Genomic DNA, 89,780 nt, shown 5'->3' on the forward strand with positions numbered 1-89,780 from the left:
CTCCCCCGAGGAGGTCGCTGCCTACCGCGAGCTCGCGAAGGTCGAGAGCCCGAACATGGATGTCTACAAGGACTTCGCGGGCGTCATCGAGACCCCCGAGAAGATCCTCACGGATCCGAACGCGAACGACCTCTACGAGCGGTTCATCTCCGCGTGGACCGAGGACAACATCGCCTGCATGTAAGCGATGCCACGCCCGGCATGAGAGCCCCGCACGGTTTTTCCGTGCGGGGCTCTCGGCGTCTGGGCCCCTGCACCGCTAACGTTGACGACAGGCACTTTTCAGGAGGGAGAACGAATGTTCAAGGGATTTAAAGAGTTTCTGCTGCGCGGGAACGTCGTCGATCTGGCCGTCGCGGTCGTCATCGGTGCGGCGTTCAACGCGGTCGTGCAGAAGGTCGTCGACGCGCTGATCAACCCGATCATCGGGATGGTCTTCAAGGCGGACTCGCTCGACGACGCGCTCGTCGTCGCGCTTCCCGGTGGCGGCGCGATCGCCTTCGGCGCGCTCATCGGCGCGATCATCAACTTCCTCATCGTCGCGGCGGTCGTCTACTTCGTGTTCGTCATGCCGATGAACAAGCTGCGCGACATGTCGAAGAAGAGCGAGGACGAGACCGCGGCCGCGGCCGAGACCGAGCAGGAGCTGCTCGTCGAGATCCGCGATCTGCTCCGCGCGCAGGCGACCGCGCCGCAGGCGGGCACCCCCGGCCCGGCAGCGGGTGCGGCGGGCGCGCACCGCGAGTAGTCGCGCGCGACACGAGGCGCAGCCACCCACAGCACAGAACCACACGGAGAAATCCCTTCTCTCGGATCACTTCCCAGTGATCCGGTCCGAGATTCGCGATTTCTCCGTGTGGTTCTGTGTGTTGCGGCCCCGTGTGGCCGAGCCGTGTGGCCTAGACCGTGCGCGCGTTGAGCCGCGCGAGGAAGAGCGCCTCCGTGAGGAGCGACTTCCGGAACGACTCGATGTGCAGTGACTCGTTCGGACTGTGCGCGCGGCCGTCGGGATCCTCCACGCCCGTGACGAGGATCTGCGCGCCCGGGAACTCTTCCACGAGCTCGGCGATGAACGGGATCGAGCCGCCCACGCCGATGTCGACGGGCTCCCGGTCCCACGCGTCCGCCATCGCGCCGCGCACCTCGCTGACCGCCCAGCCGCTCGTGTCGACGAGGAAGGCCTGGCCGAAGTCGGGATCCTCGAAGTCGAGCCGGGCGCCGAACGGGGCGTTCGCGCGGAGATGCTCCTGGATCGCCGCGTAGGCGGCCGCGGGGTCCTGGCCCGGCGCGATGCGGGCGCTTACCCGGACGCGGACGCCGGGGATCAGGGTGTTCGAGGCGTTCGCCACATCGGGGGCGTCGATTCCCGTGATCGTGATCGCGGGCTGCGCCCACAGCCGGGAGAGGATGTCGCCGCGGCCGATCGGCGTGACGCCGTCGAGCAGGCCCGCCTCCTCGCGCAGGCGGTCCTCCCCGTACTCGGGCAGGGTGAGATCCGCCGTGACGAGCCCGGGCACCGCGACGGCGCCATCGGCGTCCCACAGCGCGTTCAGCACGCGCACCGCGGCGAGCATCCCGTCCGGAACCGCGCCGCCGAACATGCCGGAGTGCGAGGCGTGATCGAGCGTGTCGATCCGCAGGTTGAAGGCGACCGCGCCGCGGAGCGCGACCGTGAGCGCGGGGGTCTCGATGTCCCAGTTGCTCGAGTCGGCGACGATGATCGCGTCGGCCGCGAGGAGGTCCTTGTTTTCGCGGAGGAAGTTGCCGAACGACTGCGAGGCCCACTCCTCCTCGCCCTCAATGAAGAGCGCGATCCCGAGCTCGAGTTCGCGCCCCTCGGCCTCCGCCGCGGCGGCGAACGCGCGGATCGCGCCGAGATGGGCCATGACGCCGGCCTTGTCGTCGGCCGCGCCGCGCCCGTACAGGCGGCCGTTCCGCTCGGTGGGCTCGAACGGCGGGGTCTCCCAGTCCTCGTCCTTGCCCGGAGGCTGCACGTCGTGGTGGGCGTAGAGCAGCACGGTCGGCTTGCCGCCCCGCGGCTCGCGGCGCGCGACGACGGCGGGCTGGCCGAGCTCGGTGCCACCCTCGACGGGGGCGCGGCGGATGTCGACGACGTCGAACACCCCGGTCTCCCGCAGCAGAGCGGCGATCGCCTCGGCGCTGTGCGCGACGTGGGCGGCGTCGAACGCGGGCCACGAGACGGACGGGATCCGCACGAGCGCGGCGAGATCCTCCATTGTCTGCGGGAACTGCGTCTCCGCAGCCGAGCGAATGCCGGCTTCCAGCGCGGCCTGATCCTGAGTCATCTGAGTGCTCCTTCTCCTGGGCGGCCGGGCCGACGGCTCGGTGAGCGTGCCCGGCGCCCCTGTCACGGTCTCCGGTTTCAGACTATCGCCGGGCGGTCGATCGCCGCAGCGCTCGCAGCGATCGCGTCCGATGCCGCGACGACGTCCGCGACGAAGGCGGCGTCGGCGCGGCGCCCGGGATCGAGCCACGCGTCGTGCGTCTCGCGGGCGAGGATGAGCGGCATGCGCGGGTGCGTCTCGGCAGCCGGGCCGATCGCCGCTCGCGTCACGAGCGCGTAGCTCAGGAGCGGCGGAGCCGCGGGCTGCGGCACGGGGGTCACGATGGCTGCGATCCCGAACAGCTGGTCCTCCGGGAGCGCGAAGGTGCGCCCGCGCTCGATGTACCAGTGCGCGGGGAGGATCGCGCGGCGCTGCAGCGGACCCCGCCACTTCGTGGCGAGCGCGTCCGAGCGGGCGTTGAACGCGGAGAACCGCGCGGGCGCGCCGTCGACGTGCAGCCACCACCAGCCGAGGTCGACGCGACGGTCGCCGAAGCCCTCGTGGATCAGGGGGTTGAGGTTCCGTGCGATGCGGCCGGTGATGCGCGCGGTGAAGCGCTGCTCGCGGGCCCACGCGGCGATGCGGGCGCGGCTCTCCGGCTCGTGCATGGGCGGCAGATCGAAGGTGAGCTGGAGGTCGTGCGGACCCCCGCCGAGACCGTAACTCGCGCACATGGCGATTACTCTAGCGCCGACCCCGGACTACGATACGGGCATGACGCTCACGATGACGATGACGCTCGAACCGCACGGGCCAGCGACCGCGCTCGTGCTGAGCGATGCGGAGGTGGCCGAGCTCGGAGGTGGCGGCCGCGCCGCGGTGCGGGTGACGATCGGCGAGCGGTCGGCGCGGCTGCGCCTCGCGCGCATGGGCGGGGAGAACCTGATCGGCCTGTCGAAGGCGGCGCGGGCCGAGCTCGGGGTCGAGCTCGGCGAGACGGTCACGGCGACGATCGCCCTCGACACCGAGGAGCGCACGGTCGATGTGCCCGCGGATCTCGCGGCGGCTCTCGACGGCGCCGCGGGAGCGCGTGACGCCTTCGCTGCGCTCTCCTTCACGCGGCGGAAGGAACTCGCCAGCGGCGTGGCCTCGGCGAAGCGGCCGGAGACCCGCGAGAAGCGGATCGCGGCTGTCCTCGCGGCGCTCGCGGACGGGGCGGGCGCCTAGGCTCCCGCAGTCGCGAGCTCGCGCGCCGCGCGGCCGGCCCGCGCCGACCAGCGCCCGTCGGCCTTCGTGACGCGGATCGGGTACTCGAAGGCGCGGGAGATCACCTCGGTGGTCACCACCTCGTCGACGGCGCCGGCCGCGACGATCTCCCCGTGCGCGATCACGACGGCGTGGGTGGTCGTCTCGGGCAGCTCCTCCAGGTGGTGCGTCACGAGCACGGTAGTGAGCCCGGGCTCCGCGTGCGCGAGTCCGTCGACCGTCTCGAGGAACTCCTCGCGGGCCGCGACGTCGAGGCCCGTGGTGGGCTCGTCGAGGAGGAGCAGCCGCGGCTCGGAGACGAGCGCTCGCGCGATGAGCGCGCGTCCCCGCTCCCCCTGCGAGAGCGTGGGCCAGCGCGATTCCCTGCGGTGCCCGAGCCCGACCCGGTCGATCGCGGCGTCGGCACGGCGCAGATCGTCCGCGCTCGGCGCCCACCGCATCGGCAGCTCGATCGTGGCGGTGAGCCCCGTGATCACCACCTCGCGCAGAGTGAGCGGGGAGCCGAGCGGGTGCCGCGGGTTGACGTGCCCGATCTCGTGACGAAGCGCCTGGAGGTCGACCCTGCCGAGGGTGTGCCCGAGCACGCGAGCGGTGCCGGAGCTCGGGTGCGTCTGCGCGCCGCAGAAGCCGAGGATCGTGCTCTTCCCCGCACCGTTCGGCCCGAGCAGCGCCCACCGCTCCCCCGCACGCACGGTGAGGCTGATCCCGCGCAGGATATCGGTGCCGCGGCGGCGGAACACCACGTCGTCGAGTTCAAGAACCGCTTCGGTCATGCGAGGCCCTCCTTCAGGGAGCTCAGGTGGTCGCGGCTCAGCGCGGCCGCGCGCTCGGCGTCGCGCTCCGCGATCGCCTCGGACAGTTCGGCGTGCACCGCATGGTCGGCGTCGCTCCCGAACGCGGTGCGGATCCGGAGCATGTCGATCATCGCCTGGCGCACGCGCGGGGTGAAGCCGTCGAAGAGCTCGAGCAGGATCGGGTTGTGCGCAGCCGCGACGATGGCTCGGTGGAACGCCGTGTCCGCGTCGACGTGCTCGGGGATGGCGGAGCGCCGCTCGGCCCGGTGCTCGAGCGCGCGCCGCATCGCACGGAGGTCCGCCGGGGTGCGGCGCTGCGCGGCGAGCGCCGCGGACTCGGCCTCGATCGCGGCGCGGGCCTCGATCACCGCGACGATGCCCGCGCGCGCCAGCACGGCGTCCCAGTCCTCTCGGGCGTCGAGTGCGGTGACGAACACCCCGGCCCCCTGGCGCGAGGCGAGCACGCCGCGTCCCGCGAGCTGGCGAATCGCCTCGCGCACGGTGGAACGGCCGACGCCGAGCTGGGGCGCCAGGGTCGTCTCCCCCGGGAGCTTCGCGCCGAGCTCCCACTCGCCGGCGCGGATGCGTGCGAGGAGCAGTTCGGCGGCCTGGTCGGCGAGGGGCGCGCGGCGCAGCTCGCGAGGCTGGGGTGCGGTGGCTGACATGCGCCCACCGTATCACTCCTCAACTTGTCTGAGGAGTTGTGCTACGGTGATCGACATGCGGATGCGCACTCTCCTCCTTCGTCGCCACGACGGGGCCTGATCGACCGGCTCCCCGTCGTGGAGTCGAGCCGTGCCGGTCGATCACCCGACCGCTCTCGAAGGAGCCCAGCATGACCGCAGCATCCCCCTTCCCCACGATCCGCACGCCACAGGGTCCGCGCCCGGCCGATGCGCCCCACTGGAACCGCCAGCGCGGCTCGCAGATGCCCTCGCACCGGTACCGCGACGCGGCCGACCGCGTCGCCCTGCCGCTCACAGAGCGCAGCTGGCCCAGCCGACAGCTGGAGCGCGCTCCGCTGTGGGTTCCCGTCGATCTCCGAGACGGCAACCAGGCACTCGCGGAGCCCATGGATCCCGCCAGGAAGCGACGATTCTTCGAGCTCATGGTGGCGATGGGCTACACCGAGATCGAGGTGGGCTACCCCTCCGCCTCGCAAACGGACTTCGACTTCGTGCGGCTCCTCGCGGAATCGGACCTCGCGCCCGAGCACGTCACGATCGTGGTCTTCACCCCCGCGCGAAGCGAACTCATCGCGCGAACGGTCGAGTCGATCCGCGGGATCCGGAACCCGGTGGTCATCCACATGTACACGGCGACGGCGCCCATCTGGCGGGAGACCGTGCTGCGCACGGGGAGGGACGCGCTGCGCGAGCTCATCCTCGCGGGCGGCCGGGACGTGCTCGCGGGCGCAGGCGACGCCCCGAACGTGCGCTTCGAGTTCTCCCCCGAGGTCTTCAACCTCACCGAGCCCGACTTCGCGCTCGAGGTCTGCGACGCGATGACCGCGCTCTGGGAGGCGAGCCCGGATCGGCCCGTGATCCTCAACCTGCCCGCAACCGTCGAGATCGCGTCGCCCAACGTCTACGCCGATCAGATCGAGTACATGCACCGGAACCTCGCGCGCCGGGAGAGCGTCATCCTCTCGGTCCACCCGCACAACGATCGCGGCACCGGGATCGCCTGCGCGGAACTGGCGGTGCTCGCCGGGGCGGAGCGCGTCGAGGGGTGCATCTTCGGCAACGGCGAGCGCACCGGCAATGTCGATATCGCGACGCTCGCGCTCAATCTGCACGCGCAGGGCATCGACCCCATGATCGACTTCTCGGACATCGACGAGATCCGGCGCACGGTCGAGCACGCCAACCGGCTGGAGCTGCACCCCCGGCACCCCTACGTCGGCGACCTGGTGCACACCGCGTTCAGCGGCACGCACCAGGATGCGATCAAGAAGGGATTCGCCGAGCACCGCGCCCGCGCCGCCGCGACGGGTGTGCCCGAGCACGAGCTCGAGTGGCGGGTGCCGTACCTGCCGATCGACCCGGCCGACCTCGGCCGCAGCTACGACGCCGTGATCCGCGTGAACTCGCAGTCGGGCAAGGGCGGGATCGCCTACCTGCTCGAGGCGGAGTACGGGATCGAGCTGCCCCGCCGGTTCCAGATCGAGCTCGCGCGCCGCGTGCAGCGGCACACCGATGCGAGCGGGGCCGAGATCACCGCGGACGAGCTCTGGCAGCTCTTCTCCCAGGAGTTCCTCACGAGCGGCGGCGCGCGCTTCGCGCTCGTGGCCCACGAGAGCGCGGGAGGAGCGGCCGGGTCGCAGCAGCGGATCGTGCTCCGCGTGGACGGGCAGGAGCACGCGCACGAGTGCGGGGCGGCGGATGGCGCCGGGCCCGTGGAGGCGCTCGGCGCGGCGCTCGCCTGCCACGGCGCGGGGATCGAGGTGCTCGGCCTGCACCAGACGAGCGTCGGCGCGGGGGCCGCGAGCGCAGCGCTCACCCTGCTCGAGTACCGGAGCGGAGACGCGGGCTCGGCATGGGCGGCCGGGACCTCCTCCTCGGTGCTCGAGGCGAGCCTCGCCGCGATGGTCAACGCAGCGAACGCCGTGGCGGGCGCGGCGAACCCTGAGCCGGGCGCAGCGAACCCTGAGCCGGGCGCAGCCGGGCGCGCCCGCTAGCCCTTCGCGCGCGTGAGCGTGCCGAGCTCGGCCCCGTCGAGATCGAGGACCGTGAGGGTGTCGCCCTGCACCGTCGCGCTGCCGGCGAGCGACAGCCAGGTGTCGACACCCTCGCAGTACTTCCGCGTGGTCGCGAAGCGGCCGAAGTCGAAGGTGTCGCCGTCGACCGTCCCGGAGCCGACCATGGTGTTGCAGCCGTCCGAGCCGGTGAAAGCCCAGTCCTCCGTGATCTCGAGCTCGGGGGCGTTGTCCCCCTCCCCCGCCCACGAGCCGGTGAACGACGGCGCGGCGGCGCAGCCGCTCAGCGCGAGCAGCGCGGTGGCGGACAGGGCGGCGGCGGTCAGCAGGGCTCGGCGCATGGGCGGACTCTTCTCTCGGTGCGGCTCGATGGAGCGATTCGTGGCGTCTCTCAGCAGTGTAGTGAGTGCCCCCGACAGCGGCGAGCCCCCGCCTCTTCCGCTTGTCGGTGGTCGTGCGTACCCTGGGGACATGGCCCTCCAGTGGAAACTCGTGATCGACTGTTCCGCGCCGCACGCGCTCGCAGATTTCTGGGCGGCGGCGCTCGAGTACACGGTCGAGGATCCCAGCACGCTCGTGCGCGAGTTGCTGGCCTCGGGGCAGCTCCCCGCGAGCGCCGCCGTGACCCATCTCGGCAGCGAGCGCTTCGCAGCGCTCGCCGCGATCCGGCATCCCGACGATCCGTACGATCCGTTCACGGGCGTTGGTCGGGGGCGGCGCATCCTCTTCCAGGGCGTTCCGGAACCGAAGCAGGGCAAGAACCGGCTCCACGTCGACGTGCAGGCCGCCACGGGCAGCCTCGACGAGCTCGTCGCGCGTCTCGAGGCGTTCGGTGCGAGCCGCGTGGAGTTCGTCGACGAGGGGCCTGCCGGCCGCTGGTGGGTCATGCGCGACCCGGAGGGCAACGAGTTCTGCGCCGCCGCCTGAGGGGCGCGGCCGCCCGCGCCCCTCAGGCGGCGCGGCGGCTCGAGCCGCGCCCGGCGCTCAGCCTGCGCGCGCGGTTCGGGCCGCCTCCCCCTCCGGCTGCATGCCGCGCCAGAGCAGGTCGAGCGCCGCGCGGGCGCGATCCTGCGTGGCGGGCTCCGCGAGCGAGTCGCCCCGCACCACTAGCTGGTAGTACGCCACACCGGCGAACGCGTCGAACGCGGCCTCGGGATCGAGGTCGGCGCGGAACTCCCCCCGCGCCACGGCGGCCGCGAGCGCGCGCTCCACGGGGGCGCGCCGCAGCCGCACGTGCGAGTCCCAGTAGGTGCGCTGCAACTCGCGGTCGGCCATAACGAGTCGGATCCGCCGCCGGAACCGCGCCTCGATCGCGGCGAGCGAGGCGTCGGCGCCGCCCGCGGCGAGCGCCGGGTCGCCCACCATCGCCCCGAAGACGGCCTCGCGGAGATCCGCACCGTCCGGGATCTCGGTCGGCACCACCCGGCCGCGGTCGAGCGCCGCCGCGATGAGGTCGGTGAGCGCAGGCCAGCGCCGGTAGAGCCCGGCCCGGCTGACCCCGCTCACGGAGACGACGCGCGACACCGTCACTTCCTGCTCGGAGTCGATGAGTTCGAGCACCGCCGAGATGAGGCGGACGTCGAGCTCCTCGTCGCGCGGCCGCCCCGGCCCCCGCTGCCCGGTCACGCGCCGAGCGCGCGCTGCCGCAGGCGCGCGATCGTGTCGTCGCCGAGTCCGGCGGCGCGCAGCGGTGCGAGGGGGTCCGCCGAGTCGCGGCGCAGCCCGTCGAGCATGATCCGCATCGACACCTCCATGCCCGTCTCGAGGAGCCCGCCCATTGCGCCGTCGCCCGCGTCGAGCGGGTCGACCGCGATGTCGAGCGCTGCGAACATCTCGGCCATGACGGGGCGGGTGCGGGCGATGATCGCGCGCATGTTCGCCCCGGTGCGCGCGTAGTCGGCGATGATGGCCTCGTCGCTCGCGCCCAGGACGAGCAGGAGCATGGCCGCGAGCACTCCCGTGCGATCGCGCCCCGCCGAGCAGTGGAACGCCGTGGTGCCGGGCGCCGTGGCGATCACATGCAGGGCCGTGACCAGCTGGGGCGCCGCCGCGGCCACCATGCCCGAGTACATCTCCCCCATGTGCGCGTGGTCGAGCGCGGGAGCGTCCTTCGGCATCGTGGAGCCGACGTTGGGGATGAGCGGGAGGTGGTGGTACGCGACGGGGTAGCCGCCGAGCGGGCCGCGGCCCGTGATCCCCACCTCGAGCGGCGAGCGGAGGTCGATGACCGAGGTGAGCCCGTCGCGGACGAGCCGCGCGGCGTCCTCCTCGGTGATCGTGGCGAGGTCGTCCGCGCGCACCGCGAGGCCCGCGCGGAGTCGGCCGCCCGCGATCGCCGTGCCGCCCAGATCGCGGAGGTTCACGGGGGCGCTCAGCCCGAACTGCGCGGTGGGGCGGGCCGGGGCCTTGAGCTGGGTGGACGTCATGAGATTCTCCTTCGGATGAGGGCGCTGCCCTGGTCGATCGCCGTGACGAGCACGACGATGCAGATGATGATGGCGCTGAGGTGGCCGTAGTCGTACATGCGCATGGCGGTGGTGAGCTCGAGCCCGATCCCGCCCGCGCCGACGAGGCCGAGGATCGTGGCCCCGCGCACGTTGCCCTCGAAGAGGAGCAGCGTGTACGAGACGAGGAGGGGTGCGGCCTGCGGCAGCACGCCGTACTGGATGACCTGGCGCTTCGAGGCGCCGACGGCCTGCATCGCGGTGATCGGCCCCGCATCGACGGACTCCATCGCCTCGGCGAAGACCTTTCCGATCGAACCGATCGAGCCGAGGGTCATCGCGAGGATGCCCGCGAACGGACCGAGCCCCACGGCGGAGACGAACATGAGGGCGAAGACGAGATCCGGTACCGAGCGGATGATGTTCATCACCCAGCGCGCGGGGTAGTACAGCCAGCGCGGGGCGATGTTCGCCGAGGCCGCGAACGCCACGAGCAGGGAGAGCACCGCACCGAGCACGGTGCCGACGACCGCCATCTGGAACGTCTCGATGAGCAGTTCGACGATCGTGCCGAACTTGGAGAAGTCGGGCGGGAACAGTCGGGAGAGGAAGTCGCCCATGTTGATCGCGCCGTCGCCGAGCTTCGCGAAGTTGAACTGGGCGCCCCCGAACGACCAGAGCAGGAGGAGCAGCGCGATCGGGATCCCGAGCAGGAATCGGGCGCGGGGCACGCTGAACGCGCGCTCCAGCCGTGCGCGGTCGGCGGGGTCGAGCGCGGGCGCGTGCGAAGCGGCGCGTCCGTCCCGGGCGCCGGTGCGCTCGGGGGCCGGCGCGGTCATGCGTGCGCCTCGCCATCGGGAGCCGCCGTCTCGTAGAGTCCGGCGAGCGCTGCCGCGTCGAGCGCGCTCGTGCGGCCGGAGATGATCATCTCGCCGTTCCGGAGCCCCACGATGCGGTCGCTGTACTCGAGCGCGAGCGGGAGCACGTGCAGGCTCACGAGCACGGGGATCCCGTCCTCGCGCGCGATGTCGCGCAGCAGTTCGAGGACGGAGCCCGCGAGCTTCGGGTCGAGCGAGGCGACGGGTTCGTCGGCGAGGATGAGGCGGGGCTGCTGCATGAGCGCCCGCGCGATCGCCACGCGCTGCTGCTGGCCACCGCTCAGTGAGCGGGCGGGGTCCTGTGCCTTGTGCGCGATTCCCACGCGGTCGAGGAGCGCGAGCGCACGGCGCCGATGGGCGCTCGAGAAGCCGCCGATGAGGTTCAGCGGGCCGGCGCTGCGCAGCGCCCCCGTGAGCACGTTCGTGAGCACACTGAGGCGCGGGATCAGGTTGAACTGCTGGAACACCTGGCCGGTCTCCGAGCGAAGCTCCCGGAGTTCGCCGCGGCGGAGGTTCGTGACATCGTGCCCGGCGACGCGCACCGAGCCACTCGCGACGGGAGCGAAGCCCGTGAGGCTCCTCATGAGCGTCGACTTCCCCGAGCCCGAGGCGCCGAGGAGCGCGACGGTCTCGCCGGGGAACAGGTCGAGGTCGACGCCGTCGAGGACGGGGCGCTCATCGTAGGCGACTCGGAGGCCGCGCACCGTGACGAGGGGCATCGCGCCGCGGGGGTCCGCGGGGGCGCTCGGGGTCATGGGTGCCTCCGTGCGCGCGGCGGGGACGAGGGCCGCGCTCACGACAGGTCCTTGAGCTCGACGCCCGCGACGGCTGCAATGTCCGCGAACGAGGCGAACGCCGCGGGCTTCGGCGCGATCTCCACCTCGAGCCCCGCGAAGGTGCCGTAGCCACCGAGCGCCTCCGCGTTCTCCGCAGCGAAGACGCGGGGCAGCGCCTCCTCGAGCTGGGCGCGCGTCGCGTCATCGAGCGACTGGCGCGCGAGGACCGTCCCCATGACCTCCATGGCCGGGCTCTCCCCGATGCCCCGCCACTCCCCCTCGGCGAACGGGAACATCGGCGCCCCCATCTCCGTGAGCATGATCGAGGTGCACGCGGCGTCGACCTGACCCTGCTCGAGTGCGGCGAAGCTGCCCTCGTGCCCGCCGGCGAAGATCGCCTCGTAGTCGGTCCCCTGCTCGAGGCCCGCCTCGTGGAGCATGTAGACGGGCATGAAGTACCCCGAGCTCGACGCCTGGTCGGCGAACGCGACGGTCTTGCCCCGCAGGTCCGTGAGCTGTTGCACGGGCGAACCGTCGAGCACGACGCAGGTGGAGACGGGGTCGTCGCTGCCCTTCCACGCGAGAAGCGCGTCGACCTCGCCGGTGTTCACGGCGAGCGCGGACGGGAAGCCGCTCATGATGCCGATGTCGACGTGGTCGGCACGGATTGCCTCGACGACGCTCAGGTAGTCGGGCACGTCGGTCACCTCGACGGTGCGCCCGGTCTCCGCTTCGAGCAGCTCGGCGAGCGCCTCGATCGGGTTGCCCTGCGTCGGGTCCTCGGAGATCGGGATCGTGGCGATCGTGATCGGGGCGTCGGCGGCGGCGCTCGCGGCAGGCTCCGTGGTTGCGGTTTGGCAGCCGGTGAGGGCGAGGGCGGCGATGCCGAGCGCGGCGGCGGCGGGAACGGAGAAGCGGCGCATGGTGACCTTTCGGAGCGTGGCTGCTCTCGAGGTTTCGAGAACACCAGTAGTCAATCTCCGGAAGGTGTCCGCGAATTACGAGACCGGCGGACCGCGAATGGAACGCTCCGTGAACAGTCGGTAAAGCGAACGCCCGCCCCGGGATCGGGGCGGGCGTTCCGTGCACCGCGGCTGCGCGGACGGCCGACTAGGCGTCGAGCGAGAAGGTGCTGTCCGGGTCGGCCACGATGCGCTGCGTGGCGGCGGCGTGGACGCGGACCGCGGCGACTCCGCTTCGGGTCGCAGCGTCGAGCACGGGATCCGCGGCCTCGCCGAGGGCGACGAATGCGCGGGCGAGGCTGCGCTGCACCTCGAAACTGCCGCGGCCGAGCTCCTGGGCGAACGCCGCGGCGAGCTCGTCCGCCGCCTCGACGGGGGCGAGGGCGACGGCCGTGCGCCAGGCGGTGCGAGCCACCTCGTCGTCGGGGTCGTGGAGGTGCGCCGGGGTGACGGCCGTCCAGGTGGCGCGGTCGCCGATCTTCGACAGGGTGTGGAGCGCTTGGCTGCGCGCCTGCGGCGCCGAGGATTCGAGCTCGGCGAGGACGAGCGGCAGCGCGGACTCCGCGGGATGCCGCACGATGGCCCAGGTGAGCATCTCGCGCACCTGGAAGTCGTCCTCGACGGCGCAGCGGGCCACGAGCAGGGGCAGTTCGTCCGCGCTGGGCGCCGTGCCCGCCGCGAGCGCGGCGTTCAGTCGCACCTGCGCGCGCTCGTGGGCGAGCGCCTCGCGCCGGCCGGGCTCCTCCCCGTGCGCGCCTGGGCTCGTCACGGCACGGGTTCCAGAAACCTCAGTCATGTCTGCAGCGTATCAGCGAGGAATGCGCGCGTCGCCGCGACCACCTCGTCGCTGCGGGTGTGGTGGAGGTAGTGGTCTGCGTCGATCTCCAGAGTGAGGGCGTGATCGACGGTCGCCGCCTGCGCCTCGTGCATCTCGGTCCAGGTGGGGAACGCCGGATTCTCCCGCTGGTACATGAGCAGTACGGGGAGCTCGCGCGGGAAAGTCTGCCCCGCCGCTGCCGCGAAGTTCCTGCCGAGCATGTGGACCTCGTCAAGATAGCTCGGCGCCATCGTGTTCCGGGCGGTGAGCACGCTGATCCGCTCACGGTCGGTGTCCGTGTACGCGGGATTGTCCGCGAGCGGGTCCCCTCCGAGCGAGGTCATCACCCGGAGCAGGCCGAGCCCGCGGATCACGGGAGCCGCCTCGATGATGGCCGGCACCTGGTCCATGCCAGGCTGCTCGGGCACTGAGGTGTCGATCCCCACGAATGCGGTGACCTCGTCGGGATACTGCGCCACGTACTCGAGCGCGTACAGGCCCGTGATCGAGTGCCCCATGAGCACGTATTCGTCGACCCCGAACGAGGAGATCGCGGTGTGGATCTCGCGCACGATGTTCTCGGTGGTGCGCGGCGAGTCGGCCTGATCGCTCAGGCCGTAGCCGAACGGTTCGACGACGAGGATTCTGGCCTCATCGGCGAGCCCGCGGATCACCGGGGCGAAGTCCGCGACGGGCGAGGCGGTGCCGGCTCCGGGCGTCAGCACGATCGTGCGGTCCCCGCTGCCGAACTCGGCGACGTTCATCCGCTTCCCCTCGACCTCGACGAGCGTTCCGTAGGGCTCGAGCGCCGCCACCTCCTGTTCCGTGCGCACGAGGTTCACGACCGCGGTCGTGGTGAGCGTCGCCGCGAGCACCGCGGCGACGGTTCCGAGGCTGATGAGGGTGATCTTGAGGGGCTTCTTCACGATCTGCGGTGCGCCAATCTTCCGGGTTCAACTTGTCTGACAAGTTTGGCAAAGCCGCCCGGCAGTCCCCTGTGAATCCACACGGACCCGGTCGAGGTGGGGGCAGGATTCGAACCTGCGTGCGCGATCTTGCGGATCGCGACCTGGCCACTCGGTCACCCCACCATGCGGGGCCGCTCGGCCCCTCATCGGCGCGCTCGGCCCGGCGCGCTCAGCCCGGCACGCTCAGCCCGGCGCGCTCCGGCCCGCCGCCCATGCAAGGTCGGCGGCCAGCTGCTCCTGCTCGGGATCATCGAGCGCGTGCGCCGTCACCCGGACGAAGTCCGCGAAGCCGCCGGCCAGCGCGAACTCGGCCCCCGGACGCGCCAACCACCCGCGCTCGCCCAGCCGCCCGAGCACCTGGGCGGCGGGCGCTCCCGTCGCCACCCAGACGTTGAGCCCGTCCCCCGCCACGGCCGCGCAGCCGTGCCGCCGGAGACGCTCGGCGAAGGAAGCGGCGCGCTCGGCGTAGTGCGCGGAGGCCGCCGCGCGCTGCGCGTCCGCCCCGGGAGCCGCGAGCAGCCCGTGGCTCATGCGCTGCAGCAGGTGGCTCACCCACGTGATCCCCCCGCTGATCCGCAGGCCGAGCTGCGCCGCGGTGCCCGCATCGCTCGCCACCAGCGCGAGCCGGAGATCCGGCCCGAGCACCTTCGAAACCGAGCGCACGAGCGCCCAGCGCGGGTGGTCCGCTCCGATAATCGTCGCGTACGACGCGCGCGCGAGGAGCGCGAAGTGGTCGTCCTCGATCACCAGCACGTGCGGGAAGTCGGCGAGCACGGCGCGCAGTTCCGCCGCACGCTCCGGGGTGAGACTCACCCCGGTCGGGTTGTGCGCGCGCGGCGTGCACACCACCGCACGCGCCCCTGCCTCGAGCGCCGCCCGGAGCTCATCGGGGCGCATCCCCGCGCCATCGAGTCCGACTCCGATCGGGCGGTACCCGCCCTGCCGCACGGTGCTGATGCTCGTGAGGAAGCACGGATCCTCGAGGGCCACGGCGTCCCCTGGGGCGAGCGCCACGGCGAGCAGCCGCTCGACCGCATCGACAGCCCCGGCGGTAACCGTGAGCGCGAATGGGCGCGACTGGTCCTCGGCGATCCACTCAGTGGCCCACGCGGCCAGGCCAAGATCGATCGTTGCCTCGCCGTAGAGCCTCGGCGGGGCCAGCTCGAGCCGGAGCGCAAGCGGATCGGGCAGCAGCGCGGGATCGGGGTTGCCATCCCCCACGTCGCGCAGCGCGCGCGTCCGTCCGGGCTCGCGGGCAGCGAGCTCCGCCACCGCGCCGACGGGGGCGAAGCCCTCCTCCGGGAGCGCGGCAGCCGGGGCCGCGAGCACGGTACCGCCGCCGCGCCGGGTCTCGGCGAGGCCCGCGCGCACGAGCAGCCGATAGCCGGCGAGCGCCGTGTTCCGGTTCACCCCGAGCGACTCGGCGAGCGCGCGGACGGGAGGCAGGCTCGCACCGGGGGCGAGGATCCCACGGTCGAGCAGGCCGCGGACGCTCGCGGCGATCTCCTCCGCCGTGCGCCCCGCGATCTCCTCCGCGCTCGTCTGCTGCATGTGTGCTCCTCCAGGCGGGGATCGGCGTCCACCTCGCGCCGATTCCCCGCCGTTTCTGTCTGACACGAGCCATGCTACGGTTTGACCTATGACAAGTCAAACGGATGACCAGCTCCCCATCCACGACTTCCCCATCGCGTCCGGCGTGGCGGATTTCGTGCGGAACATCGCCGCCGTGCGCACCCGAATCGCGGCGGCGGCCGAGCGCGCCGGGCGCGACGCGCGGGAGGTGCGGCTGCTCCCCGTGAGCAAGACCGTCCCGGAGGAGCGGATCCGGCTCGCCGTCCAGGCGGGCTGCCGCGAGCTCGGCGAGAACAAGGTGCAGGAGGCGGCACGGAAGTCGGCAGCGCTCGCCGATCTCGGTGTCCGCTGGTCGGTGATCGGGCACCTCCAGACGAACAAGGCCCGCGAGGTGGCGGCCTTCGCGAGCGAGTTCCAGGCGCTCGACTCGCACCGGGCCGCCGCCGCGCTCGACCGGCGCCTCCAGGCAGCGGGCCGTTCGCTCGACGTCTTCGTGCAGGTGAACACCTCAGCCGAACCGCAGAAGTACGGGCTGCAGCCCGACGAGGTGGGAGCGTTCCTCCGCGAGCTCCCCCAGTACAGCTCGCTGCGGGTCCGCGGCCTCATGACCCTCGCGATCTTCACTTCCGACGAGGTCCGAGTGCGCGAGTGCTTCGTGCGCCTGCGCACCCTGCGGGATCGGCTGCGCGCCGAAAACCCCGAGCTCATCGGCGACGGCGGGCTCTCGATGGGGATGTCGGGCGACTACGAGCTCGCGATCGAGGAGGGCGCCACCTGCGTTCGGGTGGGTCAGGCGATCTTCGGAGCGCGTCACGTCCCGGACAGCCACTACTGGCCGGGACTCACGGACTTCGCGGACGGCACGGCCGCCGATTAGCTCACTCGCGCTCAACGCGCAAGCCCCTGTTCCGTCCGCGATCGCGGGGCATAGCGTCGGAATCACCGAGCGGCACCCGCTTGGCCGAAAGGAGCTGACATCATGAGTTTTCTCGCTTTTCTGATCCTCGGCTTGATCGCCGGAGCCATCGCGAAAGCGATCATCCCCGGTGAGCACGGCGGAGGTTGGTTCGCAACACTCATCCTCGGCGTAGTGGGCGCCATGCTCGGCGGCTGGCTGGGTGGGATGATCTTCGGCGCCGACATGGGCGCGTTCTGGTCGCTGCAGTCCTGGCTGCTCGCGATCGGCGGCTCGGTCGTGGTGCTGCTCATCTACGGGCTCTTCGCCGGCAGGAAGCAGGGCGCGCGCTAGGCCGGGCGCCCAGCGCGCACACCGCGGACTCCCGCGAGGCCGCCCCGGTCCGCCTCCGGATCGGGGCGGCCTGGCGCACGCGCGCTAGAGCAGCTCGGGGACCTGACGTGCGAACGCCTCCGCCTCGTCCTCGCTCACGATCACGAGGCCGCGCGGCGTGTGGGAGCGCGCGGTGAGCACCCGCAGCCACACCGGGTTCAGCTCGGGCGGGCGACTCCCCGAGAAGCGGAAGCCGAGCGCCAGGTGCGGGGAGAGCCAGAGCGAGACCCGCCCGCTCCCCTGCTCGGGCGTCTTGCTCCAGCTCAGGTAGAAGCACTCCTGCCCGCGCAGCTTCTGGCCGATCACGACCTTCAGGTGCGCGAGCAGGCGATCCTCGAACTCGTACTCATGCGTTCCGTGCATCAGGTAGCCCATGCCCTGATCATCGCACGGCAGGGCCGACCGCGCACGGGTTTTCGTGCGCCGCGCTCAGGAGAGCAGGCGCCGCAGCCAGGCCGACAGGCCCTCCACGGCGAACACGATCACGAGCACGCAGAGCAGGAGGAAGAGCAGCTCATGCTGGTTGATCCGCGCCGCGCTCGAGAGCATGTACCCGATCCCGCCTCCGCCCACGATGCCGAGCACCGTGGCCGAGCGGATGTTCGTGTCGAGCAAGTAGAGCGTGTGCCCGATGAACGCGGGCACCGCCTGCGGGAACGTGGCGCCCGCGAAGACCTGAGCACGGCTCGCGCCGACCGCCGTGAGCGCGCGCTCCGGACCGGGGTTCACCTCCTCCAGCGAGTCGGCCACGAGCTTCCCGAGGAGACCGACGCCGCCGATGCCGAGCGCCAGGACGGCGGCGCCCGGGCCGAGCCCCGTGAGGATGATGAAGAACAGCGCGAGGAGGAGCTCGGGCAAGCCGCGGATCACCACGAGCGCGAAGCGCGAAGCGCCGCGGACCGCCCCGTTCGGCGCCACGTTGCGGGCGGCGAAGGTACCGATGAGCAGCGAGAACACGACCGCGAAGAGCGTGGCCGCGAGCGCGATCTGCACGGTCTCGAGGAGTGCGAGCGCCACGTCGCCCCACTTCTCCTGCGCGAGGGCCGGGGGCCACAGCCGCCCCACCGCGATCCCGAGGTTCTGCCAGAAGTTCGCGAAGCTGCTGCCCTGGGTCGCGGCGATCGCGACAGAGGCGACGAGGACCGCAGCGGTGCCCCAGACGAGCGCCGACTGCCGCACGCGATCCGGCGTCCAGGGCACGCGCCCGGCGCGCCCCAGACGCAGCTGCGCCTCGACTCGGCTGGTGCGCCCGGAGGCGGCCTGCGGCTCGCGGGTGATGCGTCGCACGAAGCGCTCGGCGAGGCTCCGGCCGGTGGGCTGGGCCCCGAGCAGCGAGCGGCGGATGAGCGCCGAGACGATCTCGAAGGCGACGCAGAGCACGAAGATGATGATCGCGAAGGGCATCGCCGCGCGGTAGTTGAGCGTCTGCATTGCGATGCTGAGCTCCTGCCCGAGCCCCGCAACGCCCACGAAGCCGAGAATCACGGAGACGCGGAGGTTGATGTCGGCGCGGTGCAGCACGATCGCGATGTACGCGGGCAGGATCTGCGGCCACACGCCGCCCCAGAACTGCTGGACCTTCCCGGCCCCCGCGGCCCGCAGCGCGCGGACGGGGCCCTCGTCGATCTGCTCGATGGCGTCCGCGGTCAGCTTGCTGATCATGCCGATCGAGTGGATGCCGAGCGCGAGCACGCCGGCGAGCGCGCCCTGGCCGATGATGAGCGCGAAGATCATCGCCATGATCGCGTCGGGCGCAGCGCGGGTCGTCACCCCGAGGAAGCGCCCGAGCACGCTCCCCGCGCGGTTCGGTGCGGTGTTGCGGGCGGCGAGGACGGCGACGGGGATCGAGATCGCGGCGGCGAGCGCCGTGCCGCAGAACACGATCGCGAGCGTGAGCGCGCACAGCCAGAGCGTCTCCCCCACCGTGGGCCACACGAACGGGACGGTGCGGGCGAGGAAGGAGCCAGCGTATTCGGTGCCGCGCAGCATCTGCTCGACGGAGAGGCCGACGCCGCGGAACGACCAGAGCGCCGCGGCGAGGAGCGCGAGGAGGAGGGTTGTCGCGATGAGTCCCGAGCGGCTCGGCGCGGGGAGCGTGGCGCGCCGGCCGGGTGCGCGGTCGAGGGTCGCTGCGGCGGTCACGCGGATGCCCCGGTGAGGGCAGGCGCGGGAGCGTGCGTCGGGGCGGAAGCACCGGCGGGTTCCGGCGCGAACGCGGCCGTCTGCGCGGTCGCCAGCGCGGTTGCCGCCGGGTCCATGGCCTCGGGCGCGACCTGCCGGTACACCCGCATCACGGTGTCGCGGTCGAGCGCGGCGGCGGGCGTATCGAGCACGACGGCGCCGTGCCGCAGGCCGACGATGCGATCGGCCCATGAGAGGGCGAGCTCGACCTGGTGGAGCGTGCAGAGCACGGTGAGGCCGCGGCGGGCCGCGATTTCACGGATGAGTCGCATGACCTGCTGGGAGGACTCGGGATCGAGCGATGCGACGGGTTCGTCGGCGAGCAGGATCTCGGGATCCTGCATGAGCGCGCGGGCGATCGCGACCCGCTGCTGCTGGCCGCCCGAGAGCGTGTCCGCCCGTTGGAAGGCGTGGGCGTCGAGGCCGACCTCCGCGAGGAGGTCGAGCGCGCGGACCCGGAGCGCACGCGGGTAGCTCAGCAGGCCGAGGCGCGGGCCGCGGAGGGTCGCGAGCGCACCGGTGAGCACGTTCTCGAGCACGGTGACGGGGCCGACGAGCTCGAACTGCTGGAAGATGAAGCCGACTCGGCCGCGCAGTTCGCGCAGGGCTCGGCCGCGGAGGGCCGATACGTCGGAGCCGAGAACGCGCACCTCGCCGGACGAGGGCGCTTCGAGCCCGTTCAGGTGGCGCAGCAGGGTGGACTTGCCGGAGCCGGAGAGGCCGAGCAGCACGACGACCTCCCCCGTGTCGACGGTGAGCGAGACAGAGTCGAGCGCGGTCGTGCTGCCGAACTGCTTGCTCACGTCCGTGAGGTGGATCGCCGGGGTGTGTGCCATGAGCGGTGCTCCTTCGGGCGGGTGCGGGCTGGGACGCGGGGTGGGTGGGAGTGGGTGGTGGGGTGAGGTGCGCGCGGAGCGGGGTCAGGGCACCGAGCGGCTTCCGGCGCCGTGCGGGGCCGGGGCGCGGGCCCCGGTGCGCACGGCGCCGGAACCCGCGGCCGGAGGCGGCGCGTCCGCTACGGCTGGCACTGCGCGGCGCCGGTCTCCTCGCAGACCTTCCGCACGCTGTCGTAGTAGTCGTCCTCGACGGGGACGAGCTCGGTGAAGAACGCCGCGAACGCGTCGGTGATCTCGATCCCCTCGGCCTCGATCTCCTCGCGCGTAATGCTCTGGAGCGCGTCACGCAGCGACGCCTGCACATCCGCGGGCAGGTTCGTCGACATGACGAGCGGTGCGCCGGGGACCGTCACCCGGTTGATCACCGTGAGATCGCCCTCGGCAAAGAGCCCGTCGGCGATGCCGGTGGTCTCGACGACGGCGTCCTCCGCGAAGCCGGCGTCGCACTCGACGCCCTGCGCGGTCTTCTGCGCGGAGGCGTCGTGCCCGCCCGCGAACACGGGGGTGACGTCCTGCTCCGGATCGATCCCGACCGCGAGCAGCTCGGCGCTCGGGTAGAGGTACCCGGAGGTGGATCCCGGGTCGACGAAGCAGACCTTCTTGCCCTTCAGGTCCTCGAGCTTCGTGATGTCGGATCCCTTCGGCACGACCGTGAGCGACTCGTAGCCCGGCTCCTCACCCTCGCTCGTGACGGTGACGCCGATGGGCGTGAGCTTCGCCCCGCCGTTCGTCGCGGCCACGTAGGTGAAGCCGGAGAAGTTGCCGATGTCGATGCGACCGGCGATCGATGCCTCAACCAGCGCGGCGTAGTCGGTCGACTGCACCAGCTCGACCTGCTTCCCGGTCTTCGCCGCGATGTAGTCGACGAGCGGCTGGAAGTTGCTCTCGACCGACTGCTGATCGGGCACCATGCCCATGACCAGGGTGTTCTCGTCCTTCGCGAAGCCCTCGGCGGAGCTCGTGGTCTCGGCGCCGTCGGCGGCCGGCTCGGATGCGGGCGCGCAGGCGGCGAGCGTGCCGACGAGGGAGAGCCCGGCGACGAGAGCGAGTCCGCGGCGGAGTGATGCGTTCACGGGGTGTGACCTTTCGGTTGTGAGTGAGTACTGCGTGATGGGGTCGATCGTGCGGTGAAGTCAGTGGCCGGCGAGGGCGCGCACCCAGGCGGCGTCGGTGCCGCGCAGGTCGTGGAGCACGGCGTCGGCGTGGTCTGCCCAGGAGGCGCCGGTATCGCGCACGAGCACGGCGGTGCAGCCGGCGGCGAGCGCGGCGCGAAGCCCCACCTCCGAGTCCTCGAACACGACGCAGGTGTCGGGCTCCCGTCCGAGCAGCGCGGCCGCGAGCAGGTAGGGCTCGGGGTGGGGTTTCGTCGCGGCCACGTCGTCCGCGGTGACGAAGTGCGCGAAGGCGGAGAGGTCGACCTGCCGGGCGGCGGCTTCGAGCCAGCGGCGGGAGGAGCTGGTGACGAGCGCGAGCGGGATCCCCGCGGCGCGCAGCTCGCCGAGCAACTCCTCGGCCCCCGGGCACCAGCGGATCGTGCCGTCGAGCGCCTCGAGCGACGCGGCTTCGAGCCGCTCGGCGATCGCGCCCGCCCCGGGGAGCGCGGGGAGCACGGCGGCGGCCGCGAGCGCCGCGAGGATCGTCGTGCTCGCCTGCTCGACGGTCGCACCCTCCAGCTCGGCCACGAGCGCCTCGCTCGGGCGCATGCCGAGCTCGGTGATCACCGTGCGGACGGTAGCGAGCCAGGTGCGTTCGGTATCGAGGAGCGTGCCGTCCAGGTCGCAGAGCACCGCGACGGGGGCGTGCGCCGCGGCGGCCGAACGGGCCGGGGCGGCGGGGGCGGGAGTGCTGTTCACCCGTTCATTACGGCGCGGGCGGATGAGCAGCGGCGAACCGATCGGTGAACGGGGGCTGAACGTTCCGCGGCGTCCCCGCTCGTGGCGCGGACAACTGCGCACGGCTGTTCAGAAGCTCGCCGCCGCGCGCCTGGACAGGGGCTAACCTGGCCGGGTGACCAGCCCTCCCCGCCCCGCGTCCTCGCACCGCGAGGTCCTGCGCGATCTCCTCGCACGCATCGTCGACGGCGAGTTCGGCGCGGGCACCGCGCTCCCCTCCGAGACCCGGCTCGCGGAGCACTACGGGGTGGCCCGCGGCACCGTGCGCAACGCGCTCGCCGGCCTCGCGGATCGCGGAATGGTCTCCCCCGTCCAGGGCGCGGGCTGGATCGTGCAGTCCACGCTCCACACGCAGAGCTTCGTCGAGCTGCGCTCGTTCGCCCAGTGGGCGCGGAGCAAGGGGATGACCCCGGGCGGGCTCGTCCACGCCGCCGAGCACGGCACGGCGAGCGGGACCGAGGCGCGAAAGCTGCGGGTGGCGCCGCGCAGCCCGGTGCTCCGGGTCACGCGCACCCGCACGCTCGACGGCCGGGTGGTGATGCTCGAGCGCACGGCCTACCCGGAGTGGCTGGCCGAGCGCATCGCCGCGATTCCCCCGGACGAGTCATCGGTCGTCGACGTGATGCAGACCGAGTTCGGGGTGACGACGGCCCACGCGGACCACGCGATCGACGCGGTGCCGGCGTCGAGCGCCGACTCCGCGCTCCTCGGGGTGCGGCGCTCGAGCCCGCTGCTCCGGGTGCGGCGCACGAGCTTCACGAGCGGGGGCCGGCCCATCGAGTACGGCGAGGACCGCTACCTCCCCGACACCGTCACTTTCCAGGTGCAGGCGTCGAGCGTGAGCAACACGCTCACGCGCAGCGAGTTCTCCCCGGGCTAGGCGGCCCCCGCGCGCCCGCGCCTAACGCACGCGCACGGCGCCCGGCTGCACCGTCACCCCGATGCGCACCACCTCGCCGAGTTCGTCGCCGTCGACCTCGAACACCCGGGGCTCGTCGAGCTCCACCCGCAGCTCCGCGAAGCGCTCGTGCGCCGCGCTTGCGCTGCTCTCGGCGCTCTCGCCGCCGGTGAGCACCCGCTTCAGCCCGTTGTCCCACACCATGTTCCGCAGGGTGTCGGCCCAGCCCGCAACACCGTCCGCGCGGAGCAGGAGGAGATCGAGCTCGCCGTCGCTCGGATCAGCGTCGGGGAGCAGCGTGATCCCGCCCTGGAGCGTGCCGCAGTTGCCCACGATGAGGGTGTGCGCGTGCTCGGGCTGCGCATCGGCGCCATCGCGCGCGAGCGTGAGGTCGATCACCTCGCTCGCGGAGACCGCGCGCCCCAGCGACTCCACGTAGGCGAGCCAACCGGCGCGCGCCTTGAGGTCGTCGTCGGTCTCGGTGATCATGTGGGCGTCGATGCCGAAGCCGGCCATCACGGCGAAGGCGTGCCGTTCCCGTGCGCTGTCGGAGCGCTCGATCTCGGCCCAACCGATGTCGATCGCCGCGGCCTCGTCCGCGAGTGCGCGGGTCATCGCACCACCGACGTCGTTGAGGGGCACGCCGAGGTTGCGCGCGAGCAGGTTCCCGGTGCCGAGCGGGATGATCCCGAGCTCCGCCGCCGCGCCGCGTTCCGCGAGCTCCTCGGCGACGGCGCGCACGGTCCCGTCGCCGCCCGCGGCGAGCACGACGGTCGCGCCGGCTTCGAGGGCGGCGCGTGTCGCGGCGCGGCCGGGATCATCGGGGCTGGTCTCGTGCCAGCTCAGCTCACCGCTGAAGCCCTCGGGCACGGCGGCCTCGAGATCCTCCCGCTGGGTCTTCGACGGATTCCACACGATCCCCGCGCGCACTGCGCTCATAGGCCCATCCCTTCGGTTGTGGCGGGCCCACCGCGCGAGACGTCGCTGCGATGGCTCCCGGCTCACCGTTCAGCCTAGGGCGACCGCGGTGCCCCGTGGCTGGGCGAACCGTGTCAATCCCCGGGATCGGCTGTGCGGGGCACGGCTCAGTCGGCCGTTCCTGCGGGCTCCGCCTGCGTCGACTCTGCCACCCCTGCCGCCTCAGCTGCCTCGGCCGCCTCAGCCGCCTCGGCCGCAGCGACCTCCGCGGGCTTCGGGCAGCGCAGGTGCGTGGGCTTTCCCGGACCGCCTCGGTCGATGCGGTGCAGCGACATCGACTGGGTGCACACCGGGCACTTCGGGTCCGCCGGCTGCACATAGGCGGGCTCGCCCCGCTCGCCGATCTGCGCGGGCCCCTCGAACTGGTAGAAGAGACGCTGCACCGCGGCGTAGAGGCCAGGAACCCCGTCGTAGGGGGTCTTGTGCCAGAGGTGGTACTTTTCCCGTTTTTGTTTGCGCACAAACGAAATACTAGCACGGATCGTTTGTGCACGAATGAGCTACCCTGTGAGCATGACCTCTGAGGCGACTCCCGAAGACCTGCTGCAACTCGACCGGCAGGTCTGCTTCGCGCTCGCGGTGGCGAGCCGCAGCGTGATCGGCGTGTACCGCCCCATCCTCGAGCCGCTCGGACTCACCCACCCGCAGTACCTCGTGATGCTCGCCCTCTGGGAGCAGTCCCCCCTGCGTTTCCGCGACCTCGCTGACTCGCTGCGGCTCGATCCCGCGACGCTCTCGCCGCTCGTGAAGCGCTTGGAGAGCCTCGACCTCATCGCCCGCCAGCCCGTGGCCGACGACGAGCGCACCTTCGCCCTCGTCCCCACCGCGGCGGGGCAGGCGCTCCGGGAGCGCGCGCTCGACGTTCCCCCGGCCGTGATCGCTCGGCTCGGCCTGCCGCTCGACCGCCTCGAAGCGCTGCGCGACGAGCTCACGGCCATCATCGCCGCGGTCGACTCGGGAAGCTAGGCGGACTCGCGCGTCTCCGGCCTCCCGGTGAAGCGGTCCATCGACGAGTACACGCCGAACACCCGCCCGGCCACGACGTCCCAGGCGCGCGTGGGCAGCACGCCGCGCAGCGCCATCGCGAGCTTCACCGTCCACGGCTTACTCACGATCGGCTTCGCCGCGAGCATGCCCGACCACGCCGCCCGGACCGCGCGCTCCGGCGTCATGATCGGCGTGAGAAGTGGGCCCCGCGCCCCGGCGAACATGCCCGTGGAGATGTAGCTCGGGCAGAACGTGGTCACCGCGACGTGCGTATGGCCGGCCCGTTCCAGCTCCAGCCGGAGCGACTCGCTCCAGCCGATCATGGCCCACTTCGACGCCGCGTAGACGCTCATCCGGGGGTTCGGCAGCGTGCCCGCCGCTGAGGCGACGTTCAGCACCCGCTTCGGGCGCGAGCGATCCGCGATCATCCCGGGGAGCACCGCCCGCGCGAGCCACATGGGAGCGAGCGCGTTCACCTGCATGGTCAGCTCGATGTCGGCCTCCGGGTCGTGCTCCCAGAACAGTGCACCCCGCACGATCCCCGCATTGTTCACGAGGACATCGGGATCGCCGAGCTCGGACCGCACCCGCAGGATCCCGCGCTCGACCGCGGCGCGATCCGCGATATCGACCGGGTACGCCCGCACCACGGGCGCGGGCCCCGGGCGCGCGCCCGCTCCCCCGCCGTGCGCGAGCTCCTCCGCGAGCACCTCGGCCCGGGCGCCGTCGACGTCCCAGAGCGCGATCGCCGCGGCGCCCTCGCGGGCCGCCCGTCGCGCGTAAAGTTCGCCCATCCCGCGGGCGGCGCCCGTGATGAGGACGATGGAGCCGGGGATCACGGCCCCGGGCCCGCCGGACACGGTTGCTCGCTGCTCTGCCATGCGCCCAGCGTAGCCCGGAGCCCCCGGCATCGCCCGGAGCGCCCAGTATCGCCCGCAGCGCCCAGTATCGCCCGCAGCGCCCGGCAGCTCCCCCGTACCCGATGCGGGCGCGCATAGACTCGGGACACCGCACACGTCGCGCAGCCGGATCGCCGGCTCGGGGCCGCACCGCAGCTCGTTCGAGCGCAGTGTCGATTTCAGCTCGGCTCATCCGTCACCTGAGTGATGGCGCACACGCGCCAGCGAGAGGAGAAGAATCATGAAGTACCTGCTGATGCTCACCGGAGACGGCGATGTTCCCGCGTGGGACCAACTGAGCGAATCGGAGCAGGCCGCGCTCTTCGAACGGTTCGAGCAGTTCCAGGCGGAGTGCTCGGCGCGCGGGATCGAGGTGCTGGCCGAGGCTGCGCTGGAGAGCGGCGCCGCGGCGACCACCATCCGGCGCGCCGGGGGCGCTCGGCTCGTGCACGAGGGGCCGTACGCCGCGGCATACGAGGGCCTGGGCGGATTCTTCCTCGTGGAGACCCCCAGCTTGGACGCGCTCCTGCGGGCCTCGGACGCGCTCCCTCCGTACGACATGGAGTTCCGTCCGGTCGACCCGCTCGCGTGACCGAGGCGGATTCCGGCCAGGCAGTGGCGGCCCTGGTGCGCGAGCACTGGGCGCCGCTGCTGCGCTCCCTCACGGCGTTCTCCGGGCGGGTGGATCTCGCCGAGGACGCACTGTCCACCGCATGCGAGCGGGCGCTCGCGGCGTGGGAGGACGCGCCGCCCCAGAGCCCGGTCGCCTGGGTGCGGCGCACGGCCCAGCGCATCCTCATCGACGCCCTGCGCCGCGAGCAGGCGCTTGCGCGCAGGCACCACCTCCTCGCAGCACCGCACGCCGTCGAGGCCGAGGAGTGCGCACAGGATCCCGTGGACGATCGCATCGACATGCTGTGGCTGGCCTGTCACCCGGCGCTCCGCGCGGAATCCCGCCCGCTGCTCGCACTGCGCTTCGTGCTCGGCGTCCCGACCGAGCGGCTCGCGCGCATGTTCCTCGTGCCGACCCCGACCCTGGCGGCGCGGATCACCCGGGCGAAGCAGCGCGCTGCACGCGCCGGCTTCGCCCTGCCGTCCGCTCAGCACACACCCGAGCGCTCCGCCGACGTCGCTCGCGCACTCTCCGTGGCCTACACCGCGGCGTACTTCGCGAACGATGCGTCCGCCACGGACCTCGTCACCCTGATCCGGCAGACCGCGGCGAGCCACCCGCACCCGGCGCTGACCGCGCTCCAGGTACTCGTCTCATTCGTCCACGCGCGCCGGGACGCACGGATCTCGGCCGATGGGCGGCTGCTGACCCTGGCCGAGCAGGATCGCTCCCTGTGGCACGCCGACGAGCTGGCGGAGGCGCTGCGCCAGTACACCGCCCTCGCGCCGGGCGGGGGCTACGCGGAAGAGCTGCGCGGCTACGCCACCATCGAGGCGGCCCACGCGATCGCGCCCGACCTCGAGCGCACCGACTGGGGACTCATCGACGCCGTCTTCGAGCGGCTCGCACAGCTCGGGGATTCCCCGCTCGACCGGCTGTCGCGGGTCGCGGGCCGCGCGGCATCCGGACGCCCGCTCGCTCGGCCGGACGTCGACCGGCTTCACCGCGAGCTCCCGGACCACCATCGCGTCCTCGTCATCGGCGCGCACCTCCTCCGCCAGGAGGGCGACCGCGCCGGATCCGATGCCCTCCTTCGGCAAGCCATCGAGCTCTGCCCCCACGAGCACGAGCGGGGCGCGATCCGGCAGCTTCTGGGCTCGCCCGCGGACGGCGAGCCTGCCGAGGATCGCTCGCGTCCGCGCCGCACGTGAGCGACGGAGCATCCGCGACGCCACGGAGCCGCCGAGCGCACGACAAAGCCCCGCTCTTCCGAAGAAGAAGCGGGGCTTTCTTGGCTGGGATACCAGGACTCGAACCTAGAATGACGGTACCAGAAACCGTTGTGTTGCCAATTACACCATATCCCAATGGTGGAAACTGCGCTCCGCGGGAGCGCCGCACCGAGAGTTAACTTTACCCGCTTCTCCCCCGGAACACCAAACCGGCCCGCGTGATCGGGATCCCGGGCGCGCCACGCGGCCCGGGATCCCGCTCAGTTGCGCTCGCTCCCCTGCGCGGCGTATTCGTCGACCGCCCGGCGCGGCACGAGCACGACGGGGACGGGGGCGCAGCGGACGATCTTCGCCGCGTGCGAGCCCAGCGAGATCCGCGCGAGCGGGCCCACGCTGCTCGATCCGACGAGGAGCACCTCGGAGCCCTCCCAGGCGATCGCGCGCAGCGCGGCCCGCCAGTCCGCTCCCGCGCCGACGGCGAGTTCCACCGCAGGCGCGGCGGGGTGCCGCCGCTCGATCTCGCCCTCGAGGCGCCCCGCGCGGTCGCGGATGAGGGCCTCCCACTCGGCGAGCACGGCATCCTCCGCGGCGAAGCCGATGGCCGCGCCGAGGAGGCCCCGCGGGCGCGGGTGGAACGATGCGATGCGCAGCCCCGCCCCCGCCTCGGCAGCAACCGCGGCGGCGCCGAGCACCAGTTCGCCCGAGGTCTCGGAGCCGTTGTACGCCGCGGTGATCCGCCCGAGCCGCGCCCCCGGGGCGGCCGCGAAGCCGTGCGGCGCGATCCCCACGGGGAGCTCGGCGCTCTGCAACAGACCGATGCCGACCGAGCCGAGGGCGATGCCGCCGCCCTCGCCCGCATCCGCGTTCGATTCCGCGCCGGGGCCCGTGGCGGGGTCCGCTCCCGGCCCCGCCTGCGGCTCCTCGCCCGCGGCGCCGATCACCAGGCGCACCGCGCGCTCCTCTGCGCAGACGTCGAGGAGACCGCGACGCGCGCTCGACGCGGCACGGAGCACGACGCGCACGTCGAGGTCGCCGAGCACCGCGGCGCAGTCCGCGCGGAGCCGCCCGACCGCATCCTCCGCCGCTCCCGCGAGGAAGCGCTGGTACTCCCCGTCCACGCCGCCGCCGCCCGGGGTCCAGCCCGCCGGGGTGATCGCGGCGAGCACGAGTGCCCGGTCCATCGATCGCGCGAGGAGCGCCCCGAGGTGCACTGCCGCGGCGGACGGATGCCCCGGCGCGACACCGACGACGACGGTCATCGCCCGCCCCGCTCCTGATCGAGCGCGGCCCGCTCGAGATCGTCGGTGCCGAGATCCTCATCGCGATCGCCCTCGGCCGAATCGGCGTACCGGTACCGGCCGGGCCCGGTAAGCACGATCATGCCCGTGTCGATGCGGTGCCCGAGCACCGAGTTCTTGCGGCCGGTGAAGAAGTACCAGACGAGCACGAGGACCGTCCAGGCGGCGAACACGATGATAGTGATCGGCCGGAGATCCTTGATGATCCAGAGGCAGCCGATGATCGAGAGGATCGGGATCACCGGGTAGAGCGGCACGCGGAACTTGCGCTCCAGATCGGGCTCGCGGCGACGGAGGACCATCACGGCGATCGACACGACGAGGAAGGCCGCGAGCGTTCCGATAGAGGTCATCTCGGCAAGGAAGTTGATGGGCAGGACGCCCGCGAGGATCGCGACGATGATGGAGACGATGATGGTGTTCGCGATGGGGGTCATCGTGCGGGGGTTGACCTTCTGGAAGATCTTCGGCGCCATGCCGTCCCGGCTCATCGCGAAGAGGATGCGCGTCTGCCCGTACAGCACGACGAGCGTCACGCTGAAGATCGAGATCACTGCGCCCGCCGCGACGACGGTTCCCGGCCACGTCGCGCCGACGATGTTCTCGAGGATCGCGGAGAGGCCGGCGCTCTGACCCGCGAAGTCGCCGGCCGCCTGCGCGCCGAGCGCGGTCACCGCGACGAGCACGTACACGGCGGTGACGACGATCAGCGCGGTGATGAGCGCGATGGGGAGGTTGCGGCGCGGGTTCTTCGCCTCGTCGCCGGCGGTCGCCACGGCGTCGAGCCCGACGAAGGAGAAGAAGATGATGCCGGCACCCGTCATGATCCCGGTGAATCCGAACGGGGCGAAGTTCGCGAAGTGGTCGGCGTTCCAGCCCGTGATTCCCACGGCGACGAAGAACAGCAGGACCGCGATCTTCGTGAGCACCATCAGGGTGTTCGCGATCACCGACTCGGACGTGCCGCGGATGAGGAGGAGGCAGCACAGCCCGATGAGGATCACGGCGGGCAGGTTGATGATGCCGCCCTCCTCGGGAGCGTAGAGGAGCGCGTGCGGCAGCTCCCAGCCGAGCAGGTTCACGAAGAGCTGGTTCACGTACTGCGACCACCCCACCGCGACCGCGGCGGTGGAGACCCCGTACTCGAGCAGCAGGCACGCCGCGACCCCCATCGCGGGCAGCTCGCCGAGGGTGCTGTACGCATAGGAGTACGAGGATCCCGAGACGGGGACGCTGCTCGCGAGCTCGGCGTAGCAGAGCACCGAGAGTCCGGCGACGAGCCCCGCGATCACGAAGGACCAGAGCACCGCGGGGCCGGCGATCGGCACCGCCTCGGACAGGATGAAGAAGATGCCGGTGCCGATCGTGCCGCCCACCCCGATGAGGGTGAGCTGGAACAGGCCGATGCTGCGCTTCAGCTGGCTGCCGTCCTCACCCCCGTCTCGGGGAACGGGCTTCACTCGGAAGAGCTGCTGTCGCAGGGTGCTCGCCATGTCGGTATTTCTCCAGACTTCGTTGTCTCACGCGGGGGGCCGCGATCGGTCGGTCCCGGCGCCAGGGTGCTGTGCGCCGGTGATCCAGCTGTGGGATCGAGCGGGGGCGGCGTGAGCGCGCCGCACCCCGCAGCGCCCCGGCGCGGTGCTGCTCGATGCGGGGTTCGAGCCGCTCCGTTCCGGGGCGCAGGCAGAGGGTCAGGGGGTGCGGATCACGCGGAACCGGGACACTTCGGCGTCCACCGCCCCTCGGACGTAGCCCGTGGGCGAGGCGGCGACCGCGTGCAGGAACTCGACCGCGGCGGCCGTGATCTCCTCCCCGGGCATCACGTTCGGGATCCCGGGCGGGTACGCGGCGAGCGTGTCTGCCGAGATGCGGCCCACCGCCTCGGCCGCGGGCACGAGCTCGGTGTCGCCGAAGAAGCCGTCACGGGGCGACATCCGCCGCTCGCCCGGCGCGGGGAGCGCCGGGAAGGCCGTGGCGCCGGACTGCTCGGCTCGGGCGACGGCGGCCTCGGGCGACTCGACGACGGCGACCATCGCGGCGTACACCGCGTCGACGTCGGGCGTCTTGCCCGCGCCGATTACGGCGACGATGGAGGTGGCCGTCGACATCTCGAAGTAGAGGGCGTGGTCCGCGATCAGGCGGTCGCGCACCCAGTGCCCCGAGAGCCCGGCGGCCGAAACGTCGATCGGCACACGGAGCAGGTCGGTGTCCACGATGTCGGGGGAGTCGCCGAAGTGATCGCTCACCACTTCGAAACGCGGATCGGCGCGGAGCAGGTCACGGAAACGCTCGGCCGTCGCGACGGAGCGGCCGATCGCGTCCTCGCCACCGACGAGGGCGGCGCGCGCGATGTCGAGCGAGGCGCGCATGATGGCGCTCGTCGATGTGGAGGCCGTCATCGAGAGCGCGCGCTCCACGAGCGGCTCCAGCCGCTCGGCGAACGGGCCGTGGCCGAGGTGCAGCATCGCGGACTGCGTGAGCGAGCCCGCGAGCTTGTGCGTGCTCGAGATCACGAGGTCGGCGCCGAGGCGGGCGGGCGACTCGGGCAGCCCCGGGTGGAAGCCGAAGTGCGGGCCCCACGCGCCGTCGACGATGAGCGGAGCGCCGTGCGCATGCGCGACGTCCGCGAGCCCGCGCACGTCGGAGACGGAGCCGAAGTAGCTCGGCGAGATCACGTACACCGCGGCGGCAGGGCGCCCCTCAGCGGCGGCCTCCGAGAGCGCCCGGTCGAGCGCGGCGGGCGACACGCCGTGCGCCATACCGTTCGCGTCATCGACCGCGGGGAAGACATACGACGGCGTGATGCCGGCCAGCAGGACGCCGTCGCTGAAGCTCGAGTGCGCGCTGCGCTGGGCGAGCAGGTGCTCCCCCAGCCCGCGGGCGGCGAGCGCCGCCGTCCGGTTGGCCTGGGAGGCGCCGTTCGTGAGGAACCAGGTGCGCTTCGCGCCCCAGGCGTCCGCCGCGAGCGCGAGCGCCTCGTCGAGCGGGGAATCGCTCTCAAGGTCGAGGCCCTCGAGCAGCATGGGCACGTCGAGCCGCAGCGCGCGCTCCCCGAGGAAGTCCGCGAGGCGCCCGCTGATCCCGCGGTCGCTGCCGCCGTGCCCGGGCACCATGAGCTGCGTCGGATCCCGCTCGATGTAGCGCTCGAGCGCGTCGGCGAAGGGGGTGCGCTCGTGCCGGCGGAGGCGGTCCGCGCGAGCGCGGCTCGCGGGGTCGAGATCAGGGGTCTCGCTCGTCTCGACGCGCGCGTCGGACGTGGGGTCTGCGTGGAACATGAGTTCCATCCTGTCCGGCCCGGCGCCGCAGCTGAATCCTCAGATTCCTCGGAGCTCACATATTCCGTATGTGGCAGAATTGACCTCTTCGCATCCGCACACTATATGGAGTAGGTGACACGGTGATCGACCTTCGCCAGCTGCAAGCGCTGCGCGCGGTGCACGCGACCGGCTCAGTGACGCAAGCCGCACGGAGCCTCGCCTGGAGCCAGCCCACCGTCGACTACCACCTGCGCAACCTCGACGGCCTCGTCGGCGCACCCCTCCTCGAGCGCAGCTCGCGCGGGAGCACGCTCACGCCGGTGGGGCACCTCGTGCTCGATCGGGCCCGTGAGATCCTCACCCTGAGCGACCGCGCCCTGCACGATGCCCGCGAGTTCACCCAGATGGGGCAGACCCGGCTCCGCTTCGGCACGTTCCCGACCGCGGCGGCTCGGCTCCTCCCCTCGGTCGCGGCGCAGCTCAGCACGCTCAGCATCGAGCTCGACGCCGTCCTCGAAGAGGTCTCGCCGCTCGTGCGCGACGTGAACCGGCGCGAGCTCGACGCGGCGCTTCTCTACTCGGTCCCCGGGCACGATCTCCCGTTCCGCGCGGATATCGCGACGGTGGAGGTGCTGCGCGACCCGCTGATGCTCGCGCTGCCGGTGGGGCACCCGCTCGCGGAGCACGCGTCCATCAGCATGGACACGCTGCTCACCCTGCACCGCGAGCGCTGGCTGCTCGGAGCGACTGAGGACGACCCGATGGACGCCGTCGTCGTCGACGCGTTCGCCGATGCGGGCTACTCCCTGGAGGTCGCCATCCGCTCCGACGACTTCCAGGTCATGCTCGGCATGATCGCGGCCCGCATGGTGATCGGGCTCGTGGCGCAGCTCGCCGCGGGCCACAGCCACCCGGGCGTCGTGCTCAAGCCGATCGAGGATCCGGCCTTCGCCCGCTCGGTGCTGCTCGCGGCGCCGACCGATCCGAGCACCGGTCAGCCCTCGGCCGCGGTGCGCCAGCTCGCGCTCGCGATCAAGCGGGCGGTCGCCGAGGCGGAATAGCCGCGCCGCCGCGCGACGCCGAGACGTGCTACGCCGAGGCCGCACCCGCCCCGGGGTCGGCCTCGGGATCGCGCTCGGCCTCGACGGGCTCCGCGCCGCGGCCGTCGAGCGCGTCGATGTAGCGGAGCACGATGCCCTCGCGCAGCGCCCACGGCGAGATCGTCAGCGTCGACACCTCGAACACCTTCATCGCGGTGCGCAGCACGACGGCGCCCGCCATGATCTGGTATCCGCGCTCCGGGGTGATGCCGGGGAGGTACTCGCGCACGTTCGAGGGCATGTCGCGGAGCGTGGGCTCCCACTCGCGGAGGCCCGTGTAGTGGAGCGGCGCGAGATCCCCCGTCTCGGGGTCCGGCGGGCCGCCGATGAGGCGCGCGAGCGAGCGGATCGTCTTCGAGGTGCCGACGACGCGCTTGGGGCGTGGCCGGTCGAGGAAGAGCTCCTCGCGCACGCGGGTGAACTCGGCGCGCGCGTGCGCGCGGAGCGCGGAGACCGCCTCGCGGGTGGGCGGGTCCTCCGGGAGGTAGTTGATCGTGCTGCGCCCGGCGCCGAGCGGGAGCGACACCTGCACGTCGGGGTACTCGTCAACGCCCTGGGCGATCTCGAAGGAGCCGCCGCCGATGTCGAAGAGGAGGATCTCCCCCGCCGACCAGCCGAGCCAGCGCCGCACGGCCAGCATGGTGATCCGCGCCTCGTCCTCACCGGAGAGCACGTCGAGCACGACGCCCGTCTCCCGGGTGACGCGCGCGAGCACGTCCTCGCCGTTCGGCGCCTCGCGGATCGCGCTCGTCGCCGTGCAGATCAGGTCGTCGACGCCGATCTCGTGGGCCGTGCGCACCGACTCGGCGATCGCCGCGATGATGAGCTGCACGCCCTCCTCGACGATCGCACCGTCCGCGTCGAGGTATCGCATGAGCCGCAGCACCGAGCGCTGCGAGTGGTACGGGTTGGGGCTGGCGCCGGGGTGCGCATCGACCACCAGCAGGTGGACGGTGTTGGATCCGACGTCGATCACTCCGAGGCGCATGTACTCAGTCTAGAGCGCCCGGCCTGCGGCGCCCGAACCGGCCGGGCGCCCCGGGCCGCGCACTCAGTACGCGGAATCGGAGCCCGCAGGCCCCGCCGCCTCGCCCGAGGGCTCCGCCCAGGAGCCGATGATCGCGGCGGTCCCGGAGACGCCGAAGCGCGTCGCCCCGGCCGCCGCGAGTTCGCGCACCGCCGCGGCGGTGCGGATCCCGCCCGAGGCCTTGACCCCGAGGCGTCCGCCCACGGTCTCGGCCATGAGCCGCACCGCGTGCACGGAGGCGCCCCCGGCGGGGTCGAAACCCGTCGAGGTCTTCACGAAGTCGGCGCCCGCGGCCTCGGCAGCCCGGCACGCGGCAACGATCTCGTCGTCGCGAAGAGCAGCCGTCTCGAGGATCACCTTCAGCACCCGGCCGGGCACCGCCTCGCGCACGGCGCGGATCTCCGCTTCGACGCCGGCCCAGTCCCCCGCCCGCGCGAGGCCCCGGTTCATCACCATGTCGACCTCGGCGGCTCCGTCGCGCGCGGCCTCGATGGCCTCGGCGGCCTTCACCGCCGCGGTGTGCGCGCCGCTCGGGAAACCGACGACGGTCACCACTTCGACGGCACTGCTGCGGAGCGGCCCCTGCGCGGCATCCACGAGCGTCGGGCTGATGCACACGCGCCCGACGCCGAGCGCGAGCGCGTCGAGCAGGAAGGCCTCGAGCTCGGCGGGCGTGGTGCCCGGCGCGAGGAGCGTGTGATCGGCGTTCGCGAGGAAGTCGGCGCTCGTGAGTTCGGCTGCGGGGGTCATGCGGTCTCCGTCCCGGGGTTGCGGGGCCGTCGGCAGGCCCCGGCGCGGCCCTGGTCGCCGCGCCGTGTTCTGGCGTTCGCCGCGCGAGGGGCGCGGCGGGTCATCCGTGCTGCACGATACACGACGCCCGCCGCGCGCTCGCGCTCAGCCGGCGAAGGGGCCGACCCGCTGCACGCGCACTGCGGGCTCGCCGTCGGCCTCGGACTCGGCCAGGTCGATGACGCCCTCGATCGCCCAGTCGCGGTCTCCCGCGGGATCGAGCAGCACCTGGCGGAAGCGCCAGAGGCCGTCCGCGACGGCCTCGGCGCCGCGGTCGATCTCGAGCAGCGCCGTGGATCGTGCGTCGGCGTCGGTGCGGATCTCGTCGTACTCGGTGTAGTAGCCCGCGAGGGCGTCGCGCCAGCGCTGCTCGCCGAAGCCATGGCCGCCATCGAGCTCGGCGAGCTCGGCGTAGCGCTCGAAGGCTGCGGCCTGGACGCGGCGGAAGAGCGCGTTGCGGAGCATCACGCCGAAAGCGCGCTCGTTCGCGAGCACCGAGCGGGCGGGCGGGGCGAGGTCGACGGCTCCGTCGTGAGCCGCGCGGTGAGCCTCGGGGTCGGGGTTCGCGAGCTCTTCCCACTCGTCGACGAGGCTCGAGTCCACCTGTCGCACGAGCTCGCCGAGCCAGTCGATCAGCTCCTCCAGTTCGGGGCTCTTCGCCTGCTCGGGAACCGTGCGCTCGATCGCCCGGTACGCGTCGCTCAGGTAGCGGAGCACGCCGCCCTCCGCGCGTCCGAGCTGGTAGAACGAGACGAGGTCGCGGAAGCCGAATGCCCGCTCGACCATGTCGCGCACGATCGACTTCGGGCGGAGCTGGTAATCGCGCGCCCACGGCACGTCGCGGACGTAGGCCTCGTAGGCCTCGTCCAGCAGCTCCTTGAGGGGCTGCGGGTGGGTGATCTCCTCGAGCAGCTCCATGCGCTCCTCGTATTCGATCCCCTCGGCCTTCATCGCGGCGACCGCCTCGCCGCGAGCGCGGTGCTCCTGGGCGCGGACGATCGCTCGCGGGTCTTCGAGCGTCGACTCGATGATCGAGATCACGTCGAGCGGGTAGCTCTCCGATTCGGGATCGAGCAGCTCGATCGCGGCGAGGGCGAACGGCGAGAGCGGCTGGTTGAGCGCGAAGTTGGCCTGCAGTTCGACGGTGAGGCGCAGGAGGCGCTGCCCGGAGGCGTCCTCGTGGACTTCGACGATGCCGCCGTTGCGCAGCGTGCGGAAGATCTCGAGCGCGGTGCGCGCGTGCGCGAACTGGCGCGCTCGCGGCTCGTGGCTGTCGAAGATCAGCATCTGCATCGTGTTGAGAGCCTCGCCCTCCCACTCCTCCCCACGGCCGATCACGCCGAGCACCATGGAGTGCGTGACGCGCATGCGGCTCACGAGCGGCTCGGGCTCGGAGGCCACGAGCTTGTCGAGCGTCTGCTCGCTCCAGGCGACGAAGCCCTGGGGCGGGGACTTCTTCTTGGCGGGTTTCGCCTTCTTGCCGCCCTTGCCGTCCGCCGCTTTCGCGGCCGCTTTGGCGGCGGCCTTCGCGTTCTCGATCTCGTGCTCGGGGGCGAGCGCGATCACGTCGCCCTCGGTGTCGTAGCCGGCGCGGCCGGCGCGGCCGGCGATCTGGTGGAACTCGCGCGCGGAGAGGCGGCGCATCTTCTCGCCGTCGAACTTCGTGAGCGCCGTGATGACCACGGTGCGGATCGGCACGTTGATGCCGACGCCGAGCGTATCCGTGCCGCAGATGACCCGCAGGAGGCCGCGCTGCGCGAGCTGCTCCACGAGCCGGCGGTAGCGCGGCAGCATGCCCGCGTGGTGCACCCCGATCCCGGATCGGACGAGCCGGGACAGCGTCCCGCCGAAGCCGGTGGAGAAGCGGAAGTCGCCGATGGCGGCAGCGATCTCGTCGCGACCGGCCCGGTCGACGATCTTGATCGAGGCGAGGGCCTGTGCCTGCTCCACCGCGTGCGACTGGTTGAAGTGCACGAGATACGCGGGCACCTCGCGGTCGGCGATCAGCTGCTCGACCACCTCGTGCGCGGGGGCGACCTCGTAGCTGAAGCTGAGTGGCACGGGGCGCTCGACACCCGTGACGAGCGCGGTATCCCGGCCGGTCGCGTCGCTGAGGTCCGCGGCGAGCTCCGTGACGTCGCCGAGCGTGGCCGACATCAGCAGGAACTGCGCGTCGTGCATGAGCAGCAGCGGCACCTGCCAGGCCCAGCCGCGATCGGGATCGGCGTAGTAGTGGAACTCATCCATGATCACCTGAGTGATCCCGCCGGTGTCGGGGTTGTCGACGTTCTTGTCCCGGATCGCGAGGTTCGCGAGGATCTCCGCCGTGCAGCACAGGATCGGGGCGTCCGGGTTGATCGAACTGTCGCCCGTGACCATCCCGACTCGCTCGGCACCGAAGATGCCCACGAGATCGAAGAACTTCTCGCTCACGAGTGCCTTGATCGGCGCCGTGTAGACCGTGCGCCGCCCCTCCGCGAGGGCAATGAAGTGCGCCCCGATCGCCACGAGCGATTTCCCCGTGCCGGTCGGCGTCGCGAGGATCACGTTGCTCCCGAGGGCGATCCCGAGGATCGCCTCCTCCTGCGCCGGGTACAGGCGCAGGCCGCGCTCGGTCTCCGCCCACTCCTCAAACGCGGCGAACGCCTCGTCCGCCCCTCCGGTGCCGCCCGCTCGGGCGGCGTCGAGTGCCTGGTCGAGGCTCATGCGTCCGTGTGCTCCTTCGTGCTCGTGTCCTCGGCATCGTCCGCGCTCTCGCTCGTCGCCCGCTCGGGGGCGCTCAGCTCGGCGAACTTCGCCTGCATCGTGGGGTTGCCCCGCGTCAGCTTCTTGATCGAGACGTCCTGCGCCTTGTCGTTCGCGAGGCGGAGGTTGTTCTCGGAGCGCAGCAACTGATCCTTCACCGCCTGCATCTCCTTGATCGACTTGTCGATCCGCGAGATGGCCTCCTGGAACTGGCGCGACGCGAGATCGTAGTTGCGCCCGAAGCCGCTCTTGAAGGCGTCGAGCTGCTCCTCGAACTCGGTGATATCAATGTTCTGCGATCGCACCTGCTCCAGCTCGCTCTTGTACTGGAGCGCGTTCAGCGCGGCGTTGCGCAGCAGCGTGATCAGCGGGATGAAGAACTGCGGACGGATCACGTACATCTTCGGGAAGCGGTGGGAGACGTCGACGATCCCACTGTTGTAGAGCTCGCTCTCGGGTTCGAGCAGCGAGACCAGCACGGCGTACTCGCAGCCCTTCTCGCGCCGGTCCTTGTCGAGCTCCTTCAGGAAGTCCTCGTTCTTCTTCTTGGTCGCGGTGCCGTCGGCTTCGTTCTTCATCTCGAACATGATGGATACGATCTCGATGCCGCCCGCATCCCGGTCGCGGAAGATGTAGTCGCCCTTGCTGCCGCTGCTCGCGTCGTTGTCCTTCTCGAAGTAGGCGAACGGGAAGGCCGTGGCGCGGATCTGATTGAACGTGTTCTCGCAGTGCAGCTCGAGCGTCTCGCCGATCATCTTCGTCGAGAGCCGCGCCTTCATGTCGCGCATGCGCTCGATCTCGTCGTTGCGATCCTTCAGCTGGATCTCGTAGCGCTCCGTGAGCGCGCGCTCCGCCAGCTGCTTCTCGAGTTCCGCGTGCTGCAGGCCGTTCCGCGCCTCATCGCGCTCCTTCTCGACGCGGCCCACCGCCTCGGCGATCGCGAGCTTGCGCGCCGTCTCCTCCGCTGCCAGTGCCGCGCGCAGCTCGGAGACCTGCTGCTCCCCCGCGCTGCGCGCCTCACGCAGGGCCGACTCGTGGCGCTCCCGCGCGAGCTCCTCGGCGGCCTCGCGCACGCGCGCCGTCTCCGCGATCTCGGCCGCGAGCGCGTCTCGCTCCTTCTCGACCTGAGCGAGCGCCTCCGCGACGGCGAGCTTCTGCGCGGTGGCGCCCTCGTCGAGCCGGGCGGAGAGCCGCTGGATCTCCGCGTCCTTCGCGGCCTCTGCCTCGCGCAGCTCGCCCGCGGCGGTGACGCGCGCCAGTTCGAGCGCCGCCGTCTTCTCCTGCTCCGCGAGGTGCAGCCGCTCGTGCAGCTGAGACTCGAACTCCCGATCCCGAACCTGTTTGACGATGTCTGCGTACCCCGCCTCGTCGACGGTGAACGCCTTCCCGCAGTGCGGGCACTTGATCTCGCGCATCGGCGCCTCCTTCGGGTTCGTGGGCGAGGACGATTCCCTCTAACCCTGGCACAGGCCCCGGACATTCGCCCGCGGCGGGCCGCCGTTACACTGTGCGGCATGGCCGATCCTCAGCTGTTCCTCCCGTTCCGACTGCGCGATCTCGAGGTGCGCAACCGCCTCTGGGTCTCCCCCATGTGCCAGTACTCCGTCTCCGCGGGCGACGGCGTGCCGACGGACTGGCACCTGCTGCACTACGGCGCGCTCGCGCGGGGCGGTGCCGGGCTCGTCATGATGGAGGCGACCGCAGTGCGCGCGGAGGGCCGGATCTCGCCGCGGGATCTCGGGCTCTGGGACGACGCCCAGATCCCCGCGTTCGCCCGGATCGCGGAGCTCGCGCACGCTCACGGCGCGCGGATCGGCGTGCAGCTCGGGCACGCGGGGCGGAAGGCCTCGACCCACCCGTGGCTGCCGGGCGCCCCGAGCGGCACGGTCGCTGCGGCGGAGGGCGGCTGGCCAACGGTCGGCGCATCCGCCGTCGCGTTCGGCGAGCTCGCCACACCGCGCGCGCTCGAAGCCGCCGAGCTCCCGGGCATCGTCGCGGCCTTCGTCGCTGCGGCCGGCCGCGCGGTCCGAGCCGGGCTCGACGTCGTCGAGGTGCACGCCGCCCACGGCTACCTGCTGCACTCGTTCCTCTCCCCCTTCTCGAATCGGCGCACCGATGACTTCGGGGGCGAGCTCGCCGGGCGCGCTCGGCTGCTCCGCGAGGTCGTGCGCGGGATCCGCGGCGCCCACCCCGAACTGCCGATCGTCGTGCGCGTCTCGGCGACCGAGTGGACCGCCGGGGGCTTCTCGCTCGAGGAGTGCGCGGAGCTCGCCGCGTGGCTCGCGGACGACGGCGCCGATCTGATCGACGCCTCGTCCGGCGCGAATCTGCCGCACGCCCCGATCCCCGTCGGCCCCGCGTACCAGGTGCCGCTCGCAGCGGAGCTGCGGCGCGGGCCGCTCCCCGTCGGCACCGTCGGGATGATCACCGCGGCGGCCCAGGCCGAGTCGATCCTCGCGACCGGCCAGGCCGATGTCGTCTCGGTCGGGCGCCCGCTGCTCGCCGACCCGCAGCTCCCGCTCCGCTGGGCGCACGAACTCCGGGCGCCGTCCGCGGCGGAGCTCGTCCCCGGCCCCTACCACCGGGCGCGGTTCGGCGCGGCGGGCTGAACCGCGAGCCGACTGTCGGAGGCCAGGTTTACACTGTGCCCATGACCGAGATCCTCACCGCCGAATCCTTGCTGGGACTGCGCCTGGGCGCGCTCGGGCTCGCCGGTTCCGCGGCCGCCACGGAGCGGGAGGCGCAGGATCGCGCCGAGCAGGATCGTGCGGGATCGGAGCAGGATCCGTCGGGTGCGGATCGCATCGCGGCGACCGCGCGTCGCATGCTCGCCGTGCAGGGCCAGGATTGGCGCTCCGCGCGCTGGGCGCTCGGCATGCGCACTCCGGGCACCACGGTCGCGCACGTGCACGAGGCGTTCGACCGCGGCCTCGTCGTGCGCTCCTGGCCGATGCGCGGCACGATCCACGTCGTCGCGGCGGAAGACATCGGGTGGCTCCAGGAGGCGACGAATCACCGGGTGCTCGCCGGGGCGCCGAAGCGCCGCGCGTTCCTCGGCATGAGCGACGCTGCGCTCGATCGGCTCGTCGAGACCTCGCTCGCGGCGCTCGCGGGCGGGGCCGCCCTCGACCGGGACGAGCTCTCGGCAGCGTGGACCGAGGCGGGGATCGAGTGGCAGAGCAGCTGGCGCTATCACGTCATCTGGTGGATCTGCCAGAACGGCCTCGCCGTCTTCGGGCCGACGAGCGCAGGCGGGGAACCGCTCCTCGTCCGCGCCGACGAGTGGATCCGGGCGCCGCGCGCCCGCACTGGGGACGACGCCCTCGCCGAGCTCGCGACGCGCTACACGGCGGCCCGCGGCCCCGTGAGCGCGAAAGACCTCGCGTGGTGGAGCGGCCTCACGCTCCGCGAGACCCGGCAGGCCCTCGCACTCGCCGCGGAGGCTGGCGGTATCGTCGCCGCACGGCTGGGCGATGCCTCGGGGCCGGAGCTCTGGCTCGCTCCCGAGCAGCTCGCGGCCGCCCCGAGCCTCGATGCCGAGTCGTGGCTCCTCCTCCCCGCATTCGACGAGCACCTGCTCGGCTACACGGAGCGCGCGGCCCAGCTCGCGCCCGAGCACTTCGAGCGGGTGGTACCTGGGCGCAACGGCATGTTCCTCGGTACGGTCGCAGCCGCCGGCCGCACCCGGGGCACCTGGCGGCGCAGCACTCGGGCGCGCGGCGGTGTCGAGGTCTCGCCGTTCCCCGGGGAGACGATCGACGCGGCCAGCCTCGCTCCACGCGTGGCGGAGTGGTGCGCGTTCCACGGCGTCCCCGAGCTGCCGCTCGAGTTCCCGACACCGGCGGGCGAGCCCGCACCGGGCGGCCGTGGCGTGAGAGTGTAGACCCATGGAAGTTGCCCTCGTCGCCGTCCTCGCCGTCGTCATTCTCGTCGGCACTTCGATCTTGGGCGGCAGAATCGGGGTCGCCGCGCCCCTCCTCCTCGTCGTCGTGGGGATCGGCATCGGCTACCTTCCGTTCGTCCCTCTGGTGGAGATCGATCCCGAGCTCATCCTGCTCGGTGTCCTGCCGCCGCTGCTGTACGCCGCGGCGGTGAACGTGCCGCTCGTCGACTTCCGCAGGAACCTGCGCCCCGTCGTGGGGCTCTCCGTGCTCCTCGTCCTCATCACCGCCGTCATCATCGGCGTCGTGCTCCACTTCGCGGTCCCGCAGATCCCGCTCCCCGTGGCCATCGCGCTCGGCGCAGTGATCAGCCCGACCGATGCGGTCGCGGCGACCTCGATCGGCAAGCGCCTCGGCATGCCCGATCGCGTGGTCTCGATCCTCGAGGGCGAGAGCCTCGTGAACGACGCGACCTCGCTCGTCCTCCTGAAGACGGCCATCGCGGCCGTGGCCGGCAGCTTCGTGTTCTGGGAGGCGACGGCGTCGTTCGCCTTCTCCGTCACGACGGCGATCGCCGTGGGCGGCCTCATGGGCGTCATCACCGTGTGGCTGCGCTCGAAACTGCGCAACCCGGTCTACGACACCCTCATCTCCTTCACCGTGCCCTTCGTCGCGTTCATCCCCGCCGAGGCGATGCACGCCTCGGGCGTGCTCGCCGTCGTCATCACGGGCCTGTACACGGGGCACCACGCCTCACGGCGGTTCAGCGCGACCGCGCGCATGAACGAGCGGCTCAACTGGCGCACGCTCCAGTTCGCGCTGGAGAACGGCGTGTTCCTCCTCATGGGGCTGCAGCTCCATGCACTCGTCGAGCACGTCGGCGAGAGCCCCATCCGGCTCGAGCACGTCGCGCTCATCGCACTCGTGCTCGTCGGCGTGCTCATCGCCTGCCGGGCCCTCTTCATGTTCCCGCTGCTGTTCTCCATGCGCGGCACCGCGCGGCGGTACGAGCAGCGCAGCAACGGATTCTCGCGCATGGCGCGGCGCGTCCGGGCGAGCGACGATCCCGATTCGCGGCGGGTGCAGCGCGTCGAGCTGCTCGCCGAGCGCTCGCGCGCGGACCTCGAGCACGAGCGCACGCAGCCGCTCGGCTGGCGCGACGGCGCCGCCCTCTCCTGGAGCGGCATGCGCGGCGTGGTCACCCTCGCCGCGGCGCAGTCCATCCCGGTCGGCATCCCCTACCGCGCGCAGGTGATCCTCATCGCGTTCGCGGTCGCCGTGATCACGCTGCTGCTGCACGGGCTCTCCCTGCCCCTCGTCATCCGCAAACTCTGGCCCGAGGGCGCCGGAGCCGGGGCCAGCGCGGGCGAGCTCGCATCGCTCAAGGGCGACCTGGTCGAGGCGGCCAATGCGGCGATCGACGATGCGCTCGCCAGCAGCGAGCCCGAGCAGGGCCCCGTCCCCGAGGAGGTGGTCGCCCGTGCGCGCGCGAGCGCCAAGATCAGCCTCACGCCGATCACCGTGGGGCACGGCGCCACGGGCGGGATCGCGCTGCCGAACCAGGAATCCCCCGCCCGCGCATTCGTGCGGCTCAGCCGCGTGGGGCTCGAAGCGCAGCGGGCGGCGCTCCTCGAGGAGCGCGCGATCGGCCGCTACAGCTCGCACGCGCTGCACGCCGCCGAGCTCGCGCTCGACGCCTACGAGACCCGCCTCACTCCGCCCGGAGCGCACGGCTAGCGCGCGGCCCGCGCACGACGCGCGCCGCTAGCGCAGTTCGACGCCCGCGGCGGCGAGCTCCCGGAGCGCGGCCGCCGAGCTCTCCGGCGCAACGCCCGCGATGAGGTCCGTGTACACGCGGACGTCGAGGCCCGCGGCGCGAGCGTCGAGCGCCGAGGCGCGCACGCAGTAGTCGGTCGCGATCCCCACGATGTCGAGCGCATCGATACCCCGTTCCCGGAGCACCTCCGCGAGGCCGCGACCGTCGAGCGTGCGGCCCTCGAATGCCGAGTACGCGGGCTCACCCATGCCCTTCCGCACGTGGAGGTCGATGTGGGCGAGATCGAGCTCCGGGTGGTAGTCGGCGCCCGGCGTGCCCTGCACGCAGTGCGGGGGCCAGGTGTCCACGAAGTCGGGGGCCTCCCCCGGGGCTGCGAAGTGCCCGCCGTTGTCGCCGTCGGCATCGTGCCAGTCCCGAGAGCCCACGATCAGCGTGTAGCGCTCGGCCGAGCGATCGAGCAGCGCGTCGATCCCCGCGACGACGGCGTTGCCGCCCGCGACTCCGAGGGCTCCGCCCTCCGTGAAGTCGTTCTGCACATCGACGATCAGCAGCGCACGGGCCACGGTCTCACCAGCCTCACGGGTCGACAAACTCGGGAGCTCCAGCCTACGGCGGCGGGTGGTGCAGCGCACCACTCCGCACGGGATGCGCGGCTCAGGCGGCGCGCACCGGGTTCTGGTGGTGGCTGAACACGATGCTCGTGCGCGTCGAGGAGACCGCGGGATCGGCGGAGAGGTGCTCGGTGACGAAGTCGCGCACGTGATCGGAATCGCGCGCGGCGAGGTGGATGATGAAGTCCTCGACGCCGCCGAGGAAGAACAGCTGCATCACCTCGGGCAGGCCGCGCAGTTCGTCGCTCAGCTCGGTGATGCGCTGGCGCGCACCCGAGCGCACGGTCACGCTGATGAGCACCTCGAGGCCGAGTCCCATCGCACGGGGGTCGACGCTCGCGGTGAAGCCGGTGATGATGCGGCGCGAGACGAGGCTCCGCACGCGCGCGATGCAGGTCGAAGCCGCCACGCCGACGCGCTCCGCGAGCTCCGCATTCGTGATGCGTCCATTGGACTGCAACTCGTCGACGATCTTGCGGTCAATCTCGTCCAATTCCATCTCTGGACGCAGATTCTTCGACCCCTCTGACATTGCCCACCGCTCTCAATCGCAGAAATCTCACCGTCACAACGAATTCCGAAGAGAATTCACCTTTTTCCTACTGATTACGAATATACTGCACAATTAGTAGGTTCCACCGCATCGTACGACGTGCACCCATGTCCGAGCTGAGGGGGAACTCGACTTCACCCACCACATCCGCTGATTTCTTTGGAGCATGTCATGCGCGTCGGTATTCCCACCGAGATCAAGAACAACGAAAACCGAGTCGCCATCACGCAGGCTGGCGTCTTCGAGCTGACCCGTCGCGGCCACGAGGTGCTCGTGCAGGCTGGCGCCGGCATTGGCTCGGCCATCACCGATGCGGAGTACGCCGCAGCCGGTGCCAAGATCGTCGAGGGCGCGGACCAGGTCTGGGCCGAGTCCGACATGATCCTCAAGGTCAAGGAGCCCATCGCGGCTGAGTACGACAAGATGCGCAAGGGTCAGGTGCTCTTCACCTACCTGCACCTCGCAGCTGACCGTACCCTCACCGATGCAGTGCTCAACTCGGGCACCACGGCCATCGCGTACGAGACGGTGCAGCTCGCGAACCGCGCGCTCCCCCTCCTCGCACCGATGTCCGAGGTTGCCGGTCGCCTGTCCGTGCAGGTCGGCGCGTACTCGCTCATGAAGGCTGCGGGCGGCCGCGGCGTCCTCCTGGGCGGCGTCACCGCGACCCGTCGCGGCAAGGTCGTCGTCATCGGCGGCGGCGCCGCCGGCGAGCAGGCTGCGCGCATCGCGTTCGGCATGGGCGCAGAGGTGACCGTGATCGACATCGCGATCCCCCGCCTGAAGCAGCTCGAGGACGAGTTCAACGGTCGCATCCAGACCCGCACCTCGAACGCTCACAACATCACCGAGGCGCTGAAGGACGCCGATCTCGTCATCGGCTCGGTCCTCATCCCCGGCGAGAAGGCCCCCAAGCTCGTCACCGACGAGATGGTCGCGCAGATGAAGCCGGGCTCGGTGCTCGTCGACATCGCGATCGACCAGGGCGGCTGCTTCGAGAACTCGCGTCCCACCACGCACGACGATCCCACCTTCGCGGTGCACAACTCGATCTACTACTGCGTGGCGAACATGCCGGGCGCGGTCCCCGAGACCTCGACCGCTGCGCTCACGAACGCCACCCTCCCCTACGTCGTCGCACTCGCCGACAAGGGCTGGGTCAAGGCACTGGGCGACGACGCTGCGCTGGCCAAGGGCCTCAACGCGCACGACGGCGTGGTCACCTTCAAGGGTGTCGCTGACGCGTTCGACGGCCTGGCGTTCTCGTCGGTCGAGGACGTGCTCGCAGCCAACGCGTAAGCACAGGGCGTACTCTGGATCCCATGGATCTGAAGTTCACTTTCGGAGGGGCGTCACCGGATCAGCATGATCACGGTGGCGCCCCTTCGGGCGTCTCCCCCCTCCCGCTGTCCGCGAAGCCCGTGTCGCTCGGCCCGACGAGCACCGTGCTCGATGTCGTGCTGCGCCGCGCCGACGGTGAGCTCATCGCCGAGGCGCTCTCGGGCGACGGCGTCACCTACGGCCGGTCCCCCGTCACGGACGCGCCCGCCGAGGAGGACGCCGCATTCGCCCGCGCACTGCGCTCGGCCCTCTCCCGCGTGATCGCGGAGCTCGACAGCCCGCTCTCCGAGTCCGTGACGGCCCTCGTGCTGGATCTCGGCGACGACAACGCGGCGGCGCTCGCCGCGCTCGGCCTCGACGCCGCAGCGCCCGTCGTCGACGCAGCCCTGCAGCGTCGCGCGGGAATCGCGATGGGCACCCCCGTCCGCCTCGGCGCGTAGCCGCGCGAGCTCCCGGGCCGGCGTCGCGCACCGCGAGCCGCGCCCGGGGCTCTAGCATGGGCTCGTGTCCCTCAGCCTGCGCAAGCTCCTCCTGAATCCGTCCCTCCACCTCCGACTCGTCGTGGGCGGCGCCGAGGGCACCCCGGATGACGAGGCGCTCGACCGGGACTTCGAGTGGCTCCACGCCACCGACATGATCGACCCCACGCCGTTCCTCGGGCCGGCTGAGGTGATCCTCACGCTCGGCTGGCAGTTCCCCGTGACCGAGGCCGCCGATCCCGCCGTCGACGAGGTGCGCGTCGCGCCGGCGCGGCTCGCCAGGATCTACGACGACTACGCCGCGCTCGTCGCCGCGCACGGCGTGATCGGCATCGGCTTCGCGAGCGATGTGCTCCACCGCGGGGTGCCGCAGCCGCTCGCCCAGGCATGCCGACGGCACGGGCTCATCCTCTTCGAGATCCCCTATGAGATCTCGTTCATGGACCTCCTGCAGGAGGCGGCCCGCGTGCTCAAGCGCGACCAGACCGAGCGCTACGGCCGGTCGCTGCGCGCTCAGAAGGCCATCGCGAACGCGGCAACGCGGCGGGACGGGCTGAACGCCACGCTGCGCGAGACGGCGCGGCAGCTCGGCTGCGGCGTCGCGCTCTACGATCCGCTCGGCCATCCGGTCACAGTGATCGATCCGCCCGAGGGCCGCCGCGTCCCCGAGCAGCAGCTCACGGCGACGGTGCAGGAGACCCTCGCGAGCGGCCAGCGATTCCGCTCCGTGCAGGCCACGCCGGATGTCGAGGCGGTGCTCCAGCTGCTCGGGGAACCCGGCGAACCGAGCGGCATGCTCGTGCTCACCCTCAGCCAGGCCTTCGACGACGTCTCGCGCAACGTGCTCTCGAGCGTGCTCGCGCTGGTGAGCGTCTCCCTCGAGCAGAACCAGGCTCTCGAGGCGCTGCACGGCACCCTCCGCGAAGCGCTCCTGCAACTGCTCCTCTCCGGCAACGTCGCCGTGACCTCGCACATCGTCGAGAGCGTGTGGCGGCCCCTTCCCCGGCTCCCCCTCGTGACGCTCGTCGGGCTGCCCCGCCAGTACGACGCCGCGCGCGTGCTCCCGGCCCTCGAAACGCTGCAGGCGCAGGAGGACCTCCGCATCTTCTTCGCGCGCTATCGGAGCGACATCGCGGTGCTCGTGAGCGAGCCCGACGCGGAGCGCGTGATCGCGCACCTGCGCTCCTTCTCCCTGACGCTCGGCCGCTCCCGCTGCGAGCGCTGGGAGGGCCTGGGCCTGGCCCTCGAGGAGGCACAGAAGGCCGCCGAGTTCGGGCTGCGCCGCGACGCCGACGAAGTGACCGCGTTTCCGGACATCTGGCGGGCGGGCGTCTCGGACCTGATCGATTCCTCGGACGCAGCGCACGTCGCGCGTCGCCTGCTCAGCCCGCTCACGGAGCACGACGCGGCCCAGGGCACCGAGCTGCTGCGCACCCTGAGCGTCTGGCTCAGCCATCACGGACGCCCACTCCCCGCCTCGCGCGAGCTCGCCGTCCACCGGCACACGCTGGCCCATCGACTGCAGCAGATCTCGCAGCTCACGGGCGCCGATCTCGAGGACTTCCAGCTGCGCGCCGAGTTCGCGCTCGCCCTGCGCTACCACCAGTCCTAGCAAAACGGCCAAGTCCGCCCGGTTTTCTCGACTGATTGTCGCAAGCGGTTCCGCACTCGGCATCGACAGAACGTCGACCGCACGCCTGAATTTCGGCGTTTCGTCGGGTGCACGTGGCGGCTGCGCGCTCCATGCTGGTGAGTGGTCCATCTGCGACCGCACGCAAAGGAGCGATGTATGACGAAACTCAAGAGGAGCCTCGGCTTCGGCGCCGCCTACGCGGCCTCGACCGGACTCGTGGTCTCCGGCACCGCGATGGTGTCGCTCGGAAACGGCTTCGGCACGGGCGGCCTCGCCTTCGCCATCCCCGCGTTCATCGGGCTCATCATCATCACGATGGTCGCGATCTCGTACGGCGAGCTCGCCGCGATGCTGCCCGGCGGCGGCATGGTCGGCGAGTACACGCTGCCCGCGCTCGGGCGCCTCCCCGCGATCCTCGCCGTCCTCGGCGGCTATCTCGTGCTCGTCTCCGCCGACGGCGGCACGCAGCTCATGGTCGCGGGAGACTCGTTCGAGGGGCTCACGGGCTTCCCCGCGCCGGCGTTCTCGTTCCTGCTGCTCGGGATCCTGCTGACGCTCAACATCTCCGGCGTCGACATCTTCGCCCGGGTGCAGATCCCCGTCGTCTTCGGCATGATGGGCATCCTCGCCGTCATGGGTCTCGCCGGCGTGTTCGGCTTCACCGCGCAGACTCCGGTCGACAACCCGCTCCTCAACACCGACTGGGGCACGCTCGCATCCATGGGCGCCGTGGCGATCTGGCTCTACATCGGCATGGAGTTCGTCGCCCCGCTCGCCGAGGAGGTGCGGAAGCCCTGGAAGACGATCCCGACGGCGATGATCGTCGGCGTCACCACGATCTTCCTCGTGGACGTGCTCTTCGGCTGGGGCGCCACGCGCTTCGCCGATCTCTCGGAGATGGCGAGCTCCTCGATCCCCCACGTCGTCGGCGCCACCGCGATCTTCGGCGCGACGGGCGGGCTCATCATGACGGTCGTCACGATCCTCGCTTCCTTCTCCACGGGCAACTCGTACCTGGCCGCCATTCCCCGCATGCTCTACGGCCTCGCGAACGAGGGGCTGCTGCCGAAGTGGCTCGCGAAGGTCAGCCGCCGCACGCGGGTGCCCTGGGCCGGGATGATCGTCACCGCCGCATGCATGGCCTCGGTGCTGCTGTACTCCAGCTTCGCGCAGGGCGGCATCGAGCTCATCCTGAACCTCATCAGCATCGCCTGCACCACGTGGCTCTTCAGCTACATCATCGCCCAGGTGGACGTGATCGTGCTGCGTCGCCGCTACCCCAATGCGCGCCGCCCGTTCAAGACGCCGTTCTACCCCGTGCCTCAGGTGCTCGGGATCGCCTCCTGCGTCTACCTGATCGTGTTCATCGTGCCCGAGATGTCGCAGCGCATCGTCATCTGGTCGAGCGCGGCCGTGATCCTCGGCGCGATCGCGCTCTTCGCCGTGATCTGGCTGAAGCGCAACCGCCTGCCGCTCTTCACGCCCACCGACCTCACGCACACGCAGAACAACATCGTGGTCCGCTCCGAGAGCCTCGAGGACGACGAGGTCGCGCGATGAGCGCCTCGGCTCCGCGCTTCGGCGGCCCGATCCCGGGCACCGGCCCCGCCGGAACCCGGGGACGCGGATCCCGCCCCCGCAGGCACCCGCTCGCCGGGCACGGCCCGATCGTGGATCGCGCTCGCGCGGCGCTGGCACGCACCGCGGCCGAGTTCGGCGAGGTCGTCCGCCGGGAGCAGACCTCCGTGACCGCGCGCACGAGCGACGGGATCGAGGTGACGCTCAGCTACGACGGCGGCAACTTCATCTTCTCCCGCGTGTACAACCTCACCGTGGAGATCGCGCTGCCGGAGGCCTCCGATGTGCCCACCGGGCTCACCCTCTCGCACCGCGAGCGCAGCGGCCCCCGCTTCGTACGGAGCGGATCCCGCAGCTCGGCGGATCCGCGCCTCGACGCGCTGCACGCGGCCGTCGGTGCGCAGTTGCGCGCCGTCGACCTCGTCTCAGCCCGGGTCTCCGGGCCTCGCGCGACGCGGACGCTGACGCTCACCCCGCTGGGCGGCTCCTACGTGTGGGTGCTGATCCCGCCCGTGTTCAAGGCGACCGCGTTCCCCGCAGGCGAGCCCGAACGCCTCCTCGAGATCGCGCGCACCCTGCGCGACTGGTCCCCTGTCTCCGCCTGATTCCGTGCCCGTGAAAGGACTCTCCCCCATGATTACTCTGAACGCCGCCGTCTTCGTCGGCCCGCAGCAGCCCCTCGAGCTCCGGGAGCTCACCATCTCGAGCGAGCCCGGCGCGCAGGAGGTGCTCGTGCGACTCGCTGCCTCCGGTGTCTGCCACAGCGATCTGCACGCGCTCGACGGCGACTGGGAGACGCCCGCTCCCCTCGTGCTCGGCCACGAGGGTGCCGGCGTGGTCGTCGCTGTCGGCTCCGAGGTGAGCGAGCTGGAGGCGGGCGACCACGTGATCCTCTCGTGGACTCCGTCGTGCCAGAAGTGCGAGTTCTGCGTTTCCGGACGCCCCGTGCTCTGCCAGCTCGCGAACGAGACCGCCTACCAGCACGTCTTCTTCGACGGGAAGCCGCGTCTGCGCGATGGCGACGAGGACGTGCGCAGCTTCCTCGCGGTCGGCTCGTTCGGCGAGTACGCGATGGTGCCCGCGTCCGCAGCGATCCGGATCCGCAAGGATGCCCCGCTCGCGCAGGCGGCGCTCGTGGGGTGCGCCGTGACAACCGGGATCGGGGCCGTGACGAACACGGCGGGCGTCGAGCCCGGGAGCACGGTGCTCGTCGTCGGGTGCGGCGGCGTGGGCCTGAACGTGGTGCAGGGCGCGCGCCTCGCCGGGGCGAAGCAGATCATCGTCGCCGACGTGAGCGCGGAGAAGCTCGAGCTCGGCCGCACCTTCGGTGCGACGCACGTGATCAACAGCCGGGAGGTCGATCTCGTGACCGCGGTGCACGAGCTCACCGACGGCCGGGGCGTGGACTACGCCTTCGAGGCGATCGGCCTGCCGTTCACGATCGAGGCCTGCTACGAGGCGGTTCGGCGCGGCGGCACCGCCGTCGTGGTCGGCCAGGTGGCCGACGGCGTGAAGATCTCGATCGACCCGTTCGTGATGAGCGATCAGGAGAAGCGCCTCATCGGCTCGAACTACGGTTCGAGCCGGCAGTCGATCGACTTCCCGAAGATCATCGACCTGTACATGGAGGGGCTCGTCGATCTCGACTCGATGGTCACGGATCGAATCCCGCTCAGCGGTGTGAACGAGGCGTTCGCTGAGATGCGCAAGGGGCGGGGCATCCGCACCGTGATCGAGTACGGCCTGGACGACTAGGCGGGCGCGCAACGAGCCCCGGATCCCCGCTCGGGATCCGGGGCTCGCTGCGTGTCCGGGGCGTGCGCGTGTACTCGGGCTGGGCTGGCTGTCTGGCGGGCTGGGCTGGCGGGCTGGGCCGGCCCAGCGGGGGCTGGGTCGGTACTCAGGCCTGGAAGCGCAGGATACGGTCGAGGGCTTCGGCGACCGCGCTCTCCCCCGCGGCGTAGGAAAGCCGCACGGCGCGGTGCCCGGCGAGCGGGTCGAAGTCGGTGCCGGGCACGACGGCGACGTCTCCGCGTTCGAGGAGCGCACGGGCGTAGGCCGAGGAGTCGGCGAAGCGTTCGAGCTGGGGGCCGAGCTCGGAGTAGTAGTAGAAGGCCCCGTCCGAGGGCGCGGCGGCGCCCCAGTTGAGCGCGGGGGCCGCGTCGAGGATGAGCGCGCGGGCGCGTGCGAAGCCCGCGACGATGGCGTCGCGCTCGGCGTAGCTCTCGGCGGAGAAGGCGGTGAGCGCGAGCTCCTGCGCCGGGGCGGGTGGCGACAGGGCGAAGTTCGACGCGAGCGCCTCGACCGGAGCGACGAGCGCCTGGGGCAGGATCGCCCAGCCGAGCCGCCAGCCGGTCATCCCCCAGTACTTCGAGAACGAGTTGATCACGACAGCCTCGGGGTCGAGCTCGCGCAGAGTAACCCCGCGCGGGTCCGCGGCGCCGGGCTCGGGGAAGGTGATCCCGTGGTAGATCTCATCGCTGATGATGCGCACCCCGTTCGCGACGCACCAGCCGACGAGCGCGGTGAGCGGCTCGCGTCCGAGCATGGTGCCGGTCGGGTTCGCTGGCGAGGCCAGGACGAGGCCGGCGAGCGGACCGTGCTCGGCCACCGCCGCGGCGAGCAGCTCGGGGGTCGGCTGGTAGCGGGTCTCGGGGCCCGTGGGGATCTCGATCACGTGCACGCCGAGCGCGGTGAGGATGTTGCGGTAGGCGGGGTAGCCGGGGCTCGCGAGCGCGACGCGATCGCCCGGGTCGAACGCCGCGAGGAAGACGAGCTGGAAGGCACCCGAGGAGCCCGTGGTGACCGCGACTGTGGCGGGATCGACCTCGACGTCGTACCAGGAGCGGTAGTGCCCCGCGATGGCTTCCCGCAGCGGCGTCGTGCCGAGCGGGCCGGTGTAGCCCGCGGGCTTCAAGGTGCCGGGGGCGGGGCGGGCGCTCGGCTCGCCCGCGCAGAGCGAGACGATGTCGTGGCCGGCGGCGCGGCGGCGTGCCACCTCGTCGGTGATCTGCATGACCTCGAATGCGGGGATGTGCGAGCGCGCCGAGGCGCCGAGCTGCGGGCCGGTCGGCGCAGCGTCGAGCCGGTGCGCGGGCGGGGTCTTGAACGGGCCTCCGGAAGTGATCATGCTCCCACGCTATCCTGCGGCGCGGCCGCGGTGGCGGTGGCGGCCGTCGCAGGGGCGGCCGTCGCGGGGGCAGCGGCGGGTGCGCCGGCGGGCACCGCCGCGTCGAGGTGCCGGAGGAAGATGATCAGCCAGGCGAAGATGATGCCCGCGGCCACCAGTTCGAACGCGGCCAGGTTGTAGTACTGGATCGGCCAGAACAGCAGCGCGGAGACCGCGATGCCGATCAGCACCACGTCGGAGAAGAGCAGGAACGCGCGCGAGAAGCCGTCGAGCACCCAGCGCAGGCCGATGAGCAGCGCACCGAAGATCACGGCCATGCCGGTGGCGAAGGTGTTGTGGACGATGAGGCTCACGTTGACGGGGACGAGCCCGACCCCGGCGAGGCCGATGCCGATGCCGAGAAAGGCCCACTGCACGAGACGCACGTTGCGGGTGCGACTCGGCGGGGCCGCGCTCGCCCAGACGGCGAGCGAGCGGGCGATGAGCGAGCCGAGCGAGGCCATGAGCATGCCGCCGACGATCAGCGTCGAGTTGAAGACGATGCCGCTCAGCCCGTCGCCCACCCCGAGCTCGCTGAAGTGCAGTTGCCACCACTCGGCGTCGCTCGTGGTGAGCATGGCGACGAGCACGCCGCCCGTCATGAAGACGGCGAAGAGGGTCGAGAGCCGGGTCGTCGTGAGGTCGCCACCGGAGAGCGTTCCCGCGTACGCGCTCACGGCGCTGAGCAGGAGCGTGATCATGATGCTCGTGAAGGCGTCGACTTCAAGTCCCATGAAGCCGCGGATGAGCACGGAGGTCGTGATCCCCACGAGGAGGATGGCAATGCCCGCGTGGACGAGCCCGATCGCGAGCGCGTTCACCACGGCCTGCGCGCGCACGGCGCCGCGGGGCCAGCCCGGGGCTGGCGGAATGGGCGAGCGCAGGTGCTCGACGACCGCGGCGATCGCGGCAGCGGCAGCCGAGAGCACGATGCCCACGCTGCCCGGGGAGACGGCGCCCCACAGCGGGACTGGTCCGTGGAACGCGATGAGGCCCGTGACGAGGGCGACGGCGGCGGCAATCACCGCGGCGGCGAAGGCGCGCGACTCGCGCCGCAGCCGCGGGGAGTCGCGGACGCCCTCCTCGCCGGGGTAGAGCAGGCGGAACACGGCGTCGAGCGCGCGACGCACCCGCGGAGGCACCGGCGCCGCGGGTGCCCCCGGCTGTTCTGAGGTCTCGCTCGTCTGGCTCATGGGCTCAGTGTAGGTGCGCGCCCGCGGGGAGCGGCCGCGCCGCGCGCTCCGTGAGTCGCAGATATCCGGAGAGCGCGGCGAGTCCTTCCGCGCTCGTGGGGAGGCCCTCCCCCAGCCGTTCGGAGGAGACGAGGTGCGCAGCCCACTGGGCCCGGCTGATCGCCACGTTCAGGCGGTTGCGCATGAGGAGGAACTCGAGCCCGCGCGGCACGTCTTCCGGGCTCGACGCGGCGAGCGTGACGATGGCGAGCGCGGCCTCCATCCCTTGGAAGCGGTCGACGGTGCCGACCCGCACGTGCGGGAGCCCCGCAGCGGCGAGGGCCGCGGAGACGCACTCGACCTGCGCGTTGTACGCGGCGACCACAATCACGTCCCGCGCGTCGAGCGGGCGAGCGCCCTCGCCATCGTGCAGCGTCCCCGCGAGCGCCGCGCGCACGAGCGCCACGACGGCACCGGCTTCCTCCTCCGAGAAGGTCGCGTTGCCCGCGTGCGCCACGGGGTGCCAGACGAGCCCCTCCGGGCCGCAGCCGGACACGCGGCGCTCCTCGGCGCTCGGGTGCGCGTGCAGCCTGCCGCCGTAGGAGAGCTCGGAGACCACGTCGGCGAGCGCGGGGCGCATGCGCCGCGTCTCCGCGAGGAAGTAGCCCCGGTCCTCCGGGATGGTGTCGTGCTCACCGATCACCCAGGCGAGCGCCGAGGTGTCGACCGGTTCGGGATGCGTGCCCTGCGAGACCTGCGGCAGCTGCTGCGGGTCGCCGAGCAGCAGGAGCCGCTCGGCCGCGACCGAGGCCGCGATCGTCGGCGCGAGCGAGAACTGCCCTGCCTCGTCGATGACGAGGAGGTCGAGGCCGCGCCGGTCGAAGCGGGCCGCGTTGCTGAAGTCCCACGCCGTGCCGCCGATGACGCAGCCGCGCCCCAGCTCGGCGTTGTCGCGGAGGAAACCGCCGTGGCCGTTCCGCCCGATTACTGTGTAGGGCGGCTCCACGGCCCCCTCCTCGAGCGCGCCGCCCTGCGGAACCTTGCCGACGGCGCCGGGGTGCATGCCCGCAGCGACGACGCCCTCGAGCACGTTCTCGACGACGCGGTGCGACTGCGCGACGACACCGATCCGCCAGCCGTCCTGCTCCGCGAGCGCGCGGATCACCCGGGCGGCGAGGTAGGTCTTGCCGGTACCGGGTGGCCCCTGCACGGCGAGCGCCGCGCGATCGAGCTGCCGCAGGCTCGCGACGACCGCACCGATCGTGCGCGCGTCCTCATCGCCGCCTCCCGCGCGAAGTGCCTCCGGCGACTCCGGGCGGATGAGCGGCCGGTCGCCGCGCAGCCGCGGCGGGTCGCGGCGCAGGAGCCGCACGACCGGATCGGGGAGGTCCTCCCCGGCATCGAGCGCATCGAAGTAGTCCTGCCCCCACTCCTCGATGGCCACGCGCTGCTGCCCCTCGTTCGGCGGCGGGCCAGGCGTCACCGCCACGGGCAGCGCCGCGAACGGCGCAGCATCGCGGGGCAGGGTCTCGGCGACGAGCATCGCCTCGCCGTCCCTCCCCACGATCCGCGCGAGGCGCGCGGTGCGCTCCCCCGGGCCGGTCCTCGGGTCCGCGAAGGGCGCGGGAGCCGCGTAGACGAGGAACACCTCTCCGCTCGCGCGGGACGAGCTCCCGGGAGCCAACTCGCCGTCGAGCCTGAGGATGCGCCGGTCGACGCGGGCGCGCGGCGGCCGGTGCCACGGCTCCTCCACCCGGCTGCGCTCGGGGTCGACGACGAGCACGTCGCGGGTCTCCGCCCAGTCCTCGATCGGATCGACGAGGCGGGCGAAGTGCTCCCACCAGAAGGACTTCCGCTCGCGCGCGTGGTAGTCGATCGCGCTCCCCGCGAGCGCTGCGGCCACGCGGTCGCGCGGATCGGCCGCCGTGGCCGCCTGCTCGGCGAGCGCGCTCGCGAGACTGCTCACGGAGAACTCCTGCGCGGTCTCGGGCTCGGGGCGGGGCGCGGGAGCAATGCCGCGCTCGCGCGCGATCCCGAGCAGCCAGTCGCGGAGCCGCAGCGTCGATACGCAGTCGTACCGGTTGTAATCCTCGATCGCATCAAGCCGGCGCTGGCCCGCGGCCCGCACTGCGGGATCGGCGCTCGCGAGCTGCGCGGAGGCATCCGCGTACTCGGTGACGGACTGGGCGGCGCTCGTCACGCCGGCCTCGTCGCGGAGTTCCTGCCCCATGTACAGCGGTTCGAGCTTCTTGATCGAGTAGGAGCGCGACCCCACGAGCAGCGCGCGCCGCACGATCGGGAAGAGGTCGACGAGCACCCCGTCGCGGAGTAGCGCGTCGACCGCCGCCTCGCCGACGCCGTGGCGGGCGGCGATACTCAGCAGGTGGGTCCGTTCGTACGCGGCGTAGTGGTAGATCCGCATCCCCGGGTGCGCCGCCCGGCGCTCCGCGACGAGCGCGAGAAAACGCTCGAGTGCCGCGCGCTCCGCGTCGAGGTCGTGGGCCCAGAGGCCGGTGAAGCGCTCGTCCGCGTCGACGAAGCCGAACAGGTAGTCGATGCCCCAGCGCGCCGCGTCCCCCGTCCCGGGCTCCCGGTAGAGCGGATCCCCCTCGAAGTCGAAGAAGAGGTCGCCCGGGTTCGGCTCCGGGATCGCCGCGAGGGCTGCCGGCTCGACGACCCGCACGGGCGGCGGCCCCCCGGGGGTGGCGCCGAGCTGGGCCTCCGCCTGGGCCGCGATCCGCACGAGCGCCGCTGGACGGATCCCAGCTACCTGGCGCGCGCCGGCGACGATCTCCGGCAGCGCCTCGGCGACGCGTTCGATGGTGTCGAGTCCGTCAGCGCGGAGCGCGTCGCGCTGCGCACCGCGGATTCCGGCGATGAGCAGCGGGTCCCGCGTCCGCTCGATCTCCGGGGCGCACACCTCGCACCGCCCGCAGGCGGCGATGCCCGGGCTGCCCCACGCGAGTGGCGCGGCGCTCGCCCGCTCGCCGTCCCCGCCGCGCACCGCAGCACGGTCGAGGATGAGCCGGTGCAGCCGGGCCCGTCGCGCACGGAACACGGGTGCCACGTCAGCGATCCGGTGCACGGAACGGGCGCCATCGCCCAGGATCAGCGTGGCGTGCGGTGCGACGGGGACGCCGATGCGCTCCAGCTGCTCGGCATACGCGGCGAGCTGCATGAGCGCGGTGACCCGAGCCCGCCGCGCGAGCTTCGTGTCCTCGACGGCGTACTCGCCCTCCGGCGTCAGCCGCAGGAAGTCCGCGAAGCCCACGAAGCCGATCTCGGGATCCATCGCGTCGGCGGCGCGCTGCGCCGGATCGAAGAACGTCGCCTGGAACACCACCTCTGCCCCGCCCCGCAGCGCCGCGAGCGTCTGCCCGGCCACGCGCTCGAGCGCCGGCTCCGACATCCCGTCCGGGCGCGGAATCTCCACCACGCCACCCGAGGCCCCGAGCTCCCCGATGCCGAGCTCCTCGCGGTACGCCGCGAGCGTGCGCTCCTCGTGCGCATCGCCGAGCCTGGCCGCGCGGGCGAGCATCGCATCGTCATCAGGAGGCACGACCACGTCGCGCCCGAGCTTCGCGTCCACACGGCGCAGAAACGCGAACTCGCACGCGCTCGCGGCCGTCAGATCGCTCGCGCTCGTGACGAATCGCTCGCCGCCTTCTGCGCGCTGCTGCAGGAACATACGGCTCCTCTCCTCGGGACGGGCCGCCCCGCATCGACGGGGACCGGCTTCGCTCACGACGGTATCGCGGACCCCGGACAATCCGGTGGATCTCCCGGTCCACGGCAGTTTCGCGGCGGAAGGCGCTAGAGTGGGTGCTACAGGGCGTGTTGAACCCGCCCCGCGTCGCTGATTTTCAGCCGCTCGCCGCAGCAGGGCGAGCCGCAGGAGCTTTCGCGGCGAACGACTGCGCGATCCCGCGCACTCGCCGAATCCGCAGCCCGCGTCCGCCCTCCGGCACGACTTCCGTCCGCCGCGCGCTGCACCACTGCAGAAAGGTCCCCGTGACCGAGACCACCACCCCCACGTTCCAGTCGCTCGGCGTGCCGGCCCCCATCGCCGACGCTCTCGCGAAGAACGGCAAGTCCGCGCCGTTCCCGATCCAGCGCGACACCCTCCCCGACACGCTCGCCGGCCGCGACGTGCTCGGCCGCGGCCGCACCGGATCCGGCAAGACGATCGCGTTCGGCATCCCGCTCGTCGCGAACCTCGCCGAGAACGTCGTCGCGAAGCGCCGCCCCAGCCGCCCCCGCGCCATCGTGCTCGCCCCCACCCGCGAGCTGGTCACCCAGATCGCGGAGACCGTGAAGATGCTCGCCGATCCGGTCGGCGTCAAGGTCACCACCATCTTCGGCGGCATCCCCCAGCGCCGCCAGGAGGTCGCCCTCGAGGGCGGCGTCGACATCGTGGTCGCCGCCCCGGGCCGCCTCGACGACCTCATGAAGCAGGGGCTCGTCTCGCTCGACGGCGTCGAGATCACCGTGCTCGACGAGGCCGACCACATGGCGGACATGGGCTTCCTCCCGGTCGTCACGCGGATCCTCAACAAGACCCCGAAGATCGGCCAGCGCCTGCTCTTCAGCGCGACGCTCGACAACGGCGTGGACGCGCTCGTGAAGAAGTACCTGCACGACCCGATCCTCCACTCGGTCGACTCCGCAGAGTCCCCCGTGCCGCAGCTCACCCACCACGTCTTCGAGGTGTCGGGCAAGGACGACAAGGACGCGCTCATCGAGGCACTCGCCTCCGGCACCGCGCGCCGCATCTTCTTCACCCGCATGAAGCACCAGGCGAAGCGCCTCGCGAAGCAGCTCACCGCGCGCGGGATCCCGGCGGTCGAGCTGCAGGGCAACCTCTCGCAGAACGCTCGGGATCGCAACCTCGCCGAGTTCGTGAGCGGCGACGCGAAGGTCCTCGTCGCAACCGACGTCGCCGCGCGCGGCGTGCACGTCGACGGCGTCGAGCTGGTCGTGCACATCGACCCGCCCGTCGAGCACAAGGCGTACCTGCACCGCTCCGGCCGCACCGCGCGCGCCGGCAACGAGGGCGACGTCGTCACGCTCGTGCTCCCCGAGCAGCGCGGCGAGATGCGCCAGATCATGCGCGCCGCGAAGATCCGCGTCACGCCGCGCCCCGTCAACCCGAACGCCGCGAGCATCGATCCCGAGGTGCTCGCGCTCATCGGCGAGGTCGCGCCGCGCGTCGATCCCCGCGAGACGGAGCGCCGTCGCGCCGAGGCGCAGGCCGCGCAGCAGCGCGCCGCGGGCCACAACCCGCAGGGCCAGGGCCAGTCGACGGGCGCCAACGCGAAGCGCAAGCGCTCGCGGGGCGGCCGCGGACGCGGCGACGGCACGGGTGCGGGCGCGGCGGGCGCCGGCGCAAACGGCGGCCGGAACTCGCAGGGCGGCGGGCGCGGCCAGGGCGGTCGCGGCCAGGGCGGCGACTCCGGGCGCGGCCAGGGCGGCGACTCCGGGCGCGGTCAGCAGGGCGGCGCCGGGCGCGGCCAGGGCCAGCAGGGCTCGGGTCGCGGACAGGGCGGCGACTCGGGTCGCGGTCAGCAGGGCGGCCAGCGCCGCCAGGGCCGTCGCGCGCAGGGCGGGGGCACCGTCTACTCGACGAGCTCGCCCGGCGCGTAGTCGCTGAGTCCAGGGCCGGGCCGCGCATCTCACGGTGCGCGGCCCGGCCCTGTGCATTCCTGCGCTGCGTTCCTCGATTGCGGTCCTGGATCGTGGTCCTGCACCGCGATCCAGCCCCGCGATCCAGCCCCGCCACCCAGCTCCGCCCGCAGACTCCTCGGAGAAATCCGAGATCTCGGAGCCTCCCCTCCGCAGAATCTCCGAGATTCTGGATTTCTCCGTGAAATGGGGGCGACCGCCTCGACGGGGATCGCTGTGGTCGGCACGGAAACCCGACCGCGACTTCCGCGTCGCGCGACAGCACGCGGAGGCCGCGCGGCCATATACTTTTCTGATGGGCATTTACGGGCAGCTGGGCAAGAATCCCGGCGTATTTCGGGTGTTGGTTTCGCAGCTGCTGGCCCGCTTCCCGTTTGGGATGCTCTCGATCATCCTGCTGCTCCACATCCAGGTCACGTACGGCGATTACACGTCGGCCGGCCTCGTGCTCGCCACGCAGAGCATCGGCCAGGCCGTCTCGGGCCCGCTGAGCAGCCGCCTCATGGGCCGGCTCGGCATGCGGCCCGTGCTGTCCGTCACGTCGGTGGTGTGCTCGGTGCTGCTCGTCACGATCGCGCTCGTGCACCTGCCGCTCTTCGTCGTCGCCGGGCTGGCGCTCCTCGTCGGCCTCACGACGCCGCCCGTGACGCCCGCGGTGCGCACGATCTACCCGAAGCTCGTGCCGAGCTCGCAGCTCTCGGGCCTCTTCTCGCTCGACGCCGCCGCGCAGGAGCTCATCTGGGTGCTCGGCCCCGTCGTCGCCGTGTTCGTCACCTCGCAGTTCGGCACCACGACGGGCCTGTGCGTCGCGGCGGGGTTCATGGTGCTCGGCGGCGCCTGGTTCATCCTCAGCCCGGCCATCGGCCAGGTGAAGATCCCGCCGTCGAAGCGCGGCTTCGGTGCGGTGCTCCGCTACCCCACCGTCGTGATCTCGACGATCGTCGGCTTCTTCTTCGTCGCATCGTTCGCGGCGATCGAGGCGGGCATCGTCGCGGCGTTCTCGACCGGCGCTGGTGCCGGGCACGGGAGCATGGAGTCGGGCATCGTGCTCGCGCTCTTCGCGGGCGGTTCGCTCGTGGGCGGCCTCCTCATGGGCCACCGCGAGCTGCGCCCCACCTCGCTGCTCCTGCGCATCCTCGTGGTCCTCGCGGGCACGCTCGCCTGCCTCGTCAGCCTGAACATCTGGTGGCTCGGCACGGTGCTCTTCCTGGGCGGGCTCGGCACGGCGCCGGCGTTCGCGGCGATCTCGAGCATCGTCAGCTCGACGGTGAAGTTCTCCGAGACCGCCGAGGCATACGGCTGGGTGGGCACGGGCCAGCTCGTGGGCGTGGCGACCGGATCCGCCCTCGCGGGCATCGCGATCGACGTCGCGGGCGCGCACGGCGCGATCGTCGTCTCGGCGACGCTCCTCGCGATCTGCGCGATCGTCGCGGCGTCGACGCTGCGCTGGCTCCCCGATCTCCGCGGCCGCTCGATCGAGTCGCCGCCCGAGACCGGCACCATCACCATCCCGCTCAACTAGCGCCGCTCCGAGCCGCCCGGTTCACAGCCGACTGCCGGGCACGCGCCGCCGCGCCGCGGCTAGGGTGAGGAACATGATGCGCCGCCGTTCCCTCGCCCTGCTCGCCGCCTCCGCGCTGCTCCTCGCTCCGCTGAGCGCGTGCGCCGCGCTGCCGGGCTCCTCGGCTCCGGGCGGAGCGCCAGGCAGCGCCACGCTCGACGCGACCCCGCTGCCCGGTGACCTCGGGGGAAGCGGGGATCTCGGGGGAAGCGGGGATCTCGGGGGAAGCGGCGAGCGGCTGGCCGGCGAGGCGATGAACGCCGATGCGGGGGCCGAGCGCTCCCTCACGCGCAGCGCCGAGCTCGCGCTCACCGCGGACGACGTCCGCGGCACGGCCGACCGGGCGGTGAAGATCGCGGAGGGCGCGGGCGGCCGGGTCGACTCGCGCACCGAGGACGCCGGAACGGGGGCGGGATCGGGCAGCAGCAGCCTCTCCCTCCGGGTGCCCGCGGAGCGCCTCGACGCGACCCTCACGGAGCTCGCCGCGCTCGGTACGGTCGAGCGGCAGAGCGTCAGCGCCGTCGACGTCACCGCGGAGCACGTCGACCTCACGGCGCGAGTCGAGGCGCTCGAGTCCTCGATCGCGCGGCTCACGCAGCTGATGGCCGACGCGAGCACGACGAGCGAGCTCCTCGAAGCCGAGTCCGCGCTCTCCTCCCGGCAGCAGGAGCTCGACGGGCTCCGGGCGCAGCTCACGTGGCTCGAGGGACAGGTCGATGAGGCGACGATCTGGGTGAGCGTCTCCGCGCCGACGGTGCTCCCGGGCGGCGGTCCCTCGAGCTTCTGGGACGGCGTGCTCGCCGGCCTGCAGTCGATCGGCGCGGCGGCCTCGGGTGGTCTCGTGCTGCTCGGGATCCTGCTCCCGTGGTTCGTGATCGGCGCGGTGATCGCGGGGGCCGTGCTGCTGATCGTGCGCGCTGCGCGACGCCGCCGGGCCGACGCGGCGCGGCGACAGTCGGAGGAGGGCCCCGCTCCGGAGGCTACGCCAGAGACGCGCTGATCTCGGCGAGCGGGATCTCGGTCTCGAGGATCCGCTCGGCCGCGCGGTGCCCCGAACGGAGCGCCGCCGTGACCGTCGCGGGATCCTCCTCCCAGGTGGTCTCCCCCGCGATGTGCAGCACGCCGCCGATCGGCTCGGCGAGCCGCTCGTGGTCAGCCGGCTCCGCGCCCACCCGGAGGAAGGCGTAGGAGCCGCGCGACCAGGGGTCGTCCTGCCAGTGCGTGACGTGCGCGTGCACCGGCTCGGGCGTCTCGGCGCCGGTCACCTCGCGGAGCGCGGCGAGCACGGAGGCGACGACCCGCTCGTCGTCCCACTCGCGGATGGCCCGCGCGCAGGGCCCCGCGGCGAAGGTGAGCAGGGTGGGTTCGCCGCTCATCGCGGTGACGTCGTACCAGGAGTGCCACCACTCGCCGGCCGGGCCCTGCCGGCGGATCGCGTACACGTCCGCGTCCCAGAACCGCTCGGGGAACCGCAGGAAGACCTTCTCGAAGGCGTTCATCTCGAGCCCGGCGAGCGCCGCGGCCTGCGGTGCGGGGAGCGGCGGCTCGATCTCGATCGCACCCGCCTGCAGCACGCCGACGGGAACGGTGAGCACCGCGCGCTCCGCGGTGAAGCGCTCCGTCCCGGCGGAGACCCGGACCCCGTCGGCGGCCCACTCGATGCGGGTGACGGGGGTCTCGAGGCGCACGTCGAGGCCCGCGGCGAGCCCGTCAGCGAGCCGGTCGTAGCCGTCAGGGAAGACGACCTCGTCGCCGTCGACCGCGTCGTCGTCGAGACCGTGCGCGTCGAGGTCCGCGATCCAGGCGCCGTACTGCTCCTCCGTGCGGTGCTGGAGGTACTCGCGCACGCGGGCGGCACGGTCCGGCTGCCAGTCGAGCCGGGCGAGCGTCGCATCCACGGCGTCCGCATACGAGGCACCCGCGGCGATGCCCGCCACGGTGTCCGCGAGCTCCTCATCGAACGCGGCGACATCGTCGATGAACGCCTCGGCGTCCGCGCCGCTCAGGCGCGCGCCGTCGGGATCGAAGTACGCGACGGGCCGCCCGCCGGCCTGGAAACTGCCCATTGTGAACTCGAGATCCCGCATCCCGAGCGCGCGGGTGGCCGCGTGGACCGGGCTGTCGTCGATGCCGTGGATCCAGGATGCGCCGAGGTCGGTGACGCGCCCGCCGAGCCGCTCGGTGTGGAGCCGCCCGCCGATGCGCTCGCGGGCTTCGAGCACCACGACGCGCCGGCCCGCACGGGCGAGGAGGCGCGCGGCGGTGAGCCCGGCGACGCCGGCGCCCACGACGATGACGTCGCAGTGCTGCGGGGTGGTGGCTGACATGGGATCCTCCTGCGGGCGGGTCGGGCGAGGTGGGCGGGTCGTGCGGGGTGAGCGGGGAGAACTGGGCGAGCGGCTTACTCGTCCGGGACGAGCACCTCGGTGTCGCGGTTCAGGCTCTCGCCGCGGAAGAACGGGCGCGAATTGGGGCGCAGCCACCAGAGGGCCATGAGTACGAAGCCGATGAGGATCGCGCCGACGCCGATCACGAACGCGCCGCCCACGCCGAGCAGCACGGTCTCCCCGTAGTCCTTCGCCCACATGTCGATGGCCGACTGCACGAAGGCGTAGCCGAGCATGAGGCCGCCGAGCGCGGGGAGGATCCCGCGCATCCACAGGTTGCGGGCGCTCTCGCGCAGGGTGTCGCGGAAGTACCAGACGCACGCGAACGAGGTGATCGCGTAGTAGAGGGCGACTGCGAGGCCCATCGAGGTGAGCGAGTCGGCGAGCATGTCCTCGGAGAGGAGCGACATGCCGACGTAGTAGACGATCGCGGCGAGGCCCATCACGGTCGTGGAGAACCACGGGGTCTTGAACTTGGGGTGCAGCTCGGCGAACTTCGCCGGGAGCGCGCGGTAGACGGCCATGGAGAGCGTCCCGCGAGCGGTCGGCAGGATCGTCGTCTGCGTCGACGAGGCCGCCGAGAGGAGCACGCCCAGGATCAGGAACCAGCCCCAGGGCCCGAAGAGGGCGCCGCCGAGCACGGTGAAGACGTCGTCGAGATTCGCCTCGTTCGTGAGCCCGAAGCCCGTGTCGCCGAAGCCCGCGAACATCATGACGGCGACCGAGACGCCGACGTACAGCACGATCAGCACGACGATGCTGGAGAGCGCCGCGCGGCCGGGGGTCTTGCGCGGGTTCTTCGTCTCCTCGTTGAGCGCGAGGCAGGTGTCCCAGCCCCAGTAGATGAAGAGCGCGAGCAGCACGGCCTGCATGAAGCCGGACCACGAGGTGAGCTCTGCGGGGTTGAACCAGTTCCAGTCGAACGCGACGGAGCCGGCGTTCGAGCCGTCGCCCGCGTGGAGCAGCGCGAGGGCGCCGAAGAGCACCATGGCGAGGATCTGGATCCCGACGAGCACCATCTGCAAGCGCTCGCCCATCTGCACGCCGATCGTGCTGATGAACGTCATGATCGCCATGAAGACCACGGAGGTGCCGATCACGATCCCGCGGTTGGCCGCGAACTCCTCGTTCCCGAGGAGCAACCAGAAGTACTGCCCGGTGATTTCGCCGACGTTGGCGAGCACCATGATCGAGGCCACGGCGACCGCCCACCCGCCGATCCAGCCCGTGACGGGCCCGAAGGCCTTCGTGCCCCAGACGAACGTCGTGCCGCAGTCGGGCATCGCCCGGTTGAGCTCCTGGTAGGCGAAGGCCGCGAAGATCATCGGGACGCACGCGACGATGAAGACGAGCGGCGCCTGCGCGCCGACCGCGACGATCACGTAGCCGAGCGTCGCGGCGAGCGAGTAGAGCGGGGCGGTCGAGGCGAGGCCGATCATCGTCGAGCCGACCACGCCGAGCGCGCCCTCGTTCAGCCCTTTTCCGACGTGGATGTGACCGGTCTCGGTCGCGTTGTCCAAGGTGTGCTTCGTCATTGCAGTACTTCTCTCGATTCTGGCTGCGTCGCCAGGCGCTCCATTACGTCACGCGCACAACTCAATGTCGCTGTCATGCACACTGACATTCTTGCACCATCGGGCGGGACTCGCGCGCCACCCCGGTGTTCAGCGGCTGCACAGGCGCCGTTCGGCCAGCGAACCGCCGTCCCGCGATTCTCGGGCGAGCGCCCGCAAATGCGACGGATTTCGCGGCGAAACGCCCCATACGCTGTCGAAATCCGCAGCATACGCACGCTGGATCCACGTGAAGTCGATGCGCGCCGCGCTAGTGCGCGGCACCCCGGTGTGGGAGACTGGGGGTTGTCACTATCCCCGACGAGTCACTAAGGAGTGAGTCATTTATGGGCACGTTCGCCGTAATTAACCCGGCTACGGGCGAGACCATCGCCGAGTACCCCGATGCGACCACGGAGGAGATCGAGGCCTCGCTGGCCGCGGCCCAGCAGGCGTACACGGAGTGGGCACGCACCACGACCGTCGCCGAGCGCGCCGCGCTCGCGAAGCGCGCCGCGGAGCTCTTCGATGAGCGCAAGGACGAGCTCGGCGCCATCATCAACCGCGAGATGGGCAAGCCCCTCGAGCAGTCGGTCGGCGAGGCGGAGTTCTCCGGCGCCATCACCGCCGCATTCGCGGACAACGCCGAGAAGTGGCTCGCGGACGAGGAGCTCGAGGTCGAGGACGGCCTGAAGACGTTCTTCCGCTTCCAGGGCACCGGCGTGATCCTCGGCATCATGCCGTGGAACTACCCCTACTACCAGGTCGCGCGCTTCGCCGTGCCGAACCTGATCCTCGGCAACACGATCGTGCTGAAGCACGCTGCGCAGTGCCCCGAGTCGGCGCTCGCGCTTGAGCAGCTGTTCCTCGACGCCGGCTTCCCGAAGGGCGCCTACGTCAACGTCTTCGCGACGCACGAGCAGATCTCGGACATCATCGCCGACGACCGCATCCAGGGCGTTTCGCTCACGGGTTCGGAGCGCGCAGGCGCGATCGTCGCCGAGCAGGCGGGCCGCGCACTCAAGAAGTGCGTGCTCGAGCTCGGCGGCTCGGACGTCTTCCTCGTGCTCGACACGGATGACCTCGACCACGCGGTCGAGCACGCCGTGGGCGGCCGCATGGAGAACACCGGCCAGGCCTGCAACGGCTCGAAGCGCATCGTCGTCATGGACAAGTACTTCGACGAGTTCACCGAGAAGTTCAAGGCCGCGATCGCCGGTCAGTCCTACGAGGCTGGCGACTTCGGTCCCATGTCCTCCGAGGCTGCGACGAAGACGCTGACCGCACAGGTGCAGGGCGCGCTCGACCAGGGCGCCGAGGTGCTCGTGGGCGACAACGCTCCCGAGGGCAACCTCTACACCCCGTCGGTGATCACCAACATCACCCCCGCAATGGACGTGTACAGCCAGGAGCTCTTCGGCCCGGTCGCGCAGCTCTACAAGGTGTCGAGCGACGCCGAGGCGATCGCCCTCGCGAACTCCTCGCCCTACGGCCTCGGCTCGGTCGTCATCTGCGACGACCTGGACCGTGCGGAGCAGGTGGGCAACCAGCTCGACGTGGGCATGGTGTTCATCGGCGGCGCCGGCCTCGAGGGCGCCGACGTGCCCTTCGGCGGCGTGAAGAAGTCGGGCTACGGGCGTGAGCTCGGCAAGGTCGGCATGCTCGAGTTCGCGAACAAGAAGCTCTTCCGCTTCGCCGCGAAGTAAGCCCTGCGGGGTGCGGAGCTGACGGCGCGTCGGCCCGCACCCCGAAGGCCTCACGCAGAGGGGCCCGGATCCGATCTCGGATCCGGGCCCCTCTGCTGTGTCCTGCCGCGCTAGCGCGGCAGGAACACGGGCTCGAAGAACGCCCCGACGGCGGCCGGGTCGCTGAGCGGGAGCACGGCCGACACGTAGTGGTCGGGGCGGACGATGACGACCGCCCCGTCACGACTGATCCCGCGCAGCTCGAAGATGTCCTCCCCCGGCTTCGCCGCGTAGATCTTCTCGTAGTCGACGAGCTGGAACGGCCCGCTCAGCGGCAGGAACAGCTTCGACACCCGGGAGATATCGACGCCGTGGTGCTCCTGCTGGAACACGGCCTTCACGTCGAACAGCGCGTCGAGGTCCGCGCCGAGCGGCGTGAAGCGCTGCAGCGGAGACGCCGTGTTCGCGAGCATCCATTCGGCCCAGCGCTCGAGCTGCGTGCCGTCCGCGTCGGCGAACGCGTAGACGCGGAACCGACCGTCGGCCCGGTGGTGGTGGCCGAGGTGGACGTCGACCGCGTCGGCGACGCGCGTCGTCCGCACGGACTTGAAGCGCTTGCCGATCGGGAAGCCGCTCGCAAGCGCCTGGTGCTCGGCGTCGCCCGTGAGCATCGACTCCGTGTACTCCGTCATGAAGCCCGCCGGGAACTCGGCCGTCTGCACGTAGAACTCCTCGAGCTGCGAAGGCGAGTCGAACTCCTCCGGCTTCTTCGCCATGAGCGTCGACCACTCCTTGTCGAAGTCGATCAGGTTCTTCGCGGTGACGCGGCGCTCATCGGAGTAGGTCTGCAGCAGCGACTCGGGGCTCAGCCCCTCGAGCACGTAGCCAAGCTTCCAGCCGAGGTTCCACCCGTCCTGCATCGAGACGTTCATGCCCTGCCCGGCCTTCGCGCTGTGCGTGTGGCACGCGTCGCCCATCAGGAACACGCGCTGTTTCCCGTCGGGAGCGGTCTCGGCGTCGTCGAACCGGTCCGTGAGGCGGTGGGCAACCTCGTAGACGCTGTGCCAAGGCACGTTGCGCACGTCGAGGGTGTACGGGCTGAGGATCGCGTTCGCCTGCGCGATCACGTCCTCGAGCGGGGTGTTGCGCACCTGGCCGCCGTCGTGCTCGTCGGTCTCGCCGAGGTCGACGTAGATGCGGGCGAGGTGGTTGCCCTCGCGCGGAATGTGGAGGATCGAGCCGGCCTCCGAGTGGATGATGCACTTCTTCCGGAAGTCGGGGAAGTCGGTCACCGCGAGCACGTCCATGACGCCCCACGCGTGGAGCGAGGTGGAGCCCTGGAGCGAGCCGCCGATCGATCGGCGCACCTGCGATCGCGCGCCGTCAGCGCCGATCACGTACTTCGCGCGGACCACGCGCGTCGGGCCGACGCTCGCGTTGTCGGCCGCCGCGGCGTTGATGCCGGCGCCGCTCTGGCCGGTGACCTCGCGGAGGGTGACGGCGACGGGGTACTCGCCCTCGCCGACCTCGAGGTCGACGAACTCGTAGCCGTAGTCGATATCGCCGCGCGCCGGGGCGCGGCGGGCGTACTCGGCGAAGTAGTCGATCACCCGCGCCTGGTTCACAATGAGGTGCGGGAACTCGCTGATCCCGTTCGGATCGTCGTCGGTGTGCCCGGTGCGCACGATGCGGTTCGGCTGCGCGGGGTCCGCCGACCAGAACGCGGTCTCGGTGATCTGATACGCCTCATCGATGATCGCGTTCGCGAAGCCGAAGGCCTGGAAGGTCTCGACGCTGCGCGCCTGAATGCCGTCCGCCTGGCCGAGTACGAGGCGTCCGTCGCGGCGCTCGACGACGCGGGTGACGACGTTCGGGAACTGCGCGAGCTGGGCGGCGGCGACGATGCCGGCCGGCCCGGAGCCCACGATGAGCACGTCGATCTCGTCGGGGAGCTCGCTCGGCCGATCGAGCCCGACGCCCGCTGCCGGCTGGACGCGGGGGTCCGTGGAGACGTATCCGTGGTGGTGGAACTGCACTGTTTCTCCTCACTTGCCCGACCGAAGCCCGGCCGTGTTCACCATTTGAACACGAAGTTTGAATATCGCACAGCTAGGATAAACCGCGGCGCGCGATCGCACAACATGGCACGCACCCAGTATCGGGCCACAATGGAAGCATGACGACCCCCCGAGAGACCGGCGCGCCGACGGCCGGCTCCCAGACGCTCGCGCGCGGCCTGCGCGCACTCGAACTCCTCGCCGACGCGGAGTCCCCCATCACGATCACCGAGCTCGCGGCGGGGCTCGGCGTCCACCGCTCGAACGCGTACCGCATCCTGCGCACGCTCGAGCAGCACCGCTTCGTGGTGCGGGACGCGGCCGGCCGGATCCGCCTCGGGCCGAAGCTCACGGTTCTCGCCCGCGGCGTCGCCCCCGTGCTCCACACCGCAGCGACCCCGGCCGTGTCCGAGCTCGCGTACGCGCTCGGCATGACCGTGTTCGTGACCGTGCTCGACGCGGACGAGGTCGTCACCCTCGTCTCGGTCGAGCCCTCGAACGTGTCCGCGACGATCGCCCGCAACCCCGGCGTTCGCCACCCCGTCGACCGCGGCGCCCCCGGCCACGCCATCGAGTCGATCCTCACCCCCGCCGAGCGGGCCGCAGCCTTCGGCAACCCCGAGCCGAGCGCAGCCGCGCTCGAGGCGCGGCGCGATGGCTACGCGATCAGCCGCAACGAGGTGATCGACGGCGTCACCGCGATCGCCGTGCCACTGCGCATCGAGGGCGAGCCGCCCGCCGCGCTCGCGGTCGTGCACTTCAACCTCCCCGAGTCGGTCGACGCCGTGGTGACGGCCCTGCAGGCCGCGGCGGATCGCATCACGCAGAACTACCGGTAACCGCCCGGCCACCCACTAGGATGAATCTGTCCAGCTCGGTCGGCAGTTCTGACCCGGCCGGCTAAGGCGCGCGAAAAAGGGGCGCTGCTGCAGAGCATCGCTGCTCTCGCGAGACATACACGGTTCCCACCAGTTCGATGCTCTATTGAAGGATCCTGTGATGTCCACTCCCGCAACGCTCACCCGCACCCTCGCCGCCGCGCTCGCGCGCCACGCCGACCGCAGCTTCGGCCTCATGGGCAACGGCAACGCCCACCTCATCGAGAGCCTCGCCGAGGCCGGGGTGCCCTACACGGCCGTGCGCCACGAGGCCGGCACCGTCGCCGCGGCCGACGCGTACGCGCGCGTGAGCGGCAAGCTCGCGATCGCGACGACCACCTACGGCGCCGGCTTCACCAACACGCTCACGGCCCTCGCCGAGGCCGCGCAGGCGCGCATCCCGATGCTCGTGGTGGTCGGCGACGCGCCGAGCTCGGGCCCCCGCCCCTGGGACGTGGACCAGGAGATGCTCGCCGCGGCGCTCGGCGTGCGTACCCACATGCTCACCGTGACGAACATCGAGCGCACCGTGGACCGCGCCGTCTCGTATGCGCTGCGGCTGCGCCGCCCCGTCGTGCTCGGCATCCCCTACGACCTCGTCACCGCGCCCGTCGCGGCGACGAGCGCGGCGGGCGATGCAGCCACCGGCACGGCGGCGAGCGACGCCACCGCGGGCGGGATCGATCTGAACGACCCCGCCGTGCTCGCTGCGCTCAGCGCCTCGGTCGCGGATGTCGCGGCGCCCATTCCGCCCGCAGCGGCGCCCGCGACCGAGCCGTTCGCCGCGCTCGCCGGGCACCAGCTCGAGTCCGCCGCGCGTGCGCTGCTCGAGGCGGAGCGCCCGTTCGTCCTCGCGGGCCGCGGCGCGCACGTCTCCGGCGCCTCGGCCGAACTCGGCCGCGTGGCCGACGCGCTCGGCGCCCTCACTTCGACGACCGCCCTCGCGCGCGGCATCTTCCCCGCAGCGGAGTACGACCTCGGCGTGACCGGCGGCTTCGGCCAGATCCCGGCGATGGAGGTTGTCGCGCAGGCGGACGTCGTGCTCGTAGTGGGCGCAGCACTCAACCAGTTCACGATGCGCTTCGGCGATCTCTTCGGCCCAGGCACGACCGTGATCCGCATCGACAGCGAGCAGGTCGCTCCCCCCAAGACGAACCACCCGATCACGCATCTGCTGCTCCAGGGCGACGCGCGCGCGACGCTCACCACGCTGCTCGGCGCCATCGAGGCCGCGGGCGGACGAACCGGCGGCTGGCGCGAGCGGGTCGCCGGCCTCGAGGCGGGCGGCGCGCTCCGCGCACGGGCGACCGGCCTCGATGAGCACCCGGACGGCCTGTGCGCGGACGGGAGGCTCGATCCCCGTGCGGTCGCCGCCCGCATCGGCGAGCTCCTCCCCGCCGACCGCCACGTCACGACCGACGGCGGCCACTTCCTCGGCTGGGCCAACATGTACTGGCCGGTGGCCTCCCCCGAGCGCATGATCATGGTCGGCACGGCCTACCAGACGATCGGCCTCGGCTTCCCCACGGTCGCCGGCGTCGCCGCGGCGGCCCCGGGCACGACGACGGTGCTCAGCACGGGCGACGGGGGCGGGCTCATGGCGCTCGCCGATCTCGAGACCGCGATCCGCACCTCGCCCAGCGGGGTCATCGTCGTGTGGAACGACGGCGCCTACGGCGCCGAGGTGCACCTGTACGGCCTCATGGGGCTCGATGAGGCGCCCATGCTGATCCCCGATGTCGACTTCGCTGCGCTCGGCTCCGCGCTCGGCGCCCAGGGCGTGCGCGTGGAGCAGCTGAGCGACCTCGACGCACTCGGCGAGTGGACGGCGGCGGGGGCCCGCGGCACGATCCTCCTCGACTGCCGCGTCTCGCGCAGCGTCGTCGCCGAGTACCAGCGCGAGATCCAGCGCGTCAACGGGCTCGACGTCCCGGAGGCGTAACTCCGCGGAACCCCCGTGCGCGGCGCGGGGCCGGGGTGCTCCCGGTCCCGCGCCGCGTTGGCGTTACGCCTCGGAGTTCCAGAGCACGTGCGTGCCGTCCGCCTGGGTCGCCTGCCACACGGCGCCGCACTGCTCGACCTGCTCGAGCCCGGCGTCCTGGATCAGCAGGGTCATGGCGAAGGAGCCGGGGCTCGAGGAGGCCGCCGAGCAGCTGCCCGTCAGGCGATCCCCCGCCCAGCTCGCGGCGACGCGGTCGCCGTCCTGGACGAGGCGCACGTTCGTCGCGTCCTTCGGGAAGCCCTCGGGCAGCACGCCGTCGGTGATGAGCTGCTCGATCTCGGCCGTGCTGGGCGAGGTCTCGGTGGTCCCGGCGCTCGTGCTCGACCCGCCGTTCGTCGTCCCGCTCCCCGAACCCGAGTTCGTGCCCGAGCCCGATTCCCCCGCGGCTCCCGCGCAGCCCGCGAGGAGGAGCACCGCAGCCGCCATCGCCGTCGCAGAGCCAGCCAGCCGGAGCGCGCGCCGTCGCTCACCGGCGCTCCGGCCCGAGCCGCGATCCGCCCCGCCGGCTCCGCTGCGGCCCTCGGCCGCGCGATCCATCGTGTCCCGCTCCATCATGTCCCGCTGCATCATGTCCCGTTCCTCTCGTTGGGTGCTCCCGATGCTAGGCAGGAATACTGTGCAACGTCACGGCACTTCCTCGCAGGAAGCTGAACGCGCCGCTCAGCGCCAGGCCGGGCGGGGAACCGAGTCGATCAGCTCGCGCGTGTAGGGGAGGCGCGGCGCGCTGAGGAGTTCCTCGGTCGGCCCGGACTCCACGATCTCGCCGCGGCGCATCACGAGGGTCTCGTCGCAGACGCGCCGCACGACCCCGAGATCGTGGCTGATGAACAGCAGCGTGAGGCCCTGCTCCTCGCGTACCCGCGCCAGGAGATCGAGCACCTGCGCCTGCACGGAGACGTCGAGCGCGCTCGTCGCCTCGTCCATCACGAGCAGCTCGGGCTGGATCGCGATCGCGCGAGCGATCGCCGCGCGCTGCCGCTGTCCGCCCGAGAGGGTGCGTGGCCTGGCGGTCGCGTGCTCGGCCTGCAGCCCGACTTCGCCGAGGAGTTCGACGGTTCGGCGGCTCGCCTCGGCGGCCCGGAGCCCCGTGTGGAGCAGCAGCGCGTCCTCGATCGCGCGGCCGACCGGGATCCGCGGGTCGAGCGAGAGGTACGGGTCCTGGAACACCATCTGCGCGCTCCGGGCACGAGCGAGCCGCGCCGCGCGCCCGCGCTGCGCGGCGCCCCGCTCGGCGCCGCCGATGCGGAGCGTGCCCGAGTCGGGCGTCTCGAGCCCGATGATGAGGCGGGCGAGCGTCGACTTGCCCGAGCCGGACTCGCCGACGACCCCGAGCGCGCCCCCGCGGGGGATCGTGAGCGAGGCGCCGCGCACCGCGGGCACGGGGGCCCGGCCGCGCGGGTGGTACGTCTTCGAGAGCTCGGAGACGAGGAGCAGCGGCTCGCCGCCGGATCCCGCATCGGCGGGCCGGGCCGCGTCGCCGGGCCGGGCCGCGTCGCCGGGCCGGGCCGCGTCGCCGGGCCGGGCCGCGTCGCCGGGCCGGGCCGCATCACCCGCCTCGACGCTCGGCGTCGCGGCGATGAGCCGCCTCGTGTACTCGTCCGCGGGAGCGGTGAAGATCTCGCGCGCGGTGCCCTGCTCGACCACGCGCCCGCCGCTCATCACGAAGACCCGGTCGCAGATGGACGCCGCGAGGTTCAGGTCGTGCGTGATGAACAGCATGCCCATGCCGCGCGCCGCGCGCTGCTCCTGCAGCACCTGCACGATCTCGGCCTGGGTGGTGACGTCGAGCGCCGTGGTCGGCTCGTCGCAGATGAGCAGCCGGGGCGCGCCCGTGAGGGCCCCCGCGATCATCACGCGCTGCAGCATGCCGCCCGAGAACTCGTGTGGGTACTGCCCGAAGTGCTCCTCGGGGCGGGGCAGCCGCACGGCGCGAAGCAGCTCAACCGCCTGCTCCTTCGCCGCGGCGGGGGCGACGCCGTGGCAGAGCCGCAGCGCCTCGGTCAGGTGATCGCCGATCGTGCGCATCGGGTTGATGCCGGCCCGCGGATCCTGGAAGATCATCGCAGCGTGCGAGCGGCGCACGTCGAGGAGCGTGCGCTTCGCGGCCCCGAGCACCTCGGCGCCGTCGCAGCGCACGCTGCCCGAAGTCCGGGCGCCGTCGGGCAGCAGGCCGAGCACGGCGCGCGCGGTGAGCGACTTCCCGGATCCGGACTCCCCGACGAGGCCGACGGTCTCCCCGGGCTCCACGCGGATCGTGATCCCGTCGAGCAGACGCTTGCCGTTCGGGAGCTCGAGGCTCAGGTCTGTGATGTCGAGCAGTGTCACGCGGACACACCTCCTCCGATTCGTTCGGACAGTTCTTCGCCGATGATGTTGACCGCGACCACCACGATGACCACCGCGACGGCGGGGACGACGGCCGGCAGGAAGTGCCCGCCAGCGATCCCCGGCTGGGCCTCGTTGATCATCGCGCCCCAGTCGGCCGTGGGGGCCTGCACGCCGAGGCCGAGGAACGAGAGGCCCGCCAGCTCGGCGAGCACGTACCCGAAGTTCAGGGTGGACTGCGCGCCGACGATCGGGAACACGTTCGGCAGCACCCGGCGCAGCGCGATCCACGCGCCGCTGAAGCCCTGCACGCGGTACGCGGCGACGTAGGGGCGGTTGCGCTCCGCGGTGACGAGCGATCGCGTGAGGCGCGCGACGAACGGCGCGTAGGCGAGGCTCATGGCGATCACGGGGGCGACGAGCCCCTTCCCGAAGAGGGCGACCGCCATGATCCCGATGAGGAGCGCGGGGAAGGCGAAGATCACGTCGAAGATGCGCCCGAGCACGGCATCGATCCAGCCGCCGCGCCAGGCCGCGAGCAGTCCGAGCAGGATGCCGACGACGGTCGAGAAGACGACGACGAGGAGCGGCCCGAGCAGCGCCGTGCGCGCGCCCCAGATCATGCGGCTCAGCATGTCGCGGCCGAGACCGTCCGTACCGAGCCAGTGGGCGGCGCTCGGCCCGCTGTTGAACGCGAGGAAGTCGACGGCGTCGGGGTCGGTGGGCGCCACGAAGGGCGCGAGCGCCGCGGCGAGCGTGACGGCGCCGAGCACGATCGCGCTCACCAGGAACAGGACGTTGGGGCGGCGTCCGCGCGGGGCGCGCAGCACGCGCACCGCGGTGGTGGGAGTGGGAATGGTCATCGCGCATCAGCTCCTGCGGCGGCACGGGGGTCAATGAGGGGCTCGAGCAGGTCGACGAGCGCGTTCACCACGACGAAGGCGGTGACGACGAGCAGGACGATCATCTGCACGACGGGGAAGTCGAGGCGGTCGACCGATTGGACGAGCAGCGAGCCGAGACCGGAGATGCCGAACGCCGACTCGACGATCGTGCTCGCGACGAGCAGGCCGGCGACGAGCAGGCCGCTCACCGTCACGATCGGACCGATCGAGTTGCGGAACACGTGCCTGCGGATCACCGCGCGGCGGGAGATGCCGCGGCTGAGCGCGACCTCGACGTGCTCGCGGCCGATCTGCTCGACCATCGAGGAGCGGGTCACTTTGCCGACGAGCACCACGAACGAGATCGCGAGGGCGAGCGCGGGTAGGAACAGGTGGTACACCGTGTCCCAGAAGCCGGTGCCCGAGCCGAAGGTGGGGAACCAGCCGAGGGTCACGGAGAAGATTGAGATGAGCACGATCGATCCGACGAACGACGGGATCGCGCCGAGCACGGTGAGGAAAATGAGCGTGGCCCGGTCGGCCAGTTTGCCGCGGTTGAGCGCGGCGACCACGCCCGCCAGCACGCCGACGACCGCGATCATGAGCCCCGCGAGCACGACGAGCCCGAGGGTCACGGGGAGCCGGTCCCCGATCACCGTCGCGACGTCCTGCCGGAACTGCAGCGAGCGCCCGAGGTCGCCGCGGAAGATGCCGAGCAGCCAGTTGACGTACTGCTCCCACGGCGGCAGGTCGAGGCCGTACTGCTCGGTCACGGCCGCGACCGCCTCGGGGCTCGGCTTCCTGCCGCGCAGCAGGAACCGGACGGGGTCGCCCGGAACGAGGAAGCGCGAGAAGAAGACGAGCAGGGAGGCGAGGAACAGCGTGAGCAGGAGCGCACCCAGTTTGGATGCGATGCGGCGCACGTACATCATCATCAGGTCTCCGTTCGGTGCCGCGGCCGGCGGGGTCTCCCCCGCCGGCCGGGAGCGGGTGGGATCAGCGCGCACCGAGTGTCGCGGCCCAGGGGTAGTAGAGGAAGGCGATCGAGGGCGACAGCCCCGTGACGCGCTCGCCGAGATACATCGCGTTCGGCACTTCGGCGATCGGCAGCCAGGGCAGCTCGGCATTGGCGAGCTGCTGCGCCTGCGCCGTGAGTTCGCTCCGCTCGGCCGGGTCGAGGGTCGAGACCGCGTCGGTGACGAGCTGATCGAACTCGGGGTTCGACCAGTTGCCGTAGTTGCTGAACTCGCCGGTGCGGAGCACGGAGTACATCTCCAGGGGGTCCGGGCTCGAGAGGTACCAGACCGTGTAGAAGAGGTCGACGCCCTCGCGGGCCGCGGGGTCCGAGAACAGGGTCGTGTACGCCGCGGGGGTCACGGTGTCGATCTTCGGCTCGAGCCCGATCGCCTTCGCCGCCGCCGCGGTGGCCTGCGAGATCACCGCGAACTCCTGGCTGATCGGGGCGGTCGTGATCGTGATCTCCTCACCTGCGACGCCGGCGTCCGCGACGAGCTGCTTCGCGGCCTCGATGTCGTAGGGGTAGTGCTCGATGTCCGAGAACGCCCGCTCCATCGCCGCGGGGTCGCCGTCGGCCCACACGGACTCCGTCGTGAACACGTCGGTGGGGCGGCCGACTCCGCTCGTCATGGCCTGGAGCACGCCCTCGCGGTCGATCGCCATGAGCAGCGCCTGCCGCACGCGCGCGTCGCCGAGCGGTCCTTCCAAGTCGGAGACGATGAGGTTCGACACCGAGGTGTTGAGCCCAAACAGCACATCGCCGGCGCCGGCCGCTTCGAGGTTCGCGACGGCGTCGAGCGGGAGCAGCCAGCTGCCATCGGCCTCGCCCGACTTCAGCGCGTTCGTGCGCGCCGTCGCGTCGGCCATGAAGACGAAGTCGAACTGCGCCGACTTCGCGCGGAGCTCCGCGTCCCAGTACCCGTCGAAGCGGCTGAGCGAGATCCGCTCCCCCGCCTTCCAGGAGTCGAACTGGAACGGCCCGGTGCAGTTCACCCCGGCGCTCGAGTTGCCGTAGTCCGCGCCCGCTGCAGCGAGCGTCGCGGCCGACTCGATGACGCCCGCGGAGCCGCCCATGCCGAGGGGGAACTGGGAATCGGGGATCGTGGTGGTGACGGTCACCTCGCGCTCGCCGGTCTGCTCGATCGAGGCGACGTTCTGGTAGACGCTGTTCCAGGAGGAGCCGACGGCGGGGTCGAGGTGGCGGCGCATGGAGGCCACCGCGTCGGCGGCTGTGAGGGGCGTGCCGTCGTGGAAGGTGACGCCGTCCCGGAGCCGGAACACCCACGTGGTCGGGGTGGGGTTCTCGTACGACTCCGCGAGGCCGGGCGTCAGCGTGAAGTCCGGGTTGAGGCGGAGGAGGGACTCGCAGACGTTGGCGAGCACCTGATTGTCGGCGTAGTCGAAGGCGTAGGCGTAGTCGAGCGAGAACGGCTCGGCATAGCTCGCCCAGGTCACCTGGTCGAGTTCCCCCGAGGGGGCCGCGGTCTGCTCCGTGAGCTTCCACTCGACGGGAGCGCTCGCAGCGCCGCCGGATCCCGCGCACGCGGTGAGGGTGAGGGCCGCGATCGCGACGGCCGCGGTCAGTGCGGCGCCGCGACGGCGGCTCCGCTTCGTCGGTGTGAACATCGGTGTTCTCCTAGCGTGGGTGCCGCGCGGTGCGCGGACACGGGGTGGTGGGCGGGGCGTCTCCGCCCCGGTCGGGCTCAGGGCGTCCGGGTGAAGACCCGCTCGCCGTCGAGCCAGGTCTCGCGGACGCTCGCGGTGTGGAGCTCCGCGGCGTCGAGGTCAAAGGGGTTCGGCTCGATGACGACGAGGTTCGCGAGGAAGCCCTCCCGGATCCAGCCCGTGTCGTGGTCCCGATGGTTCACCCACGCGGAGCCCGAGGTGTAGGCCGCGAGCGCGACGTCGAGCGGCAGCTGCTGGCCCGTGCCGCCGAGGGCGGGGGCACCGGACTCGGGAGCGCTGCGGGTGACGCCGATGTGGATCGCCGCGAGCGGATCCGCGGACGAGACGGGCCAGTCGCTCCCCGCGGCGAGCCGCGCGTCGCCCCGGAGGAGGTCCCCGAACGGGTACTGCCGCAGCTCGGCGCCGGCCTGGAGGAACGGCAGCGTGAGCGTGTCGAGCTGCTCCTCGTGGGTGGCCCAGAGCATCTGCAGATTCGCCGCAGCGCCCGCCGCGGCGAACCGCGCCGCGTCCGCCTGAGTGACGACCTGCAGGTGCGCGAGGTGGTGGCGCGCGTCGCTCGGGCCGTTCACTCGCCGGGCCGCCTCGACCGCGTCGAGCGCATCGCGCACGGCGCGGTCGCCGAGGGCGTGGAAGTGCACCTGCATCCCCGCGGCGTCGAGCATCGTCACGGCCTCGACGAGCAGTTCGGCATCGATGAACGAGATCCCGTGGTTGCAGGTGTCGTGCCCGTGCTCGTCCCGGTAGGGCTCGATCATGGACGCGGTGAAGTTCTCCGCGACGCCGTCGACCATGATCTTGACCGTGCCGAGGTCGAAGCGGTCGCTCGTCCCGCTCGCGCGGCGCGCGTCGCGGCGGGCGATCTGCTCGGCGATCTGCTCCAGTCCCCGGTCGCGCTCCCACCACTGCGCACCGACGACGTGGGCGCGCAGCTGCCCCTCCGCGATCGCTCGCTCGTAGGCCTGGATGGTGCCGGATCCGGGTCCGTCGGCTCCGACCCACGCGTCCTGCCAGCCCGTGATGCCCTGGGCCAGGAGTGCGTCGTGCGCGTGGAGCAGCCCGCGGTACACGAGCTCCGCCGAGAGCTCGGGCTTCACCGCGTCGAAGAGCCCGCCGGCGCCCTCGTGGAACGTACCGGCCGGGAAGCCGTCCGCTTCGCGCTCGATGCGCCCGTCCTCGGGGTCCAGGGTGTCGGCCGTGAGCCCGGCAGCGCGGATCGCCGCGGTGTTGGCCCAGCTGCTGTGGTGATCGCGGCTCATGAGAAGCACGGGCCGGTCGGGCACGATCGCGTCGAGCAGCGCTCGCCCGGGTGCACCTCCGGCGAAGTGGTCCATCGACCACCCGCCGCCCAGGATCCAGGGCTCCTCGGGCGCAGCCGCGGCGTAGGCCGCGACGACCCGCACCGCATCCGCAGCGTCGGAAGATCCCGTGAGATCGCACTGGAGCGCTTCCACTCCGCCGCTCGCTGGGTGGATGTGCGCGTCCTGGAAGCCGGGCGAGAGCAGCGCCCCGCGAAGCTCGATCCGCTGAGTGCCCGGCCCCGCGAGCGCTTCCGCCTCGGCCGCGGGCACGATGGCGGTGATCCGCTCGCCCGTGACCGCGACGGCGACCTCCCGCAGGGGCGCTCCTGAGCCGGTGAACACGGCCCCGCCGGTGAACAGAACGTCGCACGCCATGTCGCGCCTCCTTCAACAGTGAATGGGAATGAGATGGAGCGTACGGGACCGCGATCGCATTTGTCAAAGGGTTTGACAACGTGTGTGTCAATGCCTGCTCGCGCGGCGCGCCGCGGCACGGACCCGCGTCCGCGATGCTCTACGCTGGGGCCAGGAAGGAGCCTCATGTCCCCCACCCCAGACCGCGCCAAAGCCGAAGCCGACGCCCTGCAGCGCGGCAGCCGCGGCGCGCGCCGGGTGCGCCTCGATCCCGAGAAGATCATCGCGACGGGTCTCGCGGTCGCGGCTGAGACCCGCACGAACGAGTTCTCGGCGAAGGCCCTCGGGCTCCGGCTCGGCGTCGATCCGTCCGCGATCTACCGGCACTTCCGCAGCAAGGGGCATCTCATGGAGGCGCTGCTCGACGCGCTCCACGCCCGCGCGCTCGCGACGATCGATGCCGAGGCAGACGATTGGCGCGGCCGCGTGACCCAGCTGGCGGACAGCACGCTCCGCGAGTACTGCGCGCACCCCTCGATCGCGGCCGAGGCCATGGTACTCACGACACACGGACCCGGCGAGCTGGGCGCGATCGAGCTACTGCTCGACGCACTCGATCGCGCGGGGCTCCCGCCCGCGGCGGTGGTGCAGCACTACGCACTGCTCTCCTCGTACATCCTGTCGACCGCATCGGGCATCGCGCGCGCCCGGATCGAGAGCGGCGAGCGGGATCCTGCCCCGACGACGTCACCCTGGTTCGACGGCCCGATCCTCGCCGACCCGCAGCGCTACCCCGGGATCGCGCGCCACGCGGCGCAGCTCGCGGCCCTCGAGGACCGCGAGACCTTCATGCTCGGGGTGCGCACGCTCCTCGACTCGGCGGCCCGGGCCGCCGCGGCCTAGCCCGCGGAGGCGCTCGCCCGGGCGAGGCCAGCGACCAGTCGCGCGAACGCGGCGGTGATCCGCCCCTCGTCGACGCCGCCGGCCACGCGGATCGCCCCCTCCCGGAGCGCGCCGACGAGCAGAACGGCGGTCGACTCAGGATCCACCTCCGCGGCCACCTCACCCCGCTCCCGCGCCGCGGCGAGATCCTCGCGGATCATGGCGACGCTCGCCCCGGATCCGATGCCGCGCTCGGCGCCGTCGACGATGAGCGTCGGCCCGGAGACGTTGAAGAAGTCCCCGATGTGGGGCGTCGCGGCGAGCGCGTTCATCTCGCGCGCGTGGGCGGCGAGGCGCTCGCGCCACTCGCCCTCGGCAGAGGCGGCCGCCCGCGTGCGCTCGACGAGCTCCGTGCCGAGCCGCGCGTATGCGGCCCGGAGCAGCTCGTCTCGCCCGCCGGGAAAGTGCGCGTAGACCGTGCCGCGGGAGATGCCGGACTGCGCAGAGACCCGGTCGATCGTCGCGGCGTCGACGCCGCCCTCGGCGACCACCGCGAGCACGGCGTCGACGAGCTCCTGGCGCGTCCGGGCCTGCCGGCGTTCGCGGAGCGTGGTTCCTTGCGGGGCGGTTGCGGCGGTCACGCCCTCCATCCTAGGACGCCGCACGGCACTTGTGTACCGCGAATTCAGTTTCTATACTCTGAGTACAGAAACCGTCGCCCCGAGCCGAGGAGCCCCATGAGCGCACACGAGCGCACCGTCGCGACCGAGCTGGCGAGAGCCGCGCTCCCCGAGTACGGCATCGCCGCAGATACCCCGCTGGAGCTGCTGAAGCACCGCGAGAACGTCGTGTTCGGGCTCACCGCGGGCGGACAGGACTACGTGCTCCGCGTGCACCGCCGCGGCTACCACTCGGACGACGAGCTGGCGTGCGAGCTCGACTTCGTGCGGGCCCTCGCCAGCGAGGCCGTCGCCGTGCCCCACTTCGTTCCCGCCCGCGACGGGCGCGGCTTCTGCGTCGTGGGGCGCGAGCACCCGGCGGGTCCGCACCAGGTGGACCTGCAGCACCGCATCGAGAACTCGGGGAACTTCGGCGACGAGCGCACGGCGGTCGCCGGGACGGCGACGCTCGAGCCGAGCGACTTCGCGGCGCTCGGCCGATTGGCCGCCGAGGTGCACGCGGCGAGCGTGCGCTCGGGGTACACGATGGCCGTCCCCCGCGACGACTGGGACGTCGACGGGCTCGTCGGGCCGGCGCCCGCGTGGGGCGACCCGTTGCGCATCACCGAACTCGCCGGGGCCGACCGGGAGCTCGTCGTCGCCGCGATCGCGCGGATCCGCACGGTGCTCGAGGCGTACGGCACCCCGGCGCACCGCTTCGGCCCCATCCACGCCGATCTCACGCCCGAGAACGTGCTGCGCACCTCTCACGGGCTCGTGCTCATCGACTTCGACGACTTCGCGGCGGGCTGGCACCTCTTCGATCTCGCGACGGCGCTCTACTTCTTCACCCCGCACCCGCGCGCCGAGGAGTACCGCGCAGCGCTCTTCGCCGGCTACGAATCCGTGCGCCCCCTCGACGCGGCCGACCACGCCGCCTTCCCCGCGATGCTCCTCGCCCGCGGCCTCACCTACCTGGGCTGGGCCGCCGACCGGCGCGGCGAGGACACCGCGGAGTGGCACGCGCGCACCGTGCTCCCCCACGTCGTGGAGCTCGCCCGCGCCCTGCTTGCAGACCCCCCAGCACCGCACGCCGATCGGAGCGCATCATGATCTCGAACGCCGAACTCATCGCCCGCCGCAATCGCACGATCGGCCCGTACTCGCCGCTCTTCTACGACGAGCCGCTGCAGTTCGTCTCCGGCTCCGGCGTGTGGCTCACGGAGGCCTCGGGCGAGCGCTTCCTCGACGGCTACAACAATGTGCCCCACGTCGGCCACGCGAACCCGCGCGTCGTGCGCGCGCTCGCCGAGCAGGCCGGCACGCTCAACATCCACACCCGGTACCTGAACGAGCGGGTCGTCGCGTACTCGGAGCAGCTCCTCGCCACCTTCCCCGCACGGCTTGACCGTGTCCTGTACGGGAACTCCGGCTCCGAGGCGAACGAGCTCGCCATCCGCATCGCGCGGCAGCTGACGGGCGCGCGCGGCATGCTCGTCTCCGACTACAGCTATCACGGCACCACGATCACGCTCGCCGAACTCACGACGGGGCTGCGCACCCGCGAACCGCTCGCACCGCACGTGCGGGCGATCCGCGTGCCCGACCTCGATCGCGACCCGCGCCCGGAGCCCGAGGTGCTCGCCGCGGCGCTCGCGGAGATCGACACCGCGATCGCCGAGCTCGCGGATGCCGGCCACGGCCTCGCCGCGAGCCTCTTCGACCCGCTGTTCTCCACGGAGGGCATGGCGCGCGTCCCCGAGGGCTACGTCGCCGGGCTCGTCGAGCGCGTGCGTCGCGCGGGCGGGCTCGTGATCGCGGACGAGGTGCAGAGCGGCTTCGGCCGCACGGGCAGCCACTTCTGGGGGCACGAGTGGGCGGGGATGGATCCCGACCTCGTCACACTCGGGAAGCCCATGGGCAACGGGCACCCGATGTCCGCCGTCGTGACGAGCGCGGCTGTGCTCGACGAGTTCGGGCCCCGCAACGAGTTCTTCAACACGTTTGCGGGGAACCCCGTCTCCGCGGCCGTCGGCGCCGCCGTGCTCGATGAGATGGCCGCGGCCGAGCTCATGCCGCGCGCGGCGAAGCTCGGCGCCGTGGCGCGGACCCGCTTCGATGCCCTCGCGGACCGCTACGAGTTCGTGCGCGCCGCGAAGGGCACGGGGATGTTCCTCGGGCTCGAGTTCGCGCGCGACGGCCGCCCGGCGCCCGATCTGGCGAAGCGCGTCGTCGAGGCGATGAAGACGCGGCGCGTGCTCATCTCCCGGATCGGCCGCGACGAGAGCGTGCTCAAGGTGCGCCCGCCGCTCGCGTTCGGCGCGGACGAGCTGCCGATCCTGCTCGATGCGCTCGACGAGTCCCTCGCCGAGGCAGAGAGGGTGTAGTCTCTGGGCAAGAAGCGGCAGCGCGGCCAGGATTGTGACGCACGACGCACGACGCGCCACCGCAGCGACGCAGTGAGGTGATGAGGCATGCAGACGGCCGAGCCGCAGCGCGCGTCCACTCCGGACCAGCGCCCCCTCCAGGTGGACGGACTCGCGAAGTTCCGAGCGCTCGTGAGCTCGGCGTTCGTCCCGCTCAAGATCACGACGGAGCGCGATGAGCCGTTCGCCGCGCGCTCGGCCTCCGCGCAGGCCGACGATGTGGTGTTCACCGAGATCGCCGCGCGCCCGCACCTCGTGGAGCGCACGCCCGAGAATATCGCGGACGGCGGCAGCGGTTACTACAAGGTGAGCCTCCTGCTCGCGGGGACGAGCATCCTCGTGCAGGACGGGCGCGAGCTCGTGATGCGCGCGGGCGACCTCTCGGTCTACGACACCTCGCGGCCGTACTCCCTGCTGTTTGGCGAGGACTTCCGCAACCTCATCATGATGTTCCCGAAGGACCGGCTGGATCTGCCGATCCCCTTCACGGAACAGCTCACCGCGGTCTCGCTCAGCCAGGAGCACCAGGGCCTCGCGCCCGTCGTGAGCGCGTTCCTCTCGCAGTTCCCCGCGCAGCTCACCCCGCTCGACGAGCGCGTGCGCGCCAAGCTCGCGCACACGAGCCTCGACCTCATGGGCACCCTGTTCTCGAGCATCCTCGACGCGGATCCCGCCCAGCGCGACCCGCACCAGATGCTTCTCCAGAAGATCACGGGCTACATCGACCAGCACCTCGCGTCACCCGAGCTGTCGCCTGGCACGATCGCCCAGGCGCACTACATCTCGACCCGGCACCTGCACGCGCTGTTCCGGCAGGCGGAGACTACGGTCTCGACCTGGATCCGCGAGCGGCGCCTGGAGCGCTGCCGCGCCGACCTCCTCGACCCCGTGCTGGCCGACCGCACGGTCGCCGCGATCGCGAGCCGCTGGGGCTTCGCCGATGCGGCCCACTTCAGCCGCGTCTTCAAGACCGCGTACGGGGTGTCCCCGAGCGAGCTCCGCCTGAGCTGAGCTGCGCTGCGCTGAGCTGAGCTGAGCAGCGCTGACACGCGCTGCGCTGCGCTGACACGTGCTGCGGTGCGCGGGCCGCCGCCCGTGCACCGCAACCATTCCGTGATCCGGATTGACTCGGAGAGCACGGCCGTTGACTCTCACGGCAGGGCCGTCCCGCCGCGGTTCCACAGAATCTGTACGCTGCGTACAGTTCTGAGCGGAAGACGGGCAGCGCGGCCCGCCGGGCTCGAGGATGAGCCGGGCCTCCGCTGCTCGTATCGCACAGCGGCACGAAGGAGTGGACCCGATGATCGTCGACCAGACGACCCCGACACGCAGTGACGACACGACCGCCGCGGACCCGAGTGAGTGGCGCAGCTACGACGAATTCGCCGCCGGCATCGACACGTTCCGCCTGCCGAGCGAACCGCTCACCGGCACCGCACTCGGCCTGCGCCTCGACGACGGCTCGCGCCTCGAACTCGTCTTCGCAGCGGAGACCGTGCGCTGGCGCGCGAGCGGCGCACTCGGCTCCGCCGCCGGTGCGGTCCCGGACGAGCAGGGCGCGGAGCTGAGCGCCGAACTGGGCGCCGAGCAGGAGGATCCCTACGAGGCCGTGCGCGTGCGCGCCGATGTGGTCTTCGTGCACCTGCCCCTCGATTCCCGCCCGCACGAGGCAGTCACGGTCGTGTTCTCGGAGACGACGCACCGCGCGCTCGTGGTGCGCTCCGCCATCGGCGCCACCGACCGGGCCGAGGAGCCGCGCGTCGGCCAACGGTTCTGGGCCGCCGTCACCGACGGGGGCCCGGCGAGCGGCGAGGCGCCGCAGCCGTCCCGCGACCTGATCGGCAAGCGAAACCTCTACCGCTACAGCCCGTTCCACCTCTACGAGCACGTCTACCTGTCGAGCGAGCGCTACGCCTGGCAGTGCGTGCAGGGTGTGCAGCGCGGGCACGGCGACGTCGATCTCTCGACCGTCTGGAAGTTCGCCGACGGGCTCTACCTCTTCTGCTTCCGCGAGTTCCGGATCTCGGTCGCGAGCGTCTGGCTGCACGACCTGGGCTACGCACTGCGCACCACGGGCGTGTTCCTCGGCCTCACCGGCGAGGGCACCGCCGAGCACTCCCGCGCCGGCGGGCACATCTACCCGCAGGGATCCGTCACCTACCCGGACGTGCAGCCGGTCTGACCGGCGCCCGTCCTCCCGCAGTTCCCCGTTCTCCCCGAAAGGACCGACTCATGAAATCACGTTTCCTCGGCGCTGCGGCGCTCACAGCGGCGGCAGCGCTCGCCCTCAGTGGCTGCGCAGGCGCCGATGGCGGGGGCGACGGCGCCCCCATCAAGATCGGCTCGGTGAACACGCTGAGCGGCGCCGCGACCTTCCCGGAGGCGAGCGCAGCAGCGCAGGCCGTGTTCGACCGCGTCAACGCCGACGGCGGCGTGAACGGACACCAGATCGACTACAAGACGGTCGATGACAAGGGCGACCCCGCCTCGGCGACGGCCGCGGCGCGCGAGCTCGTCGGGAGCGACGAGGTCGTCGCGCTCGTCGGCGGCGCCTCGCTCATCGAGTGCGAGATCAACCAGGACTACTACGCGCAGGAGAGCGTGCTCTCGATGCCCGGCATCGGCGTCGACACCGGCTGCTTCAACTCGCCGAACATCGCTCCGGTGAACCTCGGCCCGTTCAACGACATGACGCTCACCCTGCTGAACGGCTCCGAGAACCTCGGGCTCGACGACATCTGCGTGCTGCTCGAGATCGCCGGCTCGACGAAGCCCGCCTACCTCGCGGGCGTCGAGCGCTGGACGGAGCTCACCGGAAAGAAGCCGCTCATGGTGGACGACACCCTCCCGTACGGCGGCTCGGACTACACCCCGTACATCGTGAAGGCGAAGAACGCGGGGTGCAAGGCCATCGCCGTCAACTCGATCGAGCCCGACGGGATCGGCCAGGTCAAGGCCGCGCAGGCGCAGGGCTGGGACGACGTCTCCTTCCTGTTCCTCACCTCCGTCTACAGCGAGAATTTCGCTTCGGCGCTCGACTGGACGGGCGCCGGGGTGCACGTGCCCGCCGAGTTCTTCCCCTTCACTGAGGACAACGAGATCAACGCCGACTGGAAGGCGCTGATGGAGGAGAACGACATCCCGCTCACCTCGTTCAGCCAGGGCGGCTACCTCGCGGCGATGAACTTCGTCGAGGTGCTCTCCGGCATGGAGGGCGACATCACGCGCGAGTCCGTCTCTGAGGCGCTGCACGGGATGGAGCCCATCGAGAGCCCGATGGTCGCGTTCCCCTACCAGTTCGATCAGATCGCCGCGCAGGACTTCACGCCCGGCGGCTGGCCCGTCGTGCTGAAGTCGGGCACGAACGCCTGGGAGAAGTCGGCTGACGACTGGCTGCTCCCCGCCGGCTGAGCCGCCCTGCGCCCCGCGCCCGGTGCGACGCCACGTCGCACCGGGCGCTTCCCCCGTCGTCCTCTCCCGCGAAGGAGCACCATGCGTCTTCCCCTCCTCCCCATCTCCCCCGGAGTCCGCTCGTGAACGGCGGCGCGCTCCTTCAGGGCGCGATCGCGGGCCTCGCCTCGGGCGGGCTCTACGCGGTGCTCGCCGTCACCCTGACGCTCATGAGCCGGCTCGTGCGCGTCGTCAACTTCGCGCAGGCAGCTACGGGCATGTTCGCCGCGTTCTCCGCCGTGTGGCTCGCGACGAGCCTCGGGCTGCCGGTCTGGGCGGCGACGATCGTCGGCGTCGTCATCGGTGCCGCCCTCAATGGCGCGATCGGCTGGATCGCCGCCACCTGGCTCTCCGAGGCGTCGGTCACCCTGCGCTCCGCGATGACCGTCGCGCCGCTCCTCATGCTCATCTCGCTGTCGTTCATCCTCTTCGGGAACAAGCCGCAGCCGTTCGCCCCGCTCCTCCAGGGGCCCGCGTTCACCATCGCCGGGGTGGTCGTCAGCTGGGTCACGGTCGTGATGGTGCTGCTCGCCGTCATCGTCGCGGCGGGCTGCGCGCTGCTCCTGCGGCGCACGACGATCGGCACGCAGCTGCGCGCCCTCTCCGAGCGCCCCACGACGGCCGAGCTCATCGGGATCGCGGCGAAGCCGCTCTCGATCGGGGTCTGGGCCGCGACGGGCGCGATCTCCGCCGTCACGGTGCTCGTGATCGCCCCCTCGCAGTCGAACGACGCGATCAGCCTCTCGATGCTCATCATCCCGGCGTCAGCGGCGGCGCTGCTCGGCGGCTTCCGCCGGCTCGACCTCGCGGTCGTCGGCGGGCTCGTGCTCGGCATCATCTCCGGTGTCGTCGCGCAGATCCCCGCGGTCTCGTTCGTCCGCAACTTCATCCCGTTCCTGTTCATCGTCGTGCTGCTGCTCTGGTCGCAGCGGAAGGAGGTGTGGGATGCTGCGCGCTGACCACCGTCTCCGGAAATTCCTCCCCGTCGCCGTCGCCCTCGTCGGAATCGGCATCGCCTGGGCGCTCAGCGTCGGCCTGTCCGGGTACTACGTCTTCCTCGGCATCAGCGCGCTCACCGCGGTCATCGCGGTGCTCGGGCTCGGCGTCGTCACGGGCTCCGCGGGCATCATCGCCCTCTCCCAGCTCACCTTCGCGGCGATCGGCGCCTGGGTGGTGGCCTGGCTGAGCGCTGCGGAGGCCCCCGGTGGCTTCGTCGTCTGGCTGCTCCTCGGCGGGCTCGCCGGCGGGCTGGCGGGCGTGCTCATCGGCCTGCCCGCGCTCCGCCTTCGCGGCGTGAACCTCGCCGTCGTGACCCTCGGCTTCGCCGCCGCCTTCGACGTGATGCTCGTGCAGATCCAGTTCCCCGGCTCGGTCGACGGCATCGCCGTCACCCGACCGCTCGCGTTCTCGAGCGACCGCGAGTACTTCTTCTTCGCGGCGATCGTGATGATCGTCTGCGCGCTCATCGTCTCCTGGTTGCAGGGCAGCCGCATGGGCAGCGGGTGGAAGGCCGTCGCGTTCTCCGAGCGCGGCGCCGCCGCGGTCGGCCAGAGCGTCTCCGCCGCGAAGCTCTCCGCCTTCGCCGTGAGCGCCGCGCTGGGCGGCATCTCAGGCGGCCTCCTCGCGGGCCAGGTACAGCTCCCCTTCGCCTCCAGCTTCGCGCCGCTCCAGTCGCTCGCGCTCTACATCCTCGCGGTGATGAGCGGGGCCTACCTCATCGACATGGCGATCTTCGGCGGCATCCTCTGGGTCGTGGTGCCCGAGCTGCTGAAGAAGTGGGGCGTCCCGCAGGACTGGGGCTTCGTGGTGTTCGGCCTGCTCGGCATCCAGGCGCTGACGAGCGGCTCGAACCTCGGCGAGGCCATCCGCGGCGTGCTGCGGAAGCGGGCGAATCAGCGCGCGGCGGACCGTGCCGCGGAGGCCCCGCCCGAGGTCGGCACGAGCGTGCTCGACGTCTTCGCGGTCCCCGAGGCGGCCGAGCCGATCCCCGAGGGTGCGCCGCCCGTGCTCGAGGTGTCCGGGCTCGGCGTGCGGTTCGGCGCGCTCGCGGCGCTCGATGATGTCTCCCTCACCGTGCGCCCCCGCAGCATCATGGGCCTCATCGGCCCGAACGGCGCAGGCAAGTCCACGTTCGTCGACGCCGTGAGCGGCTTCCTCCCCCACCACACGGGACGCACGATCCTCGACGGCGCCGACATCAGCGGGCTCTCCCCCGTGCAGCGCGCGCGGCACGGCCTCCGCCGCACCTTCCAGCAGGATCGGGTGCCCCCGCAGCTCTCGATCGAGGGCTACGTGCGCTTCGTCGCGCGCCGCCGCATCGATCATGACGAGCTCGCCGATGCCCTCGCGTTCCTCGGCTGCCCGCCCCCGGAGACCCCGCTCACGGTGGTCGACGCGGGCACGCGGCGGCTCGTCGAGGTCGCCGCCGCCGTGCTCGCCGGGCCTCGGCTCCTCATCCTGGACGAGCCGGCCGCGGGCCTCTCCCACGAGGAGCACGTGCAGTTCGGGCACCGGCTCACCCGGATCCCGTCGCGCTTCGACACTGCGATCGTGCTCATCGAGCACGATCTGGACCTCGTGCGCTCGGTCTGCTCCGAGCTCACGGTGCTCGACTTCGGCAAGGTGCTCGCCCAGGGCCCCACCGCCGACGTGCTCGATACCCCCGCCGTGATCGCGGCCTACATGGGAGATGCGGAGGTCAGCTCATGAGCGAGCTGCAGCTGTCAGGAATCACCGTGGCGCGCGGGGCCGGCCCCGTCGTCTCGGACGTCGACCTCGTGCTCCGCGCGGGCGAGATCGTCGCCCTCGTCGGGCCGAACGGCGCGGGCAAGACGAGTCTCCTCGAGGCGGTCTCGGGGGTGATCCCGCACACGGCGGGCGAGCTCTCGCTCGACGGGGCCTCGCTCGCGAAACGCACGCGGGTGCAGCGCGCCCGGCTCGGGATCGCGCACATCGAGCAGGGGCGGGCCATCTTCCCCTCGCTCACGGTGCGCGAGAACATCATGCTCACCGCGAAATCCGAGGCGAAGCTCGCGGAGGTCATCTCCTCGTTCCCCGAGTTGGAGAAGCGCATCGACTCGCAGGCGGTGCTGCTCTCGGGCGGCGAGCAGCAAATGGTCGTGCTCGCGCGGGCCTTCGCCTCGCAGCCGCGGTTCCTGCTCATCGACGAGATGTCGCTCGGGCTTGCCCCCGTCGTGTTCATGCGCCTGCTGCCGCTCATCCAGCAGATCGCGGCCTCGGGCGTCGGCGTGCTGCTCGTC

Annotated in this window: 79 protein-coding genes and 2 tRNA genes; 36 read left to right on the forward strand and 45 right to left on the reverse strand. The window is 71.9% G+C overall.

Annotated features, from left to right (window positions below; all coding sequences use genetic code 11):
- Positions 1 to 184: hypothetical protein (locus tag U874_RS13980; protein ID WP_036057437.1), on the forward strand; the 184-nt coding region annotated here is incomplete at its 5' end.
- A 114-nt stretch (positions 185 to 298) separates the two neighbouring features.
- Positions 299 to 748, forward strand: a complete 450-nt coding sequence (gene mscL, locus U874_RS0100655; protein WP_025132622.1) for a large-conductance mechanosensitive channel protein MscL — start codon at positions 299 to 301, stop codon at positions 746 to 748.
- A gap of 151 nt (positions 749 to 899) precedes the next feature.
- On the opposite strand, the gene U874_RS0100660 is transcribed toward mscL, so the two are convergent.
- Together U874_RS0100660 and U874_RS0100665 are read right to left on the reverse strand one after the other, a co-directional pair.
- Entirely contained in the window at positions 900 to 2,306 is a 1,407-nt protein-coding gene (locus tag U874_RS0100660) for a dipeptidase (RefSeq protein WP_025132623.1), read from the reverse strand.
- A gap of 77 nt (positions 2,307 to 2,383) precedes the next feature.
- Entirely contained in the window at positions 2,384 to 3,019 is a 636-nt protein-coding gene (locus tag U874_RS0100665; protein ID WP_025132624.1) for an SOS response-associated peptidase family protein, read from the reverse strand.
- 40 nt (positions 3,020 to 3,059) lie between these two features.
- Here U874_RS0100665 and U874_RS0100670 point away from each other — a divergent pair, with 40 nt between their 5' ends.
- On the forward strand, positions 3,060 to 3,512 hold the full coding sequence (locus U874_RS0100670) for a YdeI/OmpD-associated family protein (protein ID WP_025132625.1): 453 nt from the start codon (positions 3,060 to 3,062) through the stop codon (positions 3,510 to 3,512).
- Here the strand turns inward: U874_RS0100670 and U874_RS0100675 are convergent.
- A complete protein-coding gene (locus U874_RS0100675; RefSeq protein WP_025132626.1) occupies positions 3,509 to 4,324 on the reverse strand; it encodes an ABC transporter ATP-binding protein in 816 nt (271 codons plus the stop codon). The two genes, U874_RS0100670 and U874_RS0100675, sit on opposite strands and share 4 nt — an antisense overlap.
- Complete coding sequence (locus U874_RS0100680) at positions 4,321 to 5,010, reverse strand: FadR/GntR family transcriptional regulator (protein WP_025132627.1); 690 nt, start codon at positions 5,008 to 5,010, stop codon at positions 4,321 to 4,323. The genes U874_RS0100675 and U874_RS0100680 overlap by 4 nt, the downstream gene beginning before the upstream one ends.
- 263 nt (positions 5,011 to 5,273) lie before the next feature.
- Here U874_RS0100680 and U874_RS0100685 point away from each other — a divergent pair, with 263 nt between their 5' ends.
- Entirely contained in the window at positions 5,274 to 7,025 is a 1,752-nt protein-coding gene (locus U874_RS0100685) for a 2-isopropylmalate synthase (protein WP_255342034.1), read from the forward strand.
- On the opposite strand, the gene U874_RS0100690 is transcribed toward U874_RS0100685, so the two are convergent.
- Complete coding sequence (locus U874_RS0100690; protein WP_029987324.1) at positions 7,022 to 7,384, reverse strand: META domain-containing protein; 363 nt, start codon at positions 7,382 to 7,384, stop codon at positions 7,022 to 7,024. The two genes, U874_RS0100685 and U874_RS0100690, sit on opposite strands and share 4 nt — an antisense overlap.
- A gap of 130 nt (positions 7,385 to 7,514) precedes the next feature.
- On the opposite strand from U874_RS0100690, the gene U874_RS0100695 reads away from it, so the two are divergent.
- Positions 7,515 to 7,970, forward strand: coding sequence for a VOC family protein (locus U874_RS0100695; protein ID WP_025132630.1), 456 nt, complete (start codon positions 7,515 to 7,517; stop codon positions 7,968 to 7,970).
- Between the two features lie 57 nt (positions 7,971 to 8,027).
- Here U874_RS0100695 and U874_RS14565 read toward each other — a convergent pair whose 3' ends face one another.
- The 9 genes from U874_RS14565 to U874_RS0100740 form a co-directional block, all read right to left on the reverse strand.
- Positions 8,028 to 8,669, reverse strand: a complete 642-nt coding sequence (locus tag U874_RS14565; protein WP_025132631.1) for a TetR-like C-terminal domain-containing protein — start codon at positions 8,667 to 8,669, stop codon at positions 8,028 to 8,030.
- A complete protein-coding gene (locus U874_RS0100705) occupies positions 8,666 to 9,469 on the reverse strand; it encodes a tyrosine-protein phosphatase (RefSeq protein ID WP_025132632.1) in 804 nt (267 codons plus the stop codon). The genes U874_RS14565 and U874_RS0100705 overlap by 4 nt, the downstream gene beginning before the upstream one ends.
- Complete coding sequence (gene phnE / locus U874_RS0100710) at positions 9,466 to 10,326, reverse strand: phosphonate ABC transporter, permease protein PhnE (RefSeq protein WP_025132633.1); 861 nt, start codon at positions 10,324 to 10,326, stop codon at positions 9,466 to 9,468. The genes U874_RS0100705 and phnE (U874_RS0100710) overlap by 4 nt, the downstream gene beginning before the upstream one ends.
- Positions 10,323 to 11,162 (reverse strand): phosphonate ABC transporter ATP-binding protein, encoded by an 840-nt coding sequence (gene phnC, locus U874_RS0100715; protein WP_025132634.1) that lies wholly within the window; start codon positions 11,160 to 11,162, stop codon positions 10,323 to 10,325. Before phnC (U874_RS0100715) ends, phnE (U874_RS0100710) begins: the two co-directional genes overlap by 4 nt.
- Positions 11,159 to 12,064: a phosphate/phosphite/phosphonate ABC transporter substrate-binding protein gene (phnD, locus tag U874_RS0100720; protein ID WP_025132635.1), complete on the reverse strand. Its 906-nt coding sequence runs from the start codon at positions 12,062 to 12,064 to the stop codon at positions 11,159 to 11,161. The genes phnC (U874_RS0100715) and phnD overlap by 4 nt, the downstream gene beginning before the upstream one ends.
- 187 nt (positions 12,065 to 12,251) lie before the next feature.
- The gene (locus tag U874_RS0100725) at positions 12,252 to 12,899 is read right to left on the reverse strand and encodes a HEAT repeat domain-containing protein (RefSeq protein WP_232755836.1); all 648 of its coding nucleotides are present in this window, start codon (positions 12,897 to 12,899) and stop codon (positions 12,252 to 12,254) included.
- Positions 12,896 to 13,846, reverse strand: coding sequence for an alpha/beta fold hydrolase (locus tag U874_RS0100730; RefSeq protein WP_025132636.1), 951 nt, complete (start codon positions 13,844 to 13,846; stop codon positions 12,896 to 12,898). The genes U874_RS0100725 and U874_RS0100730 overlap by 4 nt, the downstream gene beginning before the upstream one ends.
- Positions 13,847 to 13,940: 94 nt before the next feature.
- A tRNA-Cys gene (locus U874_RS0100735) sits at positions 13,941 to 14,011 on the reverse strand.
- A 60-nt stretch (positions 14,012 to 14,071) separates the two neighbouring features.
- Complete coding sequence (locus U874_RS0100740) at positions 14,072 to 15,439, reverse strand: aminotransferase class I/II-fold pyridoxal phosphate-dependent enzyme (protein WP_025132637.1); 1,368 nt, start codon at positions 15,437 to 15,439, stop codon at positions 14,072 to 14,074.
- Positions 15,440 to 15,527: 88 nt separating this feature from the next.
- On the opposite strand from U874_RS0100740, the gene U874_RS0100745 reads away from it, so the two are divergent.
- Both U874_RS0100745 and U874_RS0100750 read left to right on the forward strand, forming a co-directional pair.
- The gene (locus U874_RS0100745; protein ID WP_025132638.1) at positions 15,528 to 16,337 is read left to right on the forward strand and encodes a YggS family pyridoxal phosphate-dependent enzyme; all 810 of its coding nucleotides are present in this window, start codon (positions 15,528 to 15,530) and stop codon (positions 16,335 to 16,337) included.
- A gap of 102 nt (positions 16,338 to 16,439) precedes the next feature.
- Positions 16,440 to 16,709: a GlsB/YeaQ/YmgE family stress response membrane protein gene (locus U874_RS0100750; protein ID WP_025132639.1), complete on the forward strand. Its 270-nt coding sequence runs from the start codon at positions 16,440 to 16,442 to the stop codon at positions 16,707 to 16,709.
- An 84-nt stretch (positions 16,710 to 16,793) separates the two neighbouring features.
- Here the strand turns inward: U874_RS0100750 and U874_RS0100755 are convergent, their stop codons facing one another.
- From U874_RS0100755 to U874_RS0100775, 5 genes are all read right to left on the reverse strand, one after another.
- A complete protein-coding gene (locus tag U874_RS0100755) occupies positions 16,794 to 17,111 on the reverse strand; it encodes a hypothetical protein (protein WP_232755837.1) in 318 nt (105 codons plus the stop codon).
- Positions 17,112 to 17,177: 66 nt separating this feature from the next.
- Positions 17,178 to 18,890, reverse strand: a complete 1,713-nt coding sequence (phnE, locus tag U874_RS0100760) for a phosphonate ABC transporter, permease protein PhnE (RefSeq protein WP_025132641.1) — start codon at positions 18,888 to 18,890, stop codon at positions 17,178 to 17,180.
- The gene (phnC, locus tag U874_RS0100765; protein ID WP_025132642.1) at positions 18,887 to 19,765 is read right to left on the reverse strand and encodes a phosphonate ABC transporter ATP-binding protein; all 879 of its coding nucleotides are present in this window, start codon (positions 19,763 to 19,765) and stop codon (positions 18,887 to 18,889) included. The genes phnE (U874_RS0100760) and phnC (U874_RS0100765) overlap by 4 nt, the downstream gene beginning before the upstream one ends.
- Positions 19,766 to 19,944: 179 nt before the next feature.
- The gene (locus U874_RS0100770; RefSeq protein ID WP_025132643.1) at positions 19,945 to 20,898 is read right to left on the reverse strand and encodes a phosphate/phosphite/phosphonate ABC transporter substrate-binding protein; all 954 of its coding nucleotides are present in this window, start codon (positions 20,896 to 20,898) and stop codon (positions 19,945 to 19,947) included.
- Positions 20,899 to 20,958: 60 nt separating this feature from the next.
- Positions 20,959 to 21,678 (reverse strand): HAD family phosphatase, encoded by a 720-nt coding sequence (locus U874_RS0100775; RefSeq protein ID WP_025132644.1) that lies wholly within the window; start codon positions 21,676 to 21,678, stop codon positions 20,959 to 20,961.
- A gap of 154 nt (positions 21,679 to 21,832) precedes the next feature.
- Here U874_RS0100775 and U874_RS0100780 point away from each other — a divergent pair, with 154 nt between their 5' ends.
- The gene (locus U874_RS0100780; RefSeq protein ID WP_025132645.1) at positions 21,833 to 22,597 is read left to right on the forward strand and encodes a GntR family transcriptional regulator; all 765 of its coding nucleotides are present in this window, start codon (positions 21,833 to 21,835) and stop codon (positions 22,595 to 22,597) included.
- Between the two features lie 21 nt (positions 22,598 to 22,618).
- On the opposite strand, the gene U874_RS0100785 is transcribed toward U874_RS0100780, so the two are convergent.
- Together U874_RS0100785 and U874_RS0100790 are read right to left on the reverse strand one after the other, a co-directional pair.
- Positions 22,619 to 23,554 carry a diacylglycerol kinase family protein gene (locus tag U874_RS0100785; RefSeq protein ID WP_025132646.1) on the reverse strand — a complete coding sequence of 312 codons (936 nt, stop codon included), beginning with the start codon at positions 23,552 to 23,554 and terminating at the stop codon, positions 22,619 to 22,621.
- Positions 23,555 to 23,700: 146 nt separating this feature from the next.
- Positions 23,701 to 24,054, reverse strand: a complete 354-nt coding sequence (locus tag U874_RS0100790; RefSeq protein WP_025132647.1) for a hypothetical protein — start codon at positions 24,052 to 24,054, stop codon at positions 23,701 to 23,703.
- A gap of 52 nt (positions 24,055 to 24,106) precedes the next feature.
- Here U874_RS0100790 and U874_RS0100795 point away from each other — a divergent pair, with 52 nt between their 5' ends.
- On the forward strand, positions 24,107 to 24,559 hold the full coding sequence (locus U874_RS0100795; RefSeq protein WP_036057455.1) for a MarR family winged helix-turn-helix transcriptional regulator: 453 nt from the start codon (positions 24,107 to 24,109) through the stop codon (positions 24,557 to 24,559).
- Here U874_RS0100795 and U874_RS0100800 read toward each other — a convergent pair.
- Positions 24,556 to 25,461, reverse strand: a complete 906-nt coding sequence (locus tag U874_RS0100800) for an SDR family NAD(P)-dependent oxidoreductase (RefSeq protein ID WP_051582742.1) — start codon at positions 25,459 to 25,461, stop codon at positions 24,556 to 24,558. The genes U874_RS0100795 and U874_RS0100800 overlap by 4 nt on opposite strands.
- 259 nt (positions 25,462 to 25,720) lie before the next feature.
- On the opposite strand from U874_RS0100800, the gene U874_RS0100805 reads away from it, so the two are divergent.
- Entirely contained in the window at positions 25,721 to 26,071 is a 351-nt protein-coding gene (locus tag U874_RS0100805) for a YciI family protein (protein WP_025132650.1), read from the forward strand.
- Positions 26,068 to 27,303 carry a DUF6596 domain-containing protein gene (locus U874_RS0100810; protein ID WP_025132651.1) on the forward strand — a complete coding sequence of 412 codons (1,236 nt, stop codon included), beginning with the start codon at positions 26,068 to 26,070 and terminating at the stop codon, positions 27,301 to 27,303. Before U874_RS0100805 ends, U874_RS0100810 begins: the two co-directional genes overlap by 4 nt.
- Positions 27,304 to 27,384: 81 nt before the next feature.
- Here U874_RS0100810 and U874_RS0100815 read toward each other — a convergent pair.
- The 4 genes from U874_RS0100815 to U874_RS0100830 form a co-directional block, all read right to left on the reverse strand.
- A tRNA-Gln gene (locus U874_RS0100815) sits at positions 27,385 to 27,459 on the reverse strand.
- Positions 27,460 to 27,584: 125 nt separating this feature from the next.
- Entirely contained in the window at positions 27,585 to 28,583 is a 999-nt protein-coding gene (locus U874_RS0100820; RefSeq protein ID WP_025132652.1) for a universal stress protein, read from the reverse strand.
- On the reverse strand, positions 28,580 to 30,115 hold the full coding sequence (locus U874_RS0100825; protein WP_025132653.1) for an amino acid permease: 1,536 nt from the start codon (positions 30,113 to 30,115) through the stop codon (positions 28,580 to 28,582). The genes U874_RS0100820 and U874_RS0100825 overlap by 4 nt, the downstream gene beginning before the upstream one ends.
- 198 nt (positions 30,116 to 30,313) lie before the next feature.
- The gene (locus U874_RS0100830) at positions 30,314 to 31,897 is read right to left on the reverse strand and encodes an aminotransferase class I/II-fold pyridoxal phosphate-dependent enzyme (protein ID WP_025132654.1); all 1,584 of its coding nucleotides are present in this window, start codon (positions 31,895 to 31,897) and stop codon (positions 30,314 to 30,316) included.
- 122 nt (positions 31,898 to 32,019) lie between these two features.
- On the opposite strand from U874_RS0100830, the gene U874_RS0100835 reads away from it, so the two are divergent.
- Positions 32,020 to 32,940: a LysR family transcriptional regulator gene (locus U874_RS0100835; protein WP_025132655.1), complete on the forward strand. Its 921-nt coding sequence runs from the start codon at positions 32,020 to 32,022 to the stop codon at positions 32,938 to 32,940.
- Positions 32,941 to 32,968: 28 nt separating this feature from the next.
- Here U874_RS0100835 and U874_RS0100840 read toward each other — a convergent pair whose 3' ends face one another.
- The 4 genes from U874_RS0100840 to U874_RS0100855 form a co-directional block, all read right to left on the reverse strand.
- Complete coding sequence (locus U874_RS0100840; protein WP_025132656.1) at positions 32,969 to 33,967, reverse strand: Ppx/GppA phosphatase family protein; 999 nt, start codon at positions 33,965 to 33,967, stop codon at positions 32,969 to 32,971.
- Positions 33,968 to 34,030: 63 nt separating this feature from the next.
- Positions 34,031 to 34,756 carry a deoxyribose-phosphate aldolase gene (gene deoC, locus U874_RS0100845; protein WP_025132657.1) on the reverse strand — a complete coding sequence of 242 codons (726 nt, stop codon included), beginning with the start codon at positions 34,754 to 34,756 and terminating at the stop codon, positions 34,031 to 34,033.
- Between the two features lie 144 nt (positions 34,757 to 34,900).
- A complete protein-coding gene (locus U874_RS0100850) occupies positions 34,901 to 37,501 on the reverse strand; it encodes an RNA helicase (RefSeq protein ID WP_025132658.1) in 2,601 nt (866 codons plus the stop codon).
- Positions 37,498 to 38,955 carry a DUF2130 domain-containing protein gene (locus U874_RS0100855; protein WP_025132659.1) on the reverse strand — a complete coding sequence of 486 codons (1,458 nt, stop codon included), beginning with the start codon at positions 38,953 to 38,955 and terminating at the stop codon, positions 37,498 to 37,500. Before U874_RS0100855 ends, U874_RS0100850 begins: the two co-directional genes overlap by 4 nt.
- 99 nt (positions 38,956 to 39,054) lie before the next feature.
- Here U874_RS0100855 and U874_RS0100860 point away from each other — a divergent pair, with 99 nt between their 5' ends.
- From U874_RS0100860 to U874_RS0100870, 3 genes are read left to right on the forward strand one after another with little or no spacing between them, the layout of a single operon-like run.
- Complete coding sequence (locus U874_RS0100860; protein WP_025132660.1) at positions 39,055 to 40,149, forward strand: NADH:flavin oxidoreductase/NADH oxidase; 1,095 nt, start codon at positions 39,055 to 39,057, stop codon at positions 40,147 to 40,149.
- Positions 40,150 to 40,190: 41 nt separating this feature from the next.
- Positions 40,191 to 41,423 (forward strand): winged helix DNA-binding domain-containing protein, encoded by a 1,233-nt coding sequence (locus U874_RS0100865; protein WP_025132661.1) that lies wholly within the window; start codon positions 40,191 to 40,193, stop codon positions 41,421 to 41,423.
- Positions 41,424 to 41,427: 4 nt separating this feature from the next.
- Positions 41,428 to 43,158, forward strand: coding sequence for a sodium:proton antiporter (locus U874_RS0100870; protein ID WP_025132662.1), 1,731 nt, complete (start codon positions 41,428 to 41,430; stop codon positions 43,156 to 43,158).
- A 27-nt stretch (positions 43,159 to 43,185) separates the two neighbouring features.
- Here the strand turns inward: U874_RS0100870 and U874_RS0100875 are convergent, their stop codons facing one another.
- Both U874_RS0100875 and U874_RS0100880 read right to left on the reverse strand, forming a co-directional pair.
- On the reverse strand, positions 43,186 to 43,761 hold the full coding sequence (locus U874_RS0100875; protein ID WP_025132663.1) for an isochorismatase family protein: 576 nt from the start codon (positions 43,759 to 43,761) through the stop codon (positions 43,186 to 43,188).
- 91 nt (positions 43,762 to 43,852) lie between these two features.
- Positions 43,853 to 44,341, reverse strand: a complete 489-nt coding sequence (locus U874_RS0100880; RefSeq protein ID WP_025132664.1) for an Lrp/AsnC family transcriptional regulator — start codon at positions 44,339 to 44,341, stop codon at positions 43,853 to 43,855.
- A 192-nt stretch (positions 44,342 to 44,533) separates the two neighbouring features.
- On the opposite strand from U874_RS0100880, the gene ald reads away from it, so the two are divergent.
- From ald to U874_RS0100910, 6 genes are all read left to right on the forward strand, one after another.
- Positions 44,534 to 45,661, forward strand: coding sequence for an alanine dehydrogenase (gene ald / locus U874_RS0100885; protein ID WP_025132665.1), 1,128 nt, complete (start codon positions 44,534 to 44,536; stop codon positions 45,659 to 45,661).
- Between the two features lie 23 nt (positions 45,662 to 45,684).
- Positions 45,685 to 46,143, forward strand: coding sequence for a hypothetical protein (locus tag U874_RS0100890; RefSeq protein ID WP_025132666.1), 459 nt, complete (start codon positions 45,685 to 45,687; stop codon positions 46,141 to 46,143).
- Positions 46,144 to 46,207: 64 nt separating this feature from the next.
- On the forward strand, positions 46,208 to 47,794 hold the full coding sequence (locus U874_RS0100895) for a PucR family transcriptional regulator (RefSeq protein ID WP_025132667.1): 1,587 nt from the start codon (positions 46,208 to 46,210) through the stop codon (positions 47,792 to 47,794).
- Between the two features lie 177 nt (positions 47,795 to 47,971).
- Positions 47,972 to 49,375 carry an APC family permease gene (locus U874_RS0100900; RefSeq protein ID WP_025132668.1) on the forward strand — a complete coding sequence of 468 codons (1,404 nt, stop codon included), beginning with the start codon at positions 47,972 to 47,974 and terminating at the stop codon, positions 49,373 to 49,375.
- Entirely contained in the window at positions 49,372 to 49,998 is a 627-nt protein-coding gene (locus tag U874_RS0100905; protein ID WP_025132669.1) for a hypothetical protein, read from the forward strand. Before U874_RS0100900 ends, U874_RS0100905 begins: the two co-directional genes overlap by 4 nt.
- A gap of 28 nt (positions 49,999 to 50,026) precedes the next feature.
- Positions 50,027 to 51,148: a Zn-dependent alcohol dehydrogenase gene (locus tag U874_RS0100910; protein ID WP_051582743.1), complete on the forward strand. Its 1,122-nt coding sequence runs from the start codon at positions 50,027 to 50,029 to the stop codon at positions 51,146 to 51,148.
- A gap of 145 nt (positions 51,149 to 51,293) precedes the next feature.
- Here U874_RS0100910 and U874_RS0100915 read toward each other — a convergent pair whose 3' ends face one another.
- Genes U874_RS0100915 through U874_RS0100925 form a run of 3 tightly spaced genes read right to left on the reverse strand, consistent with a single transcriptional unit; the run spans position 51,294 to position 57,422 of the window.
- Positions 51,294 to 52,523: a pyridoxal phosphate-dependent aminotransferase gene (locus U874_RS0100915; RefSeq protein ID WP_025132671.1), complete on the reverse strand. Its 1,230-nt coding sequence runs from the start codon at positions 52,521 to 52,523 to the stop codon at positions 51,294 to 51,296.
- Positions 52,520 to 53,755, reverse strand: coding sequence for a DUF998 domain-containing protein (locus U874_RS0100920; protein ID WP_025132672.1), 1,236 nt, complete (start codon positions 53,753 to 53,755; stop codon positions 52,520 to 52,522). Before U874_RS0100920 ends, U874_RS0100915 begins: the two co-directional genes overlap by 4 nt.
- A 4-nt stretch (positions 53,756 to 53,759) precedes the next feature.
- Entirely contained in the window at positions 53,760 to 57,422 is a 3,663-nt protein-coding gene (locus tag U874_RS0100925) for a bifunctional RecB family nuclease/DEAD/DEAH box helicase (RefSeq protein ID WP_025132673.1), read from the reverse strand.
- Between the two features lie 323 nt (positions 57,423 to 57,745).
- Between U874_RS0100925 and U874_RS0100930 the strand changes: the two genes are divergently transcribed.
- The 3 genes from U874_RS0100930 to U874_RS13990 all read left to right on the forward strand — a co-directional run bounded on the left by U874_RS0100930 (position 57,746) and on the right by U874_RS13990 (position 61,977).
- Positions 57,746 to 59,377, forward strand: coding sequence for a DEAD/DEAH box helicase (locus tag U874_RS0100930; RefSeq protein WP_025132674.1), 1,632 nt, complete (start codon positions 57,746 to 57,748; stop codon positions 59,375 to 59,377).
- Positions 59,378 to 59,711: 334 nt separating this feature from the next.
- Positions 59,712 to 60,938 (forward strand): MFS transporter, encoded by a 1,227-nt coding sequence (locus tag U874_RS0100935; RefSeq protein WP_025132675.1) that lies wholly within the window; start codon positions 59,712 to 59,714, stop codon positions 60,936 to 60,938.
- Positions 60,939 to 61,011: 73 nt separating this feature from the next.
- The gene (locus U874_RS13990) at positions 61,012 to 61,977 is read left to right on the forward strand and encodes a DUF4349 domain-containing protein (RefSeq protein WP_051582744.1); all 966 of its coding nucleotides are present in this window, start codon (positions 61,012 to 61,014) and stop codon (positions 61,975 to 61,977) included.
- Here the strand turns inward: U874_RS13990 and U874_RS0100945 are convergent.
- A complete protein-coding gene (locus tag U874_RS0100945) occupies positions 61,958 to 63,304 on the reverse strand; it encodes an NAD(P)/FAD-dependent oxidoreductase (protein WP_025132677.1) in 1,347 nt (448 codons plus the stop codon). The genes U874_RS13990 and U874_RS0100945 overlap by 20 nt on opposite strands.
- Before the next feature lie 74 nt (positions 63,305 to 63,378).
- Positions 63,379 to 64,899, reverse strand: a complete 1,521-nt coding sequence (locus U874_RS0100950; protein ID WP_025132678.1) for an APC family permease — start codon at positions 64,897 to 64,899, stop codon at positions 63,379 to 63,381.
- Positions 64,900 to 65,264: 365 nt separating this feature from the next.
- Between U874_RS0100950 and U874_RS0100955 the strand changes: the two genes are divergently transcribed.
- Positions 65,265 to 66,623 (forward strand): NAD-dependent succinate-semialdehyde dehydrogenase, encoded by a 1,359-nt coding sequence (locus U874_RS0100955; RefSeq protein ID WP_025132679.1) that lies wholly within the window; start codon positions 65,265 to 65,267, stop codon positions 66,621 to 66,623.
- A gap of 110 nt (positions 66,624 to 66,733) precedes the next feature.
- On the opposite strand, the gene U874_RS0100960 is transcribed toward U874_RS0100955, so the two are convergent.
- Positions 66,734 to 68,638, reverse strand: coding sequence for an FAD-dependent monooxygenase (locus U874_RS0100960; protein WP_025132680.1), 1,905 nt, complete (start codon positions 68,636 to 68,638; stop codon positions 66,734 to 66,736).
- Positions 68,639 to 68,778: 140 nt separating this feature from the next.
- On the opposite strand from U874_RS0100960, the gene U874_RS0100965 reads away from it, so the two are divergent.
- Positions 68,779 to 69,498, forward strand: coding sequence for an IclR family transcriptional regulator (locus tag U874_RS0100965; RefSeq protein ID WP_025132681.1), 720 nt, complete (start codon positions 68,779 to 68,781; stop codon positions 69,496 to 69,498).
- Positions 69,499 to 69,658: 160 nt separating this feature from the next.
- Positions 69,659 to 71,479 (forward strand): thiamine pyrophosphate-binding protein, encoded by a 1,821-nt coding sequence (locus tag U874_RS0100970; protein ID WP_025132682.1) that lies wholly within the window; start codon positions 69,659 to 69,661, stop codon positions 71,477 to 71,479.
- A 63-nt stretch (positions 71,480 to 71,542) separates the two neighbouring features.
- Here U874_RS0100970 and U874_RS0100975 read toward each other — a convergent pair whose 3' ends face one another.
- The 6 genes from U874_RS0100975 to U874_RS0101000 form a co-directional block, all read right to left on the reverse strand.
- Complete coding sequence (locus tag U874_RS0100975) at positions 71,543 to 72,109, reverse strand: hypothetical protein (protein ID WP_025132683.1); 567 nt, start codon at positions 72,107 to 72,109, stop codon at positions 71,543 to 71,545.
- Between the two features lie 90 nt (positions 72,110 to 72,199).
- Positions 72,200 to 73,864: an ABC transporter ATP-binding protein gene (locus tag U874_RS0100980; protein WP_029987352.1), complete on the reverse strand. Its 1,665-nt coding sequence runs from the start codon at positions 73,862 to 73,864 to the stop codon at positions 72,200 to 72,202.
- Positions 73,861 to 74,727, reverse strand: a complete 867-nt coding sequence (locus U874_RS0100985; RefSeq protein ID WP_025132684.1) for an ABC transporter permease — start codon at positions 74,725 to 74,727, stop codon at positions 73,861 to 73,863. The genes U874_RS0100980 and U874_RS0100985 overlap by 4 nt, the downstream gene beginning before the upstream one ends.
- Positions 74,724 to 75,680, reverse strand: a complete 957-nt coding sequence (locus tag U874_RS0100990; RefSeq protein ID WP_025132685.1) for an ABC transporter permease — start codon at positions 75,678 to 75,680, stop codon at positions 74,724 to 74,726. The genes U874_RS0100985 and U874_RS0100990 overlap by 4 nt, the downstream gene beginning before the upstream one ends.
- 64 nt (positions 75,681 to 75,744) lie before the next feature.
- Positions 75,745 to 77,391: an ABC transporter substrate-binding protein gene (locus U874_RS0100995; RefSeq protein WP_025132686.1), complete on the reverse strand. Its 1,647-nt coding sequence runs from the start codon at positions 77,389 to 77,391 to the stop codon at positions 75,745 to 75,747.
- Between the two features lie 77 nt (positions 77,392 to 77,468).
- Entirely contained in the window at positions 77,469 to 79,124 is a 1,656-nt protein-coding gene (locus U874_RS0101000; RefSeq protein ID WP_025132687.1) for an amidohydrolase, read from the reverse strand.
- Positions 79,125 to 79,289: 165 nt separating this feature from the next.
- Between U874_RS0101000 and U874_RS0101005 the strand changes: the two genes are divergently transcribed.
- Positions 79,290 to 80,006 carry a TetR/AcrR family transcriptional regulator gene (locus tag U874_RS0101005; protein WP_025132688.1) on the forward strand — a complete coding sequence of 239 codons (717 nt, stop codon included), beginning with the start codon at positions 79,290 to 79,292 and terminating at the stop codon, positions 80,004 to 80,006.
- Here the strand turns inward: U874_RS0101005 and U874_RS0101010 are convergent.
- Positions 80,003 to 80,626: a TetR/AcrR family transcriptional regulator gene (locus U874_RS0101010; protein WP_025132689.1), complete on the reverse strand. Its 624-nt coding sequence runs from the start codon at positions 80,624 to 80,626 to the stop codon at positions 80,003 to 80,005. The genes U874_RS0101005 and U874_RS0101010 overlap by 4 nt on opposite strands.
- Positions 80,627 to 80,722: 96 nt before the next feature.
- On the opposite strand from U874_RS0101010, the gene U874_RS0101015 reads away from it, so the two are divergent.
- From U874_RS0101015 to U874_RS0101050, 8 genes are all read left to right on the forward strand, one after another.
- Positions 80,723 to 81,757, forward strand: a complete 1,035-nt coding sequence (locus U874_RS0101015) for a phosphotransferase enzyme family protein (protein WP_025132690.1) — start codon at positions 80,723 to 80,725, stop codon at positions 81,755 to 81,757.
- Positions 81,754 to 83,031 carry an aspartate aminotransferase family protein gene (locus U874_RS0101020; RefSeq protein WP_036057439.1) on the forward strand — a complete coding sequence of 426 codons (1,278 nt, stop codon included), beginning with the start codon at positions 81,754 to 81,756 and terminating at the stop codon, positions 83,029 to 83,031. The genes U874_RS0101015 and U874_RS0101020 overlap by 4 nt, the downstream gene beginning before the upstream one ends.
- 87 nt (positions 83,032 to 83,118) lie before the next feature.
- Entirely contained in the window at positions 83,119 to 84,081 is a 963-nt protein-coding gene (locus U874_RS0101025; protein ID WP_025132692.1) for a helix-turn-helix domain-containing protein, read from the forward strand.
- Positions 84,082 to 84,370: 289 nt separating this feature from the next.
- The gene (locus tag U874_RS0101030) at positions 84,371 to 85,252 is read left to right on the forward strand and encodes a MoaF C-terminal domain-containing protein (protein WP_025132693.1); all 882 of its coding nucleotides are present in this window, start codon (positions 84,371 to 84,373) and stop codon (positions 85,250 to 85,252) included.
- Between the two features lie 50 nt (positions 85,253 to 85,302).
- A complete protein-coding gene (locus U874_RS0101035) occupies positions 85,303 to 86,481 on the forward strand; it encodes an ABC transporter substrate-binding protein (RefSeq protein WP_025132694.1) in 1,179 nt (392 codons plus the stop codon).
- Between the two features lie 122 nt (positions 86,482 to 86,603).
- A complete protein-coding gene (locus U874_RS0101040) occupies positions 86,604 to 87,479 on the forward strand; it encodes a branched-chain amino acid ABC transporter permease (RefSeq protein ID WP_025132695.1) in 876 nt (291 codons plus the stop codon).
- On the forward strand, positions 87,466 to 89,229 hold the full coding sequence (locus U874_RS0101045; protein ID WP_025132696.1) for an ATP-binding cassette domain-containing protein: 1,764 nt from the start codon (positions 87,466 to 87,468) through the stop codon (positions 89,227 to 89,229). Before U874_RS0101040 ends, U874_RS0101045 begins: the two co-directional genes overlap by 14 nt.
- The coding region (locus tag U874_RS0101050) for an ABC transporter ATP-binding protein (RefSeq protein ID WP_025132697.1) at positions 89,226 to 89,780 on the forward strand (555 nt) is incomplete at its 3' end. The genes U874_RS0101045 and U874_RS0101050, both read left to right, overlap by 4 nt.

The sequence above is a fragment of the Leucobacter sp. PH1c genome, from assembly GCF_000633415.1.
Lineage (GTDB): Bacteria > Actinomycetota > Actinomycetes > Actinomycetales > Microbacteriaceae > Leucobacter.

Bases quoted from the DNA above. Each gene is read 5' to 3' on its own strand.
- U874_RS0100900 (WP_025132668.1), top strand. From the start codon at position 47,972: ATGACGAAACTCAAGAGGAGCCTCGGCTTCGGCGCCGCCTACGCGGCC.
- U874_RS13990 (WP_051582744.1), top strand. From the start codon at position 61,012: ATGATGCGCCGCCGTTCCCTCGCCCTGCTCGCCGCCTCCGCGCTGCTC.
- U874_RS0100740 (WP_025132637.1), bottom strand. From the start codon at position 15,439: ATGCAGCAGACGAGCGCGGAGGAGATCGCGGGGCGCACGGCGGAGGAG.
- U874_RS0100950 (WP_025132678.1), bottom strand. From the start codon at position 64,899: ATGACGAAGCACACCTTGGACAACGCGACCGAGACCGGTCACATCCAC.
- U874_RS0100935 (WP_025132675.1), top strand. From the start codon at position 59,712: ATGGGCATTTACGGGCAGCTGGGCAAGAATCCCGGCGTATTTCGGGTG.
- U874_RS0100970 (WP_025132682.1), top strand. From the start codon at position 69,659: ATGTCCACTCCCGCAACGCTCACCCGCACCCTCGCCGCCGCGCTCGCG.
- U874_RS0100745 (WP_025132638.1), top strand. From the start codon at position 15,528: ATGACAAGTCAAACGGATGACCAGCTCCCCATCCACGACTTCCCCATC.
- U874_RS0100755 (WP_232755837.1), bottom strand. From the start codon at position 17,111: ATGCACGGAACGCATGAGTACGAGTTCGAGGATCGCCTGCTCGCGCAC.
- U874_RS0100705 (WP_025132632.1), bottom strand. From the start codon at position 9,469: ATGACGTCCACCCAGCTCAAGGCCCCGGCCCGCCCCACCGCGCAGTTC.
- U874_RS0100880 (WP_025132664.1), bottom strand. From the start codon at position 44,341: ATGTCAGAGGGGTCGAAGAATCTGCGTCCAGAGATGGAATTGGACGAG.
- U874_RS0100995 (WP_025132686.1), bottom strand. From the start codon at position 77,391: ATGTTCACACCGACGAAGCGGAGCCGCCGTCGCGGCGCCGCACTGACC.
- U874_RS0100750 (WP_025132639.1), top strand. From the start codon at position 16,440: ATGAGTTTTCTCGCTTTTCTGATCCTCGGCTTGATCGCCGGAGCCATC.
- U874_RS0101025 (WP_025132692.1), top strand. From the start codon at position 83,119: ATGCAGACGGCCGAGCCGCAGCGCGCGTCCACTCCGGACCAGCGCCCC.
- U874_RS0101020 (WP_036057439.1), top strand. From the start codon at position 81,754: ATGATCTCGAACGCCGAACTCATCGCCCGCCGCAATCGCACGATCGGC.
- U874_RS0100695 (WP_025132630.1), top strand. From the start codon at position 7,515: ATGGCCCTCCAGTGGAAACTCGTGATCGACTGTTCCGCGCCGCACGCG.
- U874_RS0100915 (WP_025132671.1), bottom strand. From the start codon at position 52,523: ATGATCACTTCCGGAGGCCCGTTCAAGACCCCGCCCGCGCACCGGCTC.
- phnC (WP_025132642.1), bottom strand. From the start codon at position 19,765: ATGGCACACACCCCGGCGATCCACCTCACGGACGTGAGCAAGCAGTTC.
- U874_RS0100925 (WP_025132673.1), bottom strand. From the start codon at position 57,422: ATGTTCCTGCAGCAGCGCGCAGAAGGCGGCGAGCGATTCGTCACGAGC.
- U874_RS0100795 (WP_036057455.1), top strand. From the start codon at position 24,107: ATGACCTCTGAGGCGACTCCCGAAGACCTGCTGCAACTCGACCGGCAG.
- U874_RS0100855 (WP_025132659.1), bottom strand. From the start codon at position 38,955: ATGCGCGAGATCAAGTGCCCGCACTGCGGGAAGGCGTTCACCGTCGAC.
- U874_RS0100985 (WP_025132684.1), bottom strand. From the start codon at position 74,727: ATGACCATTCCCACTCCCACCACCGCGGTGCGCGTGCTGCGCGCCCCG.
- U874_RS0100725 (WP_232755836.1), bottom strand. From the start codon at position 12,899: ATGACTGAGGTTTCTGGAACCCGTGCCGTGACGAGCCCAGGCGCGCAC.
- U874_RS0100825 (WP_025132653.1), bottom strand. From the start codon at position 30,115: ATGGCGAGCACCCTGCGACAGCAGCTCTTCCGAGTGAAGCCCGTTCCC.
- U874_RS0100665 (WP_025132624.1), bottom strand. From the start codon at position 3,019: ATGTGCGCGAGTTACGGTCTCGGCGGGGGTCCGCACGACCTCCAGCTC.
- U874_RS0100860 (WP_025132660.1), top strand. From the start codon at position 39,055: ATGGCCGATCCTCAGCTGTTCCTCCCGTTCCGACTGCGCGATCTCGAG.
- U874_RS0100805 (WP_025132650.1), top strand. From the start codon at position 25,721: ATGAAGTACCTGCTGATGCTCACCGGAGACGGCGATGTTCCCGCGTGG.
- U874_RS0100830 (WP_025132654.1), bottom strand. From the start codon at position 31,897: ATGTTCCACGCAGACCCCACGTCCGACGCGCGCGTCGAGACGAGCGAG.
- U874_RS0100685 (WP_255342034.1), top strand. From the start codon at position 5,274: ATGCCCTCGCACCGGTACCGCGACGCGGCCGACCGCGTCGCCCTGCCG.
- deoC (WP_025132657.1), bottom strand. From the start codon at position 34,756: ATGACCCCCGCAGCCGAACTCACGAGCGCCGACTTCCTCGCGAACGCC.
- U874_RS0100690 (WP_029987324.1), bottom strand. From the start codon at position 7,384: ATGCGCCGAGCCCTGCTGACCGCCGCCGCCCTGTCCGCCACCGCGCTG.
- phnD (WP_025132635.1), bottom strand. From the start codon at position 12,064: ATGCGCCGCTTCTCCGTTCCCGCCGCCGCCGCGCTCGGCATCGCCGCC.
- U874_RS0101005 (WP_025132688.1), top strand. From the start codon at position 79,290: ATGTCCCCCACCCCAGACCGCGCCAAAGCCGAAGCCGACGCCCTGCAG.
- U874_RS0100990 (WP_025132685.1), bottom strand. From the start codon at position 75,680: ATGATGTACGTGCGCCGCATCGCATCCAAACTGGGTGCGCTCCTGCTC.
- U874_RS0100680 (WP_025132627.1), bottom strand. From the start codon at position 5,010: ATGTCAGCCACCGCACCCCAGCCTCGCGAGCTGCGCCGCGCGCCCCTC.
- U874_RS0100850 (WP_025132658.1), bottom strand. From the start codon at position 37,501: ATGAGCCTCGACCAGGCACTCGACGCCGCCCGAGCGGGCGGCACCGGA.
- U874_RS0100965 (WP_025132681.1), top strand. From the start codon at position 68,779: ATGACGACCCCCCGAGAGACCGGCGCGCCGACGGCCGGCTCCCAGACG.
- ald (WP_025132665.1), top strand. From the start codon at position 44,534: ATGCGCGTCGGTATTCCCACCGAGATCAAGAACAACGAAAACCGAGTC.
- U874_RS0100820 (WP_025132652.1), bottom strand. From the start codon at position 28,583: ATGACCGTCGTCGTCGGTGTCGCGCCGGGGCATCCGTCCGCCGCGGCA.
- phnE (WP_025132633.1), bottom strand. From the start codon at position 10,326: ATGACCGCGCCGGCCCCCGAGCGCACCGGCGCCCGGGACGGACGCGCC.
- U874_RS0101035 (WP_025132694.1), top strand. From the start codon at position 85,303: ATGAAATCACGTTTCCTCGGCGCTGCGGCGCTCACAGCGGCGGCAGCG.
- U874_RS0100670 (WP_025132625.1), top strand. From the start codon at position 3,060: ATGACGCTCACGATGACGATGACGCTCGAACCGCACGGGCCAGCGACC.
- U874_RS0100675 (WP_025132626.1), bottom strand. From the start codon at position 4,324: ATGACCGAAGCGGTTCTTGAACTCGACGACGTGGTGTTCCGCCGCCGC.
- U874_RS0100975 (WP_025132683.1), bottom strand. From the start codon at position 72,109: ATGATGCAGCGGGACATGATGGAGCGGGACACGATGGATCGCGCGGCC.
- U874_RS0100890 (WP_025132666.1), top strand. From the start codon at position 45,685: ATGGATCTGAAGTTCACTTTCGGAGGGGCGTCACCGGATCAGCATGAT.
- U874_RS0100865 (WP_025132661.1), top strand. From the start codon at position 40,191: ATGACCGAGATCCTCACCGCCGAATCCTTGCTGGGACTGCGCCTGGGC.
- U874_RS0100785 (WP_025132646.1), bottom strand. From the start codon at position 23,554: ATGAGCGCAGTGCGCGCGGGGATCGTGTGGAATCCGTCGAAGACCCAG.
- U874_RS0100800 (WP_051582742.1), bottom strand. From the start codon at position 25,461: ATGGCAGAGCAGCGAGCAACCGTGTCCGGCGGGCCCGGGGCCGTGATC.
- U874_RS0100955 (WP_025132679.1), top strand. From the start codon at position 65,265: ATGGGCACGTTCGCCGTAATTAACCCGGCTACGGGCGAGACCATCGCC.
- U874_RS0101015 (WP_025132690.1), top strand. From the start codon at position 80,723: ATGAGCGCACACGAGCGCACCGTCGCGACCGAGCTGGCGAGAGCCGCG.
- U874_RS0100910 (WP_051582743.1), top strand. From the start codon at position 50,027: ATGATTACTCTGAACGCCGCCGTCTTCGTCGGCCCGCAGCAGCCCCTC.
- U874_RS0101045 (WP_025132696.1), top strand. From the start codon at position 87,466: ATGCTGCGCGCTGACCACCGTCTCCGGAAATTCCTCCCCGTCGCCGTC.
- U874_RS0100945 (WP_025132677.1), bottom strand. From the start codon at position 63,304: ATGTCAGCCACCACCCCGCAGCACTGCGACGTCATCGTCGTGGGCGCC.
- mscL (WP_025132622.1), top strand. From the start codon at position 299: ATGTTCAAGGGATTTAAAGAGTTTCTGCTGCGCGGGAACGTCGTCGAT.
- U874_RS0100920 (WP_025132672.1), bottom strand. From the start codon at position 53,755: ATGAGCCAGACGAGCGAGACCTCAGAACAGCCGGGGGCACCCGCGGCG.
- U874_RS0101000 (WP_025132687.1), bottom strand. From the start codon at position 79,124: ATGGCGTGCGACGTTCTGTTCACCGGCGGGGCCGTGTTCACCGGCTCA.
- U874_RS0100840 (WP_025132656.1), bottom strand. From the start codon at position 33,967: ATGCGCCTCGGAGTGATCGACGTCGGATCCAACACCGTCCACCTGCTG.
- U874_RS0100660 (WP_025132623.1), bottom strand. From the start codon at position 2,306: ATGACTCAGGATCAGGCCGCGCTGGAAGCCGGCATTCGCTCGGCTGCG.
- U874_RS0100905 (WP_025132669.1), top strand. From the start codon at position 49,372: ATGAGCGCCTCGGCTCCGCGCTTCGGCGGCCCGATCCCGGGCACCGGC.
- U874_RS0100870 (WP_025132662.1), top strand. From the start codon at position 41,428: ATGGAAGTTGCCCTCGTCGCCGTCCTCGCCGTCGTCATTCTCGTCGGC.
- U874_RS0101030 (WP_025132693.1), top strand. From the start codon at position 84,371: ATGATCGTCGACCAGACGACCCCGACACGCAGTGACGACACGACCGCC.